Source organism: Clostridioides sp. ES-S-0123-01, from assembly GCF_020658415.1.
Taxonomy (GTDB): domain Bacteria; phylum Bacillota; class Clostridia; order Peptostreptococcales; family Peptostreptococcaceae; genus Clostridioides.
The window spans coordinates 634,387-749,729 of the sequence record NZ_JACVWD010000002.1 but is presented as its reverse complement, the minus strand read 5'-3'; the positions used below and the strand labels follow the sequence as shown (position 1 = coordinate 749,729).

At 28.3% G+C, this 115,343-nt stretch carries 109 protein-coding genes, 3 pseudogenes and 3 riboswitches (2 of these 115 only partly in view); of the genes and pseudogenes, 89 read left to right on the top strand and 23 right to left on the bottom strand.

Going from position 1 to position 115,343, the window contains the following annotated elements; all coding sequences use genetic code 11:
* From rlmD to IC175_RS06865, 4 genes are all read left to right on the top strand, one after another.
* On the top strand, positions 1 to 234 hold the 3' portion of the coding sequence (gene rlmD, locus IC175_RS06875) for a 23S rRNA (uracil(1939)-C(5))-methyltransferase RlmD (RefSeq protein ID WP_227851333.1). Its footprint begins 1,125 nt before the window's first position; only the last 234 of its 1,359 coding nucleotides appear in the window; its start codon lies beyond the left edge, outside the window; its stop codon occupies positions 232 to 234.
* 301 nt (positions 235 to 535) lie between these two features.
* Positions 536 to 682 carry a DUF6809 family protein gene (locus IC175_RS06870; protein ID WP_227851332.1) on the top strand — a complete coding sequence of 49 codons (147 nt, stop codon included), beginning with the start codon at positions 536 to 538 and terminating at the stop codon, positions 680 to 682.
* Complete coding sequence (locus tag IC175_RS19615; protein WP_413927234.1) at positions 679 to 816, top strand: DUF6809 family protein; 138 nt, start codon at positions 679 to 681, stop codon at positions 814 to 816. Before IC175_RS06870 ends, IC175_RS19615 begins: the two co-directional genes overlap by 4 nt.
* The gene (locus tag IC175_RS06865; protein WP_413927233.1) at positions 806 to 1,003 is read left to right on the top strand and encodes a TnpV protein; all 198 of its coding nucleotides are present in this window, start codon (positions 806 to 808) and stop codon (positions 1,001 to 1,003) included. The genes IC175_RS19615 and IC175_RS06865 overlap by 11 nt, the downstream gene beginning before the upstream one ends.
* 203 nt (positions 1,004 to 1,206) lie before the next feature.
* On the opposite strand, the gene IC175_RS06860 is transcribed toward IC175_RS06865, so the two are convergent.
* The 3 genes from IC175_RS06860 to IC175_RS06850 all read right to left on the bottom strand — a co-directional run bounded on the left by IC175_RS06860 (position 1,207) and on the right by IC175_RS06850 (position 3,253).
* A complete protein-coding gene (locus tag IC175_RS06860) occupies positions 1,207 to 2,121 on the bottom strand; it encodes a hypothetical protein (protein WP_227851329.1) in 915 nt (304 codons plus the stop codon).
* Positions 2,114 to 2,638 (bottom strand): GNAT family N-acetyltransferase, encoded by a 525-nt coding sequence (locus IC175_RS06855; RefSeq protein WP_227481811.1) that lies wholly within the window; start codon positions 2,636 to 2,638, stop codon positions 2,114 to 2,116. The genes IC175_RS06860 and IC175_RS06855 overlap by 8 nt, the downstream gene beginning before the upstream one ends.
* A gap of 114 nt (positions 2,639 to 2,752) precedes the next feature.
* Positions 2,753 to 3,253, bottom strand: coding sequence for a DUF6076 domain-containing protein (locus tag IC175_RS06850; protein ID WP_227435834.1), 501 nt, complete (start codon positions 3,251 to 3,253; stop codon positions 2,753 to 2,755).
* Positions 3,254 to 3,260: 7 nt separating this feature from the next.
* On the opposite strand from IC175_RS06850, the gene IC175_RS06845 reads away from it, so the two are divergent.
* From IC175_RS06845 to IC175_RS06835, 3 genes and pseudogenes are all read left to right on the top strand, one after another.
* On the top strand, positions 3,261 to 3,587 hold the full coding sequence (locus tag IC175_RS06845) for a DUF4368 domain-containing protein (RefSeq protein ID WP_227851328.1): 327 nt from the start codon (positions 3,261 to 3,263) through the stop codon (positions 3,585 to 3,587).
* A gap of 210 nt (positions 3,588 to 3,797) precedes the next feature.
* Positions 3,798 to 3,938: a TetR family transcriptional regulator gene (locus IC175_RS06840; RefSeq protein ID WP_227435620.1), complete on the top strand. Its 141-nt coding sequence runs from the start codon at positions 3,798 to 3,800 to the stop codon at positions 3,936 to 3,938.
* Between the two features lie 630 nt (positions 3,939 to 4,568).
* Positions 4,569 to 4,921: pseudogene (locus IC175_RS06835) on the top strand (RNHCP domain-containing protein).
* 200 nt (positions 4,922 to 5,121) lie between these two features.
* Here the strand turns inward: IC175_RS06835 and IC175_RS06830 are convergent.
* A complete protein-coding gene (locus IC175_RS06830) occupies positions 5,122 to 6,078 on the bottom strand; it encodes a diguanylate cyclase domain-containing protein (RefSeq protein WP_227824521.1) in 957 nt (318 codons plus the stop codon).
* A 720-nt stretch (positions 6,079 to 6,798) separates the two neighbouring features.
* Between IC175_RS06830 and IC175_RS06825 the strand changes: the two genes are divergently transcribed.
* From IC175_RS06825 to IC175_RS06805, 5 genes are all read left to right on the top strand, one after another.
* Complete coding sequence (locus IC175_RS06825) at positions 6,799 to 7,794, top strand: ATP-binding cassette domain-containing protein (RefSeq protein WP_227851327.1); 996 nt, start codon at positions 6,799 to 6,801, stop codon at positions 7,792 to 7,794.
* On the top strand, positions 7,781 to 8,635 hold the full coding sequence (locus tag IC175_RS06820) for an ABC-2 family transporter protein (protein WP_227851326.1): 855 nt from the start codon (positions 7,781 to 7,783) through the stop codon (positions 8,633 to 8,635). The genes IC175_RS06825 and IC175_RS06820 overlap by 14 nt, the downstream gene beginning before the upstream one ends.
* Positions 8,635 to 9,426, top strand: coding sequence for an ABC-2 family transporter protein (locus IC175_RS06815; RefSeq protein ID WP_227851325.1), 792 nt, complete (start codon positions 8,635 to 8,637; stop codon positions 9,424 to 9,426). Before IC175_RS06820 ends, IC175_RS06815 begins: the two co-directional genes overlap by 1 nt.
* A 28-nt stretch (positions 9,427 to 9,454) precedes the next feature.
* Positions 9,455 to 9,994, top strand: coding sequence for a CDP-alcohol phosphatidyltransferase family protein (locus IC175_RS06810; RefSeq protein ID WP_227481817.1), 540 nt, complete (start codon positions 9,455 to 9,457; stop codon positions 9,992 to 9,994).
* Positions 9,995 to 10,159: 165 nt separating this feature from the next.
* Positions 10,160 to 10,624 carry a hypothetical protein gene (locus IC175_RS06805; RefSeq protein ID WP_227481818.1) on the top strand — a complete coding sequence of 155 codons (465 nt, stop codon included), beginning with the start codon at positions 10,160 to 10,162 and terminating at the stop codon, positions 10,622 to 10,624.
* A gap of 155 nt (positions 10,625 to 10,779) precedes the next feature.
* On the opposite strand, the gene IC175_RS06800 is transcribed toward IC175_RS06805, so the two are convergent.
* On the bottom strand, positions 10,780 to 11,919 hold the full coding sequence (locus IC175_RS06800) for a macrolide family glycosyltransferase (RefSeq protein WP_227835055.1): 1,140 nt from the start codon (positions 11,917 to 11,919) through the stop codon (positions 10,780 to 10,782).
* 126 nt (positions 11,920 to 12,045) lie between these two features.
* On the bottom strand, positions 12,046 to 12,261 hold the full coding sequence (locus IC175_RS06795) for a TetR/AcrR family transcriptional regulator (protein WP_227435644.1): 216 nt from the start codon (positions 12,259 to 12,261) through the stop codon (positions 12,046 to 12,048).
* Positions 12,262 to 12,615: 354 nt separating this feature from the next.
* Here IC175_RS06795 and IC175_RS06790 point away from each other — a divergent pair, with 354 nt between their 5' ends.
* From IC175_RS06790 to IC175_RS06780, 3 genes are all read left to right on the top strand, one after another.
* Positions 12,616 to 13,266 (top strand): PadR family transcriptional regulator, encoded by a 651-nt coding sequence (locus tag IC175_RS06790; RefSeq protein ID WP_227435647.1) that lies wholly within the window; start codon positions 12,616 to 12,618, stop codon positions 13,264 to 13,266.
* Between the two features lies 1 nt (position 13,267).
* The gene (locus IC175_RS06785) at positions 13,268 to 14,218 is read left to right on the top strand and encodes an SDR family NAD(P)-dependent oxidoreductase (RefSeq protein ID WP_227851323.1); all 951 of its coding nucleotides are present in this window, start codon (positions 13,268 to 13,270) and stop codon (positions 14,216 to 14,218) included.
* A 263-nt stretch (positions 14,219 to 14,481) separates the two neighbouring features.
* Positions 14,482 to 15,195 carry a response regulator transcription factor gene (locus IC175_RS06780; protein WP_227435659.1) on the top strand — a complete coding sequence of 238 codons (714 nt, stop codon included), beginning with the start codon at positions 14,482 to 14,484 and terminating at the stop codon, positions 15,193 to 15,195.
* A 75-nt stretch (positions 15,196 to 15,270) separates the two neighbouring features.
* Here IC175_RS06780 and IC175_RS06775 read toward each other — a convergent pair whose 3' ends face one another.
* On the bottom strand, positions 15,271 to 16,800 hold the full coding sequence (locus tag IC175_RS06775; protein WP_227851321.1) for an ABC-F family ATP-binding cassette domain-containing protein: 1,530 nt from the start codon (positions 16,798 to 16,800) through the stop codon (positions 15,271 to 15,273).
* Between the two features lie 647 nt (positions 16,801 to 17,447).
* A complete protein-coding gene (mgtA, locus tag IC175_RS06770) occupies positions 17,448 to 20,138 on the bottom strand; it encodes a magnesium-translocating P-type ATPase (RefSeq protein WP_227851320.1) in 2,691 nt (896 codons plus the stop codon).
* Between the two features lie 360 nt (positions 20,139 to 20,498).
* A riboswitch (M-box (ykoK) riboswitch) is annotated at positions 20,499 to 20,657 on the bottom strand.
* Between the two features lie 410 nt (positions 20,658 to 21,067).
* Here mgtA and IC175_RS06765 point away from each other — a divergent pair.
* The 3 genes from IC175_RS06765 (at position 21,068) to IC175_RS06755 (ending at position 25,429) form a co-directional block, all read left to right on the top strand.
* Positions 21,068 to 23,947 carry an EAL domain-containing protein gene (locus tag IC175_RS06765; RefSeq protein ID WP_227851319.1) on the top strand — a complete coding sequence of 960 codons (2,880 nt, stop codon included), beginning with the start codon at positions 21,068 to 21,070 and terminating at the stop codon, positions 23,945 to 23,947.
* Between the two features lie 364 nt (positions 23,948 to 24,311).
* Positions 24,312 to 24,773: an Lrp/AsnC family transcriptional regulator gene (locus IC175_RS06760; protein ID WP_413926665.1), complete on the top strand. Its 462-nt coding sequence runs from the start codon at positions 24,312 to 24,314 to the stop codon at positions 24,771 to 24,773.
* Positions 24,774 to 24,844: 71 nt separating this feature from the next.
* Complete coding sequence (locus IC175_RS06755; RefSeq protein WP_227481826.1) at positions 24,845 to 25,429, top strand: DJ-1/PfpI family protein; 585 nt, start codon at positions 24,845 to 24,847, stop codon at positions 25,427 to 25,429.
* A gap of 4 nt (positions 25,430 to 25,433) precedes the next feature.
* Here IC175_RS06755 and IC175_RS06750 read toward each other — a convergent pair whose 3' ends face one another.
* A complete protein-coding gene (locus IC175_RS06750) occupies positions 25,434 to 25,757 on the bottom strand; it encodes a winged helix-turn-helix transcriptional regulator (RefSeq protein WP_227435669.1) in 324 nt (107 codons plus the stop codon).
* 153 nt (positions 25,758 to 25,910) lie between these two features.
* On the opposite strand from IC175_RS06750, the gene IC175_RS06745 reads away from it, so the two are divergent.
* Positions 25,911 to 26,372, top strand: a complete 462-nt coding sequence (locus IC175_RS06745; RefSeq protein WP_227851318.1) for a nitroreductase family protein — start codon at positions 25,911 to 25,913, stop codon at positions 26,370 to 26,372.
* Here the strand turns inward: IC175_RS06745 and IC175_RS06740 are convergent.
* The 3 genes and pseudogenes from IC175_RS06740 to IC175_RS06730 form a co-directional block, all read right to left on the bottom strand.
* Positions 26,336 to 26,887, bottom strand: a pseudogene (locus IC175_RS06740) (PD-(D/E)XK nuclease family transposase); the annotation flags it as partial. The gene IC175_RS06745 and the pseudogene IC175_RS06740 sit on opposite strands and share 37 nt — an antisense overlap.
* Before the next feature lie 416 nt (positions 26,888 to 27,303).
* On the bottom strand, positions 27,304 to 27,510 hold the full coding sequence (locus IC175_RS06735; RefSeq protein ID WP_227831746.1) for a helix-turn-helix transcriptional regulator: 207 nt from the start codon (positions 27,508 to 27,510) through the stop codon (positions 27,304 to 27,306).
* A 4-nt stretch (positions 27,511 to 27,514) separates the two neighbouring features.
* The gene (locus IC175_RS06730) at positions 27,515 to 27,826 is read right to left on the bottom strand and encodes a DUF6442 family protein (protein ID WP_227831745.1); all 312 of its coding nucleotides are present in this window, start codon (positions 27,824 to 27,826) and stop codon (positions 27,515 to 27,517) included.
* Between the two features lie 948 nt (positions 27,827 to 28,774).
* Between IC175_RS06730 and IC175_RS19610 the strand changes: the two genes are divergently transcribed.
* The 10 genes and pseudogenes from IC175_RS19610 to IC175_RS06680 all read left to right on the top strand — a co-directional run bounded on the left by IC175_RS19610 (position 28,775) and on the right by IC175_RS06680 (position 39,383).
* Entirely contained in the window at positions 28,775 to 30,223 is a 1,449-nt protein-coding gene (locus IC175_RS19610; protein ID WP_227851317.1) for an ABC transporter ATP-binding protein, read from the top strand.
* Entirely contained in the window at positions 30,201 to 33,275 is a 3,075-nt protein-coding gene (locus IC175_RS06720) for a lantibiotic dehydratase (RefSeq protein WP_227851316.1), read from the top strand. The genes IC175_RS19610 and IC175_RS06720 overlap by 23 nt, the downstream gene beginning before the upstream one ends.
* A gap of 66 nt (positions 33,276 to 33,341) precedes the next feature.
* Positions 33,342 to 33,548, top strand: coding sequence for a hypothetical protein (locus tag IC175_RS06715; protein WP_227851315.1), 207 nt, complete (start codon positions 33,342 to 33,344; stop codon positions 33,546 to 33,548).
* 77 nt (positions 33,549 to 33,625) lie between these two features.
* Positions 33,626 to 34,426, top strand: a complete 801-nt coding sequence (locus tag IC175_RS06710) for a flavodoxin family protein (protein WP_413927237.1) — start codon at positions 33,626 to 33,628, stop codon at positions 34,424 to 34,426.
* On the top strand, positions 34,407 to 35,708 hold the full coding sequence (locus IC175_RS06705) for a lanthionine synthetase LanC family protein (RefSeq protein WP_227851314.1): 1,302 nt from the start codon (positions 34,407 to 34,409) through the stop codon (positions 35,706 to 35,708). Before IC175_RS06710 ends, IC175_RS06705 begins: the two co-directional genes overlap by 20 nt.
* A gap of 112 nt (positions 35,709 to 35,820) precedes the next feature.
* A pseudogene (locus IC175_RS06700) lies at positions 35,821 to 36,111 on the top strand (transposase); the annotation flags it as partial.
* A 251-nt stretch (positions 36,112 to 36,362) separates the two neighbouring features.
* On the top strand, positions 36,363 to 36,566 hold the full coding sequence (locus tag IC175_RS06695; protein WP_227851313.1) for a recombinase family protein: 204 nt from the start codon (positions 36,363 to 36,365) through the stop codon (positions 36,564 to 36,566).
* Between the two features lie 74 nt (positions 36,567 to 36,640).
* Positions 36,641 to 36,979 (top strand): hypothetical protein, encoded by a 339-nt coding sequence (locus tag IC175_RS06690; RefSeq protein ID WP_227851312.1) that lies wholly within the window; start codon positions 36,641 to 36,643, stop codon positions 36,977 to 36,979.
* Positions 36,969 to 38,414, top strand: a complete 1,446-nt coding sequence (locus IC175_RS06685; protein ID WP_227851311.1) for a DUF4158 domain-containing protein — start codon at positions 36,969 to 36,971, stop codon at positions 38,412 to 38,414. Before IC175_RS06690 ends, IC175_RS06685 begins: the two co-directional genes overlap by 11 nt.
* 132 nt (positions 38,415 to 38,546) lie before the next feature.
* Positions 38,547 to 39,383: a transposase gene (locus IC175_RS06680; protein WP_227851310.1), complete on the top strand. Its 837-nt coding sequence runs from the start codon at positions 38,547 to 38,549 to the stop codon at positions 39,381 to 39,383.
* A 567-nt stretch (positions 39,384 to 39,950) separates the two neighbouring features.
* On the opposite strand, the gene IC175_RS06675 is transcribed toward IC175_RS06680, so the two are convergent.
* Positions 39,951 to 40,619, bottom strand: coding sequence for a phenylalanine--tRNA ligase beta subunit-related protein (locus tag IC175_RS06675; protein WP_227824514.1), 669 nt, complete (start codon positions 40,617 to 40,619; stop codon positions 39,951 to 39,953).
* A gap of 114 nt (positions 40,620 to 40,733) precedes the next feature.
* Here IC175_RS06675 and IC175_RS06670 point away from each other — a divergent pair, with 114 nt between their 5' ends.
* The 7 genes from IC175_RS06670 to clpP (IC175_RS06640) all read left to right on the top strand — a co-directional run bounded on the left by IC175_RS06670 (position 40,734) and on the right by clpP (IC175_RS06640) (position 46,054).
* Positions 40,734 to 42,140: a PLP-dependent aminotransferase family protein gene (locus tag IC175_RS06670; protein ID WP_227831744.1), complete on the top strand. Its 1,407-nt coding sequence runs from the start codon at positions 40,734 to 40,736 to the stop codon at positions 42,138 to 42,140.
* 168 nt (positions 42,141 to 42,308) lie between these two features.
* Positions 42,309 to 43,052 carry an ATP-binding cassette domain-containing protein gene (locus IC175_RS06665; RefSeq protein WP_227831743.1) on the top strand — a complete coding sequence of 248 codons (744 nt, stop codon included), beginning with the start codon at positions 42,309 to 42,311 and terminating at the stop codon, positions 43,050 to 43,052.
* Positions 43,045 to 43,902 (top strand): ABC transporter permease, encoded by an 858-nt coding sequence (locus IC175_RS06660; protein WP_227831742.1) that lies wholly within the window; start codon positions 43,045 to 43,047, stop codon positions 43,900 to 43,902. The genes IC175_RS06665 and IC175_RS06660 overlap by 8 nt, the downstream gene beginning before the upstream one ends.
* Positions 43,903 to 43,959: 57 nt before the next feature.
* The gene (locus IC175_RS06655) at positions 43,960 to 44,397 is read left to right on the top strand and encodes a LytTR family DNA-binding domain-containing protein (RefSeq protein ID WP_227851309.1); all 438 of its coding nucleotides are present in this window, start codon (positions 43,960 to 43,962) and stop codon (positions 44,395 to 44,397) included.
* A 15-nt stretch (positions 44,398 to 44,412) separates the two neighbouring features.
* Positions 44,413 to 44,856, top strand: coding sequence for a DUF3021 family protein (locus tag IC175_RS06650; protein WP_227481831.1), 444 nt, complete (start codon positions 44,413 to 44,415; stop codon positions 44,854 to 44,856).
* Positions 44,857 to 44,990: 134 nt separating this feature from the next.
* The gene (locus IC175_RS06645; RefSeq protein ID WP_227824512.1) at positions 44,991 to 45,473 is read left to right on the top strand and encodes a helix-turn-helix domain-containing protein; all 483 of its coding nucleotides are present in this window, start codon (positions 44,991 to 44,993) and stop codon (positions 45,471 to 45,473) included.
* The gene (gene clpP / locus IC175_RS06640) at positions 45,470 to 46,054 is read left to right on the top strand and encodes an ATP-dependent Clp endopeptidase proteolytic subunit ClpP (RefSeq protein WP_227435691.1); all 585 of its coding nucleotides are present in this window, start codon (positions 45,470 to 45,472) and stop codon (positions 46,052 to 46,054) included. Before IC175_RS06645 ends, clpP (IC175_RS06640) begins: the two co-directional genes overlap by 4 nt.
* 377 nt (positions 46,055 to 46,431) lie before the next feature.
* On the opposite strand, the gene IC175_RS06635 is transcribed toward clpP (IC175_RS06640), so the two are convergent.
* Positions 46,432 to 46,923: a DUF2284 domain-containing protein gene (locus IC175_RS06635; RefSeq protein WP_227435693.1), complete on the bottom strand. Its 492-nt coding sequence runs from the start codon at positions 46,921 to 46,923 to the stop codon at positions 46,432 to 46,434.
* 279 nt (positions 46,924 to 47,202) lie between these two features.
* On the opposite strand from IC175_RS06635, the gene IC175_RS06630 reads away from it, so the two are divergent.
* From IC175_RS06630 to IC175_RS06610, 5 genes are all read left to right on the top strand, one after another.
* On the top strand, positions 47,203 to 48,279 hold the full coding sequence (locus IC175_RS06630) for a glycosyltransferase (protein WP_227435695.1): 1,077 nt from the start codon (positions 47,203 to 47,205) through the stop codon (positions 48,277 to 48,279).
* Positions 48,280 to 48,357: 78 nt separating this feature from the next.
* Positions 48,358 to 50,121: an exosporium glycoprotein BclB-related protein gene (locus IC175_RS06625; RefSeq protein WP_227851308.1), complete on the top strand. Its 1,764-nt coding sequence runs from the start codon at positions 48,358 to 48,360 to the stop codon at positions 50,119 to 50,121.
* A 145-nt stretch (positions 50,122 to 50,266) separates the two neighbouring features.
* Positions 50,267 to 51,028, top strand: a complete 762-nt coding sequence (locus IC175_RS06620) for an epoxyqueuosine reductase (RefSeq protein WP_227435699.1) — start codon at positions 50,267 to 50,269, stop codon at positions 51,026 to 51,028.
* 261 nt (positions 51,029 to 51,289) lie between these two features.
* Positions 51,290 to 51,568 carry a CD3324 family protein gene (locus IC175_RS06615; RefSeq protein ID WP_227851307.1) on the top strand — a complete coding sequence of 93 codons (279 nt, stop codon included), beginning with the start codon at positions 51,290 to 51,292 and terminating at the stop codon, positions 51,566 to 51,568.
* A 295-nt stretch (positions 51,569 to 51,863) separates the two neighbouring features.
* The gene (locus tag IC175_RS06610; protein ID WP_227824510.1) at positions 51,864 to 52,427 is read left to right on the top strand and encodes a DUF1062 domain-containing protein; all 564 of its coding nucleotides are present in this window, start codon (positions 51,864 to 51,866) and stop codon (positions 52,425 to 52,427) included.
* A gap of 280 nt (positions 52,428 to 52,707) precedes the next feature.
* On the opposite strand, the gene IC175_RS06605 is transcribed toward IC175_RS06610, so the two are convergent.
* The gene (locus IC175_RS06605; RefSeq protein WP_227851306.1) at positions 52,708 to 53,337 is read right to left on the bottom strand and encodes a DUF3786 domain-containing protein; all 630 of its coding nucleotides are present in this window, start codon (positions 53,335 to 53,337) and stop codon (positions 52,708 to 52,710) included.
* A gap of 318 nt (positions 53,338 to 53,655) precedes the next feature.
* On the opposite strand from IC175_RS06605, the gene IC175_RS06600 reads away from it, so the two are divergent.
* The 8 genes from IC175_RS06600 to IC175_RS06565 all read left to right on the top strand — a co-directional run bounded on the left by IC175_RS06600 (position 53,656) and on the right by IC175_RS06565 (position 61,533).
* Positions 53,656 to 54,315, top strand: a complete 660-nt coding sequence (locus tag IC175_RS06600; protein WP_227481835.1) for a response regulator transcription factor — start codon at positions 53,656 to 53,658, stop codon at positions 54,313 to 54,315.
* A gap of 204 nt (positions 54,316 to 54,519) precedes the next feature.
* Positions 54,520 to 55,578 (top strand): lysylphosphatidylglycerol synthase transmembrane domain-containing protein, encoded by a 1,059-nt coding sequence (locus tag IC175_RS06595; RefSeq protein ID WP_227435711.1) that lies wholly within the window; start codon positions 54,520 to 54,522, stop codon positions 55,576 to 55,578.
* A 244-nt stretch (positions 55,579 to 55,822) separates the two neighbouring features.
* The gene (gene fdhF / locus IC175_RS06590; RefSeq protein ID WP_227481836.1) at positions 55,823 to 57,967 is read left to right on the top strand and encodes a formate dehydrogenase subunit alpha; all 2,145 of its coding nucleotides are present in this window, start codon (positions 55,823 to 55,825) and stop codon (positions 57,965 to 57,967) included.
* A 47-nt stretch (positions 57,968 to 58,014) separates the two neighbouring features.
* Positions 58,015 to 58,848 carry a formate dehydrogenase accessory sulfurtransferase FdhD gene (fdhD, locus tag IC175_RS06585; RefSeq protein ID WP_227435717.1) on the top strand — a complete coding sequence of 278 codons (834 nt, stop codon included), beginning with the start codon at positions 58,015 to 58,017 and terminating at the stop codon, positions 58,846 to 58,848.
* Positions 58,849 to 58,859: 11 nt separating this feature from the next.
* Entirely contained in the window at positions 58,860 to 59,033 is a 174-nt protein-coding gene (locus IC175_RS06580) for a hypothetical protein (RefSeq protein ID WP_227435728.1), read from the top strand.
* A 36-nt stretch (positions 59,034 to 59,069) separates the two neighbouring features.
* Positions 59,070 to 59,621: a 4Fe-4S dicluster domain-containing protein gene (locus tag IC175_RS06575; RefSeq protein WP_227435731.1), complete on the top strand. Its 552-nt coding sequence runs from the start codon at positions 59,070 to 59,072 to the stop codon at positions 59,619 to 59,621.
* 20 nt (positions 59,622 to 59,641) lie between these two features.
* On the top strand, positions 59,642 to 61,018 hold the full coding sequence (locus IC175_RS06570) for a [FeFe] hydrogenase, group A (RefSeq protein ID WP_227824508.1): 1,377 nt from the start codon (positions 59,642 to 59,644) through the stop codon (positions 61,016 to 61,018).
* Complete coding sequence (locus IC175_RS06565; protein ID WP_227435736.1) at positions 61,018 to 61,533, top strand: 4Fe-4S dicluster domain-containing protein; 516 nt, start codon at positions 61,018 to 61,020, stop codon at positions 61,531 to 61,533. The genes IC175_RS06570 and IC175_RS06565 overlap by 1 nt, the downstream gene beginning before the upstream one ends.
* 83 nt (positions 61,534 to 61,616) lie before the next feature.
* On the opposite strand, the gene IC175_RS06560 is transcribed toward IC175_RS06565, so the two are convergent.
* On the bottom strand, positions 61,617 to 62,900 hold the full coding sequence (locus tag IC175_RS06560; protein ID WP_227824507.1) for a conjugated bile salt MFS transporter: 1,284 nt from the start codon (positions 62,898 to 62,900) through the stop codon (positions 61,617 to 61,619).
* Between the two features lie 193 nt (positions 62,901 to 63,093).
* Here IC175_RS06560 and IC175_RS06555 point away from each other — a divergent pair, with 193 nt between their 5' ends.
* From IC175_RS06555 to clpX, 8 genes are all read left to right on the top strand, one after another.
* The gene (locus IC175_RS06555) at positions 63,094 to 63,516 is read left to right on the top strand and encodes a DUF3783 domain-containing protein (protein ID WP_227481839.1); all 423 of its coding nucleotides are present in this window, start codon (positions 63,094 to 63,096) and stop codon (positions 63,514 to 63,516) included.
* Positions 63,517 to 63,623: 107 nt separating this feature from the next.
* A complete protein-coding gene (locus IC175_RS06550) occupies positions 63,624 to 64,562 on the top strand; it encodes a phosphoglycerate dehydrogenase (RefSeq protein ID WP_227435742.1) in 939 nt (312 codons plus the stop codon).
* Positions 64,563 to 64,748: 186 nt separating this feature from the next.
* Positions 64,749 to 66,773: an NAD-dependent DNA ligase LigA gene (gene ligA / locus IC175_RS06545; RefSeq protein WP_227851305.1), complete on the top strand. Its 2,025-nt coding sequence runs from the start codon at positions 64,749 to 64,751 to the stop codon at positions 66,771 to 66,773.
* A 157-nt stretch (positions 66,774 to 66,930) separates the two neighbouring features.
* Complete coding sequence (rph, locus tag IC175_RS06540) at positions 66,931 to 68,280, top strand: ribonuclease PH (RefSeq protein ID WP_227435745.1); 1,350 nt, start codon at positions 66,931 to 66,933, stop codon at positions 68,278 to 68,280.
* Positions 68,280 to 68,750, top strand: coding sequence for a metallophosphoesterase family protein (locus IC175_RS06535; protein WP_227435747.1), 471 nt, complete (start codon positions 68,280 to 68,282; stop codon positions 68,748 to 68,750). Before rph ends, IC175_RS06535 begins: the two co-directional genes overlap by 1 nt.
* 193 nt (positions 68,751 to 68,943) lie before the next feature.
* Entirely contained in the window at positions 68,944 to 70,230 is a 1,287-nt protein-coding gene (gene tig / locus IC175_RS06530; RefSeq protein ID WP_227435749.1) for a trigger factor, read from the top strand.
* 150 nt (positions 70,231 to 70,380) lie between these two features.
* Complete coding sequence (gene clpP / locus IC175_RS06525; RefSeq protein WP_227435751.1) at positions 70,381 to 70,965, top strand: ATP-dependent Clp endopeptidase proteolytic subunit ClpP; 585 nt, start codon at positions 70,381 to 70,383, stop codon at positions 70,963 to 70,965.
* A gap of 18 nt (positions 70,966 to 70,983) precedes the next feature.
* On the top strand, positions 70,984 to 72,234 hold the full coding sequence (clpX, locus tag IC175_RS06520) for an ATP-dependent Clp protease ATP-binding subunit ClpX (RefSeq protein ID WP_227435752.1): 1,251 nt from the start codon (positions 70,984 to 70,986) through the stop codon (positions 72,232 to 72,234).
* 60 nt (positions 72,235 to 72,294) lie between these two features.
* Here clpX and IC175_RS06515 read toward each other — a convergent pair whose 3' ends face one another.
* Positions 72,295 to 72,825: a chromate transporter gene (locus IC175_RS06515; RefSeq protein WP_227435754.1), complete on the bottom strand. Its 531-nt coding sequence runs from the start codon at positions 72,823 to 72,825 to the stop codon at positions 72,295 to 72,297.
* A complete protein-coding gene (locus IC175_RS06510) occupies positions 72,813 to 73,325 on the bottom strand; it encodes a chromate transporter (protein ID WP_227435756.1) in 513 nt (170 codons plus the stop codon). Before IC175_RS06510 ends, IC175_RS06515 begins: the two co-directional genes overlap by 13 nt.
* Before the next feature lie 171 nt (positions 73,326 to 73,496).
* Between IC175_RS06510 and lon the strand changes: the two genes are divergently transcribed.
* Positions 73,497 to 75,860, top strand: a complete 2,364-nt coding sequence (gene lon, locus IC175_RS06505) for an endopeptidase La (protein WP_227435758.1) — start codon at positions 73,497 to 73,499, stop codon at positions 75,858 to 75,860.
* Positions 75,850 to 76,461: a ribosome biogenesis GTP-binding protein YihA/YsxC gene (gene yihA, locus IC175_RS06500; RefSeq protein WP_227851304.1), complete on the top strand. Its 612-nt coding sequence runs from the start codon at positions 75,850 to 75,852 to the stop codon at positions 76,459 to 76,461. The genes lon and yihA overlap by 11 nt, the downstream gene beginning before the upstream one ends.
* 196 nt (positions 76,462 to 76,657) lie before the next feature.
* Here yihA and IC175_RS06495 read toward each other — a convergent pair whose 3' ends face one another.
* A complete protein-coding gene (locus tag IC175_RS06495) occupies positions 76,658 to 78,028 on the bottom strand; it encodes an MFS transporter (protein WP_227835066.1) in 1,371 nt (456 codons plus the stop codon).
* Positions 78,029 to 78,214: 186 nt separating this feature from the next.
* Positions 78,215 to 78,330: riboswitch (FMN riboswitch) on the bottom strand.
* Positions 78,331 to 78,606: 276 nt separating this feature from the next.
* On the opposite strand from IC175_RS06495, the gene IC175_RS06490 reads away from it, so the two are divergent.
* From IC175_RS06490 to IC175_RS06420, 15 genes are all read left to right on the top strand, one after another.
* Entirely contained in the window at positions 78,607 to 79,686 is a 1,080-nt protein-coding gene (locus tag IC175_RS06490) for an ATP-binding protein (RefSeq protein WP_227481844.1), read from the top strand.
* A 174-nt stretch (positions 79,687 to 79,860) separates the two neighbouring features.
* Positions 79,861 to 80,748, top strand: a complete 888-nt coding sequence (locus IC175_RS06485; protein WP_227851303.1) for an AraC family transcriptional regulator — start codon at positions 79,861 to 79,863, stop codon at positions 80,746 to 80,748.
* Positions 80,745 to 81,161 carry a hypothetical protein gene (locus tag IC175_RS06480; protein WP_227851302.1) on the top strand — a complete coding sequence of 139 codons (417 nt, stop codon included), beginning with the start codon at positions 80,745 to 80,747 and terminating at the stop codon, positions 81,159 to 81,161. The genes IC175_RS06485 and IC175_RS06480 overlap by 4 nt, the downstream gene beginning before the upstream one ends.
* A 421-nt stretch (positions 81,162 to 81,582) precedes the next feature.
* Entirely contained in the window at positions 81,583 to 82,263 is a 681-nt protein-coding gene (locus tag IC175_RS06475; protein WP_227435794.1) for a DUF881 domain-containing protein, read from the top strand.
* Positions 82,256 to 83,635 (top strand): GspE/PulE family protein, encoded by a 1,380-nt coding sequence (locus IC175_RS06470; protein WP_227851301.1) that lies wholly within the window; start codon positions 82,256 to 82,258, stop codon positions 83,633 to 83,635. The genes IC175_RS06475 and IC175_RS06470 overlap by 8 nt, the downstream gene beginning before the upstream one ends.
* Before the next feature lie 151 nt (positions 83,636 to 83,786).
* On the top strand, positions 83,787 to 84,872 hold the full coding sequence (locus IC175_RS06465; protein ID WP_227831915.1) for a type II secretion system F family protein: 1,086 nt from the start codon (positions 83,787 to 83,789) through the stop codon (positions 84,870 to 84,872).
* A gap of 52 nt (positions 84,873 to 84,924) precedes the next feature.
* A complete protein-coding gene (locus tag IC175_RS06460) occupies positions 84,925 to 85,275 on the top strand; it encodes a type II secretion system protein (protein WP_227435800.1) in 351 nt (116 codons plus the stop codon).
* Between the two features lie 261 nt (positions 85,276 to 85,536).
* Positions 85,537 to 86,409, top strand: a complete 873-nt coding sequence (locus tag IC175_RS06455) for a pilus assembly protein PilM (protein WP_227435807.1) — start codon at positions 85,537 to 85,539, stop codon at positions 86,407 to 86,409.
* Positions 86,410 to 86,853 (top strand): hypothetical protein, encoded by a 444-nt coding sequence (locus tag IC175_RS06450; RefSeq protein ID WP_227824498.1) that lies wholly within the window; start codon positions 86,410 to 86,412, stop codon positions 86,851 to 86,853.
* Positions 86,854 to 86,867: 14 nt separating this feature from the next.
* Positions 86,868 to 87,452, top strand: coding sequence for a hypothetical protein (locus tag IC175_RS06445; protein WP_227481851.1), 585 nt, complete (start codon positions 86,868 to 86,870; stop codon positions 87,450 to 87,452).
* 252 nt (positions 87,453 to 87,704) lie between these two features.
* Positions 87,705 to 88,745 carry a YecA family protein gene (locus IC175_RS06440; RefSeq protein ID WP_227435821.1) on the top strand — a complete coding sequence of 347 codons (1,041 nt, stop codon included), beginning with the start codon at positions 87,705 to 87,707 and terminating at the stop codon, positions 88,743 to 88,745.
* Positions 88,746 to 88,825: 80 nt separating this feature from the next.
* Positions 88,826 to 89,191 carry a hypothetical protein gene (locus IC175_RS06435; RefSeq protein WP_227435824.1) on the top strand — a complete coding sequence of 122 codons (366 nt, stop codon included), beginning with the start codon at positions 88,826 to 88,828 and terminating at the stop codon, positions 89,189 to 89,191.
* Positions 89,192 to 89,195: 4 nt separating this feature from the next.
* Positions 89,196 to 89,513 carry a hypothetical protein gene (locus tag IC175_RS06430; protein ID WP_227435827.1) on the top strand — a complete coding sequence of 106 codons (318 nt, stop codon included), beginning with the start codon at positions 89,196 to 89,198 and terminating at the stop codon, positions 89,511 to 89,513.
* 47 nt (positions 89,514 to 89,560) lie between these two features.
* Entirely contained in the window at positions 89,561 to 91,165 is a 1,605-nt protein-coding gene (locus IC175_RS06425; protein ID WP_227831914.1) for an FAD-dependent protein, read from the top strand.
* Between the two features lie 123 nt (positions 91,166 to 91,288).
* Complete coding sequence (locus IC175_RS06420) at positions 91,289 to 92,917, top strand: Na/Pi cotransporter family protein (protein ID WP_227435832.1); 1,629 nt, start codon at positions 91,289 to 91,291, stop codon at positions 92,915 to 92,917.
* Between the two features lie 214 nt (positions 92,918 to 93,131).
* Here IC175_RS06420 and IC175_RS06415 read toward each other — a convergent pair whose 3' ends face one another.
* A complete protein-coding gene (locus IC175_RS06415) occupies positions 93,132 to 96,176 on the bottom strand; it encodes a serine hydrolase (RefSeq protein WP_227836294.1) in 3,045 nt (1,014 codons plus the stop codon).
* Between the two features lie 330 nt (positions 96,177 to 96,506).
* On the opposite strand from IC175_RS06415, the gene IC175_RS06410 reads away from it, so the two are divergent.
* From IC175_RS06410 to IC175_RS06380, 7 genes are all read left to right on the top strand, one after another.
* The gene (locus tag IC175_RS06410; protein ID WP_227851300.1) at positions 96,507 to 97,856 is read left to right on the top strand and encodes a glucose-6-phosphate isomerase; all 1,350 of its coding nucleotides are present in this window, start codon (positions 96,507 to 96,509) and stop codon (positions 97,854 to 97,856) included.
* A 154-nt stretch (positions 97,857 to 98,010) separates the two neighbouring features.
* Positions 98,011 to 99,090 (top strand): serine protease HtrA, encoded by a 1,080-nt coding sequence (gene htrA / locus IC175_RS06405; RefSeq protein WP_227481856.1) that lies wholly within the window; start codon positions 98,011 to 98,013, stop codon positions 99,088 to 99,090.
* A 346-nt stretch (positions 99,091 to 99,436) separates the two neighbouring features.
* Positions 99,437 to 100,345: a trans-4-hydroxy-L-proline dehydratase activase gene (locus IC175_RS06400; RefSeq protein WP_227433672.1), complete on the top strand. Its 909-nt coding sequence runs from the start codon at positions 99,437 to 99,439 to the stop codon at positions 100,343 to 100,345.
* A gap of 4 nt (positions 100,346 to 100,349) precedes the next feature.
* Positions 100,350 to 102,719 (top strand): trans-4-hydroxy-L-proline dehydratase, encoded by a 2,370-nt coding sequence (gene hypD / locus IC175_RS06395; RefSeq protein WP_227433673.1) that lies wholly within the window; start codon positions 100,350 to 100,352, stop codon positions 102,717 to 102,719.
* Positions 102,720 to 103,022: 303 nt separating this feature from the next.
* Entirely contained in the window at positions 103,023 to 103,826 is an 804-nt protein-coding gene (gene proC / locus IC175_RS06390; protein WP_227433674.1) for a pyrroline-5-carboxylate reductase, read from the top strand.
* Positions 103,827 to 104,077: 251 nt separating this feature from the next.
* Positions 104,078 to 104,323 (top strand): hypothetical protein, encoded by a 246-nt coding sequence (locus tag IC175_RS06385; protein ID WP_227824494.1) that lies wholly within the window; start codon positions 104,078 to 104,080, stop codon positions 104,321 to 104,323.
* A 10-nt stretch (positions 104,324 to 104,333) separates the two neighbouring features.
* Positions 104,334 to 104,501, top strand: a complete 168-nt coding sequence (locus IC175_RS06380) for a hypothetical protein (protein ID WP_227433676.1) — start codon at positions 104,334 to 104,336, stop codon at positions 104,499 to 104,501.
* A gap of 68 nt (positions 104,502 to 104,569) precedes the next feature.
* Here IC175_RS06380 and IC175_RS06375 read toward each other — a convergent pair whose 3' ends face one another.
* Entirely contained in the window at positions 104,570 to 105,151 is a 582-nt protein-coding gene (locus tag IC175_RS06375) for a TetR/AcrR family transcriptional regulator (RefSeq protein WP_227433677.1), read from the bottom strand.
* Between the two features lie 171 nt (positions 105,152 to 105,322).
* Here IC175_RS06375 and IC175_RS06370 point away from each other — a divergent pair, with 171 nt between their 5' ends.
* Positions 105,323 to 105,508: a hypothetical protein gene (locus tag IC175_RS06370; protein ID WP_227433678.1), complete on the top strand. Its 186-nt coding sequence runs from the start codon at positions 105,323 to 105,325 to the stop codon at positions 105,506 to 105,508.
* Between the two features lie 210 nt (positions 105,509 to 105,718).
* On the opposite strand, the gene feoB is transcribed toward IC175_RS06370, so the two are convergent.
* A complete protein-coding gene (gene feoB / locus IC175_RS06365; protein ID WP_227433679.1) occupies positions 105,719 to 107,665 on the bottom strand; it encodes a ferrous iron transport protein B in 1,947 nt (648 codons plus the stop codon).
* Positions 107,666 to 107,682: 17 nt separating this feature from the next.
* The gene (locus IC175_RS06360; protein ID WP_227433680.1) at positions 107,683 to 107,901 is read right to left on the bottom strand and encodes a FeoA family protein; all 219 of its coding nucleotides are present in this window, start codon (positions 107,899 to 107,901) and stop codon (positions 107,683 to 107,685) included.
* 206 nt (positions 107,902 to 108,107) lie between these two features.
* On the opposite strand from IC175_RS06360, the gene IC175_RS06355 reads away from it, so the two are divergent.
* The 7 genes from IC175_RS06355 to IC175_RS06325 all read left to right on the top strand — a co-directional run.
* A complete protein-coding gene (locus IC175_RS06355; RefSeq protein ID WP_227433681.1) occupies positions 108,108 to 108,617 on the top strand; it encodes a Gx transporter family protein in 510 nt (169 codons plus the stop codon).
* Positions 108,618 to 108,694: 77 nt separating this feature from the next.
* Complete coding sequence (locus IC175_RS06350; RefSeq protein WP_009891746.1) at positions 108,695 to 108,856, top strand: aspartyl-phosphate phosphatase Spo0E family protein; 162 nt, start codon at positions 108,695 to 108,697, stop codon at positions 108,854 to 108,856.
* Between the two features lie 174 nt (positions 108,857 to 109,030).
* Entirely contained in the window at positions 109,031 to 109,696 is a 666-nt protein-coding gene (locus tag IC175_RS06345; protein ID WP_227828304.1) for an MgtC/SapB family protein, read from the top strand.
* Between the two features lie 66 nt (positions 109,697 to 109,762).
* Complete coding sequence (gene pepF / locus IC175_RS06340; protein WP_227433683.1) at positions 109,763 to 111,547, top strand: oligoendopeptidase F; 1,785 nt, start codon at positions 109,763 to 109,765, stop codon at positions 111,545 to 111,547.
* A 256-nt stretch (positions 111,548 to 111,803) separates the two neighbouring features.
* Positions 111,804 to 112,637 (top strand): phosphate ABC transporter substrate-binding protein, encoded by an 834-nt coding sequence (locus IC175_RS06335; RefSeq protein ID WP_227433684.1) that lies wholly within the window; start codon positions 111,804 to 111,806, stop codon positions 112,635 to 112,637.
* Positions 112,638 to 112,891: 254 nt separating this feature from the next.
* Positions 112,892 to 112,975, top strand: a riboswitch (cyclic di-GMP riboswitch).
* Positions 112,976 to 113,552: 577 nt separating this feature from the next.
* Positions 113,553 to 114,230, top strand: a complete 678-nt coding sequence (locus IC175_RS06330; protein ID WP_227433685.1) for a response regulator transcription factor — start codon at positions 113,553 to 113,555, stop codon at positions 114,228 to 114,230.
* A 78-nt stretch (positions 114,231 to 114,308) separates the two neighbouring features.
* Positions 114,309 to 115,343: the 5' portion of a sensor histidine kinase gene (locus IC175_RS06325; protein WP_227851299.1), read on the top strand. 981 nt of this gene lie beyond the right edge of the window; 1,035 of the gene's 2,016 nt are visible here — the first part of the coding sequence; its start codon is at positions 114,309 to 114,311; its stop codon lies beyond the right edge, outside the window.

Sequence of the window (115,343 nt, the reverse complement as noted above, 5' to 3'; positions counted from 1 at the left end):
GCTAATGTTGTAGTTGTAGACCCACCTAGAAAGGGTTGTGACGAAAAGGTTTTAGATACAATTGTTTCAATGAATCCTGAGAGAATTGTTTATGTTTCTTGTAATCCTTCTACTTTAGCAAGGGATTTAAATTATCTAAATATGCATGGATTTAAATGTATTGAGGCACAACCTGTAGATATGTTCCCTCATTCTACACATGTGGAAACTGTAGCTAAGATAATCAAGCAATAGTAATGTATATATTAAGATTTAAACAATAAAACAGGAAAGGCTCTTTAGGCTCTCTGTGATAAGGATGTTTACAAACCAAGTAACAGCAAGGCATACAGCCAAACGGTTCCAAGTAAATTGTAAGCATCCATTTCACACAAAACCAAAAAGCCATTGAAACTATCTTTACAGACGGTTCCAATGGCTTTTTGCTGCACTATTGCCGGATAAATCACTTTAAATCGTTAAATCTTTGTCTGGGATTCCGGTCTGGACGCGCAAGCATTTATCGCTTACCATAATAGGTGAAGGAGGCGAGATAATGCAACAGACGATTGAATTGCTTTATAATGGGGATATTTGCCCAGGCGAGCGGACGAGGATTCGACTTGGCGGATATAAAGCCGCAAGAGAGATTGCCATGAAGGCTCACGATGCCCTTGAGGATAAGCTCTATGCGAACCAATGAAAGCGGAGCTCGATGAGTTTCTTTCCAAAGATTCCGATGCGACTTCCATGTATGCTACACAGTCTTTTATTGATGGCTTCAAGCTGGGGGCAAAGCTGATGTTAGAGATTTTGGAGGTGGGCGATGATGATTGACTTGGAATATATTGGTATTAATGGGTTGCTTTATTCGAACATTGAAACTGGAATGGAAAACATAGAAAACGATTTAAGTAAATATGGTTTATTTCGATTACGGTATCTACATAAGTATAAGTTTGGGATGTATCGGGAATTGTTTTTGACAGGCAGACTGGCTCACAGCCCACCCAATGCCCCTTGAGGATACGATGGAGCGCATTCGGCTACGGACACAGGCACAGACGATAGCCGATGAAATTGTGTTTGCAGAACTGATTTACACTTAAAAACAGCCGCTGCACTAACAGTAAAAAGTTGGTGTGGCGGCTTGTTTGTGTAGATTATCTCGATACTCTCGAAAAGCAGCCAACGAGAGTGGCACACAGCAAATTGCTCATAATATGATTATAGCATCATCATTCGCTCAATTCCAATGCCGCTAATAAGCAATCTCTCTCGCTTATTGCATAACATCTGTTGCGTCCAATCAACAAACCCACCATCACCAATTTCAAGGGTTTCACCGTCTTTTTCCATATAAATCTTAAAATTGATTCCTTTGTAATAATTATTATCCTCATGGTCTAAATCAAAATCAAACGGTGTATCAGGTAGCTCGGTTTGTATCAGTTCTGACATTCTCTGAAAAAATCCATCGGTATCGGTATAGCCACCACGCTTTCTAAGAGTGACCGACATTTTTGCATGATACTTTTCGAGTAACAGTAGCTTATAATACTCAAGCTGCTTTAAAAGTATTTCTTTCTCACTCAAATAAGAGCCAGTGTCTTTAGCTGTCGATACAATGCAAAATATCCCGAAGTGAGCAAAATGATTTTTGCTTAAAAGAGGTTGAGTTCTCGTCGTTCTTGCAGTTGTGCAAAAGTGCGCGGAAGTAGAATTATCAAGTGCTTTATTTTTTATTTTATCCGCAATTATGGTTGCGAGCATATTTGTTGGGTCAGCAAGTACTTCTGTTCCACGAAGTGCACTGACTATATTGTTTTGATCCACACAGCCAAATGTAGAGCAGTTACCAAACGGTGCAACGGGAGAAAGCATAACGCTTTTAATACCAACACTTTTTGCAAGCTCTAATAGCATAATTTCATACTTGTGATAATCTATGGCATCGCAACCGCTCGGAACGCAAAAACGGTTTAGCGCATAGCTTTTCAGCATATTTGGAGGAGATATATTTTTTTGCTTCATTATCTCAAGCAGCAATGTATTCAGGTCAGATTGTGACAACGAAGCCATTTTCTCCGTTAATTCTGGATTACCAATCTTATTTAATATTCGGTTTGTTATCTCATTCACTTTTTTCACCACATTTCGTATCAATCATATATTCTTCAAGGTATAATTTGCGTCCATCCAGTGTTATTACTTCTTTCTCGCTGGATAGCACACCCCCAAAATAGAGCGGTATTTTTTTGCTTGCAATATTTCGTTTGTCAACAGGATAGAGCAGCTTTTTAATACCCATATTTTCGGCATACTCGATCAGTCCACCAATAGCTTCTCTGCCATAATAATTACCATGAGCTGATATTTTTGTCCAGATGCCAAGTTCAGGAATTTCACCTTTTAATTTGTGCAAACCGCATGTTCCTAAAAACTCACCCGTATCCGAAAGTGTAATCACATACACAAAATCAGTGCCATCAATGCGTTGTTTCGTGAAATTTTCAATAACACTTTCAGTTTCGCTTATTTTATTCGCAGGACAAGGAAACATGTATGTTGTTACCTCATTTGAGAAGTTAGCGAAAATGTCGTGTTTATGCTTTTTTTCAACAGGCAAAAGTACTAACCGTTTCGTTTGAATGTTCATAAGTTTGACCTCGTCTAATATAAATTGAACCCATCCCGCCGCTACCACCAAATCGCAGGAGGGTATCTTTCTAATTCAGTATACCAAAAATATCGTCTAAAAGAAATACAAAAGTCATTGCAATTCAAGCCTTTTAGCAAATTCCGTTTCTGAAATTCCCCCCGCCACATACTGCCGCCTTGCTTCTTTCGCCGTTTCCGCCCAAAAAGTGAACGCTTTTCGTGCCGCACCAATCTTATCGTCGGCGGGCATTTCTTTGGCTTCATCCCGCATCATCTTAGCGTAATGCGCCTTGTAAATCCGCTCATAATCGAGCAGCGGTGCATCCTCCGCCAGCTTTTTCAGATACTCCGCTTTGTTGCCGATTGCCTTACATGTGAGTCCGTTTTCTGCCGTTCGGTCACAGTAAAAGGTTTCGTGCTTGGATTTGAGAACGAAATATCGGCCGCAGTTGCGGCACTTTCGCACACGCAAACCCTGCTTGAGTAATTCTGTAAATTCAAAATACAGAAATTCATTGAGGCTTTGTAGAATGGTGAAGCTCACAATATTTGCGCCCTTGGGGTTCAGCTTGTCGATTGCGGCAAGCTGTTCTTTTTTGTCTGCAAGCTCCATTTTGTCTATGGCTTCAAAATCAGCTTTGCCGTTTTTGGTAGGCGCAATCGCCGTGCCGGTCAGTAAGGTAATAAAGCATATAGTCTTGATGCAATGCGGTAAATGCCATAAATCGTCCGCAAAGGCAGAAATCGACGCCGAGCAGGATAAGCTGCTCAACGCCGACCGCTTTCTGAAAATCGTGGAAAAGTACACTGATATTCGGGAGCTGACGTCCGAACTCGTGCGAGAGTTTATCGAAAAAATCGTTGTTTATGAGCGCAGCGAGCCACGGAAGAAGAAAAATTACACCCAGCAGGTTGAGGTCTATTTCAACTTTGTCGGCAGAGTTTAGAACAGAGAAAAGCCGTAGGATACTCGCTGTGTATCCTACGGCTTTTCTCAAGGATGGAAAACATCCTTATCGGGCAGAGCCATTAGGGAGCCTTTTTTTCTATTTCATAATTCAATAATGAACAAAATTAAAATTCTGTTTTTTAATAATGAACATACATTGTAATTATTATTATCTGCAAGTATGATATTTCTAGGAGGATTACTAAAGATGCAAATAAAAAAAGAAGAAATAGAAAAGAAAATTGCAGAAGTTGCAACAAACGAATTTTTAAAAAAAGGTTATGAAAATTCTTCTATGAGAACTATAGCGAAAAAAGCTCATACGTCTATTGGAAATATGTATCATTAAGTAAACTGTTTTTTGACCGATTAACAGGTAATAAAAAGATTACGATGCTTGAAGGTGCAGGGCATTTTCCAATAGAAGAAAATGGATTGAATAAAATGAGTAGTACTTGTATTATATTTTTGGAACAATGTTATGAAATAACAAATTTATAGAATTATCTTTATGTATTGCCATAAGGAAAAATATAAAAAATACTTATTATAAAAAATTAATATTAAGTGAATATTAGATTTGAAAAGACTCCTAAATGCTATAGAATAAAGAAATGAGACAAACCTAAATATATGAGTATGTTAAACTACACTTGAATATAAAAATATTTTATAGTAAAGTATCAGTAATAATATTAGTGAATGAGTGTCTTGCTCAGCATTTATAGATAACTAACATATGACAACAAATAATAATATTATTACATATTACTTTGTTAAATTGTGGTGTAGTGGGCTTTAATTTGCTATACCTTTATTAATTTTACATAGAGTTATTTTGAATATAATTATGTTGAAATAGAAAAGATTAAATTTTCCAGTCTACAGGAGTTTTCTATTTTTGTGTAGGTAAATATGTATATCACATAAAAAGTTAGATATAAATACCTGTGGAATTTTTTTGTAGTAAACACAAGATATGGAGGATTCAAAAAGGAATTATCCAAATAGAAAGCGAACTTATTATCAGGATAACACCTGTCTAGATAATTTTATTTGCACGAAGTGTGCTTGCTTTGTAGTTTCAGAAGGCTCTGGGATACAACATAGAAATCACTGTACTCATTGCCTACACAGTTTCATGTGGATATTATTCCTAGTGACCGTGCCACAGATTGTGATGGTAATATGGAACACATTGGAGTATGGGTGAGAAAAAATGGTGAGTGGGCAACTATTTGGCAGAGAAGGAAAAGAAATTCAAAAACATTACAAAAACAAATAAAATCATTAAAAAATATTCTAAAAATAAATAAGATATTTCAAACCTGAGTGCAGTTGTTTTGCCATATTTATTCATTTGTTGATGGATTGAAAGGCTGCTTATTTATTGAAGTTCTAGTTATCAGATAGTCAGATGAACAGATACAGAGCCGATAAACTTGTTGGCGATAGCAGTATATCGGCTCTGTGTCTGTGTACTTTTTATGTTCCTTTAGCATTCATATTACAAATACATCAAATAATACTGCTTAAAACCAACTAAAATTTCCTTTGTTGTTTCTCTTTGTATAATATAGAGCATAATCAGATTGTTTATATAAAGATTGAAACGTATCTAAGTTGCTTTCTAGTCTTGATATGCCTATAGAGCAAGAATTGATATCAGAACATAACTTTGCAACTTTTTTTGCTTTATTTTCAACATCTTCCTTAGACTGATTGATATATTCAAATACAGCAAATTCATCTCCTCCAAGTCTTCCAATAATAGCATTATTGGTAAACACTTTAGTCAAAACATTAGCAAATTGTATTAATATTTCATCTCCTCTAATATGACCAAATATATCATTTATTTGCTTAAAATTATCTAAATCAAAAATATAAAAATACCCACATGAAGTAGTTTCTAGCATTTCTTTTATATGTACTTCAAAAAAATGACGATTATATAATCCAGTCATAAGGTCTTTTTCTGATTTCAACTTAAATTCATTAGCCATAGCTAGAGCTTCTTTTGCTTTTTCAGTTATTGTTTTAGGATAGTATTCATCTTTTACCTGATCAAAGTTTGGAATAGAATGGTGTATATGGAGCAGTGTGATTTTACCATCTATAACTTTATATACCATAGTAAATCGAGTATCCATTTCTACATATATGTCTCTTTCTAAGTACTCTTCTTCTATTACCCATAGAGTTCCATATACTATAAAAGTTTCATTTGTAACTTTAGTACATGAGTACCACTCATCTATAATTTTAAAATTTATTTCTTCTGATTCTATTTGGTCTTTTTCAAGATTTATAATGAAGTTCTCTAATGATGTATAGAATTCATGTTTTCCTGTTCCAAACAATGTAAAATTATCATCTAATAAAGACATGATAAATTGTAAGCCATCCTCGTCTGGATTTAAAATATAAATGTGCCAGATTTTCTTTGATAAATCACATAATTGTTCTTGTATTGTATTATTTTCCATAGAGTAACCCCTTAAGATTTGTAGTTTATAATTCTTTTAGTTAGTACTATTTATTTGGATGCTTGTTACAATATTATAATATAGAATTAAAAAAATTGCATCTGACTTGTACAATAGTGTACTTTATAAGAAGAAGCATAGGGTAATCATCTCTAATGTAAATAATGTATTTTTAAATTTTGCTTAAAGCAATTAATGAAATTTAATTTCAATTGTAAAGAAATAAAATAAATTTAAATATATGAGCATCTTAAATTATACTTGAATATAAAAAAATTTTATGGTAAACTATCAGCAATAATATTAGTAAAGGAGTGTCTTGCTTGATGTCGGAGTTATATATAATGGTAACCAACAAGTAAATAGTTGGAGACGCATAGGTATTCTGTTTAATCAGAATTTTTAAGTGTATTTTTGATACATTTAATTGTTGTGTCTTGTTCTGCCTTTATAGATAACTAACATATGACAACAAATAATAATATTATTATATATTACTTTGTTAAATTGTGGTGTAGTGGGCTTTAATCTGCTACACCTTTATTAATTTTACATAGTGTTATTTTGAATATAATTATGTTGAAATAGAAAAGGTTAAATTTTCTAGTCCACAGGAGTTTTCTGTTTTTGTGTAGGTAAATATGTATACCACATAAAAAGGCAGATATGAATACCTGTGGACTTTTTTTGTAGAAAATACAAGATATGGAGGCAATAAAAATGAGTATTATTGAGCTTAATGAACTGACTAAATCTTATAGGAGATTTGAGAAAGAACCAGGATTTATGGGAAGCATAAAATCTTTATTTAATAGAAAATATACAGAAAAAACAGCTATATCATCCCTTAATTTAAAAATAGAGGAAGGAGAATTTGTTGGATTAATAGGTAAAAATGGAGCTGGAAAAACAACTCTTGTCAAAATAATGACTGGAATTATTGCTCCATCTTCTGGAAAAATTTCTGTCATGGGTTATTATCCAAATAAGTTAGAAAATAACTTTAAAAAACAATATGCTGTTGTTATGGGGCAAAAAAGTCAGCTATTTTTTGAATTGACGCCAGCAGATACATTTCTTTTATTTAAAGAGTTATATGATATATCTGATGAAGAGTATAAAAAGAATTTGGATTATTTTATAGAGTTGTTTGAAGTATCTGATTATCTAAATGTTCAAGTTAGAACACTTTCTTTAGGAGAAAGAATGAAAATGGAGCTTATTGTAGCACTTCTTCATAATCCTAAAATTTTATTTTTAGATGAACCAACAATAGGTCTAGATGCAGTGGCACAAAAACAAATTAGGTATTTTCTGAAAGAAGTAAATAAGAAAAAAGGTACTACAATAATGCTTACCTCTCATTATATGGAGGATATAAAGAGCCTTTGTAGTCGAAGTATTGTCATAGAAAATAGTCATAAAATATATGATGGCTCTACAGATGAATTATTTAATCATTTTCAAAAATATAAGAAAATAACAGTTAGCTTCACTGATGAAACTAAAATTTTATTTCCAAAAGACTATAAGATTATTGAGCAAACAAAACATAAAACATCAGTAATTGTACCAAAAGAAAAAGGTAATGAAACTGTTAAATGGATTTTTGATAAGTATGATGTTGAGGATGTAACAATTGAAGAAGAAGATATAGGGAATGTTGTAGAACGAATATACAAAGAAGGATGTGAAGAGTATTATGAACAACTATAATGAAGCATATTCAAGACAATCATTGTTTTATAGATTTAAACAAAATATAAGAAAGTACTATGAAATAGCTAAAATTAATTTCAAAGTACAACTTATTTGGAGGTTTGATGTAGTAGTTAACATGATGTTTACTATTATAAAAATTTTATTTGCTTATATTTTGTGGAAGGCAATTTTTGGTGAAAATGACATAGTTTCTGGCTTTACATTTAATTCAATGTTGTCCTATTATATAATAAGTTCATTTTTATCAGGTATTGATATGTCAAGAAGTACAAGTGAGGAGATATGCAATCGTGTAAAGTTGGGTACATTTTCAAAATACATTATTATTCCGATTGGTGCACAAAATTATTTTTTTGCTAAAAATTTTGGAATGACCTTTTTTTACTTAGTATTTAATATGATTTCTGCTTTTGTATGGATTTTTATATTTAAAATAGATTTTGCTTTTACATCAAATCCAATACAAATTTTAATTTCAATTTTGATGATTTTCTTAGGGCTTATTTTTATGATGCAGCTTCATTTCTTTATTGGAATTTTATCATTTAAATTTCTAGAGATTGGTTTTTTTAGAATGATAATCGATAATATAACTGAATTTGTTACAGGAACAATGATACCGCTTGTTCTTTTGCCAGAAGTTGTAGTAAATGTTATGAAATTGTTTCCATTTTATTACACAACCTATTTACCATCTATGTTATTAATAGGTAGAAATAGTAATGATGCAGTACAAGGACTGATTATTATAGCCTTATGGGTTTTATTCTTCTTTATAGTAAATAAAATTGTCTATAAGAAGATGAGAACACTATTTGATGGGGTGGGGATATAATGAAAAAAAAATTTAAAATAATATTTATGTTACTAAAAATGAAATTATCAAAAATGATGGTGTTTAGATTTGATTTTTTTGGAGCATTTTTTGTAGATAGTTCATTATTTATATTACAATTGTTAATGTTTAATGGCATTTACTCTCATGTAGATTCAATAGGAGGTTGGCTGCGTGGAGAGATGATAATATTTATAGGAACTTTTTCATTAATAAATGCTATAAATATGACCATTTTCTGTTTTGGAATTTATGATATTCCACGCAAAATTCAAGAAGGAGAATTAGATTATTATATTACGAAGCCAATAGACCCATTGTTTAGATTGACATTTGAGAATATTAATATCGGTTCATCACCTTTAATTTTGGCAAGTATACTTATAGTTGTATATGGAGTATCTGGATTAAATTCAGAAATAAATTTTGCTATGGTACTGGCATATACATGTATGGTGTTATTGATGACATTGCTTTTTTATGATGTGTGTATTATATTTCGGACAATTCCATTTTTTGTTATATCATCCTCTGCTATAATGAGATTGGAAGATAATTTACTACCAATGAATATGAAAATTCCAGGTGTAATTTATGAAGGTATTTTTAAGCTACTATTTTATTTGATTTTACCATATGGAATTATGTCAACAATCCCAACTCAAATTTTGTCTGGGACATTAACAATAAAAGGATTAATCTACTCAATTAGTATTGTATTTGTATTTACAGTATTTATGTGGAGGTTTTGGAAATTAGGACTGAAACATTATAAAAGTGCAAGTAGTTAATAAATTTTCAGTTTAGAGGTGGCAAGGAATGAAAAATATAGCAAATATTATTACTATACTTAGAATCATTTTATCAATAGCTTTGCTCAAAATAGATATGTTTTCTTCTTTATTTTTTACAGTCTATAGTATGTGTGGAGTAAGTGATTTTCTTGATGGATATATAGCTAGAAAAATGAATATAGAAAGTAAGCTTGGCTCAAGGCTTGATAGTATGGCTGATATATGTTTAGTAATATCAATGTTTATTATTATGCTTCCAGTGATAAATATTTCAAATTATATAGTATTATGGATATTAATAATTGTCCTTGTTCGAATTACATCAATAATTATAGTGATTCGTAAATACAACACATTTGCTATATTACATACATATGGAAATAAATTATCTGGGTTTATGTTATTCTGTTTGCCTTTAGTTTATAATATTATGAATACAAATTTACTTGCAAGTATAGTTTGTGTTGTAGCAAGTATCTCAGCCACTGAAGAAGTAATAATACATATATTATCTAAAGAGTTAAAAATAGATATTAGTAGTATTATAGAAGTACTTATTTCATAAACCTGTTTCATATGATACTAGACAATAGAAACTAAAATTTATGTAAGTATTGATTAAAAGATGAAAAATAATTAGATTAAAGATTAAGGTATTATACTTATCATATATGATATTATAATAGCAAGATATATTAAAACTCTATTTAAATAATTATATATGATTTTTATGGGATTATATACGATTGTAGATACTATATTTGTATCTAGATTTGTAGATACAAATGCTTTATCTGCAATTAATCTTGTCTGTCCTATTATTAATATTATTGTTGGACTTGGAACCAGGCTTGCTACTGGAGGAAGTGCTATTGTAGCTTGCAAGATGGGGAATGGATATGGATGGAGCAAAGAAAATTTTTACTTTGACTATATTATCTGGAGCTATAATTGGAATACTAATTACCAGTATAGGTTTACATCATCTATGTTTACAGCATTATCTAATGGAAAGATATCTGCAATACTATCTTTTTTACGTACATTTGGTTTTATAACTATAGGTTTATTGACATTACCAAATATCTTGAATATAGATGGAATATGGTTAGCAGTGCCAATTGCTGAGCTTTTAACCTTATTTTTAACAGTTAGTTTTATATATAGATATAAGAATAAGTATAACTATATATAAATACAATAATAAATATAATTAACATATATCTTTTTCGATTGTACATCATTTAGCCCATAAGTAACGATTTTTCATTTATTTATGGGCTTTTATTGTATTCTTTCCTTTGGATTCATTCCTTAATTGACAAGTTTGTTCCTAACAACAGTACGATTTTAACGTTCTTTTAGCATTTTGTTATCCATATACTGAATAATCAAATCAGCACCAAATTCATTACCACCTGCATTTCTAATTTCCTTTTGCATAAGCAATATACTTTGAGCTATAGTCGAATCATTAAGAACAGCTAAGGTAGAATTTTTAAGAATGTCACTTGTAATGTGTTTGTGAGAAATCTTTTTCCCTAAGTTTAAGCGTTCAATTTGCTGTGCGTTAGTTGGTTGGTCACTTATAAACGGAATAACCACCATAGGAACGCCAAAATAAAGAGACTCCATAACACTATTTAAGCCACCATGAGTTATAAAAACACTTGCTTTTTCTAATATTTCAAGCTGTGGTACAAAAGGGAAAATATAAAAATTATTTGGTATCTTACCTAAATCTGATATATTTATTGAATTACCAACAGATATAATGACAGTTACATTTTCATCTTTAAAAGCATTGATACATTTTTTGTAAAATGACATTGCTTTATTTACAATTGTACCTAGAGAAATATAGACCAAATTATTTTTTGATTTTGGCAATATAAATTCATTTTTTTTATTACGTTGATAAATAGAGGTACCCAGAAACTTAAATTTATTTTCTGAAAAATCTTCTGCATATGGTTGGAATTTTTTTACAGTATATACAAGATTAAGTTCTGGAGGATTTTCAGTAATCTCTTTTAACCAAGAATCAGTCTTTAATTTAATTCCCTTTGACACTTTTTTAGTCCATCTACGACATACCCATTCAAAACGAAATACACTTAACACGCCACCCGAATTAATAAATTCTTTCATCAAAACTTTATTAGTAGCTGGTGCAGTAATAATCCTAATAACAGGTTTATTGAATCTCTCTGCTATATGTTTTCCTAGAAAGAAAAAATGCTCATAAATAATTAAATCGAATTCATGTGCTACCTTTATAGAGGCTTGATAGACATTTTTTATTTGAATAGAAAGTTTTTCGTTATCTTCATAATAAAGGAAATCAGCTCCCACTTCTAAGACTTTATCTTTCCATTCTTCAGTTAGTAAGTATGTTACAGAATTACCTCTATTCACTAATTTTTCCACTAACCCAAGGGTAGGGTATACGTGTCCAGAAAAAGGTAAATTTATAAATAAAATTTTCATAATCAAACCTCCTTAAAATGTTTTTATTATATATTCACTTTGTAAATATAAGAGGTGGAACTTTTAACGTTCTACCTAAAAATTCAGAAATAACTGTATGCTGTTTATTTTTATTGGACCTTATTATTAACTAATTTGTAAAATAGTGAAATGCTCTAATGATTTGTAAAATAGCTCTTGCTTAGAGCTAAAATAATGATAAAACATTCCAACTTCTCCATTAACCTTATTTAATATCATGCTAACAGAGATGATTTCATACCCATACTTTAAAAATAATTGAATAGCAGAATCTAGTATTTCTTCTCTTTTCCCTCCTTCTAAAGCAGATTTTCTTGCCATAAAATTAGCATCTTATTCAAATAAACAGAATATTGTTCTGTTTATATTTTATAATACGATTTAGATAAAGTCAATTATAAACAGAATATTGTTCTTATAATATAAAATATTAAAGCTTACACATGTGGAAGTATGATACAAATCTTTAATTATTTATCTTAAAATATTCTAGGTGTTATCATTAAGACTATTAATGTTTTCTTATTAAAGCTATAAAATCTATATAAAATTAATTTTCTAGAGTTCTTAAAAGATTATTACTGCGATTTTAAAGGTGTTACTTTGACTTTTTTAGTGATTGATTTTATCTATTAGAAATGTTACTATTAGTAATATAAAAGGAGAGTAAATAAAATGGACAAAATTATTTTAGGATTACTTATGCTTAAGAAGCTGACAATTTATGAACTGAGAAGTGTCATAGAAATGAATTTCACTTCGATGTGTAGCAACAGTATGGGAAGTATTCAAGCGGCAATAAAAAAGTTGCTTGAAAAGAAGATGATAGTGTATGAAGAGTTTGTTGAAAATAGTGTCAATAAGAAATTTTATTCATTAACGGATGCAGGAAAAGCATGTTTTTTAGAATGGGTAGAGACGTCTATGGTTGCAGGTAAAGTGAAGGATATGGAATTAAGTAAATTATTTTTTATGGGATTTGTTCCAACACAAAAAAGATTGTCACTAATTCAATCTTATATTGTTGACCTCAAAAAGGAAAGAGAGCAGTTGGAGAATATCAAAATACAAGACATCAATGTTGCAAAATTACAGTATATTACCTATCTAGAAGAAAACCAAGAACAGTTTAATCACTTTTTACAAGATACTGAACATTCCAACATACAAAGAGATATTCAAGATATAATTGATTTTGAGTTATTGACCTTAAAGTTTGGAATTGACAGGACAAATTTTGAAATAGCATGGTTTGAAAATTTAAAGAAGAAATTAATTAATGAGTGGCCAAACAATAGTCAGAATCAAGGAAAAGGGGGTAGCTAACATGAAAGGAACTGTAATAATAACTGGAGCTAATTCAGGGATAGGAAAGGCAGCAGTATTTAAGTTTGCATCAGAGGGTTATAGGATTATAATGGCATGTCGTAATATTCAGATTAGTGAACCCGTGTGTCAGGAAATTATAGCTAAAACTAAAAATATTAATGTGGATTTGCTTCAACTAGATATTTCATCGAGACAATCAATTTATAGTTTTTGTGAGACCTATAAAAAAAAATACAATGTATTGGATATCTTAATCCATAATGCTGGACATTTTAAACATGGAGAAAAAAATTTTCAACGAAGTATTGATGGTATAGAATTAACATTTGCTACCAATCTATTTGGGCCAGTTCTTATGACCAATTTATTATTGGATATGCTTGCTAAATCAAAAAATCCTAAAATTCTAAATGTATGTAGTACAAATATAAAGCATTTTTTTGATAAAAGAAGAAAAATTAATTTTGGAGTTTTAAGTGGTGAAACTGTAGAAGATAAAGAATATAATTCTTATAAAATTTATGGAGATTCTAAAATAGCTTTACTTATGGCTACAAGTATGATGAAACAAGAATACAAGCCTTATAATATAAGTGTAAATGCAATTATGGTTCCAGCAACAAAAATGAGTAAAGAAACAATTAAGAAATTTAATTCATATTGGAAAGTACTTGCATTTTTACAAAACATTATTATACCAAAATCAGAAATTATTGGAGAGGCTTACTTTTCGATTTGCACCTCTAATGTTTATACAGGTATGACTGGAAAACTAATAAATCACCAAGGAAAGATTGTTGAAATGGCTAATGACTCAATATCATTTATAAAAAGCATTACAAGCACAGATGCTTATCCACCTTATGTCAATAACAAAGAGACAATAGAGAAAGTATGGACTATATGTAAACAATATGTTGAAACTGCTAAATGTAATTTGCTAACATAACGCATATAATTCATAAGGTTATTATAGCAACAACATAATCTTATTAATATTTCTAAAAGGATGGAGTATTCTTGATAATTCTGTTCAGTTTTTATTTGATTGTTTGAATTAATATGAGAAAAATTACAATTAGCTATAATTTAATTTATAATTGATATGTACTTGATTTTGTTTAATTATTTGAATATACTTTAAGCAGAACGCATAGAGTTAGAGGGTTAGTAGATAAAAGACAATAACTCTTTATTAGGAGTGATTTTACTATGGAAACATACTTTGATAAGAAAATATTACTTGTTGATGATGAAAAAGATATAATAAATTTAATTGAGGAAGTATTGATAAAGGATGGCTTTAAAAATATTGTTAAAGCTTATAATGGCTTAGATGCGATTTCTTTGTGTAAGATAGAATGTCCAGATGTTGTTATTCTCGACATAATGTTACCTGATGTAGATGGCATAGAAGTGTGCAAAAAAATTAGAGAGTTTTCATATTGTTCAATTCTCTTTCTTTCATCAAAAGATGATGATATTGACAAAATACTTGGTCTTAGTAGTGGAGGAGATGATTATATAACAAAGCCATTTAGTCCAAGAGAAGTTGTTTTTAGAGTCAAAGCTCAGTTGCGTAGACAACAATATCAAAGTGTTGTATCATCAGAAAATTCAATAATTAGGTTAGGTAATATTACAGTTGATACAGAAGGATGCCGTGTGTATAAAGATGAAAATGAAATTGAGTTAACAGGTAGAGAATATCAACTTTTAAGTTATATGGCTCAAAATTTAAATAAAATTATAGGAAAAGAAAGTCTTTATGAACAGGTATGGGGTGTATATAGTAGTATATGCGACAATACAATTATGGTACATATAAGACATCTAAGAGAAAAGATTGAAGATAATCCTTCAAATCCTAAAATACTTATAACAGTCAAAGGGCTTGGATATAAGCTTGTGAATAGAGTTGATTAGGATGAATTTTAGTGATTGTTTTTTAGGCACTCATTTATGAGTGCCTATTAATATGCTTATACTTTAGTAAAATATTTACGATTTCAAATTAAATACCTTGTCAATCCAACCTTTATAAAACTTTTCTTCGTGAGAAACTAAAATAATACTTCCCTTAAATTGTTTCAAAGCATTTTGTAAAGCATCTTTTGTTTCTGCATCAAAGTGGTTAGTTGGTTCATCTAAAATCAAGAAATTACAAGGTGACAACATCACACAACATAATTTAACCTTAGACTGTTCACCACCACTTAGTGTGGAAACACTTCTTGAAACATGTTCTTCTTTTACACCACACTTGGCTAAAGAGCGTCTGATTTCCTTTGTGCTTAATTTTGGATATATATCTGCCATTATTTGAAGTGGTGTTTTAATAGGATTTTCCCATTTTAAATCCTGCTCATAATAACCAATTTTTATCTGGTCTGAAAAGAGGAAGCTTCCAGAAATACAAGGGATATCTTTAACCAATGTTTTTAACAAAGTGGATTTACCAATTCCATTAAATCCAGTTATAACTACTTTTTGACCTGCATTAACAGAAAAATTTAATTTTGGTAGTAATGGATAATAGTATCCAACTTCAAGATTAGTTACTGTGAGTGCGTTTTGCACAGATATTTCAATTTCTGCAAATTGGATACATGGTTTTCCTGTAAAGTTAGGAGGAGCTATTCTTTCTATTCTATCCAATTGTTTTTGTCTTCCTCTTGCAATTTTTGAATTTACACCAGCCTTATTTTTACGTATAAATGTTTCTTCTTTTTCTATTTTCTTTTGTTGCGCTTGATATTTTCTAATATAATCCTCTCTTAAGTGTGATTTTTGTTTAAGAAATTCTGAGTATTTTCCATGATACTTTTTAATCATTCCAAATTCTATATCGAGAATACCTGTGGAAATTTTTTCTAGAAAGTCGAAATCATGGGAGACTACAATAAATGCACCTCTAAATGTATTTAGATAATTGGCAAGCCATTCAACATGCTCTTTGTCTAAAAAATTTGTTGGTTCATCTAATAATAAAACTTCATAATTAGAAAGTAGTAATTTTGCCATAATTACTTTTGCTCTTTGACCTCCACTAAGTTCCCCAATAATACGATTCATTCCTATTGAATCTAGTCCAAGACCATTTGCTACCTTATTTATTTCATTGTCTATAGAGTAGAAATCACTTGCTATTAATTGCTCTTGATAAGTTGATGCCTTAATAAGTTGTTGCTCATTTCCAGATATAGAACTTTCTTGATATAGCAAATTCATTTCTTTCTCTATTTTATAGAGGTCTTCAAATGCAGTGTGTAAATACAATGATATTGTTGTATCTCTATTAATATCTGCATATTGGTCCAAATGACCTATTTTGATATTAGGTTGCCACTTAATCTCTCCTGTATCTGGGATAACTTCTCCTAATAAAATTTTAATTAAGGTGCTTTTACCTACACCATTTTGGCCAACCACACCTATATGTTCGCCTTTAAATAAATCAAAGTCAGCTTTTTCGTACAGTGATTTATCCATAAAACATTGTGATAAATTATTTACTTTTAATAAACTCATAATTCAAACTCCTTTTTTACTATAAAAATTTTATGAAAATAAAAAAGCAGAGGAATAGCATTATAAAATGCCGACCTCTGCTTTTGGAAAAACAAAAGGCCATAGATAAGCATTGCTATCTATGGCCATAAAATCTATATATCTATCGGCAAATAGGTAAATTTAAATAAGCATAGCTAAAAAACTACACTAAACCTATATTTGCCGATGAAGATAGAAGCTTTAAGCTTCCAGATTAACCTCTACACAACGCTTCATCATATACATTTGTGTAGAGTTAAGTTTTCTAACAAGTTTAACTAATTTTATATAAATCATAATTATTCACATCCTAATCTCAATATTAATTCTAATTCATTTATATTTAAATTGCACTATTGTACTTTTGATTTTTTTCATTTAATTTAATACATATATCACTAATTATAGCTTAAATCATGTTATCATAATACTTAATTATAGTCAATATAAAAGATATTTTTACACGAGAACTTTTATAATACAATAAGTTTAAGTTATATTATAAAAATAAAGGATATAAATTAATTACAATAAAATAGAAGCTACTTACAAGATTTTAAAAAAGTAAATAGCTTCTTTTATTTGAATATATTTTAAAATATTTATATATTATATAAATATTTAAATTATAGCAATTCTCCATATTTTTTTATAAAGATTTTTTTTATCATAGTTACCAATACCATATAAGATAAGATAGTAAAAATTAACCCTATAAAATAGATATTTGGTAGTGGAATCATACCAATAGCATTTCCAAATGATGTATAAGGTATAATAGTTCCAATTGTAATTCCTATTGTTGTTAAGAGCGTTAGTCTCCATGAAGCTCTACTTTTAACAAATGGAATGTGTGGAGTTCTTATCATATGAATAACCAATGTTTGAGACCATAAAGATTCTACAAACCATCCTGCATGAAATAGAGATATAAAACCAAGTTGACTTGTAGTATCTAAGCTATGAAAACTTCCGCCAAATACTCTTGGACATATGAAAAAATACATTAATATATATGTTGTAATATCAAATATTGAACTAGTTGGACCAATCCAAGTCATAAATTTACTTATAGATGATGAGTCCCATTTTCTTGGGATTTTTAGATAATCATCATCTACATTATCCCATGGAATAGTTATACATGAGATATCATAGATTAAGTTTAGCACTAAAATTTGAATTGGTAACATTGGTAAAAATGGTAGAAATGCACTTGCTATTAATACAGAAAACATATTGCCAAAATTAGAACTTGCTGTCACCTTTATATACTTTATAATATTTGCATATGTTTTTCTTCCTTCAATAACACCTTCTTCTAATACCATAAGGTCTTTTTCAAGCAGTATAATATTTGCACATTCCTTAGCAATATCAACAGCTGTATCAACAGATATTCCAACATCAGATTCTTTCATAGCAACAGCATCATTTATACCATCACCCATAAAACCAACCGTATGACCATTTCTACGAAGAGATGCGACTATACGAGATTTTTGCTCTGGAGAAAGTTTTGCAAATATACTTGTACATTTCACCATTTCATCAAGTTTAGTATCACTCATGTCTTCTATATCTGAACCAAGTAGGATATTTTTAACTTTAATGCCTACTTGTTTACAAATACATTTTGTTACTGCATCATTATCACCAGTTAGGACTTTTACATCAACTCCATTTTCAAGTAATGCATTTATAGCATTAGATGTACTTTTTTTTGGAGGGTCTAAAAATGCAAGATAACCTATTAAAACCATGTTACTTTCGTCAGAAACTGAAAAAGAATCTATAGGTGAAGGGTTGTTTTTTTGGGCAATGCCTAAAACTCTCATCCCATCATCATTATACTTAGAAACAGTTGTAAGAATTTCCTTACGTATTTCATTAGTGATTAACTGAATATCACCTTTATATTCAACATGAGTACAAATTGATAGCATTTCTTCAATAGCACCTTTTGTAATAAGCTGAGTTTTTCCTAGTTTATTTTTAACAACTACACTCATTCTTCTTCTATTGAAATCGAATGGGATTTCATCAATTTTTGTGTAGTTTTTCCAAAGTTCTTGCATACCATTTTCATTTGCATGGTTGATAATAGCTATATCCATAAGGTTCTTAAGACCTGTTTGATGGTAACTATTTAAAAATGCATGACGAAGAACTCGTCTATCTTCCTTGCCATGAATATCAAGAGAATATTCTAAGATTACTTTATCTTGAGTCAAAGTTCCTGTTTTGTCAGTGCAAAGTATATCCATAGCACCAAAGTTTTGGATAGAACTTAAGTTTTTAACAATAACCTTTTTCTTTGACATAGCAACTGCTCCTTTTGCAAGGTTTGCAGATACTAACATTGGTAACATTTCTGGTGTAAGTCCAACTGCTACTGAAAGTGCAAACAAAAATGCTTCTGTCCAATCACCTTTTGTAAAGCCATTTACAAAGAGAACAATTGGAACCATGACAAACATAAATCTTATAAGTAACCATGAAACTGAATTAACACCCTTTTCAAAACTTGTTATAGTTTTTTTATTTGTTATTTGTTGAGCAATAGAACCAAATATAGTACAATCACCTACTGCAATGACAATAGCTATAGCTGAGCCACTGATTACATTACTACCCATAAATGCAAGGTTGTCTAAATCAAGAACATTATTTGAAGTACTTTTTTTAGTATTATAAAACTTTTCTATTGGTTCACTTTCTCCTGTAATAGAAGACTGACTAACAAATAAATCTTTAGACTGTAATATACGTACATCAGCTGGAACCATATCACCAGCAGCAAGATGGATAATATCTCCAACTACAACTTCTCTTAGTGGTATTTCCACTAATTCTTTAGAATTACGCATAACTGATATAGTAGTATTTACCATTTCACTTAGAGCTTGAGCTGCTTTTCCAGAGCGATATTCTTGAATAAATTGCAATAGACCACTTATAGTTACCATTGTTAAGACTATAATAACTGTAGTTGCATTTTTATCATCAGGTTTTGCTAAAATAACATCTGTAATAAAGGAAATTATAGCTAAAGTAAGAAGTACAATAGTAAAGGGATTTATAAAAGATTTTATAAGTTTTTTTATAAAAGAATCACCTTTTTTTTGAGTGATTTCATTTTTGCCGTACTTATCTTGCATTTTATTAACCATTTTTTCACAATAGCCATTATAAGAATTTTCATATTCGTTTAATAAAATACAGGCGTTCATTGTAGCTGAATCAATTAAACGTTCCTTTGAAGTTGAACTAGATGAAGTTCTTGTAATAAATTTTTTATTTAATTTTTTTATCATGTCTAAATCCTCCTTAATAATTATCTGTTTTGTACAGAAAAAAGGAAGTAAAGACATAAGCCTGTGACGAAAACACATCGCTTATTTTATATTTATTAAAAACAGGTAGAAGAAATAAGACGTACAAAATAGTACATGTATTCTTCAAATAAGTGATTACTTCGCCCGACAGGGCTTATGCTACTACTACTTCCTACGTCCATTTTCTCCACCTCCTAAATTCAAAATATATAAACCTATAATAGACAAATAGGTATTAAAAAATCCCTTGTCAAAGCAAGAACAATGACAAGGGATTTAAATCCATATAAAAATAACCAAGGTATAAAAACCTAAGTATATTTATAAAACAGCACAAACTGTTTCATTCATCGTTCAAGCTTTAACTTCATAGGGCGATGAAATTGCGTTAGATTATGCCTTGGAATCGACATAAACTGTTGACCTTCTCATAGTGTCTCCACTATTTTGCGGCAGCAACCCGTATCCCTATGGTAGCCTCACCTACCGAAATATTTAATTTCTCTAAAATTGTAAGCTATAAAAAAATATTTGTCAATAGCTTGAAAAAAACTAAGTACAGTTAATATTTTCTATTACTTGCTATAAATTACATATTTTTCCCTAGCAGAATATATTCATAAAATATTGCGACTTATAAAATCAAAGGTGTAGTATTGTTGAACTTTTAATGGTATGCTAAGATATTTATATAATTATAATAAATAAAAATATATAATTACTATATAAAGTTATACTTTTAGAGTAATCACTAAAAATATATGTTTATTTATTCTTAGATAAACATATATTTTTTTAAGTATTAAGTATAATGATAAGTTTATGTATGATATAAATCTAAGTAATGTATTATTAGAATGATTATAAATAATTTGAGGGAAGGTTTTATATGAGGGGGGATAAAGTTTGTGTCAATTAAGAGACTGATTTTCATCGTATTTTTAATTAATTGTATGATATTTATGTGTTTTCCAATACAATCACTTGCAAAGACAGAAAAACGTGTTATAAAAGTAGGTTTTTTTGATTTTGAAGGATATCATGATTATGATAAAAATGGAAATAGAAATGGGTATGGATATGAATATCTTCATGAGATTGCAAAGTATACTGGCTGGACATATGAGTATGTATCTGGTACATGGGAAGAGTGTCAAACTATGTTAGAAAATGGACAGATTGATTTACTTACTTCTGCACAATATACAAAAGAACGTGCTGAGAAATTTGATTTTTCAGAGGTACCTATGGGAAGTAGTTATGCACGACTTACAGTAAAAAGTGGAAATTCAAAGTATACACCAAATGATTATAAAAATTTTAATGGAATAAAGGTTGGACTACTTTATGGAAATAGTAGAAATGAACATTTAAAGAAATTTGCAAATGAAAAAGGATTTAATTACACATTTAAATATTTTAAAAATCAGGAAGAATTGGAAAATGCATTAAAAAGTGGAAAAGTAAATGCTATATTAACTAGTAGTTTGAGAAAAGTCAAAAATGAAAGCGTAATTGCGCAATTTGCTCCATCCCCATTTTATTGTATTGTAAAAAAAGGTAACACTGAACTGTTACAAGATGTAAATGAAGCTTTAGAAGATATTGAGATGGACAATCCAGCATATAAGTTTAATTTATATAGTAAGTACTATCAGTCTAGTAATAAAGATACATTTATTCTTTCCAGGGAAGAAAGCAATTACTTAAAAAGAAATAATCATATACGTGTAGTAAGTATGCCAAACTCATATCCATTATCATATTTAGATACAGGTAGACTTAAAGGTATTGTACCAGATATATTTGATTTAATTGTAAAAGAGCTTGGATTAAGTATAGATTATGTAAAAGCTAATTCATATAAAGAATCGATTGATATGGTAAAAGAGGGAAAGGCAGATGTTATATGTTTTTTTAATTCAGATTATGGGTGGTCAGAGCAGAATGGAATTAAGATTACATCTCCTTATATGACATTGAACTATAGCATTATAACTAAAAATTATAAAAATACCAAAATTGATAATATAGCTGTCGCTGAGAGCGATACATTCAATGATGAGTATATCAAAGAACACTATAAAGGTAGCAATATTCAAAGATATAAATCTGAAGAAAAAGCTATAAATGCAGTAAAAAGTGGAGATGCAGATGCAGCATTTGTAAATACATATTCTGCTGAAGACTATATACAAAAAGATTATAATAATTTAAAAGCAATTCTAGTTAATGATTATAAAACTAATATATCTTTAGGTGTTGGAAAAAATATAAATCCAACATTATATTCCATTTTGGATAAGAGAATAAATGCACTTAATAAAGATGAGTATTCAGAAATTATTGCAAAGCATACAATTTTTCAAGACTATAAAATTAGTTTATCACAGTATATTCATCAGCATCCAGTTCAAACAGTTTTAATTTCTTTTTGTTTCTTTTTAGTTATAATAGCAGTACTTTCTTATGTTATTGCAATCAACAAAAGACATTCCAATCATATTTTTGATTTGGCATTTAAAGATGTAGAGAATGGAGTTTGGAATTACAATGGATTTGAAGATCAAGCACCACGAATTCTAGAAAAGCATAGAGAAAAATTTTATACAGTAATTGCTTTTGATATATCTAAGTTTGCTATCATAAATGAAAATTATGGTAGAGATTCTGGAGATATGATTATAAAAGAAGTTGCATCAGTTTTGAATAGAGTTATTGGAGACAGGGCATTAATAGCTCATGTAAAAGCAGACCATTTCCTTTTACTCCTACCCTATGATTTAAAAGAAGATTTGGAATTAACTCTTATTGATATAAGTAAAAGTATTTCATACTTTGAAGTTAAGGGGATTGGCATTAAAGTAAAGGCAAATTTTGGAGTATATATTATCAAAGAGCAAGACATTGTTATTACAAAGGCTATTGATTATGCTGAAATTGCTAGAAGAAAAGCAAAAAGAAGTAATTCATCTATTATATATTTTGATGAATCTCTTAGAGAAAGTCTTAACAAAGAAAAAGAGATTGTTGATAGGATAGATTATGCATTAGAACATAATGAATTTCAGGTTTATTATCAACCTAAGTTTGATATGAGAACAAATAACATTATTGGTGCAGAAGCACTTGTTAGGTGGAATCATAAAGAACTTGGATTTATGAATCCAGGAGAATTTATACCTATACTTGAAAAGAGTGGTGGAATTATAGATGTTGATTTTTTTGTGTTAGAAGAAGTATGTAAGTTGACAAGATTTTGGATAAGTTCTGGAGTTAAACCCATTTCAATCTCTGTAAATCAATCAAGAGTACATTTTCAGAAAAAAGATTATATAAATAGATTACAAAGTTTGCTTGCTAAATATGATATACCTAAAAGCATCATTGAACTTGAGATAACTGAAAGTCTATTTGAAAATGATAGTATATCAAATGATATGATAAATGAGATTAAGGAACTTGGTTTTTTAATTTCTGTTGACGATTTTGGTTCTGGATATTCTTCATTACATCTTCTTAATCAAGTTTCTGTAGATATTCTTAAAATAGATAAATCTCTCTTAGATAATTCTGAAGGAAAAGGTAAGGTAGGTAAGATTATTAGTAAAGTAGTTGAGATGGCAAATGACTTGGGATTAGAGGTGATTTGTGAGGGTGTTGAGAGGATAGAACAAGCAGAATTTTTAATGAGTATTGATTGTTACTATGCACAAGGTTATTTGTATGCAAAGCCTATGCCAAAAGATACATTTCTTAAAGAAGTAGATAAATTTAAAGGTATGTAAAAGGATACATATAATATATGTATATAGAGAAATACATATATTATTAATACTAAGTAATGATTGTAATTTTATAAATATATAAATTATAATCATTATTTTTTTTATAAAATAAAAAAGTTTGTTACTATAAAATAATAATTCGAAGAGTATTAGCTTTACACTTAGAAAAATTTAGTTGATATACAATAAAAATACTAATTTTAATTTAGTTTAAATATTTTAAGTGTGTCATGTATGTTGTATTTAATTAGTTTAAAAATTTAATGATAAATACTATATTTCATTAAATTTTATTGAAATAATTTAAATTATTTACTTATTTTAAATTATTAGATAAAATTATATTAAATAATTAAGGAGGTGAATAGACATAGACGAGATAGATTTAAAAATAATTAATTCTCTAAAAAAGAACAGTAGAGCCTCAACTTCTGAAATAAGTAGACAAGTTAATCTATCAATACCAGCAGTTTCAGAGCGTATAAAGAAAATTGAACAGTCAAATATAATTCAAAAGTATACTATTCAAATCAATCGAGAAAAAACAAAGTATAAACTTTTAGCTTTCGTATTTATCAATACAGATTTATCTAAAAGTATAGAAGAGTTTAAGAAGACTATGTTGGAGTATGATACTGTATTAGAATGTCATCACATTTCAGGAGAATATGATTATTTAATAAAAGTATTAGCAGAGGATACAAATGAACTTGAAGAATTTATATCAATAACTTTGAAAAAAATTAGAGGAATCCAGAAAGCTAATACAACCATTGTTTTATCAACAATTAAAGAGGAAATTAATACAATCAAAGATATTTTTTAGATAAGCATATACTAAAATATTGATTATATTAATACCTACTTTCTTACATATTTTTAGGAGGAAAATACAATATGAAAGTTTTAGTTTTTTTAGCAAAAGGTTTTGAAACTATGGAATTTAGTGTATTTGTAGATGTTATGGGATGGGCTAGAAATGATTATGATTACGATATAGATGTAGTAACTGGTGGATTTAAAAAGCAAGTTGTAAGCACATTTAATGTTCCAGTATTAGTTGACAAAACAATAGATGAAATATGTGTAGATGATTATGATGCATTAGCTATTCCTGGAGGATTTGAAGAGTTTGGATTTTATGACGAAGCATATGATATATCTTTTTTAGACTTAATAAGAGAGTTTGATGCAAAAGGGAAGATAATTGCTACTATTTGTGTAGCAGCTTTACCTGTTGGTAAAAGTGGTGTTTTAAAAAATCGTAAAGCTACTACATATCATTTAAAAGATGGTCAAAGACAAAAACAGTTAAGTAAATTTGATGTAAATGTAGTCAATGAGCCAATTGTTGTAGATAGAAACATTATAACTTCATATTGTCCAGAAACCGCACCACATGTAGCTTTTAAGCTTTTAGAAATGTTGACATCTAAGGAACATATGGAAGTTGTAAAATTAGCTATGGGATTTAAATTATAATAAATTAAAGATTATTTAAGTAATCAGAACCCCAATCACACATAACATCTAAAATAGGAATAATGCTTTTTCCAAAATCAGATAATGAATATTCAACTTTTGGAGGTACAACAGGATAAACAACTCTTACAATTAAGCCATCTGTTTCTAATTCACGTAATTGTTGAGTTAGCATTTTAGCAGTTGCTTTAGGTATTAATTTTTTAAGTTCATTAAACCTTAATGTGGTATCTTTAAGATGCCAAAGAATAAGTGTCTTGTATTTACCACCAATCAATGCAAGGGTTGCTTCTATAGGACAACTGTAATTACTTGAACATTTTTTCATTTTTTTAGACCTCTCAATATATTTTGAAGTACCCTTTTTGGTACTATGTTACAAAAAAGTACATTATTGTAATATATAATTATAGTGATAAGATTATAGCATAGGTTAAATAAATCATCAACTTAGCCTAATAAAATGATAGGGGGGAAATAAATGAATTTTGTTGAAATCGCAAAAAAAAGATATTCTTGTCGCAATTATCAGGATAAAAAGGTTGAAAAAGAAAAACTTGAGAAAATTTTAGAAGTTGCTAGAGTAGCTCCAACAGGGGGGAATCGTCAGCTTCAAAGATTAATTGTAATACAAGAAAAAGAAGGTCTTAATAAAGTTTCTAAGGCTGCGAATATATATGATGCACCATTAGCAATTATCGTATGTGGGGATAAGAATAAAGTTTGGACAAGACCTTTTGATGGTAAACAACTTACAGATATTGATACAAGTATAGTTACTGATCACATGATGTTACAAGCAACTGAACTTGGATTAGTGAGTGTATGGGTATGCTATTTCAATCCAGATGTAATTAGAGAAGAATTTAATTTGTCAGATAATCTTGAGCCAGTAAATATATTACTTTCTTCTAATTTTCTACCATGTACACGACTTAAATAGTATTCAGCTCTTTCTAAATAGTCATCCTCAGATGCTCTTTGCATCTCAATATTAATATGATTTTTTTCTTCATCTTCCGCTAAGATATCTAATCTAGGTCTTTTTTCACCTACATAATTAATTGTTGGGTCAGTCTCAACTCTGATTATTCGCTTTATTTTAATAAATGGTCTAATATTTTTATTGGCGTCTGGAGCATCCTTAAGAATATCATTTATAAAGCTTGCAAGTAAATCGTAATCATTATTTAAAGTAAATAAAGATTTAAACACTTCATCATACTCAGGTTTAGCATATCCATCCTCAGTTACAACTTCTCCAACATTTTCACTAGTCAATATTTCCTTTGGAATTAAACTTCTAATCTTGTCTAATTCTTCATTAGAAAAATCACCTCTGTCAAGTATATCATTCACTTTTTTAGCCCATTCTCTATCTTTTTCTTCAATTAAAGTTCTTTTATGTTCTTTTAATGTTTTATTAATTTTCAATTTTTCTTCTAATTTCTCTTTCATTTCAACACCTCTTTCTTTTATTATATCAACTTTTTATTAATTAATCTTATCTTTCATATATATACCTCCTAATTTTTATGATACTGACAAATGCAGTTTAAATTTTTATTTGCTAATTAAAATAGCTTAGTTTTCATACTCATATTTAATATGGGTTAAATTCGCTTTTTATTTGAAAATAAAAGAAATTTTAATATATTAGTGCAGAACGTTTCCTGTTATTAGCATGTATCTCAGTTGTTTATCTTAAATTAATATACAAAAAAATAAAAGAGCAAATATATTTTACTCTTTTAACCTATTCCTTTGAGTTTATTCTTGTATTTATCTATCCATCTATTGGATATGGAATCTATATCAAGTATATTTCATCCATCTGATAATTTACTTTATATTTATTATATTGTTTACTATAATTAAAAATAGAATAATTTTTCAAATTTTTTATCTAAAGCTATACACAAAATAAGTGCTAGTTTTGCTGTTGGATTGAACTTTCCTGTTTCTATTGAGCTGATAGTGTTCCTTGATACACCAACTAATTCAGCTAATTGACTCTGAGATAAATTTATTTCTTCCCTAGCTGTTTTTAAGTTATTTTTTAATATTAATTCTTTTTTCATTGGACTACCTCAATGATAAGAGTACAAAATTAACTAAATAAAAAATAGTAATAATTGTACCTATAATTCCAACAATAATATAAGATTTTTTATGTGTAAATTTATATTTTGGAATAGTCTCAGCAGCTAAAAATGCCCAAAATAATGAAGATGCAGCATAGCTTTTTTGATCTACATAAGCATTAAATAGAATGATAAAAATATATACACAGCAAAATACAAAATAACCTACTAATCTTCCTTTATCTTGTATATATTTTATACCTTCATCATTATTTGATTGGCGGCTCTTTTTTAAAATTTCTTCTTTATTCATTTAGAAACCTCCTTTATATATGCAAGTTTACTTGGTATTAATATTATTATAACATGCCAAGTTTTATTGTCAAGAATAAATTCAAATATAGATTAAGATATTAAGTATTTAAAGAAGAAAGATATTAGTAGATACAGATCACTTTGCTAGTACAATTTAATAATAAAGTGTAAAAATTTTAATATTTTATTAATTTGTTTTAAATGATAAAATAAATTATATTAAAAAAATAACATAATTTTATTCTTTTAGATAGCAGAATTATAAATTTAATAGTAATAATTTTTTGAAACATATATTAATAACATAAAATTATAAATTTTATTATAAGTTTTATTATAAAGACATGTATTATCATGTATAAAAATAAATGTTGAAATTATAAAAAACTATTATTATACTAATAATAAATAGAATATTCAAAAAAAAATGAATTCTAATAATAGTTTAAAAATAATAGTTTAATTACACATCATATTTGCAAATATCAAAAGTCATTAATATTTCTAAAAATAAATTTATATGTATGGTTTATTTCAGTTATAACTTAACTTTATATAACTGTAACTATTAATTAAAATGGAAGTGATAATTATTAAAAATAATAAAATCTTAAAAATAAAGCGAATAATAAAATTAATATTAGATACTGATAAAAAATTTATTTTTATCAGCTTTATTTCTTCAATAATACTATCAATTCTACCATTGTTATCTCTTAATTTAATGCAAGAAATTATAAATTCTTTGCAAATAGGTAATAAAAATATTGAAAAAATATTTATTATTGTATTTTTATATTTATTTGTAAACTTTTTACTCTTAATAATAGAAACATTCATAGGTTATTATAAAAACAAATTTGAATTAAAATTCAATTTATGTTTAGATAACTTAATTTTAGAAAAGGCATCTAATCTTTCTTTAAAAAATTTTGAGGATAGCGATGTGTATGATAGATTTAATAGAGCACAAGGAGATATTAATAATAAAATTATATTAATGATAAGCACAATTATTCAAATAATGACTTTATTAATAACCACTATTTTATACATTATAAAGTTTATAGGTTTTAATATTTGGATGATACCTTTTATTATAATTATACCTATTATAAAATTTTTCGTTATAAATAAATTCAATATTAAGAAATATAACATCATTAGAAATAGGACAAGTGAGACTAGAAAGTCATGGTATTACAGTTATTTAATTACTAATGGAGATGCTTTCAAAGAATTAAAAATTAATAATTTATTTTCATACTTTATAAAAAAATATAATATATACATAAATAAATTTAATAAACAAGACTTAACATTAGAAAAAGAAAGATTGACTAAAATATCTCTATTAGATCTTTTAGAGGAATTTATTGATGGCATATTATTTGCAATAATAATATATTTTGGTATAGTTCAAGTTATATTAATAGGTGATGTTATTACATATACAAAGCTGATAATGAATATAAAAGATAACATTAAAAATATTTTGAATTTATTTTCAATTTTAAAGCAAAACAGTTTATATATTAACATGTTATTTGAACTTTTAGATATGACAAATGAAGTTGAACTTCAAACAAAAAAGACATTAATAAAAGTAGATTCTATTGAAAAGATTGAATTTAGAAATGTATTTTTTAAGTATAAAAGTAGTCAAGATTATATACTTAAAAATATAAATTTAGTTATGAGAAAGGGTACTTCTTTTGCTATTGTAGGTTTAAATGGTAGTGGAAAAACTACTTTAGGTAAATTAATAATGGGTTACTATTTTGATTATGAAGGAGATATTTTAATCAATGGAGTTGATATTAAAAATATAGATATGGATTCATATAGAGAAAAGTTAGGATTTTTATTTCAAGATTTTTTAAGGTTTGAAGCAACACTTAGAGAAAATATTTATTATGGTAACCTCACTTTAATTAGTGATGATATGAAATTAGAAAAAATAATAAATGAGTTTGATTTAAATAAAATTATAGAGGGTGAAATTAATAAATATGATATACAATTGGGCTATTGGTTTGACTCTGGAAAACAAATTTCAATGGGACAGTGGCACAGAGTTGCCTTAGCAAGAACTTTTGTCAAAAATGCAGATGTATACCTTCTAGATGAACCTAATTCAAGCCTAGATCCATTTACAGAAAACAACTTATCAAACTTATATACAAAGGTTTTCGAAAATAAGATAGGTATAATAATAACCCATAGATTTATAAATATTGTAAAAAAAGTTGACGAAATAATTGTTATAGAGAAAGGAAGTATTGTAGAGAAAGGAACACATGAATACTTATTTGAACAAGGAAACTTATATTCAAAACTTTATAAAATACAACTAGAAGGGGAGTTTATTGATGGAGAATGTGAACATATATAAATGTCATGATATTTTTATGGTAAGAACACCATCTTTACCCATAAATATATACACAGCATTAGATGGAAACTATAATGGAAATGTTGAAAATTTAATTCAAGAATACAATTTATATAATTTTTTTGAAGAAAATTTACTTTTATCAAGTAGAAATTTATATGACTCTTTTGAAAAGTATACTATAAAAAAAGAAGAAGGCAAAACAAAAAAAATAAAGAACTACAAAGAAAGTCTTTTGAAATATATAATAAGATCATCATCAAGGCCAACACCATTTGGTGGTTTTAGTAAAGTAGGACTAGCACAATTTAGGAATCGTGATGCTGGAATAAATATTTCTAAGGACTTAGTAACTAAAAAAGTTAGTGTTGACAATTCTTGGCTTCATTTTATAATAAATTCTTTTGAAAATAACATAATAATTTTAAAGCAATTAAACTTAAAAATTAATCCCTTATGTTATAAATATGGAGATAGATTTAAAAATCCTTTTTGTTCTAATTTAGGTAATGAAAAAATTTCTTCAAATAAAAATAATATTAAATATTCAAACTTGATACAGTTAATTAAAGAAGAATTAAAAACGTTTAAAAGTTACGAAAAATTATGTTTAGCAATTGTATCTATGTATGAAGGAATTAATATAAATATTGTTAATGACACTATACTTAAGCTAATAAAAAGTGAGTTTATATTAACTGATTTAAGAATAAATTTATTAACTCATGAACCATTAAAAAAACTAATATCAAAACTTGAACTTTTAGAATTAGATGAAAAAAACAAAGAAATCTTATTAAAATTAAAAGAGTTAGATTCTTTAATATTCTTTTACAATAATTATAATTATGATGTCAATAATATTAAGAAAATCTGTTCTATTATGGAAAGTATCCATAAGTCAAATACATATTTAATGCTAAACACTGGTATAAAATTTAATAATAATTCAATTGATATTAATATAAAAAAAGACTTAGAAGAATTTGCAAATATTTTCAAAAATTTATTTATTGAGAAAAAATATGATAATGAATCTGCAGAAAGTGATTTTATAGAAAAATATGGACTGAATATAGAAATCCCATTTGTTGATTTTATTGATCCTAATGGTTTTGATGCAATCAAAAGATTTAGACATGCAAATGAGCATAATAAACTAATATCTGAAAGAGAGGATATAATCAAACGACTATTAGAGAAAAAGTTAACTTTATCTCAGATTAATCATAGTGATGAAATAATAATAGAGGAAAAAGATATAAAAGATGAAATTAAACCTAAAACTGAACTGCCAATATCTTTTGATTTAAATGTTTTTATAACTAAAGATGAAATGAATAACTATAATTATTCCATTGGACCTAACGTGGGAAGTGACGATGGTGGAACTACATTCCAAAGATTTGAAGAAGTATTAGATAAGAAGCTTTTTCAAGAGTATCTAGACATATATGACAAAAAAAATAAAGTAATAGATGATGATTATATAATATCAGAAATAAGAGAAATAAACTCAAATGGTAGAGTTACTAATATATTTAATAAAACAACAAACTATAATCATTATATTAATTTTGGATTTCCTTCTAATGATAGTGTTGGAGAAATTAATGTGGAAGATTTATCAATAGGCGTAGATGACAACACTCAATTCTATATTAAATATAAAAATAATAAAAAGATAAAATTTGTACTAGATAATATGTTGAATCCTAGAGTAATAAATGATGTAGCACATATTTTATATCGTATTTCTAGCAACTACAATAAATGCTTGATACATAGAATATTTATGTTTAATGATATAAGTGGTGTTTATATCCCAAGAGTAAAAATTGGGAAGGTTACAGTTTTCCCCAAAACCTGGATATTAGATTCTGATGATTTTACAGTTAATGATAACTCAAAATTTATTTTAGAATTAAAAAATTATATTAATAAATTTTCCATTGATAAATATGTTTACTTAAAGAGTGCTGATAATAGATTGTTAATTAATTTAGAAAAAGATGTGTATAGTAATTTGATATTAGCTTCATTAAAGAAATCTAAGTTTGTAGAGCTTACTGAAGTTGAAACTAATTTAATTGATGGAAGTATGGTAGTAGATGAGTGTAATAATAAATATGTATCAGAATTTGTTTTTACTTTTATTATAGAAAACTATAAAAAAACTATGGAAATAAACAAAGGTAGAAAAATAATAAGTGAAAATAGATGCTTTAATTTATTTTCAGATGGTTGGGTATATGTAAAAGTTTATGGTGTGGGAGAGAGAAGCTTAGATGTATTAAACTCTATAGAAAATGAGTTAAGGTGTAATATAGATAAACATTTATTTTTTTTCATTAGGTACTCAGATAATGATGGATATCATTTGAGAATAAGGTTTAAATTTGAAAATAAAGAAAGTTCAATAAAAAATGTAGGAAAGATTAGTGATTGGTTAGAAAAAATAGAAAATAGTGGAATGATTAATAAAGTGGTTTTTGATGTTTATGAAAGAGAGACAAATAGATATGGAGGAATAAATCTTATAAGTAAAGCTGAAGAATTATTTGAATCTGATAGTGAGTTTGTCATATCACTGTTAAATTCTTATAATATTGAAAATAAAGAAGTGTTGGATGAGGTATATTTATTTGGAGTTATTTCCATTTTAAAAACTTTAACTAAAGATTTAGATGAATTAAATGAAATATTAATGGATTTTGATAAGTTAGAATATAGGAAGGAATTTCATAAATCAAATAACAAACATGTCAGCTTTGTAGAGAATGTTTTAAAAGACAACTTTGAAACTTTTGTAGAAGATAAAACTATTTTAGAAAAATGTTTATCTAGAAAAAATAAATTAACTGAATTTAAAGTATTAATTGATAATGAGAAGTCATGTAACAATACTGAAGATAATAAAAATTTATTTTTATCAATATCACATATGTTCTGTAACCGTTTATATGGTGATAGAAATTATGAAGAAAGAATATTATCATTGGCTCATTTATCAGTCAAAACAATTATTAATCAAAATAAATATAAACACTAACTTGGTAAGTAGCAAATGCTTTATAATAAATTGATTACCTAAAAAAATTCGAGAGGATGGTTGATTATGGGAAAATTTGATGATTTTAATATTGATTTAAGAGAAAATAAAAATGATGGTTCAATTGAACCAAAGACAGCTACATCTACTTGGGGATGTGTTATTACCACAGTACAGATATCAATAGATGTTTGTACAAATATCTATTGTGGAGGAAGTGATTCATGCAACTGTAATATGACAAAAATTAGTATATGTGGTAGAAAGAAGTAGTTAACTAGGTAAATTTTATAAAGCATTTGTTATTAATATAAGAAATGAATTGATAAATCATAAGTTTTAATTAAAAAATTATACTGGTTACCTTATACTCAATAAGTAGATATATAATTAAGGGGTGGTTTATTATTAAAAAAAATATTATAGCTATCATAGGTTCTAATAATACTAGTTCAAAGACCAGAGTAATTACAGAGAATGTACTTAATGAATTGACAAAACTAGATCAAGATTATAGTTATAAAAATATCTTTCTGGGGGAATTAAATCTTAAGTATTGTATGGGATGTCAAAAATGTTTTAATAATGGTTTTTGTGAATTAGATAAATTAGATGATATGGAATTAATTCGTAAATATATGGAAAAAGCAGATATTATACTTTTAGCATCACCAGTATATGCTAATGATGTATCTGGGATAATGAAGACATTTATAGATAGACTGTCATATCAATTTCATTTATTAAGTTTTTCAGGCAAATTAGGATTTACTTTAGTTGTTGCTGATCAAAGTGGGTCAAAAAAAGTTATTGAATATCTTGAACATTTATCTATTAATTTAGGAATTAAAAATTTATCTAACTATAGTTTTATTTATATTAATGATTCAATGTATGAAAAGCCAACTTTAATAGCTAAAGATATACTTAGAAAAATACAAGGAAACTATGGATATTCAAACTATTATTTAGAGTATTTATTTAGAATGTATAAATCTAAAACATTACCAAATGATACTGTGAATTTTGAAAATATATCTCATCAAAATGAGTTGAAATTTTGGTCTCAAAACTGGATAAAAAATACTGATTCTTTTCAAGAATTTGCTGTCAAAAAAAGGAGTATAAATTATGATCTCTATGAAAAGTAATATTGAATTGAAAAAAAGTTATTTTGATAAAATTAAAGCTATTATTGAATGGTATTTAATATCAATAAAACAAGAATATAAAAATGATTACATACCACCCTTTAGATATGAAGATTATTTAATTGTAATATCAGAATTTATTCCTTTGGTAAATAATGAGAAAAAAGAAGAGTATATAGAAATAGGATATAGTTTAGCAAGAGGTATAAAACATAAATTAGAATATGATTTTGAAAGCAATAAAAAGCCTTCTATGCTTATTGGTTTGGGTTATTCAACTTTTTCAGTATATTCATTTAATAAAAAAACAGGTCTTTTAGACAACTTCTTACACTCATTAAATAATTTATTATTAAGTGAGTGTAAGAATAAAGTTGAAAATTTAACAAATAATAGAACACTTAAAGGTTCAAGAGATACTGATTATGATTTAATATATGGAGTATCTGGTGTGTTGTACTATCTTTTAGAATTTGAGTGGACTGATGAAGATGTTTGTAAAATAATGAAAATTGGCGAATATCTTATTTCACTTTGTTTTGATTATGAATATGAAGAATATATAATTCCAAGATTCCATATGGAATCTAAGTATATTATTAATGAAATTGACAAAGGTAGATTTCCAGAAGGTTATTTAAATTTTGGAATGGCTCATGGTATGATAGCACCTTTAATCTCAATAACTAAATTAAAGAAAAAGATTAACAATATAAAAGATATTGATAAGGCTATAGATAAAATTTTAAATTTATATAAGGTGTTTGTAAATAAAGAAAAAGATTATTATAGATGGCCAACACAAATATCCCCTGATGAGTACATGAAAAAAAGTTTCGATGTTAATCGTTCACAGATGGAGAGTTGGTGTTATGGAGGAATGAGCATAGCTAAAGGATTGAAAAATGTATTTATAAACTTAAAAAATGATACTTTAGTATCTCAAAGCAATGATATGTTAAAAAAATTATTAATTCAAAATTTTGAGCAATATGATTTGTACACACCAATTCTTTGTCATGGACACAGTAGCATTTTATCTATAATGACATCAATATATAAAGAAACTAATGACAAAGTTTATTTGTACAATATTGAAAAAATCTTAGACGAAATATACCTATTATTTGATCCATCATTAAGATTTGGTTTTAAAACATTTAGAGACACAGAAATGATTAAAAATACAAGCTTTTTAGAAGGAACAACAGGTATAATTTTATCATTAATTTCAATAATAAGTGATGAATCAGATTATGAAAAATTATTATTTCTAGTCTAAAAGGGGCTGTAAGTAGATTTGTGTAAAAACAAATTTACCTATAGCCTTTTTGGTATATAAAATTGGTAAATTTAGAATAATATTCATATATAAAATTTTGGAGGTTTTGAAAATGAAAGATATAATTGTTCCAGATGTTGATTATCAAACAGAAGTTAAAAAATGTAAGACCATGGAAGATGTAGTTGGGAAAAATGGCCTTATGCAAAAATTGTTTAAAGATGTTATTCAACAGTTATTAGATGCAGAAATGGAAGAACATTTAGGTAGAGATAAATATGAAAGAAATGATATCTGTGATAAAAATTATCAAAATGGATATAGTTCTAAAAATGTAAGTAGCAGTTTTGGAGAGGTAAATTTAGATATACCAAGAGGCCAACTTGCGTTTTTTCCAAAATTATTCCCATTACTCCATTCAACTTAAGTAATACCAAAGGATGTATCATAGAAAGGTAGATTCTTTTTTATATAAGCAAAAATTGTAAAAGGTCAATAAAGTCGTAATATTTTAGACTATATAATTTGTGTTAAAAATAGAGTCTAAAAATACCTAAAATTTTTATTTTTAGACCTTAGTATAATTTATTTTAAATAAATATATACCAAAATCCATCTACGTAATAAAATAGTATTTATAAGGATGGTGGATTTATGACATATGGATATTGTAGAGTAAGTACAAAGCATCAAAGTCTTCAAAGACAGATAAATGCATTAGTTGATTATGGAATTAATGAGAGATTTATATTTTCTGATAAGTATACTGGAAAAACACTAGACAGAAATGGATTAAATGATCTCTTGTCCATAATTAAACAGGGAGATACTAGAGTAGTAAAAAAAACGATAGATTAGGTAGAAATCGTAAAGAAACAAAAGAACTTATACTATTTTTTATAAAAAATGATATAGAGTCAATCTGTTTAGATATGCCTTATTTAAAAGAATTTATAATTGATAAAATCAAAGAAAGTGATGGATTTCTAGAAATAATGGCGAATGCACTTTTAGAGGTAATCTTAGAAGTTGCAGAGCAAGAAAGAAAAAAGATTGTTGACAGAACAGCAGAAGGTAGAAAAAGAGATGTTTTAGAAGGATGTAAATTTGGTAGATACTCTAAAGTTTCTATTGAAGAATTTGAGTTATACTATAATAAATTTTTAAAGAGAGAAATGAAGGCTATTGATATTCAAAAAGAGCTAAATATTAGCAAGCAATCTTATTATAATTATATAGAAAAATTAAAGAGTAAATCTAATGAACTTTAGATATTCAATACTATCGAATAAGGAAAGAGAAAAAATTCTAAACTCTTTACTTTCTGAAAAAAATATTGCGATAGACTTCTCTTTAACTGATTTTGAAATAAATAAAATAAGTAAATTTCAAAAGCCGTATATATCATTAGGATACGCTTTACAATATTTATTTTTGAAAAATAGAGATATTTTAATTGTAAATTCTTATGATTTAATTCCTGAAAAAATAATTGATCATGTAGCTGATCAATTAAACTGTAATTCAAAGAGATTAAATAAGTATTGGAATATAAAAAATACAAAATCTAAACATACTCAAGATATAATAAAAGGTTTAGGATATAAAAAGTTTGAACTAAATTCAGATATAGAAATAATTCTATATAATATAACATTATCATTCGGAAGTAAATTTGATATGATGAAAAAACTAATAGAAGAATTACATTTAAAGAAAGTAGTGCTTCCAACAATTTCAACTCTTGAAGAGGTTATTTCAAAGGCTATAATGTCTACAGATAATATTATATATAAACAAATTTATAATCAAATAGAGAATAAAGATAAGCTGGAAGATTTATTAACCTCTGAGAAAAATGGAATTTCATCTTTTTCTAGAATCAAAAATACTTCTGTAAATATAAGTTCAAATGGAGTAAAAGAACTACTAAAATTAATTAAAGAGATCAATGACTATGAAAAAACTATTGATTTAAGTTTCTTAAGTGACAATAAAATCAGTTACTTTAATACCCAAATCCAACAATCTCATAAGATGAGAATAGAGAGATTTAAAGATGAATACAAGAAATACAGCTATTTAGCTATGTTTTTATACTTTAAGAAAAAAGAATTTATGGATATGGTTATAGAGGTTACGTTAAATCATATTCATATGATACAAAAACGAAGCAAAAAGAAAACCCAAGAATATAATGCTAAAAATCAAGTTATGTACAAATCTGATCGAGAGCGATTTAAAGAAGTTGTTAAAGATCTCCTTGGAATTAGTGACTTTAATGAGTTTATGGAGTATCAAAATACAGATCTAATGATAATAGATAAGGAACTAAGTTCTCATGAATATGATTTAGATGAAGTTGATTTTTTATTAAAGTCATATCAAAGTATAGATTACATAAATGAATTATTAGAAGTTATTGAATTTGATAGCAACACTAAACCTAAATTAGTAAAATTTCTTAAAAGCTATAGGCATAATAAAACTAGAAAAAATAATAAAATAGATATATCTTTCTTTGATCAGAAATGGCAAAAGAATATAAAGAAATATGATTATAGCAAGAAAGTTATTGGTATGACAGTAATGCACACGATAAGAGATAGTATTAGATCAGGAGATTTATTTGTTAGAGATAGTAAAAAATATAATAGCTTTGATCACTACCTTATCTCACCTGTAGAGTATATGAGTGATACATAAGCAATAGAGTTTCTTAAACAATTAAAAGAATCTATTGAAATTCCAAAATACTTTGAACTCAACAGAGAGATAGAGCAAGATGATAATAGTAAATCTAGCGATAAAATATATAGTTACTTTCCTAAAATATCAATGCCTGAAATCTTATATGAAGTTAATAAATGGATCAACTTTTTAGAAGATTTCAGAGGTTTTCATAATGATAAATTAGAGAAACAAAAGGTATTAGTAGCATCATTACTTGCAGATGGACATAATTTAGGATTTGCTAAAATGTCTATTGCTAGTGGGGTTGATGAATTTGCTTTAAGAAGAGCTAGTGAATTTTATTTAAATTATGATAATCTTTCAAAGGCTCAACAGACATTAGTAAACTATCATCACTCTTTATGTATAGTAAAAAACTGGGGGAGTGGCCAAAGCTCATCATCTGATGGAATGAGAGTTCCTATAAACTCAAAGACGATATATGCAGATTATAATGCTCATTATGGAATAAGAAAGCAAGACCATTATGTGTTAATTAACAAATTATTAAATTTAGGTGATAAGCTTTATGTTGAAACTATGAGTTATAAAAGACTTCAAATTAGAGCAAAGAATACTACTATTAATGAAAAGACTGGTAGAATCAGTAAGAAGAAATGTTTTGGAAAATCATTAGCAAATAAAGCACCATCAATGTTTTTAATTATGCTAGACAATAAGTTAAAATATAATGGTGAAAAATTATATAAGATAGATACTACTAAATGTAAAGCCAGTCAATATAATCACTTTTTAGATGAGTACAATAAGAAGGAATTAAAAGATAGATGGAATAAGGGTATGTATATTCAAAGAGATTGCTATTCTGCATTTTTAATAATGAATGTTAATGATGATTTAAAATCAATCAACAGAGAAATAAGTAGATTAAAGAAATTAAAATTAAATGGTTATAAATTAATATCTAGTATGGGGATATAAAAACTATATAGGTTGAGAAACGAGCCTAATATTAATGTTAATGGTGTCAACAGATACTTTGTTAATAAAAGTCTTAGGGAATATGATTAGTGATAATATGTTGTAGGTTATGATTTATTGTAACTGAGAGTATTATAGAAATTCATGTAGTACCTAAGAACCCCATGCCTTTAGGCGTGGGAGTTTCAGTAATAGGATACGAAGTTGGAACACCAGAAAGTCCAAATAGACATGATAAAACTCGTCTTCCTTTAAATGAAATTGTTTCTTATGAAACTCTTTAGATATAAAAGTAAACTATCTATATGAGATATATAATGAGTTATTTTTTTAAATAAAGTTTTAAAAAAAGTTAATACTTATATAAAATTAATTTTAGTGAAGTATATATCTAGTTGAACAATGATGTATACTTCACTATTTTGATTACTTAGAATACCCACTAATACTTTGAATATCTGCTAAGCTTAAATTTTCATTATATTAACTAAAATACATTGATATTAACTAAAATATATTGATATTAACTAAAATATATTGATATTAACTAAAATATATTGATATTAATTAAAATACATCAATTAAATCAATTTTCGAGTCTGGAAAACCGCTTAAAATATAATCCTTTATATCACTTAGGTGGTTATAAATTTGTTTTTCATAAATTCCATCAGGAGCATATACAAAGTATAGAATATTTTTAGTTTTTTTTGTAATTTGTGTACGATTATCTGGTCCATTAAGAATACTAGATAGTATACCAAGGTTATCTGATAAAAATAAATCGTCTTTTGTTAGAGTTTGCTTTCTTTCTCCTATACCATAAAAATGTTCATTTTCATTTGCTAAATCTATTTTTAAAGGCAATTCTATCTTATCAAGGTCATGTCCTGCTGTTAGAAGAAGATTTTTTAATTCTGCTAAAAACATTGCTTGAATAGGCAGATTTACATTTGGAATACCTTTTGATTTTAGTAAAAGGGATTCTAATTGAAGTAATACAGGATAAGTTTTTTTAAATTTTTTATAATACTTTATGTAGTTGGAAAGAGGCTCTGTTTTAATTTTTTCTTTGCGATTGTATTCAGGGTTTTGTGCAATAATATTTTCAATTTCAGAGTTTTTAAGAAGTAAAAAATTTTCTTCATTAGGTGTTGAATAGGTCATATTTACAATCATAACTCCAAATTTAATATTGGGATAAATTTCCTTTGTGTTACTTGATATTTCTAACATAATTTAGACTCCTTTTAATTTTTTGTTTTATGGTATAATCTTAGCAAGTAAAAAATGGATTTTGTAGTTCCATTTTTATAGTAATTTTATAGAACCACTTTTGGAGGTATTAAAATGTGGATTACAATTAATAGAAATAGTGGCATATCATTGTCAAGACAAATTTATTGTGAGATAAAAGACATGATTTTAAGCGGGAGCTTAAATTTTGAACAAAAACTACCTTCATCTAGAACTTTGGCAAAAGAACTTTCTGTATCACGAAATACAGTGTTAGATGCATATAATCAATTAATTGCAGAGGGATATTTGGAAACAAGGCATGGCTATGGCACAATTATAGCCAAAGTAATATTAGACCATCAAATTGACTTTAAGTTAGACTATACTTCTGAAATTAGAGATAGTTTACATGAGTATAAACAAAATAATTATATAGATTTCTGTTCTGGAATTCCAGAATTAAAGCTATTTCCACGCAAAGAATTATCAAAGTTATATAAACAAATACTACATGATTTGTCACACTTAGATTTTAGATATAATAGTACTGCAGGGGTGTGGAAATTAAGAGAAGAAATATCACAATATTTATTTCGTATTAGAGGAATTAGATGTAGTCCACGAAATATTATGATTGTTTCTGGTTCAACACAAGGGCTATCTTTAATATCACAAGTTTTATATAAAAATAATCAAAAAGTTATTGTGGAGGATCCTATCCACAAAGGATTGTTAAAGGTAATTTCTACTGTGGGATATTCAGTTGTTGGGATTCAAGTGGATGATAAAGGTATAAATACTAACCTAATAAAATCTATAAAGGATGTTTCTTTTATATATACAACACCTTCACATCAATATCCATTAGGTGGTATTTTACCAATTCAAAGAAGACTAGAACTTATTAAATATGCAGTAGAGAATAATTGCTATATAGTTGAAGACGATTATGACAGTGAATTTAGATATGAAGGTCAACCAATTAGTTCCCTCTATGAACTTAATCCAAATAAAGTAATTTATATAGGTTCGTTTAGTAAAATACTATCTCCAGCCATTCGTATGGGATTTATGTTGTTGCCAGATGATATAATAGATGATTATAAATCCTTAAAAATGTATTCTGATGTTCATACAGAATCTATATCTCAGTATGTTCTAGCTGAATTTATTAAAAATGGAGGTTTGGAAAAACATATATTTAAAATGAAGAAGCTATATAATAGAAAGCGTAAATATCTTATTGATATTTTGAATATTGAATTTATAAATGAATTTAAAATAAAGGGGCAAGTAGCTGGGCTTCACATAGTTGTTCATTTTTATAATGTTATTTTTACTGAAAAACTAATCAATCAAATTTATAAAGCAAATATCAGGGTTTATCCTATACAGCAATATGCAATTGAGAATAAAGCAGAATATGGCCATGAAGTTGTCCTAGGATATGCTCATCTTAATTTTGATGAAATTGAACAGGGAGTAAGAATGCTTAGAAAAATAATACATACAAATTAAGATGTATTAGGAAAGGTTTTTTACAATATCTTATTTTTAGGTATGTATTTTACTTTAGTTTTTTTACAACTCACATATTCATTTATACTACATACTTCCAGTTGTATTGTGTGGACAAATTACTTATTGTATTCTGAAATCATCAATTAAGGAAGGTAGATGAAATGTATGAATAAGATAATAGAAGTAATTAATTTGCAAAAAAGCTATGATACTTTTAAAGCTGTGAAAGGGATTGATTTTTATGTAGAGGAAGGGAATTTGTTTGCATTACTGGGAGCTAATGGTGCTGGAAAATCTACAACAATTGATATTCTTTGTACGTTATTGAGTTATGATAGCGGAGAAGTGATTATAGATGGGCATAAATTAGGTGTAGAGGATAATAAAATTAAAGAAAAAATTGGAGTAGTATTTCAAGAAAGTATACTAGATTTACTTTTGACAGTAAGAGAGAATCTTACAATTCGTGCAAAATTTTATATCAAGAATAAAGATAAAGTAAGACAAATTGTACATAAAGCTGCTTTATCTGTAGGAGCTATGGAATTTATAGATAGACCATATGGTAAATTGTCTGGAGGTCAAAAGCGTAGGGCTGATATAGCAAGAGCTCTTTTAAATACTCCTAAAATACTGTTTCTAGATGAGCCTACAACAGGGCTTGACCCAGAATCTAGAAAATGTGTATGGGATACTATATTAAAATTACAAAAACAATATGGTTTTTCTATAGTTCTTACAACCCATTATATGGAGGAGGCTTCAAAAGCTGATTATATTGTAATGCTTGACTATGGTGTTATAACAGCAAAAGGTTCACCTCATGAACTAAAATATAAATACAAAGCAAATAATTTAGATGATGTATTTTTGACTATAGTTAGAAATAGAGGTGAAAAAAATGTTTAATATAGCACAAAGAAATATAATGATTTTTTTAAGAAATAAAAGAGGAGTATTTTCATCTTTTTTAGGTGCAATAATTGTAATCAGCATCTATGTTATTTTTTTAGGAGAAAATTTAAAGGAAGGTTATCCAAATATTAAAGATATAGACATATTAATGAATAGTTGGGCAATGGCAGGAATTATTTCTGTTGTTTCTGTAACTACAACAATGGGTTCTTTTGGAGTTACAGTATTGGATAAGGAGTTAAAAAGAAACAAAGATTTTTATTGTTCACCTGTTAAAACAAGAGAGCTGGTAGGAGGATATATTTTAAGTTCATATTTAATTGGTGTAATTATGAGTATATTTACATTTATACTTGCAGAGATATATATTGTATCAAGTGGGGGACAATTTTTACCTATGCTTTCTATTATAAAGGTTATTGGTGTAATTTTATTAACCGTTTTATCATCTAGTGCAATGATATTTTTTATTGTAAATTTGTTAAATAGCATAGATACATTTTCAACTGCTTCTACGATTATAGGTACTCTTATTGGATTCTTGACAGGAATTTATATACCTATTGGAAGCTTACCTCAAGCAGTGCAAACCCTTATAAAGTTATTTCCAATTTCACATGGGACTGTATTGCTTAGACAAATTATTACGGAGTCTCCATCAAAAGTAACATTTGTGGATTCAACAAATGCATTAACTGAATTTAATGAGCATATGGGAGTAACATTTGGTGGTATTGGCAGTTTGTCTGAAAATTCAATTCATATTATGTTTCTAGTTATTTCTGCAATAGTATTTTATTTTGTTACTATACTTATGGTATCAAGAAAAAAAGCTAGAAATTAATAGTAGGAAAATATACTATAGTCTTTTTATAGAAATCAAAAGAAAGGATGTGTTAGAGTGAAGGTAATAATTGAAACTCCCTTAGACGGAGAAGAGGATGAAATTATAATAAGATGCAGAAATATTGATGATGAAATACTTAAATTGATTTTTAACATCAAGATGCAAAGAGAGTCTCTTATAGCATATAAAAATGAACAACTCTATCGTATCAATCCTTTAGATATCTATTACTTCGAATCTGTAGATAACCACACTTATCTTTATTGTAAAAATGATGTTTATGAGTTTAAGAAGAAGCTTTATCAGATTGAGGAAATTTTTTTTAATAGTAACTTTCTTAGAATATCTAAGTCTGTAATATTAAATCTTACAAAAATAGACTCAATTGTACCAGCGTTTAATGGTAGATTTGAAGTAATACTAGATAATGGTGAAAAGACAATTATTTCACGCCAATATGTACCAATGTTGAAGAAAAAACTAAAGATATAAAGGAGTTGATTGAATATGAATTTAATAAATACACTAAAGTATGTAGTTCGTTATTTTTGTATGATAACTACAGGAGTTTTAATATCTGTTTTTACTTCTTGTTTAGTATTTAGCCCTGATGAGACATTTAGTATAAATATTTTCCAACAGATTTTATTAATTGCATTGGTCACATCTCTATCCACATTAATTTTTTATTCAAAACGAGAACTAGGTAGAAAAGAGTTACTAATTCGCCAAGTAATTCATATAATTTTTCTATTTGTTTTCGTTCTGTGGTTTTCATTTAAAAGTAATTGGATTGATAGTGGTCATATTTTTCAAACTCTGTTTATAGCACTATCTATATTTATTATCTATCTTTGTATAACACTTGCTACTTGTAAAAGAGATAAGGAAGAATCTATTTTATTAAATAAAGGTTTGAAAGAATATAGGAAAAATAAAATTAGTAAATAATAGCTAAGACAATTCAACAAATTATAAATTTATTATTAATTGAGTTTTTATATCAGTCATTAATTTAAGATAGCAATTTATATTAAGAAGAAAATTCTTGTATGAGTTATAATACTTAAAAGGAGATGATGAGGTTGAAAACAAATACAGATGTAATTATGGAAATCATTGATTATATAGAAGAACATCTTACAGAAAATCTAAATCTAGATAAAATGGCTGATGTTGCTAGTTATTCAAAATATCACTTACACAGAATGTTTACAAACATTGTGGGATGTACTATGTATCAATATATTAAAAGAAGGAGACTTACTGAAGCAGCTAGACAACTTGTATTTACAGATAAATACATTATAGATATAGCTCTTACAGTTGGATATGCTACACACCAGTCTTTCACATTAGCATTTAAAACTTTATATAAAGAATCTCCACAAGTATATAGAAGTAAAGATGAATTTTATCCTATTCAACAAAGATTTGTTTTAAATCCAAATCATCAAATCCAAAATGTAGATTGTATTTCTTATACAAGTATTAGTTATGAACGAAGAAGAGATGAAATCAATTCTTATCTCAACTTTAATATTAATTGTGAGGTGAAAGTAGCATGAGTTTAGTACCACATGTAATTGAACAGACAGGTCAAGGTGAAAGGTCTTATGATATATATTCAAAACTATTAAAAGATAGAATTATATTTATAGGCGAAGAAATTAATGATGCTATTGCAAGTTTAGTAGTAGCTCAATTACTATTCTTAGAATCAGAAGACCCAGATGCAGATATAACTATATATATAAATAGCCCAGGAGGGGCTGTAACATCAGGGTTTGCTATATACGATACTATGAACTATGTAAGATGTGATGTATCAACTATTTGTATTGGTATGGCTGCAAGTATGAGCGCTTTTTTACTTTCTGGAGGTACAAAAGGAAAAAGATATGCCTTACCTAATGCAGAAATTATGATACATCAACCTATGGGTGGAGCTAAAGGGCAAGCAACAGATGTAAAAATAGCAGTAGATAATATGTTGAGAACAAAGGAAAAATTAGATAGAATTCTTTCTGAGAATACTGGAAAATCAATAGAAGATATTAGAGTAGATACAGATAGAGATAATTTTATGACTGCAAAGGAAGCTAAAGAATATGGATTGATTGATCATATAATGGAGAAGTGTGAGTAGAGTATTATTTTAAAAGCTTAATTTATAGTATATAACTAATGTCAAAATAATCATGTTTAAATGAACATGATTATTTTTTTGTTTAAAAAAAGAAGTTTTTTAAAATGTCAAGTAAATAAGTAATAAATAGTAATTTTACGTATCAGTTTAGAGATTTTCTAGAGATATTAACCAATGTGGTTGCAATGATATGATAACTTATAGACCACACTGGTTAATTTGCATAAGGGGTTAATTTAGATGTAAATCATATGAACTTATGATAAAAGATAAAGAAGATTATAAATATAAGTTTATAATATATAATTGCATACTATTATGCAGATAATAAATACAAAAAATTGATATAAAAAGTTCAGTAGAAAATATTAATTTTTTTAATCAACTAATAATAAGCCAAAGTGGTTTTGAATTTCTCCTTTTTCTCGTAAAGTATTTATTTCAAGTCCATTTGACCTTACTGTAGCAAAAACATCAATACCACATGCTTCCATTGATGGAGCAGTCTTGTTAGGAAAACTACAAGTATCAGGATTACATTTAGCACACTTTGTACAAGGGCCACTTCCAAAAGCAATTGATTTATAATATCCATCTAAAAAAAGTTCTCTTGCTATTTCAACAGCTAAAGGAGTAACAATACTCATTTTATGACATCGAAATAAAATAGCTTTTTTGTAACAATCTATTATTGCTTGCGTCTGTTGATAGGTTGGAGTATTGGGTGGACAACAATGACTATGACCATATGTATTACAACCAAACTGACACTTATAAATTGTCCATGCTGCTGTGACAATCGTTTTAGGGTCTATTGAAACTGCAATGTCAGCTCCACTAGATTTTAATATTTCAAAGTATTTTTTCATAATTTACCTCCTATCAAAAATAGTTTTATTTTTTATCTTGTATGAATGGTTAAATTTTACGTATTCTTATACTTATGGTAACGCAAAAATAAATATCAATCAAATCGATATATTTAAATTATGAATTAAATAAAAATGAACTATAAACATATATGATAAATAAACTTACCTACTAATTTTTTGTCGTTAAAAATTTTCCATATTTCAATAACAAAATAAGAGTAAATACCATATATTACTTATGTCTGTAATATATAAAAGACAAAGGAGTTGTACATTATGATTACAATAAGTTTGTGCATGATTGTTAAAAATGAAGAAGAAGTTATAGGCAGATGTTTAGAGTGTGTAAAGGATTTAGTAGATGAAATTATAGTTGTAGATACTGGTTCCACAGATTCCACAAAAGAAATAGTTTCAAAATATACAGACATGGTGTACGATTTCGAATGGATAGATGACTTCTCTGCTGCGAGAAATTTTTCATTTTCTAAAGCTTCTAAAGACTATATAATGTGGCTTGATGCAGATGACATAATTTTAGAAGAGGATAGAAAAGAACTATCAAAAGTTAAAGAAAATTTAGATACTTCTATTGATATGGTCATGGCAAAATACAATGTATCATTTGATGAAAACGGAAAACCAACTTTATCATATTATAGAGAACGCTTATTTAAGAGAAGTTCTAATTATAAATGGGTTGACCCTATTCATGAAGTAATACCTCTTGTTGGAGAAATATTTTATTCTGACATTGCAATATCACATAAAAAACTTCATAGACAGGACCCTTTAAGAAACCTCAGAATTTTTGAAAAAATGATTTCAGAAGGTAGGATATTGGAGCCAAGACATCAGTTTTATTACTCAAGAGAATTGTATTATAATGCAAGATATAAAGATGCTATAGAAGGTTTTACTAAGTTTTTAGACTCTTCAAAAGGGTGGATTGAGGATTGTATAAGTGCTTGCAGAGATTTAGCCACATGTTATTACTTAATTAATGATGAAAAAAGTGCCTTATATTCTTTATTTAGAAGCTTTGAATTTGATGAGCCAAGAGCAGAAGTTTGCTGTGATATAGGAAAGCACTTGTTTGATAGACAAAGATATAAAGAAGCTATTTTTTGGTATAAAGTAGCATTAACTAGAGATAAAAATGACATTAATGGAGGATTTAAGTCAAATGATTGTTATGGATACTTACCATATATACAATTAAGTGTATGCTATGACAAACTAGGAGAAATGGATAAAGCGATATCTTATCATGAAAAAGCAAAAGAAATCAAACCTAACGATAGTGCTATTTTGTACAATGAAAATTATTTTAGTAAATATAAAAGTTATTGATAAGTCACAATAATACTAATTTTGACATATTATATAGAGAGCATGAAAGCTCAAATATATTAGGAGGTGCTTTAAGTAATGAGTAGAAATAAATATTTTGGCCCATTTGATGGTAATAACCATGATAACAACTATGATGATTGCAATAGCAGTTGTGATAGTTGTAATAGTTGTGACTGTCATCATGGTTGCCCACCATCATGTATAGGTCCAACCGGACCAATGGGTCCAAGAGGTAGAACAGGTCCAACAGGCCCAACAGGTCCAACCGGACCAATGGGTCCAACAGGCCCAACAGGAAACACAGGAGTAACAGGAAACACAGGAGCAACAGGGTTAATAGGTCCAACAGGTCCAACAGGGTCAGTAGGTCCAACAGGAGCAACAGGAGCAACAGGATTTGGAGTAACAGGCCCAACAGGTCCAACGGGAGCAACAGGAAATACAGGAGCAGATGGAGTAACAGGCCCAACAGGTCCAACAGGAGTAACAGGAGCAAATGGAATAACAGGTCCAACAGGGATAACAGGAGCAACAGGATTTGGAGTAACAGGCCCAACAGGTCCAACAGGAGCAACAGGAGTAGGAATAACAGGAGCAACAGGTTTAATAGGTCCAACAGGAGCAACAGGAACACCTGGAGCAACAGGTCCAACAGGAGCAGCAGGAGCAACAGGAGCAAATGGATTGATAGGCCCAACAGGAGCAACAGGAAATACAGGGGCAGATGGAGCAACAGGTCCAACAGGTCCAACAGGAGCAACAGGAGATACAGGAGCAAATGGATTAGTAGGTCCAACAGGTCCAACAGGAGCAGCAGGAGCAGATGGAGCAACAGGTCCAACAGGTCCAACAGGAGCAACAGGGGTAGGAATAACAGGAGTGACAGGAGCAACAGGAGCAACAGGCCCAACAGGAGCAGATGGATTAGTAGGTCCAACAGGAGCAACAGGAAACACAGGAGCAGATGGAGTACCAGGTCCAACAGGTCCAACAGGAGCAACAGGAAATACAGGAGCAGATGGAGCAACAGGCCCAACAGGAGCAACAGGAAATACAGGGGCAGATGGATTGGTAGGTCCAACAGGAGCAACAGGAAATACAGGAGCAGCTGGAGCAACAGGAGTAACAGGCCCAACAGGAGCAACAGGAAATACAGGAGCAGATGGAGCAACAGGACCAACAGGGGCAACAGGAAATACAGGAGCAGATGGAGCAACAGGACCAACAGGAGCAACAGGAAATACAGGAGCAGCTGGAGCAACAGGAGTAACAGGTCCAACAGGAGCAACAGGTCCAACAGGGGCAACAGGAATACCAGGAGCTAGTGCTATAATACCTTTTGCATCAGGTATACCACTAGCACTTACAACTATAGCTGGTGGATTAGTGGGCACACCAGGATTTGTAGGTTTTGGAAGTTCAGCTCCAGGCCTAAGTATAGTTGGTGGAGTAATAGACCTTACAAATGCAGCAGGAACATTGACTAACTTTGCATTTTCAATGCCAAGAGCTGGAACAATAACATCTATTTCAGCATATTTTAGTACAACAGCAGCGCTTTCACTTATTGGTTCAACAGTCACAATTACAGCTACACTTTATGAATCAACTGCACCAAACAACTCATTTACAGCTGTACCAGGAGCAACAGTTACACTGGCTCCACCACTTACAGGTATATTATCACTTGGTTCAGTTTCTAATGGAATTGTAACAGGATTAAATATATCAGTAACAGCACAAACTAGATTCTTACTAGTATTTACAGCGACAGCGTCAGGACTTTCATTAGTTAATACTGTAGCAGGATATGCAAGTGCAGGAATTTCGATTAACTAAATTATATAATTAAAAAAAGGCTTCTAGTATCTGATTGATATTAGAAGCTTTTTTATATTAATTGATGAGCAGAATATAGCATACTATTATATAATATAAAATAATAGTATTAAATTAGAAAGAGATACTTTTTTGGGGGGATATTATGAAAAATAGAATTGAAAAATTAATGAATAACTTTGTAAAAGATTATTATAATTCAAATGATGTGACTCAAAAGTGGCAAGAGCTTTTATTTGCCTATGCTTCTGCTGAAGATGAAATGTTTTATCAGTTAAAAAATATTGTAGGAACATCTCATGCTATGCCAAAAGATTTTTTAAAAGATGGTAAGACTATAATTACATATTTTATACCCTTTGATAAAAACATAAATAATAGTAATATTGGAGGGCTCGAATGTTCAGAAAGTTGGGCAAGAGCTTATATAGAAACTAATAAATTGATTTCCGATTTAAATAATTTTTTATGTGAAGAGCTAGGAAACATGGGATTTGACTCCTATGCTATTCCTGGGTCATATAATTTTGATAATGATAAATTGATTAGTGATTGGTCACAAAGACATGTAGCATTCATAGCAGGTCTTGGAACTTTTGGTCTAAACAATATGCTTATTACAGAAAAAGGATGTTGTGGAAGGATAGGAAGTATAATCACAAGCTTAAAGTTAGAACCAACTAAAAGACCAGAAAAGGAATACTGCTTGTATAAACATAATAATAGTTGTAAAAAGTGTGTAAGTAAATGTGTGAAAGAAGCTTTAAAAGAAGATGGGTTTGATAGAAATAAGTGTTATGAAATGTGTATGATAAATGAGAAAAAATATTCTTATATAGGTGGATGTGATATCTGTGGAAAATGTATAGTTGGAGTTCCATGTTCAGTAATAAACCCATCAATGTAAAAGTTTTTTTAATTAACAATTCTAATTTGATATATAATAAACTACAAATATAAATAAAAAATAAAGAAATTATGTTGATTGACAACTATTTGTGCTATTGATAGACTTATATGTATCGCTGTGATATAAGGAGGGGTGAGACTTTATGCTTGATTTAATCTTTATTTTTGCATAGCAAGGGCTATTGCAACTATAAAATTTAATATACAGATAGCCCTTTGCTATTCCTAATAAAAAATTACTGTTTAATAGGAGAGCAAAATGAGCTATAAAAAAGCAATACATATATTACCAGAAGAATTACTTGAATTGATACAAGAATATGTGGATGGAGAATGTATTTATATTCCCAGAAAATCAAACAATAAAAGAGAATGGGGAAGTAATACATCTACTCGTGAAGATTTAACAATTAGAAATATGCAAATTTATGAAGATTATCAAGTTGGTCATGATTTGAAGTATTTATCAGAAAAATATTATCTGTCTTTGAAGAGTATTCAAAGAATTATATTACAAGAAAAAAGAAAAGATATTTAAGTGTAAGCCAGTATAGTTCTATAACTATACTGGCTTATTTTCTTTTGTTAAAAATGTTTAAGGTATAGTTTTTTTTTAGTGGATGCTATAATTTAATTAATTTCAGAAGCTTATATAATAAGAAAATTCAGCAGTAGTGTCTATATTAAGAGGAAATAATTTATTATATAAGTGTGTAATTGAAATTTAAATTTATTAAAAATTAGGAGGTACTGTTTTGAAAAAAATGCTTGATTATATTCCACCTTTTCACGACTTTCTATTTTAGCAATATTATAGAAAGGAAAATGTATTTATGCAAAAAATTACTTGGGAGATTGAGTATAAATCCCAATTGCCAGTAATTAGGTACTGTAAAAAATGTGGGAAAAAGACTGAATACATCTGTTCAGATTTATTTAGAGTGAATGCCCAACATAAGTATTTAGATATTTGGTTAATATATAAATGCTCAAATTGTGATTCAACATGGAATTCAACCATATATTCTCGTATTAATCCAAAAAACTTAAATCCAGAGATATTAGAACAATTTTATACGAATGATTATAATCTTGTTAAACAATATGCTATGAATGTTGAGTTTTTACATAGAAATGGGGCGAAAGTTGGCATCCCAGAATATAAAATAGTAGGTCAAGATATTTGTATTGATGACTCTACACAAATTCGTATTACAAGTAAGTATCCATGTCAATTAAAGGTATCCACGTTATTACGTGAGAAGCTTGGCATATCTAGAAAGGTCTTTGAAGACATGTTAGACTGTGGGATGATAAAAAGTATATCTGGAGTTGACCTAAGGAGAAGTAAGTTAAATTATGAGATTGTGTTACAAATTGGAAAGAGTAAACAATAATATTTAAATCGGTTAGACCAGCCAGTTTAACATGTTTTATGTAACATCATTTTAAATAAGTATAGCAGCTTTAAAAAATACAAAGAAGCTATACTTATTTGTGTATAATAGCATTATCTTTTTTCTAGATTTTCTAATATCTCATAGTAGTGTGTTGTAGCTAGTGCACTTGGCTTACCTTATCTGATAAATATTGATTTTCTATGTTCATTTCTTAACTCCATTTCATATTAGATTCTGACTAAATTTATCAAGAATTCTACTACAATAGTATCAATGTTTATAATTGATTTACTTTATTCAAAATTGCATCTATAGCTGTGTCAGGAACAACTGCTAAGTCTTCTGCATTAAAATAATAAATTATATTAGAGTCAAATAATATATTTGAATTTGGTGGAAATTCATCATCTCCAAACCAAAGTATAAATATCATAGAAGTATTACCTATGTATGTAAACTTATAAGCTAGGTCACCCATCTTTATTTTTTTAGCTCCAATATTCTCCATGACCAGTTTATATTTATCTATTTTAGATGTAAAGATTTCTGAAAGTCTTGCTAGAGTTCTATTTAGAAAGTTAGGATAATAGACATTGCCTCCAGGAACTTCTTTAAAAGTTATATATTTATTTGTAAGAGGTATACCTTTAGAATTACACAAATACCTAAGCATTAGAATCTTAAGTTCGAAATTTTTACAGAGACTTCCATTACTATTCCAAACTTCTCCACTCGGATAATCAACTATATGCTGTCTACCAAAAAAATCAATAGTAAATTTGCTTGAATCACTATTAAAGTCAATATTACTTAAATTACTAATTGTATGAGGGTCCAATTCTTTGAGTTTTTTTCGTGCATAATCAAATGGAACATTATAATTACTTGTTTTGATATTTTTATCCATAATATTTTCCTCCGATTTAAAGACCTATTTATATATTTATAAAAAGTTTTCTTATTATTGATTTTATTATATATCCAGAATATTACAATATTAAATTAATAAATAAATTTTGCTATTTAAAGGAATCTATGTAAAATAAATATTAAGTGTTTAAAATATAAATTTTTTATGTTTGAAGTGTTAAAATGATTCTACTATAAAATATTAATTAATTGCTTTAAGTTATAATATAATAGTATGAGATTTTATATAAATTTATAAAGATATAACTAAATATATAAATTAAGGTGTCATTAAATATGTAATGGAGGTGTTAGTATGTCTAAGATACTAGTAGTAGATGATGAATTAGATATGTTAAAGTTAATTGAAAATATATTAAAAAGAGATGGGCATGAAGTAAAGGTAATTAGTGATGTAGAAAACATTTTTGATATTGATTATAATCCTTTTAATCTAATAATATTAGATGTAATGATGCCCAAAATGGATGGTTTTGAAGTATGTAAAATTATAAGAAATAAGGTTGATTGTCCAATATTGTTTTTGACAGCTAAAAATATGGAAAGTGATGTTATGTATGGTCTTGGTATAGGGGCAGATGATTATATTACAAAGCCTTTTGGTGTAGGTGAGTTAAGAGCCAGAATAAATGCTCATTTGAGAAGAGAAAATAGAGAGAAAAAAAATTCATTAACTATATCAAATGTTCAATTTAATTTTTTGGGAAAAGAAATTTCTGTTGATAATAATAAGATAAATTTTACTAAGAGTGAGTACCTAATATGTGAATTTCTAGCAAAAAATAAGGGACAAGTCTTTTCAAAAGAAAGAATATATGAGCATATATATGGATTTGATGGAGAAAGTGATATAAGTGTTATTACAGAACACATAAAAAATATACGAAGCAAGTTGAAATCTTATGATATTTATACAATAGAGACTGTATGGGGGATAGGATATAAGTGGATATAATAAAGTATTACTCAGTGCAAATACATTATATATCTACAAAATGTTTGTAAAATATTAATCTATATATTAAAATTTAATTTATAGATTAATATTTTTTGTAAATTACAAAATTGTAAGGTATTTTGTTATAAAATATTAATATTAGTAGTGTATACTAATAATATGGTGTTTAATATAAATCTTGAGCAAAGGATGGTTTTTCTAATGGATAAACTAAAAAATATTAGAAAGAGTCTACTACAGTATACATTTTTATTTTTATTAATAGGTATAACAATTTACTTGGTATTTAAAACATTAGATATTAAGATGTTATCAAATGTTATAACTATGGTAGATAAAAAGTTTTTATTTGTAGGGGCTTTGGCAATAATGTCTCACATAATGCTTGAAGGATTAGTAATGAAGATAATTATAGAAAGTACTCACAAAGTCAATATTAGATTTATTGGTTTCAAGCTAGCCATTATGGGATTTTATTATAATCTAATAACTCCATTTGCTTCAGGAAGCCAACCAGTACAAATATATGTACTTAAAAAATGCAAAATGCCACTTAGTAAAGCAAGTGCAGTTGTTACAAATAAGTCTATTATTTTTCAAATAGTAGTTACTGTTTATTGCACAATATTAGTATTAATGAATCTAGCTATGCTAGAAAAACAAATGAAAGTAATCATGCCCTTAGTGTTTCTAGGAATAGCAATTAATTCATTTGTTTTAATTATGATAATTTTAGTTATTTTAAATCCTCAAAAAATAAAATATTTTATGAGAGTTTCAGTAAAATATTTATCAAAATTTAAGTTTTTAAGATTCCTAGAGAGTAAAGTAGACTCTATAGAAAATTTTATAGATGATTATAGTAAAGCAATAAGTTTTTTTGCTAAAAATAAAAAAGTATTGATTTTAACTATTATAGTGACTTTTATTCAATTAAGTGCTTACTTTAGTGTCTCATTTTGGATATATAAAGCATTTAATTTACAAGGTTATAGTTATATTTATATATTAACACTACAAGCTTTTTTATATATGGCAATATCTCCAATACCAACACCTGGTAATGTAGGAGCTAATGAATTAGCATTTTTCACTATATTTAAATCAGTATTCCCTCAACCTCTAATGGGTTATGCAGTATTTTTATATGGTGGATTTATGTACTATTTGATTCTGATTGGAAGTGGTATCTTTACTGTAATCACTCACTATAGAATGAAAAATAGAATTGGTAGAAATGCCATTTTAAGTGAAAATTAGATAAATCTAAATAAGCATATAGTAAAAAATATGTCATAAGAACTATAATATTTTAATTAGGCGATTAAAATATAAGGATTGTTATGACATATTTTTTTTAAAATTTAAAAGGAATTGTGAGAAAATTGTTGAATTTAATAGATAATATTGCAAAATATTTGTAAATTTTGCATATTATAAAAGTACTTTATTATCTTTAAGGTAAATTTTACTCATCAGGGGATAAATCTAAGGGGGGAAATGTATGGAGAAGAAAATTTTAACAGTTTGTCCATACTGTGGAGCTGGATGCCAATTATATCTAGTAGTAAAAGATAACAAGATATTAAAAGCGGAGCCAGCTGATGGTAGAACAAATCAAGGAAGTTTATGTTTAAAAGGTCGTTATGGATGGGATTTTCTAAATGACCCTAAAATTTTAACACCTAGGCTAAAAAAACCAATGATAAGAAAACAAGGTGTGTTAGAAGAGGTTGAATGGGATGAAGCTATAAGTTATACAGCTTCAAGATTAAACGAAATTAAAGAAAAATATGGTCCTGATTCTATTATGGGAACAGGCTCTGCAAGAGGGCCTGGTAATGAAGCAAATTATATAATGCAAAAATTTATGAGAGCTACAATAGGAACTAATAATGTTGACCATTGTGCTCGTGTCTGACATGCACCATCTGTAGCCGGTCTGGCTTACTCATTAGGTAGTGGTGCAATGTCTAATTCTATACCAGAAATAGAAAACGCAGATGTTTTATTCATATTTGGATATAATGGAGCAGATTCACATCCAATAGTTGCAAATAGAATAATTAAAGCTAAGAAAAATGGAGCTAAGTTAATTGTTACTGACCCTAGATTAACTGAGTCTGCAAGAATTGCTGATATACATCTACCTATAAAGGGTGGAACAAATATGGTTTTAGTAAATGCTTTTGGAAACGTTTTAATAGAAGAAGGTCTTTACAATAAAGACTTTGTTCAAAACCATACACAAGGATTTGATGAGTACAAAGAAATTGTTAAACCATATACAGCTAAATATGCTGAGAAGCTGACAGGAATTCCAGAAGAACTTATAAGAAGAGCTATGAGAGAATATGCAAAAGGTAAGAAGGCAATGATACTTTATGGAATGGGTGTCTGCCAATTTGGTCAAGCTGTTGATGTAGTTAAAGGGCTTGCATCAATTGCTCTACTTACAGGTAATTTTGGTAGAGAAAGCGTTGGAATAGGACCTGTACGTGGACAAAATAATGTTCAAGGAGCTTGTGATATGGGGGCTCTTCCTAATGTATATCCTGGTTATCAAAATGTAACTGATGATAAGATAAGAGAAAAATTTGAAAATGCTTGGGGAGTAAAGTTATCTCCTAATAATGGATATAGTTTAACTCAAGTTCCAAATTTAGTGTTAAAAGAGAAGAAGCTTAAAGCTTATTATATATTTGGGGAAGACCCAGTACAAAGTGACCCAGATGCATCAGAAGTTAGAGAAGCTTTAGATGAGTTAGAGTTTGTTGTTGTTCAAGATATATTTATGAATAAGACAGCACTTCATGCTGATGTTATACTTCCAGCTACTTCTTGGGGCGAACATGATGGAGTATATACATGTGCAGATAGAGGATTCCAATTGATGAGAAAAGCTATAGAGCCACAAGGAGATGTAAAACCAGACTGGCAAATTATAAGTGAAATTTCTACAGCAATGGGATATCCTATGAACTACAAAAATACTAGAGAAATATGGGATGAACTTAGAGCATTATGTCCAAATTTCTTAGGTGCTACTTATGAAAAAATAGAGGCCCAAGGTTCTGTTCAATGGCCTTGTAAGAGTGAAAGTATGGAAGACAAAGGAACTATGTATCTATATGAAGGACAAAAATTCTCTACTCCTAATGGAAGAGGTAATTTATTTGCTGCAGAATGGAGACCTCCTATGGAAGTTGAAGATGATGAGTATCCATTTAGTTTATGTACTGTGAGAGAAGTTGGTCACTATTCAGTAAGAACTATGACTGGTAACTGTAGAACACTTAGTTCATTAGAAGATGAGCCAGGTCGTGTTCAAATAAATTGTAATGATGCAGATAGATTAGGAATTGAAGATGATGAACTAGTTAGAATTAGTTCAAGAAGAGGAAGTGTAATAACAAGAGCAACAGTAACTGACAGAGTTAAAGAAGGAGCAACATATATGACTTATCAGTGGTGGGTTGGAGCTTGTAATGAGCTTACAATAGCAAACTTAGACCCTATATCTAAAACACCAGAATACAAATATTGTGCTGTTAAACTTGAAAAACTTGATGACCAAGAGTTAGCAGAGAAATGTGTAAGAGAAGAATATCAAAGTCTTAAAGATAAAATGACTGCCACAAATGTTTAGTAGTTATTAGATTAAAGATTTATAAAAAGCGGAAGGGCAAATATCTTATGGAGAATATATACTCAAAAACTAAGTCCCAAGAAAATAGTAAAGGTGAAGTTTTTGAAAACAGTTATAGTTTAGTAGATTATGAATACATGAATTCTTTTAAATTAGAAATAAGCAAAATAAATGAACATGATTTATCAAATGAATATGAAGAAATAATTGCAGAATATCCACTTAGCTTTATTTTAAATGATAAATACATAAATACATTTTTATGTACACCATATAATTTAAAAGAGCTTGTAGTTGGTTTTTTGAGAACAAAGGGATATATAGAAAATAAAAAAGACATATTAGATATAGAAATAAATGATAAGGAACGTGTTACAAAAGTAACTATTCAAGAGAGACATAAGGATGAAGAGGAACAAATTATATTTTTAAACTCACTAGACTATATAAGTTGTGCTCCTGTAGAGAGTAATATAAAAATAAATTATGATGCGATTTACAGTATAATGGATAAAAACTTAAATTCGTCAGAATTATTTAAAAATACAGGTGGAGTACATAGTGTATCCATATTTGATAATGATAAAAAAATAGTGACCTGTGAAGATGTAGCAAGGCATAACGCAATGGATAAAGCAATAGGGTTTTGTGTTTTAAATGAAATATCACTAAAAGATAAAACTGTAGTTGTAAGTGGGAGAATATCTTTAGAGATGATACTAAAGGCAGCTATGACTCAAATTCCTATTGTAATATCAAAATCAGCACCAACTAATTTATCAATAGAGCTTTCTAAAAAATTAAATATAACTCTTATTGGATTTGTAAGAGGAAGACGAATGAATATCTATGCAAATTCACAGAGAGTTATCAAAAAGTGAGACTGAAGCGTATGTATGCTAATAAAGAAGAAAAAAAATATTCAAGATGTGAAGTGTGTGGAGTAGTAATTGATGATACTGACAAAGTATATGCCAATAAATATAATTTGTGTAAAAAATGCAAGCGAAATATAAGTATTGAAAAAACACTAAAATATATAAATATATATAATAAAAATAACTAGGGACTTAGAAATATACAAATTGAAAGGTGGGATAATATGAATAATAAAATAGGCTCTTTTGTAATAGCAGACCCAAGTAAATGTACAGGTTGCAGATCTTGTGAAGTAGCTTGTTTTACAATGCATAACCAACATAATAATGTAGGATATACGGTTGGGACAGTTGACATACCAGTTATACCTAGACTCTATTTAGTAAAAGGTGATACTTTCTGTATGCCAATACAATGTAGACATTGCGAAGATGCTCCTTGTCTAAATTCATGTCCACAAAAAGCTATAAACAAAGAGAACAATGTCATGTTTGTTAATGAAGAAAAGTGTATAGGGTGTAAAACTTGTCTCCTAGCATGTCCTTTTGGAGCTATAGATTTACTTCCACAATATAAAGATGGTAAAGAAGTAGAACAAGTAATTTTGGAAGAAAATAAAAAAATAGCGTATAAGTGCGATTTATGTAAAGACAATGAAAAAATAGCTTGTATAAGCGCATGTCCTCAAGATGCATTAAAACTTGTTACTCCAATAGATGACAAAAAAGCTAAGAATAGACAAGCTGCACTTAGTTTATTGTTGACAAATAAATAAAGGATAAAGGGGTGACGTTTATGATAATAAATATAGATAAAGATTTATGTACTGGATGCAGAGAATGTTCAAAGGTATGTCCAGTAAATGCTATTGAGGGGGAAGAAGGAAAACCACAAGAGATAAACCTAGATAGATGTGTTATGTGTGGTCAATGTGTTCAAACTTGTAAATCGTATGCTTCAGTTATAGATGAAGGATTTGAGTTTTTGAAAGATAAAAAACAAGAACGAAAAATACCAGAATCAATAAATGAACCTATATTCGCAGCACATAATGTATGCGATGTAGATAGGGTAAAAAAAGCTTTAAGTGACCCAGATGTATTTACTATGGTTCAATGTGCACCAGCAGTTAGAGTAGCTTTGGGAGAGGATTTTGGATACTATCTAGGATATTTAGGTGCTGGAAAAATGGCAGCAGCGCTTAGAGCATTAAAATTTGATAGAGTTTATGATACTAATTTCGCAGCTGATTTAACTATAATGGAAGAAGGTAGTGAGTTAATTAAGAGGGTTACAGAAGGTGGAACTCTTCCAATGTTTACATCTTGTTGTCCAGCTTGGGTTAAATTTATGGAAAAAAATTATCCTAAGTTAACTAATCACTTATCTTCTTGTAAATCACCTCAACAGATGGGTGGCGCAATATTTAAGACATATGGCGCAGAAATAAATAATGTGGATGCATCTAAAATATTTAGTGTTTCTATAATGCCATGCACATGTAAAAAGTATGAATGTGATAGAGAAGAGATGGATTCTAGTGGATATAGAGATGTAGATGTAGTGTTAACTACTAGAGAACTAGCTTACCTAATAAAAGACATGGGAATTGATTTTAAAAATTTAAGAGAAGAAAAGTTTGACAGCCCTTTAGGTAGTTACAGTGGAGCTGGAACTATATTTGGTGTTACTGGTGGAGTTATGGAAGCAGCTATAAGAACAGGTTATGAGCTTATAACTGGAGAAAGCATACCTAATGTAGAAGTAAAACAAGTACGAGGAGAAAGTGGTTTTAGAAAATCAACTATTAAGGTAGGTGATTTAGACTTAAGAGTTGGTGTAGTAAGTGGACTGCAAAATGTAATACCAGTACTTGAAGATTTAGAAAAAGGAAAGTTGGATATAGATTTTATAGAGGTTATGACTTGTCCTGTTGGATGTGTAAGTGGTGGAGGTCAGCCAAAAATTTTACTAGAAGAATATAAAGAATTAGCCTATGAAAATAGAACAAAAGCAACATATGTGCATGATGAACACTTGGCAATTAGAAAATCTCATGAAAATTCTGACATTAAAAAATTATATGATGAATATCTAGTGGAGCCATTAGGAGAAAAATCTCATCATTTATTACACACTACATACTGTATAGGAAAGGAAGTGGCTAAGTAATGAATTATTTTGTTATAGCAGACCCTGATAAGTGCATAGGATGTAGAACTTGTATGATAGGATGTGTGGTTGCACATTCAGATGAAGATATTTTTTACAAAAGTCCAGACGAGATAAACTTTAATCCAAAACTTTCTGTCATAAAAACAAAGGAAGTTAGTGCTCCAATACAATGTAGACATTGTGAGGATGCTCCTTGTGCAAAGGCCTGTCCAAATGGTGGTATAGTTAGGGTGGGTAATACAATAAAAATAAATGAAGAAAATTGTATAGGATGTAAGACTTGTATGCTGGCATGTCCTATAGGAGCAATAGATATAGTTACACTAAAAGATATAGACAAAGGAAAGCTTTGCTTTAGAGAAAGAATGACAGCAAACAAATGTGATTTTTGCATAGATTCACCAGAAGGACCAGCATGTGTAAATGTATGTCCAACAAAAGCATTTACTATAGTTAAAGATGAGGATATAGATAATACTGTTAAAAATAAAAGAAAGTTAGCTATATTATAATATAATTAATAAAAAGATGGAGTTCTAGTTGTTATTAGAGTCTCCATCTTTTTTGTATAATTTTTATAGGGATTAAGAATTAATTATTGTGCCAATTTATCTAACCTTTTCTTATTTAACTTTGTCATTCCCATAGAAGCTGTGATAAGTAAGGCATAGGCGACTATAACTGATAAAATTATAATAGACCAAGAGAATTTATAGCCAAAATTATCAACGAGTAATCCAAATAATGTTGAACCAAGTGCAAATCCAATTGCAAAAATTAACTGAACAATGCCAAAAATACTGCCAAACTCCTTTTGACCAAAAAAAGCACCAGTTAAATAAGCAGGTCCTATCATATAAGCAAATACAGAAAGACCCTTTAAAATAGCAAATACAAATGCAAGATTAGAAGATTTATCGACAAATAGTAATGATAAAGTAGCTATAAGTACAAATATAAAAGATATAATCAGTGGTTTTATTTGACCAAATTTATCAAACAATAATCCTCCAAATAAATTACCAATAAGAGCAAATAATGCAAAAGTGGAACCTACTGTTCCTATTAAAATTGGATTTATATAATTTCTAAGGTAGGTTGGATATTGTACAGATAATGATGAAACATATATACCTACAAAAGCAAATCCAATTGTCATAATCCAAAAATATTTATTCTTTTTAGCCTCTTTTAACGTATAACCCCATACTGAAGGGGTTATTTTATTAGGTGTTTCATCATTTTTTATTTTAGAGTTTATTTTCTCATTAGTATCTTTAGGCATTTTAAGCATAAATAATGTCACAGGTATACCAACTATTAGTGCTACAATTCCAAATGTTAGATAAGAACGGCTATATCCTTGAGATGCTAATGAACGAACTACAAGTTGTTGTAGAAATATACTACCAATAGAGCCACCAGCAAAAGCAAAGCCCATAGCTTTTCCTTTACTTTTTTCATCAAACCAAGCACTTATTAAAATTGGTATTCCTATCGCAGATATAATTGTAGCTCCAATTTGTACGATGCATGATACTGTATAAAATTGCCATAGTTCAGTACATATAGAAAATGTAGCAAAACCAATGCTAGAAATTATACAGCCTAATAAATATAATATCTTAACATTGACCTTGGAAAATAATTTACCTATAAATGGTGAAGCAATTGCTGAAGCAATAGTACCAAAAGTAAATATTAGAGAAAAAGATGCTAATCTAAAACCTTCTCCTTCTACAACATAACTTATAAACTGAGGCTGTATACTTGCTACAATACTAAATGGTATAGCTTGTATCAACATGCAACCAAGTACTATAATCCAAGCAGATGAAAAGTTTTTAATGCTAAAATTTTTGTTTAGTAGTGTCTTCATGGTATGATATCTCTCCTTTAGATTATAATTTGTAAATATTAATCTAATTATTCTAAATTTATATATTAGTTTTGGATAGATGAATTAGTTGTATGTAATTTGGGGTATTAATATAAAAATTATCTGTAAAAATTGATTATTTTAAATAGATAGGGTAAATTAAAATATATAGATAAATGAAAGGATGGATAAAATGTCATTTGAAAAAATAAATAATAATAATCTAGATAAAATACACAGCAGGAAATGTATTATGTTTGTAAATTTTAATCAAAAAGAATTATCATTAATTAAAAATGTTAGTAATTTTGCTGGAATAAGAGACCATATCATTTTAAGTGATAAAAATGGTGAAAACATAGTAAGAGATATTTTGGATGGGAATATATCAAGTGAATGTGATAATGGAATTAAAAGTAAGTCTGTAATATTTAATAATATTTCCAGCACACAAGTAAATGCATTTTTAGAAGGATTGAAAAAAGTAAGAATAAATAGACCTTTTACAGCAATGGTAACAGAGACATCTATTGATTGGACATTAAATAATTTAATAGAAAATTTAGTTCAAGAACGCAATGCTATGTCTTCAGGAAAAACAATTGAGCATAAGTAAATTAGTTTTTAGAACCATCTTCTAATAAATTTAACTAATATGTGTTAAGTATCATATTATACTGTAAGATATAAAAATCTTAATATAAGTGGATGGAGGAAAGTAAAATGAAAGTATTATTTACAATAAATTATGGAGAAGAAAAATTTAAAAAAATAAATGAATTAGGATATGATGTTATACATTATTCTGAAGATAGTATAGAAAATAATGAAGATGTAAACACTGCAGATGTGCTAGTTACATATAATCCTTTTGACAGACTAGATATTTCCAAAATGGAAAATTTAAAATATATACAAACAACAAGTGTAGGTATAGACCAAATACCAAAAGAAGATGTGTTAAAAAGAGATATCAAAATAGCTAACAATAGAGGCGGGTATAGTATACCTATTGGTGAAAGCATTGTTATGTATATTTTAGAAATTTATAAAAATAGTGCAAAATTTTTTAAACAACAGAAAAATAAAGAATGGAAAATGGATTTTTCTGTATCAGAATTATATGGTCAAAGGGTTGGATTTCTTGGAACAGGAACTATATCATCAGAAGCAGCTAAAAGGTTAAAGGCCTTTGGTGTAGAAATATGGGGAGTCAATACTGATGGAAGTAATAAAAAATACTTTGACAAGTGTTTTTCTACTGAAGATATGGATGTTGTATTTAAGGAATGTGACATAATAGTCGTAGCAATGCCTTCTACAAAGAGTACAGACGGAATAGTAAATAAAGATATGTTTAATCTTATGAAAGAAGGTTCTGTATTTATTAATGTAGGTAGAGGAAACACCATTAATCAGAAAGATTTAGAAGATTGTGTAGAGAAGTTTAGAGGTGTAGCGTTAGATGTATTTGAAAGTGAGCCTTTAAGTAAAGATAATAAACTATGGGAGCTTGAAAATGTTATAGTAACTCCTCATAACTCTTGGGTGTCTGATAAAAATAAAGAGAGAACATTTAATATGGTCTATAATAATTTAAAACATTATATAATAGAAAATAAACCTGTAGATAATGTTGTAGATATATCAAAAGGTTATTAAATATATAAAAATTCTAATGAAAATAAAAAACTCTTATTGGTATTGTTAGAGATACTATAAGAGTTTTTTTTGTAATAAATTTAAAGTCAAAAAAGTGATATACTAAAAAATATATAAATAGGAAATAATTAATTATAGGGAAATTTTAAAATGATTCAATTTAAAAAATATGAAGAGGTGCTAAGAGTGAGCGTTAAAAATGAAATTAATAAACTTATAGAACAAATAAACTATCATAATGAAAGGTATTATAACCAAGATAGCCCAGAGATATCGGACTACGAATATGACAAGCTAATGAAAGAACTAATATCTTTGGAAGAACAAAATCCAGAACTAAAGAGAGTTGATTCTCCAACAAATAGAGTAGGAGGTAAGCCATTAGATAAATTTAATCAAATTGTACATAAAACTCCTATGCTGAGTTTATCAAATGCTTTTTCAGAGCAAGATTTGAGAGATTTTGATAAGAGAGTTCAGGATTATGTGGGAGACAATGTTGAATATGTTGTTGAATTTAAAATAGATGGGCTTTCAGTAGGTCTTACCTATGATAATGGATCGTTTGAAAAAGGAGCAACTAGAGGTGATGGGATTGTGGGAGAAGATATTTCTCTAAATTTAATGACGGTCAAAAGCATACCTCTTAAAATAGATGAAAAAAAAGAGTTAATAGTTAGAGGAGAAGTCTATATATCAAAAGATAACTTTAGAAAAGTGAATGAACAACAAGAAGAACAGGAACAACCACTATTTGCTAATCCAAGAAATCTTGCAGCAGGTTCATTAAGACAATTAGACTCAAAATTAACTGCAAAGAGACCACTAGATATATTTGTATTCAATATGGAAAATATAGAAGATTATGACTTAAAAAGTCACAGCGAATCCTTAGAATATTTAGAAAAGCTAGGCTTTTCAGTAAGTCAAAATTATAAAGTTTGTAAAAATATAGATGAAGTTATCGAACATATTGAACATTGGACAGAAAATAGAGGTAATTTAGAATACGAGATAGATGGAATGGTAATAAAAGTAAATAATATAAAACAAAGGGAAGAGATGGGATATACGGCAAAGAGCCCAAGATGGGCAATTGCATATAAATTTCCAGCAGAAAAGAAAAAAACTAAAATAGTAGATATAATAGTAGAAGTTGGAAGAACTGGTACAATAACACCATCAGCAGTACTTGAACCAGTTAGACTTGCTGGTACTACTGTAAGTAGAGCAACACTTCATAATGAAGACTATATAAAAGAGAAGGACATAAAAATAAATGATACAGTATTGGTTCAAAAAGCAGGAGATATAATACCTCAAGTTTTAGAAGTTATAAAAGAAGCTCGTACTGGGGAGGAAGTAGATTTTAAAATGCCAGAAAAATGCCCTGTTTGTTCAGAACCAACAGTAAGATTAGAAGGAGAAGCTGCTGTAAAGTGTATAAATATGTCTTGTCCAGCTCAAATAAGAAGGGGAATTATACATTTTGTATCAAGAGACGCGATGAATATAGATGGTTTAGGAGAATCTATAATTACATTGTTGCTAAATGAAAAAATAATTCAAGATGTGTCTGATTTATATTATATAAAACAGGAAGATGTAGTTGATTTAGAAAGAATGGGTGAAAAATCTGCTGATAATTTAATAAATTCAATAGAAAAGTCAAAAGAAAATGATTTATGGAGACTTATAAATGGTTTAGGAATTAAATTTATAGGCGTTAAGGCAGCTAAGATACTTGCTTCAAAATTTAAAGATTTAGATGATGTGATTTCTGCAACAATTGAGCAATTAGAAGATTTAGAGGAATTTGGGAGTATAATGGCAAATAGTGTTGTTGAGTTTTTTAAGGAAGATAAAAATATAAATGTCATAGAAAAACTAAAAAGTGTAGGAGTAAATACAAAATCATTAGAAAATACAGGTGAAACAGTAGAAAGAATATTTGAAGGAATGAAAATAGTATTGACTGGTACACTTCCTACATTAAAAAGAAATGATGCAAAAGATATGATAGAAAAAAGAGGTGGAAAAGCTACATCTAGTGTAAGTAAATCGACAACTTTTGTTTTAGCTGGAGAAGAAGCTGGCTCTAAACTTACAAAAGCAAATGATTTAGGAATTAAAGTTATAGATGAAGAGAGATTTTTAGAATTATTAACTTTATTATCGAAAGATGAAGTAAAAGCTATATTAGAGGGCTAAAAAGTCACTTAATTTAGTAGAAAACTACTATAATTAATGATAGAATAGTTCAGTAAGCTATCGAATTATGAAAAATGACATTATATGAGATTAATAAAATTAAAACTTATAAAAATAAATTTATAAAATATATAAGGATTAGGAAAGGATATAAAAAATGACCAGAAGTTATGATAGAACTAATGAACAGATAAGACCTGTAAAGATTACTAGAAATTATACAAAGTACGCAGAAGGTTCTGTTCTTATAGAAATGGGAGAGACAAAGGTTATATGTACTGCATCAGTGGAAGAAAAAGTACCTCCTTTTTTGAGAAATAGTGGTACTGGGTGGATAAATGCTGAATATTCAATGTTACCAAGGGCAACTCAACAGAGAAAAATAAGGGACGCATCTAGAGGAAAAATCGACGGAAGAACTCAAGAGATACAAAGGTTAATAGGAAGAGCGATAAGGTCTGTTATAGACTTAAATAAATTAGGAGAAAGAACTATTTGGGTAGATTGTGATGTGATTCAAGCTGATGGTGGAACTAGAACTGCATCTATAACTGGGGCGTTTGTAGCAGTTGCAGAAGCAATCTATAAATTATATAAAGCAAAAACATTAAAAGAAATGCCAATAACAAATTTTGTATCTGCAATTAGTGTCGGAATAGTAAATGAAACTCATATGCTAGATTTATGTTACGAAGAAGATTCTAAAGCACAAGTAGATATGAATATAATAATGACTGATAAGTGTGAGTTTGTAGAAGTACAGGGGACTGGTGAAGAGAAACCTTTTTCAAGAAAAGATTTAAATTTATTGTTAGAGTTAGGAGAAAAAGGGAATAAAGAACTAATAAGGCATCAAAGGGATGTTTTAGGTGAAATAGCAGATGAGATATTAGGTATGGATTATGGCAATGAAGTTGTTATTGCTACTAATAATGCTCATAAGTTAGAAGAAATAGGTGCAATCTTAAAGGACTTTGAATATACTGTATATTCTCTAAAAGATGTTGATTTAGCAGGTATAGAAATAATAGAGGATGGAAAAACCTTTGAGCATAATGCATTGATAAAAGCTAGAACAATAGCTAGAAAAACTAAACTTATAGCTATAGCAGATGATTCTGGTTTAGAGGTAGATGCATTAGGCAAAAAACCAGGTGTTTATTCAGCTAGATATGCAGGAGAGCACGCTACAGATGAAGAAAATAGAGAAAAGCTATTAAAAGCCATGCAAAATGTGCCAATGAGTAAAAGAAATGCAAGATTTGTCTCTGCAATAGCAGTAGTTTTTCCAGATGGAAAAGAATTTGTAGTAAGAGGAATTTGTGAAGGAATGATAGGCTTTGAAGAAAAGGGCAAAAATGGCTTTGGATATGATAGCTTGTTTATAGTAAAGGGATATAATAAAACTTTTGGTGAAATACCTAGTGTTATAAAAAATTCAATCAGCCACAGAGCAAATGGACTAAAGATTATGAAACAAGAGTTTATGAAAAGGGTAGTGAAGTAATGAGAATAGGCATAATAAGTGATACACATATGATGATTAAAAATATGGAAAAGACAATACCATATTTAGAAGAATGTGACTTAATAATTCATGCAGGAGACAACTTTACAGACTCAAGATATCTTCATAATATGACTAAAGTGGGAATTATTGCAGTTAAAGGAAATTGTGATTTTGATGCTATAGAAGAAGAACTTGTCTTTGAAGTAGCAAATAAGACTATATTTTTATGCCATGGTGATAAGTATGGTGTAAAATATGGAACACAAATGTTAGAAAATAAAGCTACTGAAGTTAATGCTGACATAGTTATATTCGGTCATACTCATACTCCATTTAGAGAAATTAAAAATGGTGTGCTTTACATAAATCCTGGAAGTACTTCACTTCCAAGAGGAGTATCGTATAAGAGTTTTGTAATTATGGAGATAGAAGAAGATGATATAAATATAGAGGAAATACGCATATAAAGGTGTATTTATCTAAAAAAATAGCAAAAAACACTCAAAAAATTAAATTTTATCAAATAAGTACAACGATATTAATGGAACACTTGTAAATAAAAAAACTTATGTGATATAATTAAGTGGTTGAATTATAAATAGAATGAATTATGATACCATTATCGGGTATTACATAAATATCACTAGGAGGATTAGAAGGATGAAAGCAGAACTAATTAAAAAAGAGGGTAATAAAGTTACTTTAAAAATAACAGTAGATAACAATAAATTTGAAGCAGCAGTAAATAAGGCTTATAATAAAAGCAAAAGCAAATATAATATACCTGGATTCAGAAAAGGTAAAGCTCCAAGAATTGTTATAGAAACTCAATATGGAAAAGGTATCTTCTATAATGATGCTATAGAAGTGTTATTCCCAGAAGTTTATCCAGAAGCTATCAAGGAATTAGATATAGATCCAATAGACAATCCAGATTTAGATATAGAAGAAATAAGCAAAGACAATGGATTAGTTATGGTTCTTAATGTTGAAGTTAAACCAGAGTTTGAATTAGGAAACTATAAGGGTATAGAAGTAGCTAAGGTTGAGAATACTGTAAGTGATGAAAATGTTGAAGCTAAATTACAAGAAATGGTTGAAAAAAATGCTAGATTAGTAAGTGTTGAAGACAAAGCTTTAGAAGATGGAGATACAGCTATAATAGACTTTGAAGGTTTTGACAATGGTGTAGCTTTTGATGGTGGTAAAGGTGAAAATTATAACTTAGTTATAGGTTCAAACACATTTATACCAGGATTTGAAGAGCAATTAGTAGGTAAAAAAGCTGGTGAAGAAGTTGAAGTTAATGTTACTTTCCCAGAAGAATACCACTCAGAAGATTTAGCTGGAAAGCCAGTTGTATTTAATGTAAAAGTAAATGATGTAAAAGTAAAAGAATTATCTGTATTAGATGATGAATTTGCTAAAGATACTAGTGAATTTGATACTTTAGATGAATTAAAAGCAGATGTAAGAGCTAAATTAGAAGAAGAAGCTAAAAATAAAGCAGATGCAGAAATTAGAAATTCAGTAGTAGAAAAAGTTGCTGAAAATACAGAAATAGAAATACCAGAAGTTATGGTAGAACATCAAATAGATAATATGTTAAACGAACTTAACTACCAATTACAATATCAAGGATTTGGATTACAACAATTACTAGAGATGACTGGTAGAACTATGGAAGAATTAAGAGAAGAAAGAAAAGAAGATGCTAAAAAATTAGTTAAATCTTCTCTAGTATTGGAAGCAATAACTAAAGCTGAAGGAATTGAAGCAACAGAAGAAGAATTTAAAGCTGAATTAGAAAAAATGGCTTCTGCTTACAATATGGAAGTAGAAAAAATAGAAACTACTTTAAGAGATGCTGATAAGGAAGATATAAAAGGACAAATAAAAATAAGAAAGACAATAGACTTATTAGTTGAAAGTGCAACAATAGCTTAATAAAATAACCGCTATAACTAATACAGTTGACGTTATAGAATGTTTAGTATATAATGTTGTGCAAATATAATTTAGTTAAATGCGTAAAATAATTTACAGTAGCTTAAAAAAGCTACTGTAAATTATATAGAATAAAGGGGGTATGAAACCATGGCATTAGTACCTGTAGTTGTTGAACAAACAGGAAGAGGAGAAAGATCTTATGACATCTTCTCTAGACTATTAAAGGACAGAATAATCTTCTTAGGAGATCAAGTTAATGATGCCACAGCAGGGCTTATAGTAGCACAGCTATTATTCTTAGAAGCTGAAGACCCAGACAAAGATATACATTTATATATAAATTCTCCAGGAGGAAGTATAACTTCTGGAATGGCTATATATGATACTATGCAATACATCAAACCAGATGTAAGTACTATATGTATAGGTATGGCTGCTTCTATGGGAGCATTCTTGTTGGCAGCAGGAGCAAAAGGAAAAAGACTAGCACTACCAAATAGTGAGATAATGATACATCAACCACTAGGTGGAGCTCAAGGTCAAGCAACAGATATAGAAATTCACGCAAAGAGAATTTTAAAAATAAAAGAAACTTTAAATGAAATATTATCTGAAAGAACTGGTCAGCCATTAGAGAAAATCAAAATGGATACTGAACGTGATAACTTCATGAGTGCATCAGAAGCTAAGGAATATGGCTTAATAGATGAAGTATTTACAAAGAGACCGTAGATAGAGAGAGGTGTTAATATGTCTAAATACGAAGAGAAACGACAATTAAAGTGTTCATTCTGCGGTAAAAATCAAGATCAAGTAAGAAGATTAATTGCAGGTCCAAATGTATACATTTGTGATGAGTGTGTTGAACTTTGTGACGAAATTATTCAAGAAGAAATAGAAGATACTATAGATGAAGATACTACATCTTTACCAAAACCAAAAGAAATGATGAATATCTTAAATGATTATGTAATAGGTCAAGAAAAAGCTAAAAAAGCTTTATCAGTTGCAGTTTACAATCATTACAAGAGAATATATAGTAAAAAGTCTAGTAGCAAGGATATAGAAATCCAAAAGAGTAATATACTTTTATTAGGGCCTACAGGTTCTGGTAAGACATTATTAGCACAGACTTTAGCTAGAACTTTAAATGTACCTTTTGCAATGGCAGATGCTACATCACTAACTGAGGCTGGATATGTTGGAGAAGATGTTGAAAATATACTTTTAAAACTTATTCAAGCTGCTGATTTTGATATAGAAAAAGCTGAAAGAGGTATAATATATATAGATGAGATAGATAAGATTGCAAGAAAATCTGAAAATCCATCTATAACTAGAGATGTTAGTGGAGAGGGTGTTCAACAAGCTCTTTTAAAAATATTAGAAGGTACTGTTGCAAATGTCCCACCACAAGGAGGAAGAAAACATCCTCATCAAGAATTTTTAAAGATAGATACTACAAATGTATTATTTATATTAGGTGGAGCTTTTGATGGGCTAGAAAAGATAATCCAAAAACGTGGTGGAGATAAGACACTAGGATTTGGAGCTAAGATAGAAAGTAAAAAAGAATTAGATTTAGGGAAGTTATATGAAAAAGTACTTCCAGAGGATTTATTAAAGTATGGTATAATACCTGAATTTATAGGAAGAATACCAGTTTTAGCTACTTTAGAATTGCTGGATGAAGATGCACTAATGCAAATACTACAACAACCTAAAAATGCTCTAGTAAAACAATATAAGAAATTATTAGAGTTAGATGATGTTGAACTAGAATTTGAAGATGATGCTCTTCGTGCAATAGCTAAAAAGGCTATAGAAAGAAATACAGGAGCTAGAGGACTTAGAAGTATAGTTGAAAGTGTAATGATGGAAACTATGTTTGAAGTACCATCTAGAGATAATATAAAGAAGGTTATAGTAACAGAGAAATCTGTGAACGAAGACTCAGTAAATCCTATCATAGTACTTAAGGATCAAGAGGAAAGTGCATAAGATGATGAAAAGGAGCTTTAAAAGGCTCCTTTTTTTATGCTAATATGAAATTAGGTATTATTATGATAAAAATGTGAGTAGAATACCTATAATACCAAAGACGAATACAATTGCAATAGAGCCAATTTTTCCCTTATATAGAAGATAGAATGATGCTGCAAATGCGATTATTCCATATAAGTCCCAATTAACTTCTTTTGCAGATGAAAAAGCGGCTGACAGTATAAAACCTAGAGTAATTGGTCTAAGTACCATTAATAAATTCTCTACCTTTTTATTATTTTTGAACTTAGCAAATAACTTTGATATAATGGTTAAACCTACTAATGCAAATACTGTAACACCGATAGTTGCAGATAAAGAACCAAAAAAACCAGCAGTCTTAAATCCAACAAATGTAGCACTATTTATTGCTACAGGACCTGGCGTAGATTGTGATATAGCAAGTAAATCTAAGAACTCTTGATTAGTTATAAGGTGGTATTTAGATATAAATTCTTGTTGAATAAATGGTAGCATAGCATAACCACCACCAAAACTAAAGGCTCCTATTTTAAGGAATATTAAGAAGAGTAGTGTTATTTCTGACATAGACTATATACACCTCCTCCAATTATTAAATAAATAGGACTTATATTGAATACACCAACAGATAAAACTGCTATAATTAATAGTAGTATGTTAGTTTTAGACTTTGGCAGTTTCTTAAACATGCTTGTAAAAGAATACAATATAAGAGCTATTACTACAGGCGCAACTCCTTTAAAAAATCCATCTAGAATTTTAGATGAGGAATTTTTAAAGTATAAATATGACAATACTAAGACTATACAAAATGACGGTAGAGCAGAGCCTAGGGTACATATAAGAACTCCTGGTATACCATAAAGCTTATATCCTAATAATACAGATATATTAATTGCTAGTACTCCAGGATAACTTTGAGCTATGGATAGATAATCGATAAATTCTTCCTGCTCTAAAAGTTTTTGTTTGTTTACAAGTTCATCTTGTATAAGAGGAACCATAGCGTATCCACCACCAAATGTAAACGCACCAATTTTTAAAAAGGTTAAAAACAATTTCAACATAATAGAAACCTCCAAATGATAAATAACATCTAAGTATACTAACATTAATATTATATCATAATAAAATAATAATATAATATGCCAAGAAGTTATTGTTAATGTTGAAAATTAACATGTGCAAATATATAATATAAAATGCAAAATAATTAAACTAGAAAAGGAGTAATGTTGATGGAACAAAATTATACTAAAATAGATCATGAATTACCATTAATCCCTTTGAGGGGATTAGCAATATTTCCATATATGATATTAAATTTTGATATAGGAAGAGAAATATCTCTTAAAGCTTTAGACCAAGCTATGATGGATGAAGAACTTATATTTTTAACATCTCAAAAAGAAGCAGATGTTGATGAACCAGGTGAAGAGGATTTTTATCATGTAGGAACAATTTGTAAAGTTAAACAAATGATAAAATTACCAGGAGATACAGTTCGTGTTTTGGTTGAGGGTGTATCAAGAGGTAGAGTTAAAAAAATAGAGCAAGAAGAAGGATACTTTAGAGCAGTAATAGAAGAAATTGTTTTTGATAGTGATAATTTAGATAGTGAAACAGAAGTTGAAATTGAAGCATTTGTAAGAAATGTATTTGATGCTTTTGAAGAGTATATAAATATTGGAAATAGAGTATCACCAGAAATATTGATATCTTTAGCTGATATAGAAGATGTAGATAGATTTATAGATACAATAGCTGCAAATATTTATCTAAAATCAAGTCAGAAACAAGAAATATTAGAAGAATTTGATATTAAGAAAAGACTTGAACTTATATATTCTATATTACTAGAAGAGATAGATATATTAAAAATAGAAAAAAAGATAACTTTAAGAGTTAAAAAACAAATGAATAAAGTTCAAAAAGAATACTATCTTAGAGAGCAATTAAAAGCTATACAAAAGGAATTAGGTGAGGAAGAAGACATAAATTCTGAAGCAGATGAGTATAGAGAAAAGCTTAAAAAAATAAAAGCACCTAAAACTACTAAAGAGAAAATAGAAAAAGAAATTGATAAATTTTCAAAGATATCTTCAATGTCTCCAGATGTATCTGTAAGTAGAAATTATTTGGATACTATATTCTCATTACCATGGAATAAAGAAACAAAGGATAAACTAGATATAGTTAAAGCACAAGCTATACTAGATGAGGACCATTACGGGCTGGAGAAGGTTAAAGAAAGAATATTAGAGTATTTAGCCATAAGAACTCTTGCTAAATCACTTAAAGGTCCTATAATATGTCTAGTTGGACCTCCAGGGACAGGGAAAACATCTATAGTCAAATCAATAGCAAGAGCATTAAATAGAAAATTTGTAAGAATATCTTTAGGTGGCGTTAGAGATGAAGCCGAAATAAGAGGACACAGAAGGACTTATGTAGGTTCTATTCCAGGAAGAATAATTAATGGAGTCAAAGAAGCTCAGACTAAAAATCCTGTGTTTTTATTTGATGAGATAGACAAAATGGCAGCAGATTATAAAGGTGACCCAGCTTCAGCTATGCTGGAAGTATTGGACCCAGAGCAAAATAAGGATTTTGTGGACCACTATTTAGAAATACCTTTTGATTTATCAAAGATACTATTTGTTACAACAGCAAACAGTTTAAGCAATATTCCAAGACCATTATTGGATAGAATGGAAGTAATAGAAGTATCTGGATATATAGAAGAAGAAAAGTTAAATATAGCAAAACAATACTTACTTCCAAAACAAATTAAAGAGCATGCTTTAAAAGAGAATTTTGTAAAAATGGATGATGAAACTTTAAGAAGCATAATAAATCATTATACAAGAGAAGCTGGAGTAAGAACATTAGAAAGAACTATTGGTAAAGTTTGTAGAAAAATTGCCAAAAAATATGTTGAGGACCCAACACTTGAAGAAGTTGTTGTAAATAAGTCTGACTTAGAAAAATATCTTGGAAAAGATATGTTTAAATACCAACTTGCAGAGCTTAATCCTCAAATAGGGCTTGTAAATGGACTTGCATGGACAGCAGTTGGTGGAGTTACCCTTGAAGTAGAGGTAAATGTGCTTAAAGGAAAGGGTGAAATTGTATTAACTGGAAAACTAGGAGATGTTATGAAAGAATCTGCTAAGACAGGTATTTCTTATATAAGATCAATAGTGGACAAGTTTGATATAGACCCTGATTTTTATAAAACTAATGATATTCATATACACATTCCAGAAGGTGCTGTTCCAAAAGATGGACCATCAGCTGGTATAACTATGGCACTTGCAGTGATTTCAGCACTTACTAAGAGACCTGTACCAGGTAATATAGCTATGACAGGAGAAATAACTTTAAGAGGTAGAGTGTTAGCTGTAGGAGGAGTTAAGGAAAAACTATTAGCAGCTCATAGAGCTGGCATAACAAAAGTTCTAATTCCTAAAGAGTGTGAAGCTGATTTAGATGAGATACCAGAAAATGTAAAAGAAAAGATGGAGTTTGTACTTGTAGAGCATATGGATGAAGTATTAGAACAAGCTTTATTAAAGAGTGGTGAAAAAAATGAAAATTAGAAGTTCAGAGATAACTATGAGTGCTGTGAATAAATCACAGTATCCAGCAGAAGGTATCCCAGAGATAGCTCTGGCTGGTAGGTCAAATGTTGGAAAATCATCAATAATAAATACATTACTTAATAGAAGAAACTTTGCTAGAACTAGTCAAACACCAGGAAAAACTAGAACTATAAATTTTTATCTTATAAATAACGAATTTTATTTTGTAGACCTTCCAGGATATGGGTATGCTAAAATAGCCAAATCTGAAAAAGAAAAATGGGGAGGTATAATGGAACGATATCTAGAAAGTAGACAAGAATTATGTTCTATATTCCTACTTGTAGATATTAGACATGAACCTACAGCAGACGATAAACTTATGTACGAATGGATAAAACATTTTGGATATAACTGTGTAGTTATTGCAACTAAGGCAGACAAAATATCTAGAGGACAATATCAAAAGCATATAAGTATTATAAGAAAGAAATTGCAAATGGAGAGTAGTGAAAAAGTAATTCCTATTTCTTCGCTAAAAAAGACTGGTGTTGAAGAACTTTGGGAAGAAATTGTAAGTCAATACAATCAACATGGATATGAAATAACAGTAGATTAATTTTAAGTGTTTATATATATTAAAATCAAATAAAGGATGCCTCAAAATGTTTTTAAGGGAAATTTTGTGGCATCCTTGTTGTTTATAAGCAATAAATATCGGTAATTATTGTTAGAAATTAATAAAATTAATAAAATTAGTGTAAATTAGTTTGTTTAAAGATTTACTGACTTATATAATTAGTAATGAATTTTGACTAAGAAGTAGATTTTTCTGTCTTTCTCATAAAGCAAACGGTAAGTATGAGTCCTATAAAGCATACTGATGCTGCAATCCAGTAAGATTGATTACTAGCCGCAACATAAGCTAGTGTATGACTTGTAGACTTTTGATGATATGTAAGTCTTTGTGCAAAGAAACTACTGAAAAAGGCTGTTCCAAGAGCAAATGACAAATTACGAACAGTTGCAAGAAAACTTCCCCCATATCCTTGTTTTTGAGGAGGAACGTCTGCCAAGATACTACTATTGTTTGGTGAACTAAAAGAACCTAATCCAAAGCCAAAAATAATTAAGCATAGAATCAAAAGATATAATGGAGAATCAGCTTTTAAAAGTGCCATTCCAACCAGAGCAATAGTCATAAATGAAAAAGATACAGTCAGAATATTTTTTGCACCATGTTTGTCAGAAAGAGAACCAGAAATAGGTGCTATAAGTACCATAATAAGTGGATGAACAGTCATGACAGAACCAGCCATCATAGGAGATAAATTTTTTAGTTGTTCTAGATAAAAAGGAAGTAGAAAAGATACTGCCATTTGAGGAAAATAACAAGCTATTCCAATAATATTGCCTATAGTGAAATTTCTATTTTTAAACAAAGGTAAATCAATAAAACTTTGTTCAAATTTTACTTCTCTTAATACCAACATTAAAAATGCTATAATTGCTACTATTCCTAGATACCATTTTGTATTTCCTTCTCCATTCATTGCAAGTAAGATAAGTGTGGTACAAGATGCAAATAATAGAAGTCCTGGAATATCGAAACTTTTGTTTTGTTCATCTAAAATAGGTTTTGGTAGAAATTTTATTCCAAGAAAGACTGCTATAATACCAATAGGTATATTGATTATGAAGATAGAAGGCCATCCAAAGTGCTCTAAAAGTATTCCACCAATTACAGGACCACTCATATTCCCTATCCCAACTACTGCTCCAGTAATTCCTATAGCCTTTCCCTTCTCATTTGCTGGAAATGCATTAGAAACTATACCAAGTCCAGTTGCCATTAAAATACTTGCTCCAATTGCTTGAAATATTCTTGATAAAATCAATGTTGTTAGGTTATTAGATATACTACATAGAAAGGAACCTATTGTAAATACAAAAAATCCTAACGTATATAGATAATTTGAACCCACCTTATCGCCAAGTTTCCCAAAAAACAACATAGTAGCTGTTACAACCAACATATAAGCTGTAACTACCCATTGGATTTGCGACATATTAATTTTAAAGTCGGCAGCAATTGTAGGATTTGCGATATTTAGTATACTTCCATCAAGAGTAGACATAAATACACCAATACAGATGATAATTAATACTATCCATTTTTGTTTCACTGATAACACCCCAATCTTTTACATAGTAGATTTTGTTTTATAAGTACAGTATAGTTACAAAATAAACAACAAAAAAGCACCTATGTTTTAGGTACCTTAGAATATGTTTATTTTCATGAATAAATGCGGTAGTTGAAGGATTTGTATAGATTACTCATGTAAAATTACATAAAGGTACTCGTATACTATTTTCTTCTACCATCCAGATTTTACTGTCGGCTTTGGAATTTGACCAAATTCTGCCATAAGGCTCGCGGGCTTTTACCGCCGATAGGGAATTTCACCCATTTCTGAAGAAAAACAGATGTATTTTTTAATTTTATTTTAACATAAAATAACAATCGAGACAATTAGATTTAAGCAATACAGACAGCTACACCACAATATAGAAGGTTTTATTATACTTTTGGACAAAACCTAAATTAGAGTATAATAATAGATTGAAATTAAGTAAAATAAGTTATTGTCATTGCTGAATGATAAGTTTTATATTTAGTAAAAGCATAAAGCTGTAACAAAACTCGTATAATATTAATATCTTAATTAAGAGGTATGGTAAATTATGAGGAGGCGCTAATATGGAAGGAAAGATAAAAAAGGCATTTCCAGGTGGAAACACATCACAAGGCTCATATTCTTTTTTTGACTATATAATTCCGGAAAATGTAAAAAGAGTTTTTTGTTTAAAGGGTGGACCTGGAGTAGGAAAATCCTCACTAATGAAAAAAATTTATAAAGAGTTTTTGCATAGAGGATATGATATTGAATTATATCATTGCCCTTCTGACCCAAGTTCGTTGGATGGTGTAGTTATAAAGAAACTAGGCGTGGTACTTATGGATGCAACTGCTCCACATACTGTAGACCCTAAACTCCCAGGTGCTTTGGACGAGATAATTAATTTAGGAGATTACTGGAATACAGAGGAGTTAGAAAAAAATAGACAAGAAATTTCAAACTATGATAAAGATATTAGTAATGCTTTTAAAAGAGCATTTAAATTTTTAAAATCAGCAGAGCCAATTTTTAGAGATATCGAGGAAAAATATTCTGACTGTATGGACTATGGAAAAGTAAATTTAGTTACAGAAGAATTCATAAAAAGATTATTTGATGGAGTAGATAGTACAGGAAAGTTAAAGAAAGAAAAGCATTTATTTGGCTCAGGGATAACTCCTGTAGGATGCTTAGATTATACAGAACATATTTTAAAGGATGTAGGGAAGGTTTATTATTTATCAGGGGAAATAGGCTCTGGGAAAACTACACTTTTGAGTAAAGTGTACAAAAAAGCAATTGAGAAAGGTTTGAATGTAGAAGTTTATCACTATCCGCTTATTCCTGAAAAAATTGAAACTATATTATTAACTGATTTAGATATAGGAATAACTATAAGCAGTACTTTTAAAGATGAAGATACAATTGATTTGAATCAATTTTTAAATAGAGAAAAATTACTTAAATACGAAGAAGATATTAAATTTGATGAGAAAGTTTTAGATGACTTAATTTGTTGGTCAATTTTAAATCTTAAGAGAGCTAAATCAAAACATGATATTATAGAAAGTTACTATAGTCCGAATATGAGATTTGATGAAGTAGGAAAATTGAGAGATGAATTAGTTAAGAGAATCTCAAAATATGAGGAAAATATATAAAGTATGTCTGTTTAAAATTAATATTAACTAGTATATATAATCAACAGCAGACTGCTATGGCTTTAAAGCTATGGCAGTCTGCTGTTTTTTGCTATAATTTAAACAGATAAATCTTTGCACAAAAAGACAAGAAAATTTAGAGAATTTATTATAAAATATGGGGGTACATATGAAATGAAATGGCTAGATGGATTACAACAATCTATTGATTATATTGAAGAAAATATTTTAGAAAAGTTAGATTATGAATATTTAGCAAGGTATACAAATATGTCAGTGTTTTATTATCAACGAATGTTTAGTGTATTAGTAGGTATATCTGTTGGTGAATATATTAGGAATAGAAGATTAACACTAGCTGGGCTTGAATTAACTACTTCAAATAGTAAAATTATAGACATAGCTTTTAAATATGGTTACGAAACAGCAGAAAGCTTTACTAAAGCCTTTGTTAGATTTCATGGAATAACGCCACCTATTGCTAGAAAAGGAAATTCAAGCCTAAAATCATTTAGCAAGATAACATTAAAAATATCTTTAGATGGAGGAAATACTTTAGATTACAAAATTGTCGATGAGGGAGAATTTTCAGTAATTGCTTTAAAAAAACAATTTTCGAAAGATGAAGATGTATTTAGAAAACAAATACCAAGGTTTTGGCAAGACTTGTTTAAGAGTAGTTTGTATAGAGAACTAATTTCTTATGTAAAAGAAAACACTATTACAAAAGGTGGGATTTTAGGAATAGATGAAATGGCAGTTTCACAAAACAAACAATTATTTAATTATTATGCAGCTGTTGAGACGGATGAAAAACCTAAAAATGATAAATTTACCTTATTTAAAATACCTTCTCATAAGTGGGCTATTTTTAAGTGTACAGGTGCCATGCCAAATTCTATTCAAAACTTATGGGTAAAAATATATAGTGAGTTTTTCCAATGCTCTAGCTATGAACCAGTTGCTGATTTCAATTTTGAACTTTACCTTGAAGGAGATAGTAATAAAGATAATTATGTTAGTGAAATTTGGGTTCCAATAAAAAATAGGAGGAGTTTATGAAAAAATGTAGAGTATCTGAGATAACAGCTTATTTTAGTGCAGATGTGGAAACAGTTTGGAATATAGTTACAGACAATCGTGATTATAAATGGAGAAGTGATATAAGTAAAATTGAAGTATTTGATGATGGAAGTACTTTTATTGAGTACAATAAGGATGGAAACAGTACAAAATTTACTGTTACAGAAAAAACTAAAAATAAGCTTTATAAATTTAACATGGAAAATAAATTTTTCTATGGTAATTGGCAAGGTGAATTTTTTGAAGAGAATGAAAAAACTAAAATAGTGTTTATAGAAAATATATATGTTAAAAATCCTATTATAAAAATTTTATCTTATCTCTTTATGAACTTAAAAAAAATACAAATGCAATATGTTGAAGACTTAAAAAGAAAATTAAATGAGATGTAAAATATTAATACTTTGTATACATATAGATTTATTATAATTAAATTATATTGGAGAAATATTTTAATTTATAAATAAAAAGGAAATGAACTAGTAAAAACTCATTTCCTTTTTCTATTTTAGATTTTAATAGATTTATATTTACAATTACATTTTCTAAAGCATTAATTTTATTATATTTAAAAATTGGAAATAGAAAAAACTATTTTTAAGGCGACTTAAGTTATTTTTTTCTTCTACAGCAAAATCCAATGTACCCATATATTCGATGTTAGTAGGGTAGGGGCATAAGTATAATGTATGATATTATATACTAAAGATGAATTTTAACATATAACTCTGATATAATAAGCATATGTAAATGTTTAATATTTAATTAAAGAAAATTATCATATAAAAATAAATTTGTAAGGAGTAATACAGTATGAAAAAACAATATGTGTTTATAATACTAGCAAGTACTATTTTAGGTATGCTTGTTGGAACCATATTTAGAGATTATAGCAATGAAGAAACAGTTTATACAAGTAAGGATAAGTCAATAAGAAAAGAAATAAGAATAACAAGAAAATCTATAAAAGAACTGGCAAAAGAGAAAGATAAATTAGATAAAGAAATTAATTCAATGAAGAAAAATCAAAAGAATTCTGATGAAATCTCTAAAATAGAAAGTCTTAGGGAGAGTCTTTCATATTCAGATGTAAATGGTAGCGGAATAGTATTAAGTATAGATGCCATAGATGAAAAAACAGGAAACATTGCCAATAGCATAGACTACAATAAAATCCTTGTGAAAGTCATAAATGAATTAAAAGCAAATGGAGGAAAATACATAGAAATAAATGGTCAAAGAATTAATCAGTACTCAGAAGTTGTACTTGCAGGTAGCCATATAAATATAAATGGAGTTCCAGTGGCACAACCCTATGAAATAAAATGTATTGGTGATAAAGATAAACTATCTAGTTACGTAGATAAAGGTAGTAAATATTTAGATAGTATACAAAGTACTTATCCAATGAAAGTTAGTATAAAAGCTGAAGAAAATATCTCTATGAAAAAACTAAAAATACCTAATAAATTAAAGTATATAAAGGGTGAGTAAGATTATATTAGAGGAAAGCAGTTTACCAATGTTAATACCAGAAAAACTTGCAAAAAAATATAATGTATTTCCAGTGGAATTTCAAGATGACAATCTAGTAGTAGAAATAGAAGATGAAGACATATATGCACTACAAGACTTGAGACTAGCAACAGGGAAAGAAATTATATTAAAAAAAGAAAGAAGAGAACTTATAAGTGATAAGATAGAAAAATATTACAATAGCTTTGAACTTGATGAAAATTATGCAAAAAAATTATTTGAAAATCTTATAGAGAAAGCTATAAAAGAGAACGCAAGTGATATACATATAGAACCATTTAAAGAGCATTTGATAGTTAGAATGAGAGTTGATGGAGAGTTAAAAGAAATATCAAAATTTTTAATAGATGTTTATCCAGCATTAGCTACAGTTGTTAAATTAAAAGCTTCAATGGATATAACAGAAAAAAGACTTCCTCAAGATGGAAGAGTAGACATAAAGCTAGATGATAGCTTAATTGACATTAGAGTTTCATCAATCCCAACTGTATATGGTGAAAAAATTGTTTTGAGAATCCTTAATAGAGATACTTTTTTAAAAGATAAATCAGAACTTGGATTTTCAGAAGAAGCGATAAATTCTATAAATCATATAATAAGTAAAAGAGCTGGAATATTATTAGTAACAGGGCCTACAGGGAGTGGAAAGACTACTACAGTATATTCCTTATTAAATGATTTAAGAGGGATAAACAAAAATATAATGACTATAGAAAATCCAGTAGAATACAAGATGGATGGAATAAGTCAAATACAAGTAAATTCAAAAGTAGGATTGAGTTTTGATGTAGGTCTTAAAGCTATATTAAGACAAGACCCAGATATAATAATGGTTGGAGAAATCAGAGATGCAGAAACAGCTAAGATAGCAGTAAGAGCCGCTATAACAGGCCATTTAGTTATAAGCACTTTGCATACTAATGATGCAGTATCTTCTATAGCTAGACTATTGGAAATGCAAATCCCACCATATCTTTTAAATGCATCTCTTATAGGTGTAATATCTCAAAAGCTAGTTAGAAAGGTTTGTAATCATTGTAGCCATGAGATTATGATAAAAGATGATTTTAGTGGAGATGTAAATACTAAAGTAGCTGTAGGCTGTGAAAAATGCAATGACAAAGGTTATTTTGGTAGAACAGCAATTTATGAAATTCTAGAAATCAATGATGATATAAAAACATGTATAAGGGATATGAAGGATTCTAGTATTGTTAAAGAAGTAGCACAAAAAAATGGAATGATAACATTAGAAGATAGCTGCCAAAGGCTAATAAATGAAAAAATAACAACATTAGAAGAATGTTTAGTAGTAAACGAAATAATTTAATTAAACAGTGTAATCAAACTTCATACAATCGATTTTAATAAAAATTCTCGATTGTAAATCATATCTAGATAAAATAAAATTAACATATTAAATTAGAAAATATCGAGATTATTTAATTGTAATTAATATAATTTGGAAGGAATTATAATACATGAAATTATCTAAAAATATATTTTATAATTTAGACAAGATTCATTTACTCTTAAACAAGATTCGTGATAAAGAGCTTAGAATAATTTGCAAAGAAATAGGTATTTTACTAGAATCTGGATGTGAAATTACAAAGATATTTCAAGTTATTGAAGGACAATCTAGTAAAAAAGTAAAAAGTTTGTTTAATACAGTATCAAATCATATTCAAAATGGGAATTCCATAGCAGAATCATTTCAAATCACAGGAACATTTTCTAAATTTTTTATAAGTATGATAAAAGCGGGTGAAACCAGCGGAAACTTAGATATAATAATGAGCGATTTATCTAATTATTACGATAAAGAATATAAATTAAAAACAAAAATAATAACTATTTTAATCTATCCAATAATACTTATCATATTATCTGTAATATCAATAGTATTTATCTTTATATTTGTGATACCAAATTTTCAGGTGGTTTTTGCCAGTAATGGAATTGAACCACCTTTCATAACTAAGGTTTTAATAGGAATTTCTATAATAGTTACAAATCATCTAGGTTATTTAATATTTAGTCTTATATTGATTTCAATAGTAACTATTTATTTTTTTATAATGAATAATAAACTAAAGAAATTAATTAATTTATTTAAGTTCAAAATACCTTTTTTAAAAGGAGTTAATCAATTAATAGCTACAACTAGATTTTCAAGGGCATTATCTATTTTACTTAGTAGTGGGATACAAATAGTGGATGCAATAGAGATGTCAGCAAGTGTCATAGATAATGAATTCATTTATGAAAGACTAAAGATTTCTAATAATTATATAAAAAAAGGAAATAGTATAGGTAAGTCTTTGAATCTAGCAAATATATTTCCTAAGTTATTTGTTTCAATGGCAAATACAGGTGAAGAAAGTGGAAAACTCGATAAGAGTCTAGATGTAATAAACAGATTTTATGAAAATGAATTAAATAATAAAATAGAGCAGATAATGAAATTTGTAGAGCCTGTAATAATTGTATTCATGGGATTGATTGTTGGAGTTTTTGTTTTATCAATGGTTATTCCAATGTTTGATGCAATTACTAGTTTCTAATATAAAAATAAATTTTACTAAATAAAACTTTTAAAAAGGAGCGAAAATTTAATTGATAAATAAAAAACGAAAAGGATTTACACTTGTTGAGATGATTGTAGTAGTAACAATTTTAGGCGTTATATCTAGTATAGCATTAGTTAAATATGGTAAGGTCCAAGAAAGTGCTAAGATAAATGCTGATTATACAAACGCAGCTAATATAGTAACCGCAGCGAGTATGGCTATTAATGATGATGAAAATATAGTTGAATCTCTAAGTGTAGAATCACTTAAAGAAAAAGGTTATCTAAGTACAGTTCCAGTTCCTCAAAGTACATCAGGTAAGTTTGAACTTGTTATAAGTGATAATGGTACAGATATAAGTGTAAATGTAAACTCAAAACAATTTTATCCGAGATAATATTTGTTTTTATACGTTTTTAGTGTCAAATTATAAAGATATTTTTAGTATTAAATTATAATGAATTGTAGATATATTAAGTTTAATTCAAAACATAATTAAATGATTTAAATAGGTATTGATTATTTAAAGTTAATATATGCATAAATAAAAGATTAAGTATTTATATAATTAAAATATGGCTATATAAATACTGTATAGGCTTTGTAAAAATCAAATATACTGTGTAAAATTTAAAAGCTATTATCACCTAAGGAGGAGATGGTTATAATTAAAAAATTTTTAACTTTAGAAATAAATGACGATTATATAAGGGTTGTACTTTTAAGAAAAAACTATAAAAAAATATTTATAGATAAATCTATTATAAAAGAAGTTAGCTTTAATATTAAAAGTGATATTGATGAGATTGAAAAAACTGGATATGTAGAAAATGTAGTAAAATTAGTAAAAGATGAAATAAATAATATAAAAAAATCATACAAAAATTTGTACTTTAATATTCAAACTCAAGACATAGTTATTAGAAATATTGAGATATTGAATACTAAGAAAAAAAGAGACATATTAAACATGATAGAATTTGAGATAACACAATATATTCCAATAAATATAAATAACTATTCAATAAAATATAAAATTATAAACTCTAGTAAGGATAAGTTAAATATACAAGTAATTCTTTTTCCTAAAAATATTATCAAAGTAATTAAAATCATTTCAGAAAGTCTAAATATGAACCCAAAAGCGATAAACATAAATTTTGATATACTACAAAAACTTATAAGTTTAAATTTAATAGATAATTTTATAGAAGATGGAGTGTTTATAGAATGCAAAAAAAATCAATTTATTATAAACATAACAAAAAATAAAAAAATAGAAGAAACATATCTATTATCAAAAGAAATAAAATCCTATGACTCAGTAAAAAAATTAATAAGTAGATTTAAATATGTTTATTATTATGGTATAGAAAATTGTTTTATAGAGGAGTATTTTAAAGATACAGAAAAAATTGCTGAAGTAAATCCATTGAGATTAAAAAATAAAGTAAGGGTGGAAAATAATTTTGATAAGGGTTTAAGAGATACTAGTATAACTTATATAAGCAGTATAGGGATGATTATTTAAATGAAAGCTTATAAAACAATAAATTTTTTAAATGGATTTAAAGAAACTAAGCGATATAATAAAATCTATAAAATAACGATAATATCAATTTTAATATGTGTTTCATTAAAAATGTTTATGTATATGAAATCTATAAATGAATTAGAAAATTATATAAGTCACAATAAACCCATAAATGAATCTAAATATACTGTACCAAATCTGGAAAAAACAAAAGAAAAGTTTTCTAGAATAAAGCTTGATGAAATTAAAAAAATATATGAAATAGTTGGAACAGATAACATTACTAAAATATCTATAGATAAAAACAAAATGGAGATGGAAGGAGTATGTGATAATCTAGATATTTTAGATAATTTAAGAAAAATAAATTACATAAAATATTACTATATAGACAGCATTATAAGAGATGGAGAATGTTATAAATTTAGAATAAAAAGTTAGACAGGTGATTAATTTTGAAATTAAATAAGAGAGAAAAAAATCTGATGAAAATATTGCTAATATTAATTATTGTATTAGTAGTTAATGTAATGTCCAGACCTCTAGAAGAGAACCTAACTAATTTGAAGAAAGAAAAACAAAATATAGTGAATGAAATAAAACGACAAGATAATTACAAAATTAAAGGTAATGGGTACAAAGATGATAGATATGTAAAAAATGTTGAATTAGATAGTAATACAAAATTAAAAAATAATTTTAATAACTCATTTTTAGATAAAAAAACAAATAAAGATATAGTATTATTAGTAGAAAATGAATTGAGAGATATTGTAAATGTGGAATACATCAATCAAGAAAGTAGCTTAGACAACTACAGTAAAAAACAAACTAATTTAGAAGTAAAAGTTAATGGAGAACTTGAAAATGTGTTGAAACTTGAAGGTGTAATGAAGAACTTAAGGTTACATAATAAAATTGAAAAAATAGAAATTAATAAATTAAAAACAAGTAATCTTGAGGCCAAAAACATTTCAAACGAATATAAACAAGAAAAAAACAATCTTGTAGAATGTAAAATGACAATTAGAGTCACATAACAAAAAAGAATAGATAAAGTAAAAAACTATTATCAGTTCATAAAACTTTATAGAAGAATTAGTTTTACGATAATCCATTTCTGTAAGAGGGATTGTTAGTGATTTTATCGAAATCCTAATTAAAGTGAATATATTATACCAAAATATAAGTAAATTTGAGATAATATTTGCTTATACTATAGATTGATTGATAAAAAAATGGTATAATAACAAATTGTACTTTAATTTAATAATAAGGGAGTGGAAGTCATATTGTTAGGGAGAAATGAGCTATGCCCTTGTGGAAGTGGCAAAAAATACAAGAAATGTTGTTTAAATAAAGATATTGTTTCAGAAAGAGCAAGCAGAAAAACTGAACTTTCACAAAAGCAATATACAGATTTATATTCAAAATTATATGATTATTCAAGACAGGATAGATTCAAAGATGAATGTGAAAAAGCTAAAGAAATGTTTTATATAATGCAAAATGATACTGTAAATGAAAAGTTCGAAAGATTTTTTAATACGTATTTAATACAAGACCACATAATGGAAAATAAAAAGGTCATGACGGTTGGATTTCTTGAAGAGAATGGTGCAAACCTAAGTCAATCAGAAATTTCAATATTAAAAAGTTTGTTTGAATCCTATGTAAGCATTTACGAAGTAAAAGAAATTTCTACAGGAAAAATAGTTTTAAGAGATTGTTTAAGTGGGAAAGAACTTTACACAGAAGATGTAAAACTTCTAAGAAGCTTTAAAATCGGAAGCTGTATGATAGCTAGAATAATTGATGTTGAAGGAACTAATATATTAATAGATGTAACTATAAGTATATCAAATGAAGTTAAAGATATAATTTTAAATGATGTTATGAATTTATTTAATCAATATAAAGACCTATATAAAGATATGAAGACGTTCTTAATTTATCATACACATGTATTATATAAATATATACAACAGCTTTTAGACCCAAGTATAGCCGAATATTTAAAAAGAGAAAGAGATAAAAATGATAATAAAAAAGTTAATTTAGAAGGTGAATTAGCTGAAGTAGAATGTAAAGTTTTAGATACTCTTAAAGAAAATGTGGAAAAAGAAAATATAGATGCATGTATAGAGTTCTGGAATGAATATAAGAAAAGTCATGAAAATATAAAAGGAGCTGAAAGTGGTTGGGCAGCTGCTGTTGAGTACTATGTTAAGAAAGAAGCAGGACAACCTATAACTCAAGTGCAAATATCAAAAAAATATGATATAAGCTCTAGTACATTAGGAAAAAGATACAAAGATTTAAAAATATCTTAATTAATTATAAAAAGCTTTAAGTCATAGATAAAGAATCTATAGTATAATATATGTATAATGTGTAGAAAGAGGTATTAATAATGAGTCTTAGTTTAGGAAATGCAATTGCTGTATCAACAAACTTTATAAAATCTAACCCAGCAGTACCTGTATACGACGGAGAAGAAATATATGCAGTTATTTATCATATAGAAATAGGATATAATAATGGTGTATCACCTGATACTAAACAATATATAATAATAGACTATAAAGAGTTCGATTTATCTATGGATAGAAAAAATGAACTAGTAGAAGTTGCTAAGGAGTACTGCAAATCTAAAAATATTGTAGAAAATGAAAATCTTGAAATAAATCTTTTGGATAATGAAGAAGCAGAAAACTTCTTAGAAAAGGTATTTAATAACATGAAAGTTATAAGAGGCCTTATAACTAAAAGAGGATAAGTTAATGGAGTTTATTGGTATAGAAAATATAACACCATATGAAAACATATATGAATTTAGTGTATATAAATACGATGATGAAATCACTTTAGGTAGTGAAGATTTATATATATGTGAATTAAGGGTTATATTAATTAAAGTTAATTCTTTATACGTTGAAAGATTGAATAAATCAGTTGAAGCAATGGTTTTAGTAAAAAATCTAAAAAAAGATTTGGATAAAGAACTTATTGTAGACAAAATAAAGAAATTTGTGCTAGACGAAATTTGGGTAGAAAATCTAGTAAAAGAGAATATAGAAGTTATATTTGTAGAAAGCTAGGAGTAACCCTAGCTTTTTTATATTATAATCTAAGAGAGGAAAACAATATGTTAAGGGTATCTAATATAAAACTTGGAATCGATAAAGATATATCTTTATTAAAAGATATTGTACTTAAGAAATTAAGAATAAAAGAAAAAAACTTAATAAAATATAGTATATATAAAGAATCTATAGATGCTAGAAAAAAAGGGAAGATGGAATTTGTTTATTCTGTAGATGTAGAAGTTAGAGATGAAAGTAAAATACTAAGCTCAAAAATAAAAGATGTAACAAAAATAAAAGATATAAAATATGTGAATGTAGCTATGGGTCATAAAAAATTGAATAATAGACCTTTAGTAATTGGAAGTGGACCAGCTGGTCTATTTGCAGGGCTTATTTTGGCTCAAATGGGTTATGAACCAATTATACTTGAAAGAGGTCTTGATGTTGATAGTAGAACTAAGGACATAAGTAATTTTTGGACGACTAGAAAGTTTAAAAATAATTCAAATGTTCAATTTGGAGAAGGTGGAGCAGGAACTTTTTCAGATGGGAAACTCACAACTAGAATAAAAGATATACGATGTAGAAAAGTGCTAGAAGAATTAGTTCAGTTTGGAGCACCAGATGAAATATTATATTCACATAAGCCACATGTTGGTACAGATATATTAAAAAGTGTAGTTAAAAATATAAGAAATGAAATAATAAATCTAGGTGGACAAGTTAAATTTGATTCAAAAGTTACAGATATAGTTGTATTAAATAATTCTATACAATCTGTAATTGTAAATGATAGTGAAAAAATAGATACAGATGCAGTCATATTAGCTGTTGGGCATAGTGCAAGAGATACTTATGAGATGTTGCATTCAAGAGGTGTAAAAATAATTCAGAAACCATTTGCAATAGGAGCTAGAATTGAACATCCTCAAGACTTGATAAATAAAGCACAGTATAAGGAATTTTATAATCACCCTCGACTAGGAGCTGCTGATTATAGACTTATAGAGCATGTCTCAAATGGAAGAACAGCATATACTTTTTGTATGTGTCCAGGAGGCAGTGTCATAGCATCTGCATCAAATGATTTTGAAATAGTTACAAATGGAATGAGTGAACATGCAAGAGATAAAACAAATGCTAATAGTGCATTTCTAGTAAATGTACTTCCAGAAGATTTTGATAGTGATAATCCACTAGCAGGGGTTCATTTTCAGCAAAAATATGAGAAATTAGCTTTTGAATTAGGTGGTAAAAATTACAATGCGCCAGTTCAACTTGTTGGAGATTTTATTAATAATAAGACTTCTGAAAATTTAGGAAGTGTTGAACCATCATACAAACCTGGATACAAGCTTACAAATCTCAATGAATGTTTGCCTAGTTTTGTAATAGAAACTATGAGAGAAGCATTTATATCTCTTGATAAAAAATTAAATGGATTTGCAATGCATGATGCAGTCTTAACTGGTGTAGAAACTAGGTCATCATCACCAATAAGAATAGTAAGAGATGAAAACAGTTTGGAGTCAATAAGTATTAAAAATTTATATCCCTGTGGTGAAGGTGCTGGATATGCAGGTGGAATAGTCACAGCAGCAGTAGATGGTATAAAATGTTCAGAAAAAATAATACAAAAATATGCTAATAACACAAAAATTTAACATAAACTTAATGATTTTTTAATATTTAACATGGATTTAACATTACTACTCCTATAATTTGATAAAATACAATAGGTTATAAAATTTTTAAATATAGTAATCTCTTTACAAGGAGGAAATAATTTGAATATTATAATAAGTCTAATGGGTGGATTAGGGCTGTTCTTATATGGTATGAACCTTATGGGAGAAGGTCTGCAAAAATCTGCTGGGACAAAATTAAAAAAGATAATAAAATTACTTACTAGTAATCTATTTATGGGAGTTTTAGTAGGTACAGGAGTTACAGCAGTAATACAAAGTTCAAGTGCTACTACTGTAATGGTTGTTGGTTTCGTAAATGCAGGCATAATGACTTTAAAACAAGCAATAGGGGTTATAATGGGTGCTAATATAGGTACTACTGTTACAGCCCAATTAGTATCTTTTGATTTAGCTGGAATGGCTCCAGTAGCATTAGGTATAGGTATTATACTTTATTTATTTGGAAATAAACCTAGAATAAAAAATATAGCCGAGATACTTATAGGTTTTGGGATATTATTTACAGGTATGGATTTTATGAAAATGGCAGTTGAACCATTAAAGGACTATCAAGGGTTCACTGATTTACTTGTTACATTTGGTAATTATCCGCTACTTGGACTATTATTAGGATTTGGTATTACAGCAATAATACAGAGTTCAAGTGCATCTATGGGTATGTTGGTTGCATTAGCAGCAGAAGGTTTAATACCACTAGCAGCAGCATTACCAATTCTTTATGGTCAAAATATTGGTACATGTGTAACTTCATTGCTATCAAGTATTGGTGCTAATAAAAATGCACGAAGAGCAGCTATGATGCATTTAATCTTCAATGTTTTGGGAACAGTAATATTCTTATTGTTGTTGAATAAACCAATTGTAAATTTAGTTACAAGTTGGGACCCAAGTAATGTTGCAAGACAAATAGCTAATACACACACATTGTTTAATATTATATCCGTCTTAATACTTCTACCATTTACAAAGGTTATCATAAAACTAGCCATTAAGCTTGTTCCTGATAAAGCTGGTGATGCAGATGAAGATGAAGCTAAGACTATTAAATATATAGATGATAGAATGATAGAAACTCCTTCCATAGCTCTTGCCAATACGATAAAAGAAGCACTTCGTATGGGAGAAAAAGCTAAGGAAAGCTTAAATGCATCTATGGAAGCGTTAGTAGAACATTCAACTGAAAAAATAGATAAGACATACAGACGTGAAAAACTAATAAATGATTTACAAAAAGCTATCTTAAATTACTTGCTTAAACTTTCAAAGGCACCTTTAGATGATAATTCTAGAGAAGTTGTAGACACCTTATTTAATACAGTTAATGATATAGAAAGAATTGGTGACCATGCTAAAAATATAGCTGAATTATCTCAAGTTGCAATAGATTCAAATATTTCTTTCTCTGAAGAAGGACAAGCTGAACTTGATATTATGTACAATAAAGTTGTTTCAGCTTATACTTATGCTTTAGAGTCAATGAGAACTGATGATGTAGATTTAGCTTGTAAGGTTATAAAAATTGAAGAGCAAGTTGATATAATGGAGAAATCTTGTAGAGCTAATCATATGTATAGATTGAATAATAATTTATGTAGTATAGAAAATGGAGTTATTTATTTAGATGTAATAAGTAATCTAGAAAGAATATCTGACCACGCTGTTAATATAGCACAACAAGTTATAGCTAAGAGATTGGGAACTGATTAAAAATAGTAATTTAAAATAAAGTAAGAATTAAAATAGATAATGAACAAAAAAGAAGGAGTTGTCTTAAAATTGATTTTTTCTAATCAAATTTTAAGTTCAACTCCTTTAAAATTTAGGCTAATTATTCTTAATAAATCATCATAAAGAATAATTGTTTCAATGTCTAATGGCGATACAATTTGTTTATAACACTGTATATTTTATAATCAAAATATTAAGCTATTTCTTTAATTTGTTTAAATGAATTTTCATTTCCATTTCCACCAATTTGTGTTACTGATTTAAATCTCATAGTTTTAAATAGTTCTTTTTGACTATAGTCTAGTAAATTTCCTACTAGTATTACAGGAGATTTAGTTTTTCCAGCTAAAACCCCAACAGATAAACCATCTATTAAATCATCTTGTTTATTGATTCCATTTTTAGCTACATATAGGTTATTTATATTAGAATCCTTGTAGAACTCTTTTATTACTTTTGCATTTGTTTCATTTCTAGTACTACCTGATATTCTTTGTGGATTTTTAAGTTTGTTTTCTATATTTTTAGAAACTGTGTATTCTCCACCTATTATATAAGATTTATCTATTTTTTTATCTTTGAATAAATCATTTATTTCAGTTATATTACTATTTTCATTAGTAAGTATTATAGGCATATCATTTTGAGCTGATGCTGCACCAATACTTACTGCATCTGCTAATCCTTTTTCACCATTAACTACTGATATTTTTGATACATTACTAATTCCTTTTAATTCTTTAGCAAGATTTAGAGAAGTCTCATATCTATCATTTCCTGAAATTCTAGATACAGACATATTATCTGACTTTATAGTATCTAAAGATTTTTCGTTTACAGAAGCTTCACCACCGATTACATATACATTTTTAACTTTTAATCTCTTTAATTCAGCTAAAGTCTTCTCATTTATTTGAGAACTTCCAGTTAGCAATATAGGAGCATCTTTTTTATATGCAAATGGTGTTGCAGCCAAAGCATCTGCAATTGCAGAATCATTTATTAAAACGGCATTTTCAGCGTTTTCCCAACCTGCTTGGCTTATCTTAATAGAAGTTTCATATCTATCAGTTCCTGTTAATGCATTTGCATTTACTTCATCTTGGTATGTAACTTCAAATTTGGCATTTGGACTTCCTAAGAAAGCTATTACGCCTCCTTTTGGCAATCTAACTCTATTATTCTTTGTCACTAAAGAGTAATTTACAGGAGTTCCTTTATCATCATAAACTGCAAAAGATGAATTTTGAGGAAGATTAACTTCTATTTTTTTATTTGCTATATCATCGCCAATTTTGTACCATTTTGCATACCCTTTTGAATCTATTTGATATGTAAAAGATTTTTCTGATGATAAATTAGTTAGGGAATCTTCACTTACATATGTTTGTGTTGCAAATTTTAGGTATTCTGTACCATTTTCTTTATACAGTTTGATATCACTCAAATCACGACCCATTACACCAGGTATTTCTATAAAAGCATTTGAATTATTCTCATCTATTATTTTAGTATTAGCTAAAAAACCTGGAGTTTTATCAGAAACACCAAGCATTGCTTTAACAGAGCCAAACATATAGTATTGAGAAGTATATTTTTCATCTACTAGATAGTAACCTTTTTCACCTCTTTTTTCCCATGCTTCTTTGACACTATTTGATATATTATTGTCATCTACCTTTTGAGCTACATAGTATAAACTTGCTGTCTGACCTAATCCAGGAACATCATCATAAGAGCTCATATTTAAATATGTGATATTATTTTTTTCTTTTACAAATTTTAGGCAACTATTACCTTTTTCAGATACGAATCTATCTTGACCTATGTATACATATTTATCTTTAGGTCCATTTTCTATGTATGGAGAAGATACTGTTAGAGTACCATTATCATTAACATCAACTTTTAGCATATTTGAAGAAGCATAAAGTCCACTATTTTCTTTTAAGTAACTTGGCATTTTGACTTGTTGTGGCTTACTAAATGTTTTATCAGGTTTTATTTCTTTAATTTTACCTTTTTCTTTTAATGCAGATAGTAAAATTTCTTGCCCAATTACTTCGTTAAGTTGACTACTTCCACCAGAAGAAACAACTGCAACTGCCATATTTTCATCTGGAAGCACTGTAAGATTACTATGGAATAATAAAGAATCTCCACCTTTTGTAAGTGCTTTTAGATTATATTGATTAAATGGATAAGTGTTGACACAATCCCATCCTAAACCATATCCAAGGATAGAGTCTTCTCCCTCAGGCCATAGACCATTTAAATATTCTTTATTTTCCATAGCTTTTACTGAAGCAGGAGAAAGAATTCCATTTGATTTTTTCATAAATGTTTGTGCAAATGTACATAGATTTTCTGCACTTGAATATAAACCACCTGCACCTATAGTATTAAGGTTATCTTGTGGAACTGCATCTTCCCAATAAGGTACATAGGCTTTTGCAAGTTTTGAACTATCAAAACTATTTTCTGGAGTTTTTGTGTTTTGTAAGTTAAGTGGATTGTTTATGTATTTATCAAGAAAATTAGTAAATGACATACCAGATACTCTTTCTACTAAAATTTCAGCTAAAGTAAATCCATCATTACAATAAACAGAAAAAGCTCCTGGCTTAGCTTTTAATCTTTGTTTCTTTAATTCTTCTAAGAAATTATCATGATTATAAGAATCATTGTCTCCCAATAAAAGGGCATTTTTAAAACTACTTCCCATTAGCCCTGATGAGTGATTTAATAACATTCTTGGAGTGATTTCTTTATATCTATCATCAGCCATTTTAAATTCAGGTATATATTTTACAACAGGAGTATCTAAATTTACTTTTCCCTGTTCAACCAACTTCATAACAGCTGTAGTAGTAAATATTTTACTGATAGATGCAATATTGTACATATTATCCTTAGTTAAATTTTTATTATCTTGTTTGCTGTATACTCCACCATTTCCAGAAATCTCAATCTTACCATTATCAATTAGAGCATATTGAGCGCTTACAGCTCCGTATTTAGATAGTAAAGTTTGAATTTTCTCTTTAGCAAGAGCTCTAGTTTTTGTGTAAGACTCCGAACCTTTACTATAATCATTTAACTCTATATCAGAGCTTTGATACTTATCGGAGATATTGTTTGTGTCATTATCAGCAAAAGCAATATTTGGAGTAGCTGTAAATAACATACTAAGTACCAATGTGCTAGATAATAACTTAAATAATCTTTGCTTAAACATATTAAATTACCTCTTTTCCCTTTTAATAATTACAATTAGCATAACATTCTTAATTATTTTAATCAACAGATTATTGTTAAGAAAAATACATTTATAATAAGTTACATTTTATATATATGAGAGAAATAAAAAGATAACATTTTGCTATTGGACTATTCATTTATTTAATTAAAATTTTATAATTGACAAATAGTTGTAATATTTAGAAGAATCGATTTCCTAATAATGCTTGAGGATATATGCATTATTTTGTGGCAAACTTTTTAAAAAAACACCTAGATTTTATGTTATAATCTCTGTAAAACGCATATGCTGAAAAGAGGGATTTAAATGGGAAAAATAAATTTTGATTATAGTAAAGCTACGGAATTTTTTTGCCAAAAAGAAATAGATGTCATGCAGCCGTATGTAGATGTGGCACATGATATGTTACATAATAAAACTGGTTTAGGAAATACTTTTTTAGGATGGATAGACCTTCCTAAAAATTATGATAAGGAAGAGTTTGCTAGAATAAAAAAATCTGCTGAGAAGATAAAATCTGATTCTGAGGTTCTTTTAGTAATCGGTATAGGAGGCTCTTATTTGGGTTCAAGAGCTGCGATAGACATGGTAAGTCATTCTTTTAGAAATGGGCTTAAAAAAGAGCAAAGAAATGCTCCTGAAGTATATTTTGTAGGTCATAACATAAGCTCAACATATATTATGGATTTACTAGATGTAATTGAAGGTAAAGATGTTTCTGTAAATGTAATATCTAAATCAGGTACTACTACAGAGCCAGCTCTTGCTTTTAGAATATTTAAAAATTATTTAGAAAAAAAATATGGAAAAGAAGAAGCTAGAAAGAGAATATATGCAACAACAGATTCAAGTAAAGGGGCGCTTAGACAATTAGCTACAGAAGAAGGATATGAGACTTTTGTAATACCAGATGATGTAGGTGGTCGTTTTTCTGTATTGACATCTGTTGGATTACTTCCTATTGCAGCTGCAGGACTTGATATTGATGCCATAATGAATGGTGCAAATGATGCTCGTGAAGCATTTCAAAATTCTGACTTAAAAAATAATGACAGTTATAAATATGCTGTAGCTAGAACAATTTTACATAGAAAAGGAAAAGATGTAGAGTTATTGGTTAACTATGAACCTCAACTACATTATATGAGTGAGTGGTGGAAACAACTTTATGGAGAAAGTGAAGGAAAAGAAAATAAAGGATTATTTCCTGCTTCTGTAGATTTTTCAACAGACTTACATTCTATGGGACAATATATTCAAGATGGAAAAAGACTTTTATTTGAAACAGTACTTAATGTTGAAAGTTCTAAGAAAAATATAACTATAAATTCAGAAGAAGTAGATTTAGATGGTTTAAATTATTTAGCAGGCAAAACTGTAGATTTTGTAAATCATAAAGCTTTTGAAGGTACTCTATTAGCACATACTGATGGAAAAGTGCCTAACTTGGTAATAAATATACCTAAGTTAGATGAGTATAATTTTGGATATTTAGTGTATTTCTTTGAAAAAGCTTGTGGAATAAGTGGATATTTACTAGGAGTTAATCCATTTGACCAACCAGGAGTAGAAGCATACAAGAAAAATATGTTTGCTTTACTAGGAAAACCAGGTTATGAAAAAGAAAAAGAAGAATTAGAAAAAAGACTTAAATAATTTTAGATAGTTAAGGTTTAATTAAGATTAGAATAATATAATGAAATCATCGAAAGAGAGTTTACTCAAAATAGATGATTTCATTTTTTTATGGAAAATTGGGAAAAATATATTTTGATAATTTATATTATATTTAGATAGGGAGTGGTATGAGATGTCAAGAAGAAAGAAAGGTATAAGTTTAGTAATATTAGTCGCTATAATAAGTTCAATACTTAGTAGTTTGCTAACAATAATTTTAGTTAAAGATAATTTAGGAAGTAAATCTACAGGAAGTTCTACGCCCATAGTTGTAAATGATGATGGAAAGAGCCAAAACATTTACCAAGCAGTTGCAGAAAAGGCAACACCATCTGTTGTAGGTATTACGACAACTAGCGTCGATACTAGTAATATGTTTGCAATACCAACTGAAACACAAGGAGTAGGAACTGGGATTATAGTAGATTCAAATGGATATATACTTACTAATTCTCATGTTATATCAGATGGCCAAGCAACTAGTGTTAATGTTTTATTTAATGATGGTTCAACAACATCAGGTAAAGTGGTATGGTTTGACCAACAACTTGATTTGGCCATAGTTAAAGTTGATAAAACTGGATTAACACCAGCTGAATTTGCAGATAGTGATAAAGTAAAAGTTGGAGATATATCAATAGCAATAGGTAACCCACTTGGACTAGACTTCCAAAAGACAGTTACTCAAGGTATAATAAGTGGATTAGATAGAACTATACAAACAGAAAAAACTAATATGACAGGGTTATTACAAACTGATGCAAGTATAAATGCAGGAAATAGTGGAGGGCCATTGTTAAATCAAAAAGGTCAAGTAATTGGTATAAATACAGCAAAAGCTTCTCAAGCAGAAGGGTTAGGATTTGCGATACCAATCAATACAGCTAAAAGTATAGTTGAAGAAGTAATAAAAACTGGAAAATATGAAAAAGTAACTTTAGGTATAAAAGGAACAGATGTATCAAATTATGAAGCAGCTACAGGTACAAAATTAAGTACTGACAAAGGAGTATATGTTGCAGAAGTAATATCTGGTTCATCAGCAGAAAAAGCAGGAGTAAAAGTAGGGGATATTATAACTAAAGTAGGAGATGCAGATATAACTGGTATGAATGACCTTAATAAAAAGTTATATACTTTCTCAAAAGGTGCTAGCACAAAAATTACATTAAATAGAGGCGGAAAAGCAGTAACAATAAATGTAAAATTCTAAATGTTACTAGATAAACAGAGACTACATGGTAAAGTGTAGTCTCTGTTTTTATTTAATTTTTATAGTATATATATCTAAATTAATTAAAATAACATATTGTTTATAGAGATTATCTATATTTACTTATAAAAATAAAATTAATAAATATTTAAATTTAATTTATAAAATCAATATAAATATCATAATAAAATAAAAATTTTTAATATTACTAAAAAAATATAGACAAAATAATAACGAATATAGTATTATGTAATTGTAGAAATGCTTTTCATAGAAATAACCTATGAAGATGAATTACATAAAGATGAAAAAAAAGGAATGGATATTCTTTAGGGGTGAAAAAATTATGAATCCATTAGTTATAAATTTACAAAAATGTAGTATACATGATGGTCCAGGGATAAGAAGTACAGTTTTTTTTAAAGGATGCCCACTTGAATGTGTTTGGTGTCATAATCCAGAAAGTCAAACATATACAAAACAAGTTTTGTATAATGAAGAAAGATGTTCAAGATGTGAAGCATGTATAAATATATGTCCTCACAAAGCAATTTACAAAGGTGAAACAAAAATATGTCTAGACCAAGAAAAATGTGAGTTTTGTGAAACTTGTTTAGATTATTGTATAAACAATGCTAGAGAAATAGTAGGTCAAGAGTATTCTGTTAAAGAACTGGTTAAAGAGATAGAAAAAGATAGAATTTTCTATGAAGAATCAGGTGGAGGAGTAACTTTATCAGGTGGAGAAGTAATGGCTCAAGATATGGATTTTATTTGTGGAGTAATAAACATGTGTAAATCAAAGGGAATTCATGTGGCAATTGATACTTGTGGATATGCAAAGTCAGAAAATTACGAAAGAGTTGCTGAATGTGCAGATTTGTTCTTATACGATATTAAACTTATTGATGAGGAAAAACATATAAAATTTACAGGAAAATCAAATGATTTAATACTTAAAAATGTTAAACTTTTGAGTGAATCAGGAGCTAATATAAATATAAGAATACCATTAATTGTAGGCGTAAATGTAGATGATGAAAATTTAGAGGTTAAAAAAATGATAGAGTTTTTAAAGCCTTTGAATATAAAAGATGTAAGTCTTCTTCCATATCATAATATTGGTAAACATAAGTATGATAAAATTTATAAAAAGTATGAAGGAGAAGAGTTACAAAGACCTACTGAAGAAAAATTAGAAGAAATAAAAAGGCTGTTTGAAGCAAGTAATTTCAATACTAAGATTGGGGGGTAATAAAATGTTAAGAGGAACTTTTGAAAGAACTAAAAAATTAAGAGAAGAAAGTGTTAATGCAGAACCACACATATCTATTGAAAGAGCAGTACTTATGACAGAAGCTTATAAAAAATATGAAGGAAGTGTAGAAATTCCTGTACTTCGTGCTTTATCATTTAAACATTACATTGAAAACAGAACTCTTAGTATAAATGATGGAGAATTAATAGTAGGCGAAAAAGGAGATTCACCTAATGGAGCACCAACATATCCAGAAATTTGTTGTCATACAATGGAAGATTTAGAAGTAATGCATAATAGAGACATAATAAATTTTAGTGTGTCTGAAGAATCTAGAAAAATACATCAAGAGGAAATAATACCTTTCTGGAAGAAGAGACAAACCAGAGATAAGATAATAAATGCTATGACACCTGAATGGTTAGCAGCATATGAAGCAGGTATGTTTACAGAGTTTATGGAACAAAGAGCTCCAGGACACACAGTTTGTGGAGATACAATATATAAAAAAGGATTTTTAGATTTAAAGAAAGATATAGAAGCAAGACTAAAAGAATTAGATTTCCTTAATGACTTAGATGCATATAACAAAAAAGCTGATTTAGAAGCTATGGCAATAGCTTGTGATGCAATGGTTATATTAGGAAAGAGATATGCTGAAAAGGCAAGAAAAATGGCAGAAGAAGAAACTGATGAAGCTAAGAAAAAAGACTTATTGTTAATTGCTGAAACTTGTGATGTTGTACCAGCTCATAAACCAGAAACTTATCATCAAGCTATACAAATGTACTGGTTTGTTCATATAGGGGTTACTACTGAGCTTAATATATGGGATGCATTTACTCCAGGAAGACTAGACCAACATCTAAATCCTTTTTATGAAAGAGATGTAGAAAATGGAATATTAGATAGAGATAGAGCACAAGAATTACTTGAATGTTTATGGGTTAAATTTAACAATCAACCAGCACCACCAAAAGTTGGTATAACACTGAAAGAGAGTAGCACATATACAGACTTTGCAAATATAAATACTGGTGGAATAAATCCAGATGGTCAAGATGGTGTTAATGAAGTTAGTTATATAATACTTGATGTTATGGATGAAATGAAATTAATACAACCTAGTTCAAATGTTCAAATAAGTAAAAAGACTCCTCAAAAATTCTTAAAGAGAGCTTGTGAAATATCAAGAAAAGGATGGGGTCAACCAGCATTTTATAATACTGAAGCAATAGTTCAGGAGCTTATGGAAGCTGGTAAAACTATAGAAGATGCAAGACTTGGAGGAACTAGTGGTTGTGTTGAAACTGGATGTTTTGGTAAAGAAGCATATGTTTTAACTGGATATATGAATATTCCAAAAATACTTGAATTAACACTAAATAACGGTTATGACCCAATTGCGAAAAAGCAAATAGGTATTGAAACTGGAGACCCTAGAGATTTTAAATCTTATGAAGAATTATTTGACGCATTTAAAAAGCAGTTACATTATATGATTGATATAAAAATACAAGGAAATGCTGTAATAGAAAATATATGTGCAAAACATATGCCTTGCCCACTTATGTCTACAATAGTTGATGATTGTATAGCAAAAGGTAAAGACTATCAAAGAGGTGGAGCAAGATATAACACTAGATATATACAAGGTGTTGGTATAGGAACTATAACAGATAGTTTAACAGCAATAAAATATAATGTATTTGACAAGAAAAAATTTGATATGGATACATTACTTAAGGCACTTGATTCTAACTTTGAAGGATATGAAGCTATACTTAATATAGTTTCAAATAAAACTCCTAAGTATGGAAATGATGATGATTATGCTGATGGAATAATGGAAGAAATATTTAATGCATATTACAATGAAGTAACTGGTAGACCAACTGTTTGTGGTGGAGAATATAGAGTAGATATGTTGCCAACTACTTGCCATGTATACTTTGGAGAAATTATGGGAGCAAGTGCAAATGGTAGACTTTGTGCAAAGCCAGTTTCAGAAGGAATCTCTCCAGAAAAAGGTGGAGATACTAATGGACCTACAGCAGTTATAAAATCTTGTGCTAAGATGGACCATATAAAAACTGGTGGAACATTGTTAAATCAAAGATTTGCACCATCAGTAGTACAAGGTGAAAAAGGATTAGACAACATGGCTAATCTAGTAAGAGCATACTTTAATATGGATGGACATCATATACAATTCAATGTATTTGATAAAAATGTATTATTAGAGGCTCAAAAGAATCCTCAAGATTACAAAGACTTAATAGTTAGAGTTGCAGGATATAGTGACCATTTCAACAATTTAAGTAGAACATTACAAGATGAAATAATAGGTAGAACTGAGCAAACATTCTAGGATTGTTTGTAAATAAAACTTCTTACTATATAAAAATGTAACTGGTATAATAGTATATATTACCAGATACCATTTTAAAAAATTTTAGATTAATTCTGAGCTAACTTTCTGGATAGGAAGTTAGCTCGTTGAGTTTAATGAAAAAATCGTTAAATTTATATTTAATAAACTATATAAAGAAGTAATTTATAATAATCATAATAAAATTATATTTTATAATAACTAAGATAATTTTAAGCAGTTAAAATATTATAAATTTAGCTACTTTAAAATAAAAACTAATAGAAAAAGAGGAGATTTGATATGAAAACTTTAGGATTTATTGGTTCAGGAAATATGGGAAGTGCAATGATAGGTGGTATAGTAAAATCAGGATTAGTAAAAGCAGAAGATATAACTGTATCAGACTTAAGTCAAGTTGCTTTAGATAAAGTAAAAGAACAATTTGGAATAAATACTACAACTGATTCAAAGGTGGCTGTTGCAAATTCAGATGTAGTGATAGTAGCACTTAAGCCTAATATATGTGAAAAAGCTTTAGCTCCACTTAAAGAATTAATAGATGCAAGTAAAATAATAGTATCAATAGCAGCAGGAAAAACTATAGAAACTCTTGAAAGCATTATAGGTTCAGATAAAAAGATAGTAAGAGTAATGCCAAATACTCCAGCACTTGTTGGAGAAGGTATGTCAGCTCTTTGTAAAAATTCAAATGTTACTGATGAAGAATTGAATATGATTAAAGCTCTATTTGAATCATTCGGAGAAGCAGAAATAGTAGCAGAATATTTAATGGATACAGTTACAGGTATTAGCGGCTCTTCTCCTGCATATGTATTTATGTTTATAGAAGCTATTGCAGACGCAGCAGTACTAGCTGGTATGCCAAGACAGCAAGCTTATAAATTTGCATCTCAAGCTGTTATGGGCTCAGCTAAGATGGTTCTTGAAACTGGAAAACATCCAGGAGAATTAAAAGATATGGTTTGTTCTCCAGCAGGAACTACTATAGAAGCAGTTAAGGTATTGGAAGAGGAAGGATTTAGATCAGCAGTTATAAAATCTATCGTTGCTTGCATAGATAAATCTAAAGATATGAGTAAATAGTAAATTAAGAATAAGATAAAAATATATGTCTCAAAATGAATTTTGTAGTTTATTTTGAGACATTATTTATATGTATTAACGATTATAATTCTACTAATAAAAAAGAAGTAATCTTCATATTGATTTTTTACAGATTATATAAATATGTATTAATCTTTTTAAATATTAGTTTGATAATATGAATTTTATTTTAAAATAAAATATTTATATAAATAGCCAATAGAATCTATTATTTTAACGGTTTTTGATATATGGAAAAACTAGCAAAAGAACTTGGTGTTGAAATTGATATATGTCTTAGTTCTATTAAAGATAGAAAAACACAAAATGAAGTGTGCATAGAGCTAATTGACAGTAGTATATATGTCTTAATTATAAGACCTAAAGATACTACAGATATGGATGCCCAGTTAGAAGCAGTGAAACAAATCATTGCAGGAACACAATCAAGTACTATATATGGACGGAAAGGTATTAGCATAAACCGCTATAAATGAAGCCTATTACGTGGCTAGAGGAGAAAGAATTAACTATACTGACACTTTGGATAATGGGAGTGAAAAACCAATATCAGCGAGTCTTATTATTGGACGCTTGGTTATAAAAGAAAATTTAGATAAGATACTAATTGATAGCAAATGTTATACAAAAGAAGAAGTTTATGGTTCTAATTAATTAATAATTATAACCATAATTAATAAAAATTCCTATGGTTTTTTAATGATACCATAGGAATTTTTATTTTATATTTTATTTTTCAGCCCATGCATACCTTTTGTAATAAATATACTAATAATTTTTGCAGTTTTTTCTGCTGTTTCTGAATTATTTCCACTATATTCTTTAGAAATCATTTCTAAACAGCCATCTATAATTCCTCCTATAATACAAGCATCCAAAATATCAACTGTTTTTTTATCTTCTATTGTATGACTACTTTCTTGAATGCCTTTTTTCAGTATTTCTTTATATTTATAAAAAAAGGATGTACTTTTACCATTACAAGATAAATTTTTAATTGTGTTTGCATGTTCTTGGAAAAAGGTAACAATTTCTAAAATTTGAGGATATGGATTTTCAACAATATCATAAATATTACTTTCCTTCATTAGACTTATACATTTATTGAATAGTTCTTCTTCTATTTGTTCTTGAACATCATAAATATCTTTAAAGTGTGCATAAAATGTTCCTCTACTTACATCAGCTAATTCTAAAACTTCTTTCACAGTAATTTTACTAATATCACTATTTATACTTAGTTTAATAAATGCTTGCTTTATTGCTTCTTTTGATTTTCTTATATCTCTTCTTTCTTTTTTCATCTTCTAATTATCTCCAATAATTTTTTGATATATGTATAAATTCATACAAAATTTATTTAATTTGTATAGAACTATACAAAACATTTATAATTTATACATTGTGTATAATATTATATAATAGTATACTCTATCTAAAATAAAAATCAAGTTTTTGGAAAGGTGGAATTTTATATGAATAGTATAAAAAAAGAAATAGAAAATATAGTATCTTCTTCTAAAAAAATTGGGAAAGCATACCATGAAACTGGTGTTGAAGTTGGAAAAGCTTATGCAAAAGCAGGTAAAAAAACTGCAAAATTATTCAAAGAATTATATGATGGTGAAGAAACATATGAGGTAAAAACAAAAGAAGATTGATTTGTAGAAACATAGGGAGTTGAACATGAAGTTAGGTAATAAGAGGCTAAATAAGTAAATAAGAGACTAAATAAGTAAAAAAGAAGCTATTACACAACAATTTACATTTGTTTGTGTGATAGCTTCTATATTGTTATAACAAGATTTTTGTAAGAACTATTTTTGAAAGATAGCTCTTTAAATTTATTTTTAAATTAAAATATTTACATATTAGTGTGTACTACTTTTTTTATTACTGTTTTCCTCACCTGAGCAAGAATTAGTACTTGGACATCCAGAACAACCAGAACATCCACTACAGCTATTTCCATTTTTGGTAGATTTAAATTTATTAAACAAAATTAAAAATGCAAGAACTATGATTATTCCGCCGATTAAAGCCTCCATTATTGAATTTCCCATAAATAATACTCCGCCAATACTTTTAACTATAAAAGCCATTATCCATGCTAATATAAACTGATATGCAAATGATGTAAACATCATTTTATTTCCATATTCTTTTTTCATAGTTGCAAGAGCAGCTATACATGGAGTATATAGAGCTGTAAATATTAAGAATGTATATGCAGTAACACCATTAAATATTGTTGGTAATACAACAGTCAAATTACCATATAGTATATTCAAAGAGTTTACCACGATTTCTTTTGCTCCAAGACCACTTAAGATAGCAACTGAAGTTCTCCAGTCATCAAAACCAAGAGGTTTAAATATAGGAGATATAATATGACCTATAGTAGCTAAAAAGCTTACATTTATATCTTCTGTAAATCCAAATACATTAAATGAAGAAAGTCCCCAAATAACAACTGACATTGCAAACATTACAGTAACTACTCTTATTAAAAAACCTTTTGATTTATTCCAAGTATTTTTAATAAGTGCGTCTATAGTAGGTATTCTATATTCTGGTAACTCTAATATAAATGGTTCAGCCTCTGTCTTAAAAGCTGTTTTATTTAAAACTAGTGCAACCACAATTGCCATAATGATACCGACCAAGTATAATGATGTAGTTACTAAAGCAGCATTGTGTGGGAAAAATATAGCTACAAATAATGCATATATAGGTAGCTTTGCTCCACAAGTCATAAGTGGTGCAATAAGAGCTGTAACTCTTCTGTCTTTTTCACTTTCTAGTGTTCTAGTTGCCATTATAGCAGGAGAAGAACATCCCATACCCATAACTATGGGTATAAAAGCTTTACCAGATAGACCAACCTTTCTCATAACTTTATCCATCAAAAATGCTGTTCTTGACATATATCCACTATCTTCAAATAGAGATATACCAAAGAATAATGTAAATATTAAAGGGAAGAATGGTAAAGTACCACCAACACCTCCAATTATTCCATCAACAATAAGTGATTTAAACCATGGGCTAGAGTTAGCTAACATATCACTAACGGGTGTAGAGATATAAGCTTCTATAAGGCCTGCAAAGCCCTCTTGAAGTGGGCCTCCAACCCAATCAAAGGTGAACTTAAATAAAAGAAACAATACACCAATAAATATTGGATAGGCTAATATAGGATTTAAAACTATATTGTCTATTTTATCACTGATAGATTTTTTGTGTGTATATGTAGTCTTTGTACATCTTGATAAGATAGATTCTAACTTCTTATACGTTTCTGTTTCGCTTCCAAAGTCTGTTCGATATTTAAATGATTTTTTAGTAGCATCTTTAATTTCTGATTCTATTTTTTCTACGCCATCTTTCTTTTTTGCGATGATTGGAACAACAATTACTCCAAGTTCTTCACTTAATTTTTTATCATCTATATTAACACCCTTAGATTCTGCAATATCTAACATGTTAAGCAGTATAACGATAGGTTTATTAAATTGCATAAGTTGAGTTGTTAAGTAGAGATTTCTTGATAAGTTAGAAGCATCTACTACATTCACTATTACATCAACATCTTCATTTTCTAAATATGACTTAGAAACCTTTTCTTCATTTGAGAAAGTATCCATTGCATATATACCAGGTAAATCTACAACCTTTATTTCTTTCCCAATAAATCCTTCTTTTTTCTCAATAGTAACACCAGGCCAGTTACCAACATACTGATTTGAGCCTGTAAGCAGGTTAAAAACAGTAGTCTTACCAACATTTGGGTTTCCTAATAATGCTACATTAATCACAGGTAGCTCCTCCTCTATTATTGTAAAGAAATATTTTTAGCATCAGATTTTCTAATAGCTAAGTCAAATCCTCTAAATCTAATTATAATTGGGTCTCCAAATGGAGCAACTTTTTTAACCTCTATTTCAGTACTATTTATACATCCAAGTGCAAGTAATCTTTTAGATAATTTAATATCTCCATCTATATTATTAATAAGTCCTTTTTCTCCTATTTTCAAATCGTAAACAGTCATTATTAACACCTCCTAATGAAATTCATTATCATTAAAATTGTAACAAGTATGATACAAAAAGTCAAGGATTATAGGGGGAATTACAAGTTCAAATTGATGATATTTACTTTAAATATATTATAGAATATTTTAGTCTAAATTAGGTGTTTTTATATATTTTGTATTATAATGTAATATGATATATAAAATTTGGAGGAATTAACTTAATGAAAACTAGAAAAATGACATTTTTAGGTCTTATGATAGGATACAGTTTAGCCTTATATGTACTAGAGACATATATACCAAACCCTCTTATAATTATATTTCCAGGAGCAAAATTGGGTTTGAGTAATATTATAACTTTAATTTCATTAATGTTGTTAGGTGTCAGAGATACTGTTATAATTGTTACTATCAGGGTAATTTTGTCATCAATATTTGCAGGTCCTCTATCTTATCTTTTATTTAGCATAGGAGGAGCTTATTTGAGCCTTTTATTTATGTATTTAGCAAGTAAAATAAAGGGATTATCAATGATAGGAATAAGTATTTTAGGGGCAATAGGGCATAATATAGGTCAATTAATAGTTGCAAGTTTAATAATAGAAAATATACTTGCTATAGGATACTTGCCATTTATGTTAATGGCATCATTAGTAACGGGTATGTTTGTAGGATTAGTATCTAGGTATACGGTGCCCAAATTAAAGCATTTTTATAGTAAGTTTTATTGACATAATATTGACAAAATATAATATTGTTTGATAAAATGTATATAAAAATATACAAATTTGTAATAGTGGTGATTATTATGGCGAACAATGAATTAGAAGCGTTAAAAAATGAAATTGAAGCAGTTAGGGAAGAGATAAATACATACATAGAATATCCAGAAATATTTCAAGAAGAGCTCGTAGAATCAAGTAAGAAAATAGATATATTAATAAATAAATACATGTACTTAAGCAAATAGCCCACAGTTGTGGGTTTTTTTGTATTAAAAATTAACAGATATTACTATTTATCATATACTAATAATAATATTAAGGTATAAGATGTTATTTCTGATATAGAAATTATCTGTATGATATGATGTAGAAGTTATTTATATGATATAAATTATAATTGGGTCAGGAGGTTTTATATTATGGGCGATATAGGAACTAAGGAGATAGCAATAAGATTATTATTAGCATTAGTTATAGGAGGAATAATAGGACTAGAGAGAGAAAAGATAAGGCAATTTGCAGGATTTAGAACACATATATTAATAGCAATAGGTTCTTGTATTACTTCAATAACTTCAATCCAGTTATTGTCTGACTATAGTTTATATACAAATGCTGACCCAGCAAGAATGCCTGCTCAAGTGTTGTCTGGAATTGGTTTTTTAGGTGCAGGAGCAATTCTAAAGAACAAAGGTGGAGTGAAGGGGCTTACTACAGCCGCTGGTATGTGGGCGACTGCATGTATTGGTATAGCAGTTGGTTATGGTTATTATGAGCTAGCAATTTTAGGATGGTTGTTCGTAATGATAGCATTATTTGTGCTTAGGATACTAAATACGTTTCTATTTAGTCAAGAAAAAAATGTATTGATATTAAAAATAAATAATTTAGATTCAATACCTTTTTTATATGATAAATTTGAAAAAAATCAACTTATTGTAAGGAATATGGAAATAGAATGTCGTAGTGAAGAATATTGGAAAGTAAACTTTTTTATATCTTATGATAAGAGAATACACTTACATGATGTTATGAAAGAAATAAATATGATAGAAGGAGTAATAAATGTAGATTATTTGGACTAAAATATATACAATATATTTTGTAAAGTAAATAAAATATAAAAATGAATTAAAATAGAGGTGTATAATATGGGAACTGATAGAAGTACGATAGAAGAAAAATACAAATGGAAAATAGATAAGATGTACTCTACTAAAGAAGATATTGAAAAAGACATAAGTAAAGTAAAAAATCTTATTCAAGAAGTAAAAGAATACAAAGGTAAATTTTCTGAGAGTAAGGAAAATTTATACAAAGTATTAAGTATCTCTGAAAATGCATCTAGAATCATCCAAAATCTATATGTATATACTCATATGAAACAACATGAAGATACTAGAATCAATGATAATCAAGGAAGAGCCACTAAGACAGAAATGTTATCAACTGATTTAGGAGTGGCTACTTCTTATATAGTTCCAGAAATACTGTCCATAGAAGAAGACAGATTAAATGAATATTTGAAGGATGAGAAGTTATCATTTTATACAAAATATATAAAAGATATATTGAGAGATAAGCCTCATACTTTGAGTGAAAAAGAAGAAGAGATACTTGCAGCTACATCTGAATTATCAACAGTTCCAGAAAATGTATATGATATGTTAGCATATGCAGATATGGAATTTCCTGAGATAGAGGATGAAAAGGGTAATAAGGTTAAACTTTCACATTCAAACTATTCTCTATTTATAAAAAGTAAAAATGGAAGAGTTAGAAAAGAAGCTTTTGAAGGAGAATTTTCTACTTATGGAAAATATAAAAACACATTTGCTTCAACACTTTATGGTGGAATAAAGTCAGAGATATTTTATGCAAAAACTAGAAAATATAATTCAGCAATAGAAGCATCGCTATTTTCAGATGATGTAAGCCTAGAGGTTTATAATAATCTTATATCAGCAATAGATGAAAGTATTCCTACTTTGAATAAGTATGTTGAACTTAAAAAGAAGTTCTTGGGATTAAATGAAATACACATGTATGACTTATATGTTCCTCTAACTGATAAATTTGATATGGATATACCTTATGAAAAAGCACAGAGCATTATATTAGAGGCACTTAAGCCTTTAGGAGAAGAATACTTAAAAGTTATAAAAAATGCATTTGAAGAAGGTTGGATTGATGTATATGATAATGAAGGTAAAAAAGGAGGAGCTTACTCTTGGGGAAGCTATGATTCACATCCTTATATATTAATGAGTTATAAAAATGACCTTAACTCTCTATTTACATTAATTCATGAATTAGGTCATTCTGTCCATAGCCATTATTCGAGAACAAGTCAGCCATTTTTATATTCAGATTATAAAATATTTGTTGCAGAAGTTGCATCTACATTAAATGAATTACTTCTTATAAATTATTTATTAGAAAATTCTAAGTCTAAAGATGAAACTATATATCTATTAAATTATTATTTAGAGCAATTTAGGACTACTGTTTATAGACAAACTATGTTTGCTGAATTTGAAAAAATTGTACATGAAAGAGTAGAAAGTGGAGAGCCACTTACTGCTGATGAATTTACTGATATATACTATAAATTAAATGAGAAGTATTATGGAAAATCTGCAATAGTAGATGAGCAAATAGGGATAGAGTGGGCAAGAATTCCACATTTTTATTCAAATTTCTATGTGTATAAGTATGCTACAGGATTTTCTGCTGCAAGTGCATTAAGTCAACAGATACTTTCAGAAGGTAGTAAAGCTGTAGATAGATATATAAACTTCTTAAAAAGTGGAGGGTCAGAGTATCCTTTAGAACAATTGAAATCTGCTGGTGTAGATATGACGAAAAAACAATCTATAGAAGAAGCTTTAAATGTGTTTGCTAGTTTGGTTAATAAATTAGAAAAAGAATTATAAAATATGATAAATTAATAGCTTAGATAAAAAATTATAAGAATATTATATGATGTATTATACTAGTGTTGATTGGAAAATACTTAAAAAAATTAATCTAATTTTAAATATACTATATAAAATTAAATTTTTACATGCATTTAACAATATTTACATTTACTTAACCTCGCTCTAATATTCACTTAACAAAAAATATGTATTATTAAAATATAGCAAATATGAAAACAAAAAAATTAAAATATAAGCGGGGGTAAGTAAAATGTTCAAAAAGAAAATAGGAGTTCTTTTAGCTAGTACAATGTTGGTTGGAGTCTTAGCAGTAGGATGTGGTTCTGACTCTGGAGGTTCAGGAGATTCAAATAAAGTTTCTGTTTCAGGTTCAACTTCAATAGGGCCTCTTATGGAAACTATTGGAGAGAAGTTTCAGGAAAAAAATCAAGGTGTTAGTGTAGAAGTACAACAAATTGGTTCTTCTGGAGGTATAAAAAATGCAATAGAAGGAACGTCTGAAATAGGTATGAGTTCAAGAGATTTAAAAGATGAAGAAAAAAGTGCTGGATTAAAGGAAACTAAGATAGCAATAGACGGTATAGCATTAATAACTAATAAAGACAACCCAGTAAAAAATCTTACAATGGACCAAATAAAAGGTATATACACAGGAAAGATAACTAACTGGAAAGAAGTTAATGGAAATGATGAACCAATAGTAATAGTATCAAGAGAAGAAGGTTCAGGAACTAGAGATGGATTCCAAGAAATTGTAGGATTCAAGTCAGAAGAATTGACTAAAGATGCACAAATAAGTGATGGTTCAGGAAATATAAAAACTACAGTTGAAGGAAATAAAAATGCTATAGGATATATATCATTTGGATATGTTGATGAGAAAGTAAATAGTTTAAAAGTAAATGATGTTGATGCAACTGATGCCAATGTAATAGCTAATAAATATCCAATATCAAGACCATTTATATTAGTTAATAAAGAAGATAAATTATCAGAAAAAGGTAAGGCTTTGATAGACTATATATTGAGTGATGAAGGACAAGCACTTGTTTCAGAAAAAGGATTCATTAAAGTTAATCAATAAGATAAAGCTAATTATTAAGATAAAAACTTAACATAAAAAAATATATGATACCCTGCAAAGTCAGCTTATAAAAATGCTACTATAACTTGCAGGGTATTGTCTATTATTGATGATAGAAATATAAACATTTTTAAATAAAAAATATATATAGTTAGTACATTATATTTAAAAAATATGTAAATATTGACAAGATAATATTACAATGTTAGAATAGAAATGAAATTTATCAGAACAATTTAAACAAGTTTAATGAAAATATTTTAGAAACTGAGAAGTATATCTTATTATTGGGCATCTAGAGGTATATGGAGTTAGTGGTGCAACCGGCTATGAATATAATTTTATATTACATAGCCTTTTTTTTGTTTTAAATTTAACATAGTTGATATGAAATTTGAAAATTATAAGCTTTAATAACTTTACTTATATATATAAATGGCTATATTTAGCCAAAGTAGCCCTTTGTTGGAAAAGGGAAATTTTTTAAAAAATATAATGCAATTATAACGAAGATATAATAATTTTATAATCAATTAAAATACATAATATAATTTTTTTATAACAATGTACTTACCAAAATAATACAATTTATTTTATATTATAACCATATAAATCGTATAAATCAATACTCAAACTGGCTAATGGACAAGTTTCTATAAATATCGTATATATATGAGATATAATGATTTTAAGTTCCATTTTCCAACAATCGGAGACTTTGATTAGTATTTAATAATGAATGCTTAATATTTAAGACAATGTTCAAGAATTATTCAAAAATACTTAAGTTTTATAGTCTAGTTTGTAAAGATATTATAAAATAATAATATTAGTTAGATAAGAGGTAAAACATTATAATTTGTAATACTTATAACTTTAGATTATGATTAAAATATTTTTGAATGGAGTGGTGTAATGTATAACTTATTAGTTGTAGATGATGATGTTGATATTTTAAACATAAATCAAATTTATTTTTCTAACATAGGTTTTAACGTATACACAGCAGAGACTGCTAAACGTGCAATGAAGATAGTAGAAAGTATAGTTTTAGACTGTATAATACTAGATATTGCACTACCAGATTCAGATGGATATAAAATATGTAATGCTATAAAAGAAAAGGTTAACATACCTATAATATTTTTATCTAATTACGAACATGAAGAGGAAAGAGTGCAAGGTTTTTTATCTGGAGGAGATGATTATATAACAAAGCCATATAGCTTAAAAGAACTTGAACTTAGAATCTATGCTCGGATGAGGCAATATAAAAACATTACATCAGTTCCTAATGTGTTAAAGTTTTCATCCCTAGTAATAAATGTAAATTCAAGAAAAGTAACCTTTGATGAAAAGGGTATTGACTTAACCACCATGGAGTTTGAAATACTATTATTTTTAGCTGAAAATAAAGAACAAGTATTTTCAAAAATAGAGATATATAATCAAGTTTGGAAAATGCCTGATGTTGGAGATCAACATACTGTACAAGTTCATATTGCACAGATGAGGAAAAAAATTAATTCTTTAAGCAGAGAGCATCAATATATTCAAACCGTGTGGGGTAAAGGATATAAGTTTGTACCATAAGCAAGATAATGTAAGCAATAAATAGTTCTTATTTTATCATTTAATATTACTACAAAAGAAAGAGATGTGGTTAATGCAATGAAAAAGTCTAATGTACTAAAAGGAACTCTCATTGTATTGATAGTCTCTCTGTTGGCAATAATAGGATTAAATTTTCTTTATAAATATGATAATAAATATACATATAAGTCTATTAGAGCAAGTGATGGAATTTTAACTATAGATGAGGATACTTTTTCTAAAAATAAACTTGTTTTTCTAATAGATGATTGGGAATTTTATAACCATAAGATATTTAAGCCAAAAGATTTTAGAGAGAAACATATAAAACCAGAATATATTTTTATAGGACAATATCCAGATTTTTCCATGAGAAAAGAAAAACAATCGCCATATGGAAATGCAACTTATCGCATGAGGATAAAAAATGAAGGTAAAGACAAAGTACTAAGCCTAGAACTTCCAGAAATCTTTTGTTCAAGTGAAGTTTGGATAAATGGTGAAATAGTCTCTAAGTTAGGAGATATAGGTACAGAAAGATATAGACCTAAAATTAAAAACACAGTAGTAAGTTTTGTTGCAAAGAAAGATACAGAAATTATAATCAATGTGTCCAATTTCTCACATTATTATAGCGGTTTGTATTATCCACCTGCATTAGGAAAAACAAAAGATGTAAGTAATATGATATTTTATAGATTAGTTTTTTATAGTGTTATTTGTTTTACAACTATTGCAATAGCTATATTTTCTCTAGCTGTTTGGGTACTTTCAAAACAAAGCAAGCTATATTTATACTTTGGATGTATGTGTATTTTTTTTGCTATACACGTGTCATATCCTTTTATACATTTAATGGGGCTTCCTTTAGTGAACTTTACATATGCAGTTGAAGATTCATCATACTTTATAGCAGTTTTATGTATTATTTGTATAAATGGAAATATATCCAAAATTGAAAGAAATAAAGTATATAGATTTTTAATTTTACCATTAGGAATTACTATGTGTATCATATCCATTGTGATACCAGTTATTCTTCTTCCATATGATATATACTTTGTTAATATCTATGGAAAATTAATAGACATATATAAATATGTTGTATTTATT

What these genes read in the sequence shown, in the direction of transcription:
- tig (WP_227435749.1), top strand. Translation starts at nt 68,944, where the DNA reads ATGAAAGCAGAACTAATTAAAAAAGAGGGTAATAAAGTTACTTTAAAA.
- yihA (WP_227851304.1), top strand. Translation starts at nt 75,850, where the DNA reads ATGAAAATTAGAAGTTCAGAGATAACTATGAGTGCTGTGAATAAATCA.
- clpP (WP_227435691.1), top strand. Translation starts at nt 45,470, where the DNA reads ATGAGTTTAGTACCACATGTAATTGAACAGACAGGTCAAGGTGAAAGG.
- IC175_RS06490 (WP_227481844.1), top strand. Translation starts at nt 78,607, where the DNA reads ATGGAAGGAAAGATAAAAAAGGCATTTCCAGGTGGAAACACATCACAA.
- IC175_RS19615 (WP_413927234.1), top strand. Translation starts at nt 679, where the DNA reads ATGAAAGCGGAGCTCGATGAGTTTCTTTCCAAAGATTCCGATGCGACT.
- IC175_RS06570 (WP_227824508.1), top strand. Translation starts at nt 59,642, where the DNA reads ATGATAATAAATATAGATAAAGATTTATGTACTGGATGCAGAGAATGT.
- IC175_RS06810 (WP_227481817.1), top strand. Translation starts at nt 9,455, where the DNA reads ATGAAAAATATAGCAAATATTATTACTATACTTAGAATCATTTTATCA.
- IC175_RS06675 (WP_227824514.1), bottom strand. Translation starts at nt 40,619, where the DNA reads ATGTTAGAAATATCAAGTAACACAAAGGAAATTTATCCCAATATTAAA.
- IC175_RS06350 (WP_009891746.1), top strand. Translation starts at nt 108,695, where the DNA reads ATGGCGAACAATGAATTAGAAGCGTTAAAAAATGAAATTGAAGCAGTT.
- IC175_RS06435 (WP_227435824.1), top strand. Translation starts at nt 88,826, where the DNA reads ATGAGTCTTAGTTTAGGAAATGCAATTGCTGTATCAACAAACTTTATA.
- IC175_RS06825 (WP_227851327.1), top strand. Translation starts at nt 6,799, where the DNA reads ATGAGTATTATTGAGCTTAATGAACTGACTAAATCTTATAGGAGATTT.
- IC175_RS06690 (WP_227851312.1), top strand. Translation starts at nt 36,641, where the DNA reads ATGCCTTATTTAAAAGAATTTATAATTGATAAAATCAAAGAAAGTGAT.
- IC175_RS06535 (WP_227435747.1), top strand. Translation starts at nt 68,280, where the DNA reads ATGAGAATAGGCATAATAAGTGATACACATATGATGATTAAAAATATG.
- IC175_RS06615 (WP_227851307.1), top strand. Translation starts at nt 51,290, where the DNA reads ATGAGCTATAAAAAAGCAATACATATATTACCAGAAGAATTACTTGAA.
- IC175_RS06855 (WP_227481811.1), bottom strand. Translation starts at nt 2,638, where the DNA reads ATGAACATTCAAACGAAACGGTTAGTACTTTTGCCTGTTGAAAAAAAG.
- IC175_RS06485 (WP_227851303.1), top strand. Translation starts at nt 79,861, where the DNA reads ATGAAATGGCTAGATGGATTACAACAATCTATTGATTATATTGAAGAA.
- IC175_RS06625 (WP_227851308.1), top strand. Translation starts at nt 48,358, where the DNA reads ATGAGTAGAAATAAATATTTTGGCCCATTTGATGGTAATAACCATGAT.
- IC175_RS06775 (WP_227851321.1), bottom strand. Translation starts at nt 16,800, where the DNA reads ATGAGTTTATTAAAAGTAAATAATTTATCACAATGTTTTATGGATAAA.
- IC175_RS06430 (WP_227435827.1), top strand. Translation starts at nt 89,196, where the DNA reads ATGGAGTTTATTGGTATAGAAAATATAACACCATATGAAAACATATAT.
- fdhD (WP_227435717.1), top strand. Translation starts at nt 58,015, where the DNA reads ATGGAGAATATATACTCAAAAACTAAGTCCCAAGAAAATAGTAAAGGT.
- IC175_RS06750 (WP_227435669.1), bottom strand. Translation starts at nt 25,757, where the DNA reads ATGAAAAAATGTTCAAGTAATTACAGTTGTCCTATAGAAGCAACCCTT.
- IC175_RS06790 (WP_227435647.1), top strand. Translation starts at nt 12,616, where the DNA reads ATGGACAAAATTATTTTAGGATTACTTATGCTTAAGAAGCTGACAATT.
- IC175_RS06795 (WP_227435644.1), bottom strand. Translation starts at nt 12,261, where the DNA reads ATGGCAAGAAAATCTGCTTTAGAAGGAGGGAAAAGAGAAGAAATACTA.
- IC175_RS06360 (WP_227433680.1), bottom strand. Translation starts at nt 107,901, where the DNA reads ATGACTGTTTACGATTTGAAAATAGGAGAAAAAGGACTTATTAATAAT.
- IC175_RS06720 (WP_227851316.1), top strand. Translation starts at nt 30,201, where the DNA reads ATGGAGAATGTGAACATATATAAATGTCATGATATTTTTATGGTAAGA.
- IC175_RS06830 (WP_227824521.1), bottom strand. Translation starts at nt 6,078, where the DNA reads ATGGAAAATAATACAATACAAGAACAATTATGTGATTTATCAAAGAAA.
- IC175_RS06735 (WP_227831746.1), bottom strand. Translation starts at nt 27,510, where the DNA reads ATGAAAAAAGAATTAATATTAAAAAATAACTTAAAAACAGCTAGGGAA.
- IC175_RS06650 (WP_227481831.1), top strand. Translation starts at nt 44,413, where the DNA reads ATGAATTTAATAAATACACTAAAGTATGTAGTTCGTTATTTTTGTATG.
- IC175_RS06620 (WP_227435699.1), top strand. Translation starts at nt 50,267, where the DNA reads ATGAAAAATAGAATTGAAAAATTAATGAATAACTTTGTAAAAGATTAT.
- IC175_RS06560 (WP_227824507.1), bottom strand. Translation starts at nt 62,900, where the DNA reads ATGAAGACACTACTAAACAAAAATTTTAGCATTAAAAACTTTTCATCT.
- IC175_RS06575 (WP_227435731.1), top strand. Translation starts at nt 59,070, where the DNA reads ATGAATAATAAAATAGGCTCTTTTGTAATAGCAGACCCAAGTAAATGT.
- IC175_RS06705 (WP_227851314.1), top strand. Translation starts at nt 34,407, where the DNA reads ATGATCTCTATGAAAAGTAATATTGAATTGAAAAAAAGTTATTTTGAT.
- IC175_RS06415 (WP_227836294.1), bottom strand. Translation starts at nt 96,176, where the DNA reads ATGTTTAAGCAAAGATTATTTAAGTTATTATCTAGCACATTGGTACTT.
- htrA (WP_227481856.1), top strand. Translation starts at nt 98,011, where the DNA reads ATGTCAAGAAGAAAGAAAGGTATAAGTTTAGTAATATTAGTCGCTATA.
- IC175_RS06630 (WP_227435695.1), top strand. Translation starts at nt 47,203, where the DNA reads ATGATTACAATAAGTTTGTGCATGATTGTTAAAAATGAAGAAGAAGTT.
- clpX (WP_227435752.1), top strand. Translation starts at nt 70,984, where the DNA reads ATGTCTAAATACGAAGAGAAACGACAATTAAAGTGTTCATTCTGCGGT.
- IC175_RS06820 (WP_227851326.1), top strand. Translation starts at nt 7,781, where the DNA reads ATGAACAACTATAATGAAGCATATTCAAGACAATCATTGTTTTATAGA.
- IC175_RS06800 (WP_227835055.1), bottom strand. Translation starts at nt 11,919, where the DNA reads ATGAAAATTTTATTTATAAATTTACCTTTTTCTGGACACGTATACCCT.
- lon (WP_227435758.1), top strand. Translation starts at nt 73,497, where the DNA reads ATGGAACAAAATTATACTAAAATAGATCATGAATTACCATTAATCCCT.
- IC175_RS06555 (WP_227481839.1), top strand. Translation starts at nt 63,094, where the DNA reads ATGTCATTTGAAAAAATAAATAATAATAATCTAGATAAAATACACAGC.
- IC175_RS06840 (WP_227435620.1), top strand. Translation starts at nt 3,798, where the DNA reads ATGCAAATAAAAAAAGAAGAAATAGAAAAGAAAATTGCAGAAGTTGCA.
- IC175_RS06605 (WP_227851306.1), bottom strand. Translation starts at nt 53,337, where the DNA reads ATGGATAAAAATATCAAAACAAGTAATTATAATGTTCCATTTGATTAT.
- IC175_RS06695 (WP_227851313.1), top strand. Translation starts at nt 36,363, where the DNA reads ATGACATATGGATATTGTAGAGTAAGTACAAAGCATCAAAGTCTTCAA.
- IC175_RS06410 (WP_227851300.1), top strand. Translation starts at nt 96,507, where the DNA reads ATGGGAAAAATAAATTTTGATTATAGTAAAGCTACGGAATTTTTTTGC.
- proC (WP_227433674.1), top strand. Translation starts at nt 103,023, where the DNA reads ATGAAAACTTTAGGATTTATTGGTTCAGGAAATATGGGAAGTGCAATG.
- IC175_RS06730 (WP_227831745.1), bottom strand. Translation starts at nt 27,826, where the DNA reads ATGAATAAAGAAGAAATTTTAAAAAAGAGCCGCCAATCAAATAATGAT.
- IC175_RS06345 (WP_227828304.1), top strand. Translation starts at nt 109,031, where the DNA reads ATGGGCGATATAGGAACTAAGGAGATAGCAATAAGATTATTATTAGCA.
- pepF (WP_227433683.1), top strand. Translation starts at nt 109,763, where the DNA reads ATGGGAACTGATAGAAGTACGATAGAAGAAAAATACAAATGGAAAATA.
- IC175_RS06330 (WP_227433685.1), top strand. Translation starts at nt 113,553, where the DNA reads ATGTATAACTTATTAGTTGTAGATGATGATGTTGATATTTTAAACATA.
- IC175_RS06425 (WP_227831914.1), top strand. Translation starts at nt 89,561, where the DNA reads ATGTTAAGGGTATCTAATATAAAACTTGGAATCGATAAAGATATATCT.
- IC175_RS06610 (WP_227824510.1), top strand. Translation starts at nt 51,864, where the DNA reads ATGCAAAAAATTACTTGGGAGATTGAGTATAAATCCCAATTGCCAGTA.
- IC175_RS06865 (WP_413927233.1), top strand. Translation starts at nt 806, where the DNA reads ATGATGATTGACTTGGAATATATTGGTATTAATGGGTTGCTTTATTCG.
- clpP (WP_227435751.1), top strand. Translation starts at nt 70,381, where the DNA reads ATGGCATTAGTACCTGTAGTTGTTGAACAAACAGGAAGAGGAGAAAGA.
- rph (WP_227435745.1), top strand. Translation starts at nt 66,931, where the DNA reads ATGACCAGAAGTTATGATAGAACTAATGAACAGATAAGACCTGTAAAG.
- IC175_RS06845 (WP_227851328.1), top strand. Translation starts at nt 3,261, where the DNA reads ATGGCTTCAAAATCAGCTTTGCCGTTTTTGGTAGGCGCAATCGCCGTG.
- mgtA (WP_227851320.1), bottom strand. Translation starts at nt 20,138, where the DNA reads ATGATAAAAAAATTAAATAAAAAATTTATTACAAGAACTTCATCTAGT.
- IC175_RS06780 (WP_227435659.1), top strand. Translation starts at nt 14,482, where the DNA reads ATGGAAACATACTTTGATAAGAAAATATTACTTGTTGATGATGAAAAA.
- IC175_RS06370 (WP_227433678.1), top strand. Translation starts at nt 105,323, where the DNA reads ATGAATAGTATAAAAAAAGAAATAGAAAATATAGTATCTTCTTCTAAA.
- IC175_RS06475 (WP_227435794.1), top strand. Translation starts at nt 81,583, where the DNA reads ATGAAAAAACAATATGTGTTTATAATACTAGCAAGTACTATTTTAGGT.
- IC175_RS06480 (WP_227851302.1), top strand. Translation starts at nt 80,745, where the DNA reads ATGAAAAAATGTAGAGTATCTGAGATAACAGCTTATTTTAGTGCAGAT.
- IC175_RS06465 (WP_227831915.1), top strand. Translation starts at nt 83,787, where the DNA reads ATGAAATTATCTAAAAATATATTTTATAATTTAGACAAGATTCATTTA.
- IC175_RS06550 (WP_227435742.1), top strand. Translation starts at nt 63,624, where the DNA reads ATGAAAGTATTATTTACAATAAATTATGGAGAAGAAAAATTTAAAAAA.
- IC175_RS06515 (WP_227435754.1), bottom strand. Translation starts at nt 72,825, where the DNA reads ATGTCAGAAATAACACTACTCTTCTTAATATTCCTTAAAATAGGAGCC.
- IC175_RS06715 (WP_227851315.1), top strand. Translation starts at nt 33,342, where the DNA reads ATGGGAAAATTTGATGATTTTAATATTGATTTAAGAGAAAATAAAAAT.
- IC175_RS06510 (WP_227435756.1), bottom strand. Translation starts at nt 73,325, where the DNA reads ATGTTGAAATTGTTTTTAACCTTTTTAAAAATTGGTGCGTTTACATTT.
- IC175_RS06565 (WP_227435736.1), top strand. Translation starts at nt 61,018, where the DNA reads ATGAATTATTTTGTTATAGCAGACCCTGATAAGTGCATAGGATGTAGA.
- IC175_RS06580 (WP_227435728.1), top strand. Translation starts at nt 58,860, where the DNA reads ATGTATGCTAATAAAGAAGAAAAAAAATATTCAAGATGTGAAGTGTGT.
- IC175_RS06680 (WP_227851310.1), top strand. Translation starts at nt 38,547, where the DNA reads ATGCCTGAAATCTTATATGAAGTTAATAAATGGATCAACTTTTTAGAA.
- IC175_RS06785 (WP_227851323.1), top strand. Translation starts at nt 13,268, where the DNA reads ATGAAAGGAACTGTAATAATAACTGGAGCTAATTCAGGGATAGGAAAG.
- IC175_RS06635 (WP_227435693.1), bottom strand. Translation starts at nt 46,923, where the DNA reads ATGAAAAAATACTTTGAAATATTAAAATCTAGTGGAGCTGACATTGCA.
- IC175_RS06450 (WP_227824498.1), top strand. Translation starts at nt 86,410, where the DNA reads ATGAAAGCTTATAAAACAATAAATTTTTTAAATGGATTTAAAGAAACT.
- IC175_RS06335 (WP_227433684.1), top strand. Translation starts at nt 111,804, where the DNA reads ATGTTCAAAAAGAAAATAGGAGTTCTTTTAGCTAGTACAATGTTGGTT.
- IC175_RS06850 (WP_227435834.1), bottom strand. Translation starts at nt 3,253, where the DNA reads ATGGAGCTTGCAGACAAAAAAGAACAGCTTGCCGCAATCGACAAGCTG.
- IC175_RS06595 (WP_227435711.1), top strand. Translation starts at nt 54,520, where the DNA reads ATGGATAAACTAAAAAATATTAGAAAGAGTCTACTACAGTATACATTT.
- IC175_RS06455 (WP_227435807.1), top strand. Translation starts at nt 85,537, where the DNA reads ATGGTTATAATTAAAAAATTTTTAACTTTAGAAATAAATGACGATTAT.
- IC175_RS06670 (WP_227831744.1), top strand. Translation starts at nt 40,734, where the DNA reads ATGTGGATTACAATTAATAGAAATAGTGGCATATCATTGTCAAGACAA.
- IC175_RS06870 (WP_227851332.1), top strand. Translation starts at nt 536, where the DNA reads ATGCAACAGACGATTGAATTGCTTTATAATGGGGATATTTGCCCAGGC.
- IC175_RS06355 (WP_227433681.1), top strand. Translation starts at nt 108,108, where the DNA reads ATGAAAACTAGAAAAATGACATTTTTAGGTCTTATGATAGGATACAGT.
- IC175_RS06685 (WP_227851311.1), top strand. Translation starts at nt 36,969, where the DNA reads ATGAACTTTAGATATTCAATACTATCGAATAAGGAAAGAGAAAAAATT.
- IC175_RS06815 (WP_227851325.1), top strand. Translation starts at nt 8,635, where the DNA reads ATGAAAAAAAAATTTAAAATAATATTTATGTTACTAAAAATGAAATTA.
- IC175_RS06600 (WP_227481835.1), top strand. Translation starts at nt 53,656, where the DNA reads ATGTCTAAGATACTAGTAGTAGATGATGAATTAGATATGTTAAAGTTA.
- IC175_RS06400 (WP_227433672.1), top strand. Translation starts at nt 99,437, where the DNA reads ATGAATCCATTAGTTATAAATTTACAAAAATGTAGTATACATGATGGT.
- IC175_RS06660 (WP_227831742.1), top strand. Translation starts at nt 43,045, where the DNA reads ATGTTTAATATAGCACAAAGAAATATAATGATTTTTTTAAGAAATAAA.
- IC175_RS06805 (WP_227481818.1), top strand. Translation starts at nt 10,160, where the DNA reads ATGGGATTATATACGATTGTAGATACTATATTTGTATCTAGATTTGTA.
- IC175_RS06745 (WP_227851318.1), top strand. Translation starts at nt 25,911, where the DNA reads ATGAATTTTGTTGAAATCGCAAAAAAAAGATATTCTTGTCGCAATTAT.
- IC175_RS06385 (WP_227824494.1), top strand. Translation starts at nt 104,078, where the DNA reads ATGGAAAAACTAGCAAAAGAACTTGGTGTTGAAATTGATATATGTCTT.
- IC175_RS06665 (WP_227831743.1), top strand. Translation starts at nt 42,309, where the DNA reads ATGAATAAGATAATAGAAGTAATTAATTTGCAAAAAAGCTATGATACT.
- IC175_RS06375 (WP_227433677.1), bottom strand. Translation starts at nt 105,151, where the DNA reads ATGAAAAAAGAAAGAAGAGATATAAGAAAATCAAAAGAAGCAATAAAG.
- hypD (WP_227433673.1), top strand. Translation starts at nt 100,350, where the DNA reads ATGTTAAGAGGAACTTTTGAAAGAACTAAAAAATTAAGAGAAGAAAGT.
- IC175_RS06755 (WP_227481826.1), top strand. Translation starts at nt 24,845, where the DNA reads ATGAAAGTTTTAGTTTTTTTAGCAAAAGGTTTTGAAACTATGGAATTT.